Raw genomic sequence first — 113,651 nt, 5'->3', positions numbered from 1 at the left:
GGGTGACAGACCTTGAGTTCGCGAGCGTGACGATCGGCCAGCTGGCCTGGCCGGTCATAGTTGTTGTCCTCGTGTTGATTATGCGTGGGCCGCTCAAGACTCTGTTCGAGACCTCTGAGGTCAAGTCAGTCAAGGCAGGCACCAACGGCTTCGAGATCGAGTTTGAGCGCAAACTCACGGAAGTCGAGCACGAGTTCGGGGGCGTCTTACATTCGAGGCCCGGCACTAAAGCCGATGCCGTCGCCTCGGAAAATTTCCGAGAAGACATGGCGGCCGTTGTCGCCTTTTCGCCGCGAGCGGCGGTCCTTGAATCCTACGCGCGCCTGGAGCAACAACTCCAGGAGACATTTCTGCCCACTGAGCAGCAGCAGCCAGTCACGGGTAGAGAGCTGACTCACCTCGCTGTCGAGGAAGGCCTGCTGGAGTTCGAGGAGGCGATGATCTTTCGCGAACTCACCACGTTGCGCAACTCCATCGCACATAACTCCGAAGCAACGATCACCCGCAGCGCCGCGAGTCGCTATGTCGAACTCGCGGCTGAGACGGCCGACGCTATCCGCGCCAACCATTACCTCCAGACCGGCGGTGGTTCAGTTCTCCCTCCGCCTGAGTCGTAGATGCATCCGAGAAGAGAGGCGCCAGCAGACCGGAGCGCGGAGACCAGGGATCTCTTCGTCTCGAAGGCACTCAGCGCTGTGCAGGTAGGCCTTCAAGCATTGAGAAGCCGTCCCAGTTGGTATGGCGACGTCCTGCCGAGGATCACGCTGTAGTCCCTCAGTTGGCCCCTCCCCGGCTTGGCGAATCGTCGCCCACGCGCTGGCGCCGTGGATGGCAGGTGGAGGGTCACCCACCCGAACGCGGCGCGCACTTGCTTACCGGACGGTTTCCGGGGCGACAGGTGGAAGGAACGCCTTAATCACATAGTGACGTGCGCGGTACTTCCGTGTCCCGGCGAGCTTTTCAACCAGGCCCATTTTCATGAGGTCGTTGAGATCGCGAGCCGGGGTGCGCTCGCCGTTCTGCGCGTACTTGCGGGCCAGTTCCGTCGTCAAGACAACAGTCTCGGCCGTCGTGACCGCCCGCCCAACGGGGAGTTCGAGTGCAAGCAGCCGCTGTCGAGCGCGGGCCTCGGTGCTTGGCAGGCTGCGGAAGGTCTCGTAGACATGGCTCTCCCAGTGGATCTTCTCCGACAGCTTCCGCACCTCGTCGATCTGCTCGCGGAGCTCGTCGGTAAAACCTTGGACTGCGTACTTCACAAACCTGGCCACGCTGTGCTGGGCCGCGTCGAGCGCCAGATAGTAGGCGCTCCGAGTCTTGTTGTAGTGGTCCGACAGGAGGTTGGTTGCTACAAGGGGAACGATGCCCGACTCCGACAGGATTTGGACCTCGACGAGGCGAGCGGTTCGGCCGTTGCCGTTACCGAACGGGTGGATCCACGCGATGTAGAGATGGGCGAGAACCGCTGCGACGACGGCCGTGACGAATCGCTGCTCCGGCTTCGCATCCTCCTGCAGTGCTCGGATGTTGCGCAGCCACGTGGCGAACTCGTCCACGAGCCTCGGCACCTCCGTCCAGTGCGGTGCTTTGTAGCCGCCGACCGTGACGTCGTGCTGTCGGAACTCGCCTGGTTGCACTTCGGGCTTGTCGGGGATGCCGTCGAGTACAAGAAGGTTCAGTGCGCGCAGTTGACCGGCGTCGATCGCGTACCTCTCTCCGCCCCTGAGGGCCTCATCCATCGTGCGCACTGCGGCGAGCACGTTCTGCACCTCACGCTCAAGGTACTGACGAGACTCGGGAACGCCGGCGGTCCCGTCCTCGACGATCTTCTCGACCTCTTCATCGGACAGCGTGTTGCCCTCGATGGCTGTGGTCGCCTGCACGCCTCGCGCGAGGTACACCGAAGCAAGCCTGCTAGCCGCATCCGGCTTTAGCGGGGAGCCTGCCAGGTGCTGGCACTTGCTCATGGCCTCGCCAAGCAGCATCCACGTCGCTTGGTCCAGATCCTCGGTCCTAAACCTGTACGTGATGAAGGGGTGGGTCTGGCTCAGTGTCATACGCGGACCGTATACTCGGAGCCCTTTGCCTACAACGTGGATTCGCTATTAGGGTAGTTTTTCGTCCAAAGTGTTATACGTGGCCCCGTCCAACTACCTGACCTCAGATCGGCCAGGCTGACCCGGAGGCCTCTGAGATTGCACGCGCCTACCGACCTAACGCCCGCCCAACGGGCCGTGCTGTCGATAATCGCGTCGGCCCTGCCGCGCGAAGGTCGTGCCCGCGCTGATGTGCGGCGGATTGAGCGTTGCGGTGGCTAGCGGGCGGAGTGCCACCGTCAGCGGTAGCTCTGGTCGGGTGGTGTCTATTCAGCACCCGGTCCCGATGCGTACGTGTGTTCGAACGCGGGTGCATACTGGTTCCGTGAACGGTACGGACCACCTAGACGACGCAGAGCGTGAGCAAGGCAAGCGTGCGCAGGAGCACCGGATCGCATCGTGGCGGAAACATGGGTTGGAGGAGCGGGGCTGGGCCGCCGAGCGACTGATCGAGCACGAGGGTCCGGCGTCGGTGCCCTCAGTCAAGCTCCCGCAGCCGATCCCCACCCGATGCACCGCCCGCGCTTACGACGGCACGATGGTGACGGTGGTCGGCGTCGTGACTCATGTTCGCGGCCCCTGGCGGAGTTTCTCCGCGGAGTACCCGGGCTGGGGCGAGTGGTCAGCCGTCGTGCACCGGGACGCGTGCGAATACCTCGATCGCTGAGGCCCGCCTATGACGCCGGCCCCGCCCTCGCAGGGTGGGGCCGGCGGTCGTCGACACGTAGTGCAGCCGCACGGGCGCACGCACGCCGCCCGGCTGAGATGGTGTGGGCAGAGCGGCACTAGCGCAGAAGAGGCTCTCCACCTGATCAGGTGGAGAACCTCTCGGCTTGAGCGCGCATTGTTAGTTCAGATCCCCAGTTCTCACAAGACGCGACATGGTCTCGATGACGACGTCAGCACCCGCCTCACGCAGTTCGGTCGCGCGCTGCTGTGTCGTCGCATAGCCGATGGATCGGACGTCGGCCGCTCGCGCCACCTCGATATCGGACACCGAGTCTCCGATGAGAACGGCATCCTGAGCAGCGACCCCCGCCACCTCCAGAGCACGCACGACTGTGTGCGGGTGCGGCTTCATGAGGTCTGGACGCATGAACGGGCGCCCGACGACGTCGCGCACGTACCCCGTCAGGCCATGACGTTCGAGGTAGACGCGGATCGGTTCAGCGGCGTTGTTGCTGACGATGACGACCGGCGTCCCTACGGCGTGGAGAGCAGCAAGGAGAGCGTGTGCGCCAGGCGTAGGTGTGCAGGTTCGCGCGGACTCAATTTCCGCTGCGGTGCATGCGTTATCGACGTCGGCGAGATCACTCGGTGCGTATGTTCCAGTCCAGCGGATAACGGCCAGGTGGTCCGACGTCGTTGCAATGTCGTCGGGTGGAGTGACCCCGTGGGCGATGAGCGCCTGCCGACCGGCATCGGCAGCGTGCATGTTGGCCGGTGTGGGCATGAGCGGCGTGACAGGGCCGTCGAAGTCGAGGAGTACGGCGGCCGACTCCTTGAGGAGCTGCGCGGCGTCAGTCATGGAGCCACCTCGGTCGCCACGCTGTTCCAGACACTGTCGAACCACTGGCGCACCTGCACGACGAAGGTTGATTCGATGGACTCCGGGTCGCCGTCGTCTGTGTAGTGGAAGAGGACAGCGTCCTTGCCCATCGGGTCGTAGATGGTGACCTTCTCGCCGTTGACCCTGACGTCGTGCGTAACCACTGGGTAGAAGCCGAAGAAGACGAGAGTTCCGTTGATGACGTACGCCTTGAAGACCGGAGCGGACCCGAACGAGCGTGCTTCCACTGTGACCGTAGGTACGAGCTCGAGGTCAGCGAGTTCGAGTACCGAGTCCCTGACGGCGTTGATGTGCCGGTGGCCAATGTCCGCCATCCGCTGCCTGGTACCGGCGTTGTCGACGTCATCGCCGCTGACTGCGGCTGGTAGCGCGAGCGGCTTGGTCATGTCCGACATGAGTAGCCGGATATGGATCGACTTGGGCGCGAGTCGGCCGGTCCGGATCTTGTCGAGCGGCTCCGCGATTGCACCGTGGAGCGTTTCGGCGGTGTAGCCCACGACGTCGATCCGGACATCCTCTGCTTCAAAGGCCAATTCGAGATGTGGACGGAGCCCGACGGGTCGCTCGGTTCGCTCGCGTGCGTACATCCCGCTCCCCTGCCGCGACGTCACGAGCCCATCGTCTTTGAGGATGCGTAGTGCCTGCTGAACGGTCATGCGGGCGACGCCGTAGCGCTCTCCCAGTTCCTTCTGAGTAGGCAGCTTGTCGCCTGGAGCGATGGTGCGCGTGAGGATCGCGGCACGGAGTGCTGCCGCGACTTGCTGGTAAGGCGGACGCGGGTCGTCAGGGTCGAGAGCGCTCATGCCTTCAACAGTACTCGCTTGGACAGCCAAGTCAGCCAACTTTCGTCCGTCGGTTGACATGGCTAGCCAGCCTGTGCAAGTCTCCAACCACACAACCAAATGGCTAGCCAGCCTAGCCCAATCGAGAGGTGAGACATGTCGATCTACCGCACCGGGGCACTGAGCGAAGCGCGCCGTTACCTGTTTGAGGCGGCGCTGGCTCTGTCCAGGGCCGCCCGCACGCTCGTCACGGACGGCCACGGCCGCCAGCACGACGGCACCGCCGCCATCGGGCAGGAGGCCCAGGGCATGGCCGACCGCGTCGAGGAGATGAAGGAGACCGTCGCCACGGCTCACAGTGCAGCGCTCGACGCCGAGGCCCAGGACGACGAGAACACCGGGGGCAACCGATGAGCACCTACACCGCCCTTGCCGCGTTCGACGACGAGCCGACGCCGAGCGAGCTCGCCGCCATCGCCGCCGAGGAACCCGTCATCGCTGCCGAGGTCGCCGTGGTGGACGCCGAGTGCGCCCTCGCCATGTCGCCCGACGAGGTCACGATCCGCCGGCACCGCCGCGCCGTCGTCGCCCTCGGCGTCGCGCTCCGCACGGCGGTCGAGACCAGCACCAACCGCGCCACGTCCACGGCCCCGACGTTCGTCGTCGGTAGCCCGCTCTCGACGGCCCGCCGGGTCGTCATCCGTCCCGCCACCCGCACCGCCTGATTCAAGGAGTAACCGCCATGGTCACCATGCCCCTGTTCTTCATCATGTTCGCCCTCGTCGTCGCAGGCCTCGGATTCAAGAAGACGTCGAACGGCTCCCTGATCCTCGGGATGCTGTTCGGTCTGACGCTGGCCACCACGGCATTCGGCGCCCCCCTCCTGAGCGCGCTCGGGTCCTTCCTCGACGGGCTCGTGTCCGCCGCCTCCTCTGTAGCGGGTGCCTGATGACGACGCCGAACGACGAGCACACGCCGTCCGGGCACACCCCGGACGATGACGAGCTGCAAGCCATGTTCGACCGTCCCGCCGCCGACCTCACGGTCCGTTCCGCCGGGCTGCTGAACCAGAGCACGGTCACGGCCGACGAGGACAACTCGCTCACCGGCGAGGTCATCGACGCCCCCACCGCACCCGAGGCCGAGGCGACGCCGCGTGCGCCGCGCGTCGTCGAGCACCGCGGCGACCACGAGGCGCTGACGATCCTGCCCGAGTGGGCCAAGTCGCCCGAGGTGTTCCTCGGCGCGGTCCGCCGCGAGAGCGCGTTCCTGGCGTCGTGGGTCGGGCACCACGGCATCCGCCTGCCGTTCGTCTACCTGCCCCGCTTCCTGGCCCGCGCCGGGCTCGGGTTCGGGCTGTGCGTGCGGGACCTGGCCCGCTGGGTGACCGACGCCGAGAACAAGACCACCCGCGCCGCGCTCATGCTCGGCGTCAAGGGCACCGCCGAGTGGAAGACGCTCCGCAAGGAGCACGCCGACGGCGTCCGCGCCCGCCTCGGCGGCCTCGCCGCCGCCGGGTTCACCTCCGGCGTCGCCGGGGTCACCCTGTACACCTACACCGGCCCCGACGGCCTGACCGCCGCTGCCATCGCGACCGGCACCGCCGCGCTCACCGCCTTCGGCGTCGTCGGCACCCGCCACGCCGCCACCCCGATCGCCGAGACCCACAAGAGCGACGTCCCCAAGCTCACCGTGGACGTCGTCACGGACGCGCTGCTCACGCTCGGTCTGGGTTCGATGGGCGAGGCCAAGCGCGGCAACGCCGAGATCAAGGTCCTGCGGATCTTCCCGACCACGGGCGGCGTCGAGATCCACATCGACCTCCCGCCCGGTGCGACCGCTGCGGACGTGATCGAGCGCAAGGACCGTCTCGCCTCCGCGCTGCGTCGCCCCGAGGACACGGTCTGGCCCGAGGGGAACCCCAAGGCTCACCCCTCGCGGCTGAACCTGTTCATCGCGGACAAGGGCCTGTCCGAGCGGGACGTGGCCCAGTGGAAGTACCGCAACAAGGGCACGGTCAACGTGTTCGAGCCGTTCGTCATCGGCGAGGACCAGCGCGGCCGGCACGTCTCTACGAACCTCATGTACAACAACGGGATCGTGGGTGGCCTGCCTGGCATGGGCAAGACGTTCCTGCTCCGCGTGCTCCTCCTGGGTGCCGCCCTGGACCCGCGCACCGAGCTGCACATCCACGAGCTCAAGGGCACCGGCGACCTCATGCCGTTCGCCCCCATCGCCCACGTGTGCAACGCCGGTGACGACCCGGAAGACCTCCAGGCCCTGCGGGCCGACCTGCTCGCGGTCAAGGCCGAGATGCGCCGCCGGGCACGGATCATCCGCGAGCTGCCCCGCGACGTGGCTGCCGAGTCCAAGGTCACCGACGAGCTCGCCGCGGTGGGTAACCCGTACGGGTTCAAGCCGCTGCTGTTCGTCATCGACGAGTCACAGCTCGCGTTCACCGACGGCGACTACGGCGACGAGATCACCGCCGCCGTCGAGGACATCACCCGACGCGGCCGCGCCCTGGGAATCATGATGTGGCTCGCCACACAGCGCCCCAACAAGGACGCCATCCCCACCGGCATCTCAGCGCTGCTGTCGCTGCGCATGTGCCTGCGCGTCGGGGACCAGACCACCAACGACATGGTCCTGGGTACCTCGATGTACAAGGCCGGGCACCGGGCAACGATCTTCTCCCAGGAGGACAAGGGCATCGCCCTGCTCGCCGGTGAGAAGTCGGACCCGCAGCTCGTCCGGGGCGCGTTCATCGACGGCTCCATGGCCGACAAGATCGTCGAGCGCGCCCGTGCCATCCGCGAGGCCAAGGGCCTCCTGACCGGTCAGGCCGCCGGGGAGGAGCCCGCCGACCTGGACCACTCCACCGTGCTTGACCACCTGCTCGCCGTGTGGCCCGAGAACGACCCCGAGTGGGCCAACGGGAAGATCTGGAGTGACGAGCTCGCCGCCCGCCTGGCCGAGCACAAGCCCACCCTCTACGCGGGGTGGGACGCCGCCCAGGTCAACGCCGCCACCAAGCGCCACGGCGTCACCGCCAAGAACGTCAAGCACGGCACCGGAGCGAACAACGTCCGCAAGGGCCTCGTGCGCGCCGAGGTCGTCAAGGCCGCTGGCGACGTGATCGAGCTGCCCAACCCCACCGACGACTGACCCACCCGACCCCGCACGACCCGGAAGGAGCACCACCATGAGCACCACCGACGACACCAACGTCCGGCCCGCCGGTTCACGCCGCCTGGTCCTGGCCATGGCCGTGACCGTCGCGCTGCTGTGCACCGCCGTCGCGTACGAGGGCATGTTCCAGTTCGGCCTCGACATGCTCGGCTGGAACGTCCTCGTCGCCATCGCGTTCGCGGGCATCTTCGAGCTCGCACAGCTCACCGTGGCGCTGCTGGCACGCGAGGCCATCAGGGACGGCCGCCCCGCCGGCACTCTGCTCACCATCACGTGGATGCTCGCTGGAGCCTCCGGGTTCCTGGCCGCGTGGCACGAGCTCGACGCCGGACATGGCCTCGGCGCGGCTCTGTTCCGCATCGCCGCGCCGGTCTTGGCCGCCGGACTGTGGCACCTGGTCCTGCTGGGTGACCGCCACCTCGCCGCCGGGCGGACATGGGCACAGCTGCGGGCCGACGCCCGGATGCACCGCCTGTTCCTGACCGTCGAGGACGCCGCCCGCGCCCACGAGACCGGCAAGGGCATCGAGCGCGCCGAGGCCGCTCGCCGCAAGGCACGCGCCGTCGCGCTGCGGACCGTGCCGCCGGAGGACATGCGCACCAAGGCCACCGCCTGGCTCGGCTCGCTGTCCGCTGTCGCCGACGCCACGACCGACGTGGCGCGGATGCACCTGGAGACCAACGCCCGCGTCGCCGGGATCGCCACGGTCGCCGTGTCCGGGCCGGACTACGAGGCTCGCGCCGCCGAGTCTGTCCGGGCCGAGCTGGAGGACATGTCCGCCCCGGACAGCAACCGGCTGTCCGTGGCCGCCGCCCGGCAGAGCCGCCCCCGTGTCCGGGCGGCTGTCCGCCCGGCGCAGGGTCGGGACGTCCGCCCGGCGCGAGCGACCGAGGAGGAGCGCGCCGCCCGGGCGGCGATCGTGGCCGACCTGCTGTCCACCAACCCGGACGCCACCACCCGGCACGCCGTGTCCGCTCTCGCCGAGGCCGGACACAACGTGGACGGCCGGACCGCGCGCCGCCTGCTGTCCGAGGCACGCCCGGCGAACACCGACACCGCTACGGACGCCGACGCCGCATAGCCGACCGAGCACACCACCACCTGACCCACCGCCCGCCGAATCGCAGGAGGAACCGTGAACCGCAACGACAACCTCAGCCCGACCGAGTACGCCGAGCTCGTGCGCGACGCTCGCGAGCTCGTCGCCGCCGTCGAGCGCGCCGTACGCCGCACCGGAACCGTGTTCGTCGTGACCATGGGCCTCACCGTCGCCGCCACGGCCCTCGGACTCGACCTGGTCGCCTCGCTCACCGCCGTGATCGCGGTCATCGCGTTCACCGCCGCGCTGGTCTCGCTCATGGCCCGCATCGCCATCGGTCCCATGCCCGCCGAGGTAGCCACCACCACCCCCACCGAGGCCCTGCCGAGCGCGGCGAACGGTAGCGCAGGCCCCGCTACCGGTAGCGGGGCCGCTACCGCCACAAACCGCAGAATCCTGCGGAAGTAGCGGGGTAGTGCCCCCTCGCGGCGCACCCCGAAACCCCCACCTCACGCAGTTCTGAGGGCACGGCCGACCGCTACCGCTACCGCTACCGCCGCGCCCCTACCCCACCCATGCCAAAAACAGGCCGTCCAACGGCCCGAGAGGACCCCGCCATGTCGAGCACCACCAGCTACAACACCACCACCCCGAACGGCCCCGACACCACCGACCCCCGCGACATCGACTGGACCGAGCGCCAGGCCCGCGCCGTCGTCCCGTTCGACGTCGTGGACGGCCTGCCGATCAACCCGATCACGAGCGGTCTGCCCGAGGGGCGGGGCGGCCTGTGGCACTGGGGCGAGGTGGTCGCCGCCGATGCCGTCGTGCTCGCGTTCGACATCAACAACCGCCGCCGCGTGCTGCTCGTCGAGCGCGAGGACGGCCACGGCTGGGCACTGCCCGGCGGGATGCTCGACCCCGGCGAGACCCCCAAGGCCGCCGCCGTGCGCGAGCTGGCGGAGGAGACCGGGCTCAAGCGCCTGCCGGGCGAGTTCTACATGCTCCCCGCCCGGGGCGTGCCCGACCCCCGCGCCGGAGCCAACGCCTGGATGGTCACCGTCCCCGCGGTCGCGGCCATCCGGGACCTGCCGCTTCCCGAGGTGCAGGGCATGGACGACGCCCGCTACGCCGGGTGGTTCCCAGCTGACTCGTACGCCGAGCTCACCACCGCCCTGGAAGGCGAGGTGTTCGCCGCTCACGTCGCGCTGCTGCGCGAGGTCCTGGACGCCTGACACCCACACCGCTGCCCGGCCCACGGGCCGGGCAGCACCACCCCGAGCTCACACCAGGAAGGGACCCGACATGAACCGCACTTACTCCCGCCAGGTCATCGCCGCATGGCTGCACGGCTACGCCACAGGCCACGACGTCGGCCGCTACGACGGCCGCATGGACGGGTTCGCCGACGGGTACGACGCCGGGCACACCGACGGCATCCCCGAGGGCCGGCGCCTGGCCGACGACGAGGCCGTCGCGAGGTTCCGCCACTACCGCGCCATGTCCGACGCCGTCCGCCCCAACCTCGCCCGCCCCGGGGCGACGTGGGGCGAGGCCAAGCCACTGCCGACGCCTGCCGACTGCCTGGCCACTTGGCCCGCCACGCCCGCTCTGTACTCCGTCCGCGACGCTGCCTGACCCCGAGGGAGACACGACCATGAAGCACACCACCCGCCACCTGACCGCAGTGCCGGCAAGGCCCGCCCACCACGTCGAGGCGTTCGTTCTCGAGGTACACCGCACGCACACGAGCTGGTGCTACTGGCCCGCCCAGCCCGGACAGCGCGAACGGTTGGAGGACTCCGAGGCCCAGGCCGGGACCTACCCGGTGCGCGCCGAGACCAGCCCCGACGGCGAACAGCTCGCCGTCGTCGACCTCGACACGCTCGTCACACGCCGCACCACCTGGTGGTGGATCTTCCCCCGGATCGAGCGGCCCTACGCCTGCACGGTGTCCGACGTCGCTTGGAGTGCCGACGAGGTAGCCGACGGCATGGCCGCGATGACCGACGACGACGGCACGCCCCTTGCCACCTGGCGTCACCTCGACACCGAGGAAGCGACCCGATGAGGCCCGCCATTGCCCTGCCCCTGGGCCGACCGCTGCGGGCGGGTGCGCTGTTCGCCGGATACGGCGGCCTGGAACTCGCCCTGCGCCAGGTGTTCGGCGCCATGGATCTGGCGTGGGTGTCCGAGGTCGATTCCGCGGCGTGCCGCATCCTCGCCGCGCGGTTCCCTGGCGTGCCGAACCTCGGCGACGTCACGACCGTGGACTGGGCCGCCGCGGCGCCGATCGACGTCCTGACGGGTGGGTCGCCGTGTCAGGACCTGTCCCAGGCAGGGAAGCGGGCGGGCATGACCGAGGGCACCCGCTCCAACCTGTGGGTCGCGATGCGTGAGGCCATCGCAACCGTCCGTCCCCGACTCGTCGTATGGGAGAACGTCCGTGGAGCCTATTCAGCCTGCGCCCAGTCAGAGGTCGATAGCGAGCTGGGACCCTGCCCGCGATGCCTGGACCCGAACACCCCAGCAAGACATGCTCCCCATCTTCGAGCCCTCGGACGTGTACTCGGAGACCTTTCCAGTCTCGGGTATGACACTGCGTGGACAGGCCTACGCGCTGCCGACGTCGGCGCCCCGCACGGCCGCTTCCGCGTCTTCGTCCTCGCCTGGGACACCCGCACCGCCGATCCCGCCTGGGTGGGCGGGGGAGCCGCTTCTGCCGACGCCGAAGACAACCAACCCCAAGTCGACCGCGCCGGGCGACCTGCGCCGCTCCGAACCGGGACGGGGGGCGCTGCCGCTGCTGCTGGCGACGCCGACCGCGCAGCTCGCCACGAACGGTGGCAGCCAGGCGCCGGCGAAGCGCCGGCGGGGTGGGCATCAGCCGACGCTGGCCGACCAGATGGAGCATCTGTAGCGCTGCTGCCGACGCCGCGCGCAACGGACGGCACCAAGGGTGGCCCGAACCGGCGCGGTTCGTCCGGTGACCTGATGCTGCCCGGCTCAGTCACGCTGCTGCCGACGCCCAAGGCGAGCAACAACGAGAACCGGCAGAGCGCCGACCGGTACGGCCCGAACCTCGGCATGGCCCTGGGGACCACGCCGGGCTGGGACGACCGGCCCGCGTTCGGGACCTACACCCCGGCCATCAAACGGTGGGAGCCGATCCTCGGACGCCTCGCGCCGGCGCCGACCGAGCCGACCGGCCGCGGGGGTGCGCAGCGCCTGGCCCCGCGGTTCGTGGAGTGGATGCAGGGCCTTCCCGACGGGTGGGTCACCGACACCGACACGACCCGCAACGAACAGCTCCAGGCCCTGGGCAACGGCGTCGTCCCGCAGCAAGCCGCCCACGCTCTACACCGCCTACTGGCTATCCGCGCCACCGTCCTCGCTTCGTCCTCGACGGCTGCTACCGACAACGGCGCACGGCTGGCCACATCGCGCCAAGCCGCATGACTCAACCCACTCGACCACGACCACTCGCGACGCAGAGGGAGACCGCCATGACCACGAACACCGCAGCCCCCGCCGCTCACACGCTGCTCACACCGCAGGAGGTGGCCGACATGCTCCGCATCCCGGTCCGCAGCCTGTACGTGCAGCGCTCCACCGGTCGCCCCACCCCGCCCGGCGCCATCGTCGGCCGTCACCTGCGCTACCGGCTCACTGACGTCGAGGCGTGGATCGCGGAGCAGTTCGCCCGGAGCGCAGCATGAGCGCCCCGCAGCCCGACGAGACGGCACCCGACACCTCCACACCTGACCCGGCTGCCGTCGCCATGGCACCCGACGGCGCGCCTGAGAAGAAGACGGCCGCGTCGGTCCTGGTGGACCTGGCGCTAGAGCGGTACGACCTCGGATGCACCCCCGACGGCGACGCCTACGCCGTTCCCCGCACGGGCGGGAACGTCGTGCGGATGCTGCGCGGTGGCCGGTCCTCGCTACGCGGCGAACTGGCCAAGGCATACCGCGAACGCACCGGGGCAATCGCGGGACAGCAAGCCCTTGCTGACGCGCTGCTCGTGCTGCAAGGCACCGCGACCGAGTCCGAGCCGGAACAGGTCCACGTGCGCGTTGCCGAGCACGGCGGCGTGACGTGGATCGACCTGGGCGACGCCGCCGAACACGTCGTGCGCGTCGGAACCGACGGGTGGTCCGTCGTCACCGAGGCACCCGTCCTGTTCCGCCGGAGCGCTCTGACCGGCGCGCTGCCGATGCCGGAGGAGGGCGGGAGCCTGGACGACCTGTGGGCGCTGCTGAACGTCACCGTGGCTGACCGGCCGCTCGTGCTGGGCTGGCTCGTCGCCGCCCTCGGCTGGGCGCACATCCCGCACCCGATGTTGGCGCTGCTGGGTGAGCAGGGCACCGGGAAGTCGTCCGCGACGAAGAACCTGGTGCAGCTCGTTGACCCGTCCCCGGTGCCGCTACGCAAGCCACCCCGCGACGCCGACGGGTGGGTCACAGCGGCGTCGGGTTCCTGGGTGGTCGGGCTGGACAACCTCTCCACGATCCCGCCGTGGCTGTCCGACTCGCTGTGCCGGGCCGTGACCGGAGACGGCGACGTGCGCCGCGAGCTCTACTCGGACGACGGGCTGTCCGTGTTCGCGTTCCGGCGCGTGATCCTCATGAACGGAATCGACGTCGGAGCCATGGCCCCCGACCTCGCTGACCGGTCCATTGTGGTCAACCTGGACCGGATCACCGAGGACCGACGCCGCCCGGAATCGCAGCTCACCACCGCATGGGAATCAGCGCACCCGCGCGTGTTCGGCGCGCTGCTGGAACAGGTCCGGGTGTGCAAGACCCGGATGCCCTCGGTGCGTCTGGACACGATGCCGCGCATGGCTGACTTCGCCATGGTGCTCGGGGCACTGGACCAGGTGCACGGTACGGACTCCCTGTCCGCGTACAGCGATCAGGCCAACAGCCTGGCCCTGGACGCGGTGACCTCTGACCCGTTCCTCGCCGCCCTCACCGAGACCCTGACCGAGCCGTGGCAGGGCACTGCCGCCGATCTCCACTCCCTGGTCCAGCCTGACGGACTGCCGCCGCGCACGTGGCCACGCAGCGTGCGGGCCGTGGCCGGTGTCCTCAAGCGCAACGCACCCGCGCTGCGCTCGGCGGGCTGGACGGTGGACGACCTCGGAGCACGCAACCGGCAGAAGGTCACCGTCTGGGCGATCACTCCACCTGAGGTAGTCCGTATCCAACCCCCGCAACACCCGCAACCCCCGTCATCGCAGGTCACAGCGATTTCCGATGCGGGGGTAGGCGGGGGTACGCGGGTCAAGCGCGGGGGTTCAACACCCGCATACACCCGCCAACCCCCGCGTACCCCCGCACGCTCCGACGCCCTGACCAGCACAAACGGGGGTGCGGGTGTTGCGGGGCGGGAATACGGCCCACCTCAGGTCGCCGCCTGCGACGACTGCGGAGAACCCCTCACCGGCCCCGGCTACACCACCCGCTGCCGCCCCAACCACGAAGTCACCAACCTGGAGGTCACTGACCATGTCGCGTAAGCCAATGCCCGTGGGATCGCACGGGAACGTAACCCGCACCCCCTACTACAACGGTGTCCGGCTCGTCGGCGAGGGCAAGACCTGGTACACACCCGACGGCGACGCAGTGCCCCCGAAGAAGATCCGGTGGGCAGCGCGCGTCAGGTTCCGCGACAACGACGGCCGCACCCGAAAGGTCGAGGCGTGGGGCAGCTCTGGTGCCGAAGCCGAGCGCCGTCTGAGGGACGACCTGACGATTCGCAAGCGGACATCCTCAGACACCATCACGGCAGAGACGCGCCTCGAAGTCCTCGCGAACTACTGGCTGCGTACGAAGATCGACCCGAGCACCCTCGCCGTGAACACTCGCCAGCGGTACCGCTACACCACCGAGCAGTACGTCATCCCGGGTCTCGGCGGACTGCTGCTGCGCGAGTGCACGGTGTCGCGCCTAGAGGCTTGGGTGTCCGGAGAGGTGGAGAAGCACGCGGCGAACGCGCGCATCTCGCTCACCTGCTTGAAGGGGATGCTCGACGTCGCGGTGCGCGAGGACGCGCTAACGGCGAACCCGGCACGATCGGTCACCCCGGTACCGGCAACGGCGAGCGAGGATGTCCGTGCACTTGCCGTGCCGGACGTCATCAAGCTGCGGGCAGCGCTCGCCACCGACGAGAAGGCCACAGCGATTGACCTCCATGACCTCGTCGACGTCATGCTCGCCACCGGATGCCGTCCCGGCGAGGCCCTAGCGCTCCGGTGGGACGAGGTGGACCTCACCAAGCACGTCGTCTACCTCACCGGGACGGTGGTCCGCGAAAAGGGCGTAGGGCTGTTTCGGCAAGACACGACCAAGGGCAAGAAGCCGCGAGGGCACCTGGTGCCGGAGTTCGCAGTGCGGATGCTCGAAAGCCGCGCCGCCGAGGCAACACCGGGGGAACTTAACCTCGTGTTTCCCTCGGACCGCAACGGGCTGCGCGAGGTGACGACCGTGGATCGCCAGTGGCGCACGTTCCGCGAGCGGCACCCCGAGTGGACCTGGATCACTCCGAAGACATTCCGCAAGAGCGTCGCCACGGCGGTAGATCGCGGTGCCGATATCGCGGCAGCAGCCGCGCAGCTCGGACACGCGCACTCGTCAACGACGGCAAGGCACTACATCGAGAGGCCTGCCGTCGGCCCCGATCAAAGGACCATCCTGGAGCAGTTCGGCGGGTGACAGCAGACCAGAAGTAGCAGGCTCTGACTGAGGAGCCCCCGTGGGACGCCACGGGGGCTCCTGCGTTTAGGTTCACCCCCTTGACGCCAGCCGTGCGTCAGTGCCGCACGCGATACTCGTCGACATGACGGGAACCTGGCGGCCGATGGGCCAGTCGGCAGAGGAAGCGGGCGGGCTCCACGAAGGGATCCCGGAATGGATGGTGCGGTCCCTGTGGGAGTGGATCCAGAACCGAGTACAGCCGTACTCCAACGGCGGACGTAGGCGGCTACGCCCAGAAGTAGTCGACAGGTTCGAGCGCATACGCCGAGCTGGTGACCCGATCACCGAGGAATTCGAGAGGATCGGGCTCACTGCACTCCAGGTCGGTTGGACCATTAAAAGAGACATCCTGCCGTTCGTCGACTACCTGATTCACGAGTTGGGCACGGCGGGGGACTCCAAGGCGTTGGACAGTCTCGAACGGATCTTGGTTGAGTCTGGCTCAGCGTGGACGGTCGGCACTCGTGATGGGCAGCCCGGGCTTGAGCGGCGTGTGCCGCTGGGTGTGCAGGAGGTGGCCGAGCACGCGATGGTCACTGCAGGGCGCGCAGGAGAACGGCTGTCGGAAGCCTGGCACGCGACGTTCGGTGTGAGCCCGAACCCGACGCTCGCGTATGCACTCGCCGTCCGAGCTGTGGAGGACGCCACGATCCAACGCGTGGTGCCGAGTCAGAAGGACCCCACGTTGGGTCATGTGATCGGCCAGCTCAGGAACGACAGCGATTGGGGTCTACCGCTGACGCGCGAGGATCCGAGCGCGCCGACGAGCGAGACCATCGTTCGGATGGCAAAAGCGCTGTGGAAGGGGCACCACGACCGGCACGGAGGAGACCCGAACGCGCCAAAGTCGGTATCGCAGGAGGAAGCGGAGGCGGCCGTGCTGCTGGCCGTGTCACTGGTGCACTGGTTCAGCTCAGGGGCGGCGGCGCGGCGCTAGACACGGCGACCAGTCGCACTCAGTGTGCGATTGCGGTGGGTTTCCGTTCGATCGGAACCGTGTAACGAAAGCAAGCAGGCCCGGGATCGTTGAGATCCCGGGCCTCTGGAGCCGCCTGTCGGGTTCGAACCGACGACCTTCCGCTTACAAGGCGGGAGCTCTACCAGCTGAGCTAAGGCGGCGGGCGGGGACCAGCCTAACGGGTCCGGCCACCAGAATCCGAGTCGAGGACGCATACCAACCGGAAACAGACGGCGGGGCCCCGAGCCGCAGCCCGGGACCCCGCCGTCCACAACCTGTGGATTACTCGGAAGGCTCCGCGGACGGCTCTGCCGACGGTGATGCGGAGGGGGTCGCCTCACCCGTGATGGCCTCGGTCAGCCCACCGGGGACCTGCCAGTTCTCGAACCGCTCGCCGTCGATCACCACGGTCGGCGTACCGAAGCTGCCCTGGGCGTTCAGGAGGGACTCGGTGCTGCCCGCGACCTCCGACGAAGCAGTGACCCATTCGGCGTAGGTCTCGTGCGCCTCGCCGCTGGCGATCCCAGCAGCGACATCTGCCGGCACACCGGCCTGCTCCGCGACCTGGGCGATCTGCTCGTCGGACAGGCCGGGGCTGTTCTCCTCCGGCTGGCTGGCGAACATCGCGTCGTGGAACGCGGAGAACTGCTCCGGCGCCTGGTCGGCGACCCACGCGGCGGCCGACGCCGCACGCGTCGAGTACTCGGTGCCCTGCGACACACGGTCCAGGATCGAGACCGGGTGCACCACCAGCGTGAGGTCACCGGCCTCGCGCATCTCAGCGATGCTCGCGGCGTTCGCCGCCTCGAACTGGCCGCAGATCGGGCACATGTAGTCCACGTACACGTCGAGCGTCTTGGCGCCCTCGTTCTCGGTACCCGCGACGCCGTCGGCCCCGACCGGGATGCCGGTCTGCTCGACGACGCCGGCCGGGAAGTTGTCAACCTTCTCCATGGGCGTCTTCTGGCCCTCGAGGAAGATCAGCACCACGGCCACGACCAGGACGACGAGTCCGAGTCCGAGCGCGCTCAGCACGATCAGGCGGCTGCGCTTCTCGCGCGCCTGCTGCTTCTTCTGGAGTGCAAGGGCCTCGGCACGGGCGGCGTCTCGACGCTGCGCCTTGGTCTGGTTCGTCGACATCGGGGTCCTTCGAGATGCGGGCCAATGGGGCGAGGCGCCACAGGCGCCCAGCGCAAGACTACAAGTGCTCGCTGGGAGACGGCTGGACGTTTCGTTACGATCCCGACACCCGACCTGTGGATCACCACACGACGTCGGGGCGGCCTCCCAAGGGCCACCACAGCACGTCCACCGAGCCGTCGAACAACGGCTGCGCGGCGAGCACCGCGAGCGCCAGCACGACCACGACGAGGATGACCTTGGGTCCCTGGCTCGGTGCGATCCGGCGCAGCATCGGCCCGGCCCCGACGCGCGTCCTGTACGACGCAGGTCCGAACCACGCGACGACCACGGTCACCAGCATCGCGACGCCGAGCACGAGGCTGTCGACGATGGGCTCGTTCATACCGCCCACCGAGCGCGCCTCGACGGTCGGGATGGGGGCGATGATCACGTTGCCGGGCGCGAACACGATGAGCCCGAGCAGCACGATGATGACGTCCGCACAGATGGCGACCGCGGCGGCGGGCAGCACGCCGAGCACCGCGCGGATGAGGTGCCAGGGAGACAGAACGGTCGCCACCAGCGCGTCGGCCCGGCCCGGGCCGCGTCGCGCGCGGCGGTTGCGGAACTCGTCGACGGCGATCCCGGCCAGGCGGGACACGATCATCAGCGCGACGAGCAGGACGACGGCGATCCCTGGCCGGGTGGTGGCGAGCGCCACCAGCGCGAGCCCCGCGACGGCGAACAGGCCCCGGTAGCCGGCGACGTGCGTGGGATTCGTCGGCGCCGGGGTGAGCGCCGGCTCGACGGACGGCGGAACCGGGCGCGGGGCGCCGACCGCCCGTCCCGTGACCGACCGCCCTCTGGCAGCGCCCGCGACGGCGGCCGCGCCCGCCGCGGCGCCGACCCCTACGCCACCGGCCGCCTCGGACACCGGGTGCGAGAGGAGGCCCTGCGGCATGACCCGCGTCGAGCCGAGGTCGGCGGGCGCCGAGGCGGTGCGGGCGTCGGCGGACCCGAGCACCGCCGTCGGGCCGGCTGAACCGTCGGCAGCTGTCGTCGCGGCGATGAACGCCGCCGACTCGGCCTTGAGCGCCCTGGCCACCTCGTCGGGCCCCCAGCGCTCGACGGGCACCGCCCGGAGCGCCGCACCCAGTGCCCGGGCCGTGCGCGGGGGCAGTCCGTCGAGGTCTGCCTGGCCCTGCCGCGAGCGCCGCAGCACGAGCTCGGTGGGCCGCACGCCGAACGGTGCGCGGCCGGTGCCGGAGAACGCGAGCACGGCGGCCCAGGACCACCAGTCGGTGTCGGGGCCGGGCTCCGCGCCGTCGAGCAGCTCCGGGGCGAGGTAGCCGGGGGTGCCCATGACGAACCCGGTCCGGGTGGCCCGGACGTCGCCCGGTCCCTGGGCGAGCCCGAAGTCGATGAGGACCGGCCCGCTGCGCGCGATGAGGACGTTGGACGGGGTCAGGTCGCGGTGCACGACGCCGGTGCCGTGCACGGCCTCGAGCGCGTCGGCGAGCTGGTCGGCGAGCTCGAAGAGGTCGCGGGAGTCCAGCGGACCGCGCTCGTCGATCTCCTCCTCGAGCGTGGGCCCTTCGACGAGCTCGGTGACGATGAAGGCCTCGGGCCCCTCGAGCTCGGCGTCCAGCACGCGGGCCACGGCGGGATGCCGCAGGCCCTGGAGTGCCGCGGCCTCCCGGCGCAGGCGTTCCCGGGCGGCGGGGTCGTCGAGGTGGCGATGCAGCACCTTGAGCGCGACGGGGTGCCCGCCGTCGTCCTCCGCGCGGTAGACGGCGCCCATGGCGCCCGACCCGATCTCGCGCACGACCGTGTAACCACCGAGCTTCGAGCCGGCCGCAGGGCCGGCGCCGTTCGGGATCGAGATCGAGGCCTTCACCTCCTTCATGAGGCACACCGTAGTCGTCGCGGGCAGCGGACGCCCGGCATTCCCGTGCACGCGTGCGGCGAGTGAACAGGCCGCTCGTTACCCTGAGCAGACAAGAGGCGCCGCTACTCTTGGCACTGGACAGCGAGACTCTTCTACAACTAAGGAGCAGTACATTGCCGGGTAAAGACGGGTACGATCTGGTCGTCGTCGCGAACCGACTTCCAGTTGACTTCTCGGTCGGCCCAGATGGCGATCTGACCTGGCAGAGGTCTCCTGGCGGCCTCGTCACCGCGCTGGAACCCGTGATGCAGGACGCCGACGGCGCCTGGGTCGGCTGGTCGGGCGCCCCCGACCTCGCCCACGAGCCGTTCGAGGCGGACGGCATGCTGCTGGTCCCGGTGACCCTCACCGCGGTCGAGATCGAGCGCTACTACGAGGGCTTCTCCAACGGCACCCTCTGGCCGCTGTACCACGACGTCATCGAGCGCCCCGACTACCACCGCCAGTGGTGGGACGCGTACCGCCGCGTCAACCAGCGCTTCGCCGACGCCGCTGCCGAGCAGGCGGCCGAGGGCGGCGTCGTCTGGGTGCACGACTACCAGCTCCAGCTCGTCCCCCGCATGCTGCGCGACCTGCGCCCCGACCTCCGCATCGGGTTCTTCGACCACATCCCGTTCCCGCCGGTCGAGCTGTTCGCGCAGCTCCCCTGGCGCCGGCAGATCATCGACGGCCTGCTGGGGGCCGACCTCGTCGGGTTCCAGCGCACCGGCGACGCCGCGAACTTCGTGCGGTCCGCACGCCGCCTCACCGGCTACACCACGCGCGGCCCGGTCATCACGATCCCGGACGCCGACGGGCGGCCCGGCCGGCACGTGCGCGCGTCGTCGTTCCCCATCTCCATCGACTCCCACCGGTTCGACACCCTGGCCCGCACGCCCGAGGTGCAGGCGCGCGCCAAGGAGATCAAGGCCGACCTCGGCAATCCCGAGACGCTGATGCTCGGCGTCGACCGCCTCGACTACACCAAGGGCATCCGGCACCGCATCAAGGCGTACGGCGAGCTGCTCGACGACGGCCGCCTCGACGTCGAGCACGCGACCCTCGTGCAGGTGGCCAGCCCGAGCCGCGAGAACGTCGGCGCCTACCAGGAGCTCCGCGAGCACGTCGAGGTCCTGGTGGGCCGGATCAACGGCGAGTACGGCGAGCTGGGGCACTCCGCCATCCACTACCTGCACCACTCCTACCCGCCCGAGGAGATGGCGGCGCTCTACCTGGCCGCCGACGTGCTGCTCGTGACATCGCTGCGCGACGGCATGAACCTGGTCGCCAAGGAGTACATCGCCGCCCGCTCCGACGAGCGCGGCGCCCTGGTGCTGAGCGAGTTCACGGGCGCGGCCGATGAGCTCTCCCCCGGCCCGCTGCTGGTCAACCCGCACGACATCGACGGGATGAAGGACATCATCGTCGCCGCCGCGACCATGGACCCGAAGGAACAGCGGCGGCGCATGCGCCGCCTGCGCCGCAAGGTCCTGGCCGACGACGTCGCCAAGTGGTCGGAGACCTTCCTCGGGGTGCTCACCGCCGTGCCGCCGCGGCCGCTCACCGTGGACCCACGCTCCGCGGAGCCCCGCCACAACAACATCCGGGACGCCCTGACGGCGTTCACCACCGTGCCCGACGGCGCACCCGCGCGCGGCCGGCTCGCCCGCATGGGCAACGGGAACGGACGGCGCAGGAAGCCGACCACCGGCTGGCTGCTCGCGTGCGACTTCGACGGGACCCTCGCGCCGCTGGTCGACGACCCCAAGGCGTCCACCATGACGCGCGCCGCACGCGCCGCCATCGAGCAGCTGCACGCGCTCGCGCAGGACGCCCCGGTGCGCCTGGCGTTCATCTCCGGCCGGGACCTGTCCGACCTCGCGGAGCGGACCGTCGCCCCCGACGGCACGTTCCTGGTCGGCAGCCACGGCGCGGAGGCCGGCCGGGCCACCGCCACCGGCGTCGAGCAGGTGCCGTTCCACCTGACGACCGTCCAGTCCGGCCAGCTCGACGCGCTGGTCGCCGGGTTCGAGTCGGCGGTCTCGGGCCGGGAGGGGGCGTGGGTGCAGGTCAAGCCCGCCGCCGCCGTCGTACACACGCGTCTGGCGAGCGTGGACGACGCCGCCGCCATCACCGTGGCCGCCGAGGAGGTGGCGGCCAACCTGGGCCTGCCCCCGATGCACGGCAAGGACGTGGTCGAGGTGTCGGTGGTGCCGACCAGCAAGGGCGAGGCCCTGCGCCGGCTGCGGGGCACCGTGGCCGCCGAGCTGGGGGTCGAGAAGGTCCGCGTCCTGTACGCGGGCGACGACACCACCGACGAGCACGCCTTCGGCGCGCTCGAGTCCGGCGACCTGTCGATCAAGGTCGGCACGGGCGACACGCTCGCCTCGCACCGCGTCCCGGACCCGGACGCACTGGCCGCCGTCCTCGCCGGACTCTCGCGCACGCTGCGGAGCGAGGACTGACCCGATCGTGACCCGGTCGATACCGCGGCCTTGACGAACCGGGGTACGATCGCGCTGCAAGTGTCACAGCCGACACGTGAGTGGAAGCAACGACACCCGACCACAACGGATCGTCCGGCACGTACCTGCCGGTGGAGGGATGTACTAGTCATGGCTACGGTCACTTTCGATCACGCGACTCGCGTCTACCCGGGCACTGAGCGCCCGGCTGTGGACCAGCTGAACCTGGAGATCGAGGACGGCGAGTTCCTCGTCCTCGTCGGCCCGTCCGGCTGCGGTAAGTCCACCTCGCTGCGGATGCTCGCAGGCCTCGAGGACGTCAACGGCGGGCACATCTTCATCGGTGACCGCGACGTCACCGACGTGCAGCCCAAGGACCGCGACATCGCGATGGTCTTCCAGAACTACGCGCTGTACCCCCACATGTCGGTGGCGGACAACATGGGCTTCGCCCTGAAGATCGCGGGCACGCCCAAGGCGGAGATCCGCCAGCGCGTCGAGGAAGCCGCCAAGATCCTCGACCTCACCGAGTACCTGGACCGCAAGCCGAAGGCCCTCTCGGGTGGCCAGCGTCAGCGTGTCGCCATGGGCCGCGCCATCGTGCGTCAGCCCCAGGTGTTCCTCATGGACGAGCCGCTGTCGAACCTCGACGCCAAGCTCCGTGTCCAGACCCGTACGCAGATCGCGTCGCTGCAGCGTCGCCTGGGCGTCACCACGGTCTACGTGACCCACGACCAGACCGAGGCGCTCACCATGGGTGACCGCATCGCCGTCCTGAACCACGGTGTCCTCCAGCAGGTCGGTACGCCGCGCGAGATGTACGACCGCCCGAACAACGTGTTCGTCGCCGGCTTCATCGGCTCGCCCGCCATGAACATCGGCACGTTCGACGTCAAGGACGGCGTCGTCAAGGTCGGCTCCGCCGACGTCCCGCTCGAGCGTTCCATCGCGAGCGAGCTCACCGAGGCCGACGGCGGCAAGGTGACCCTGGGCTTCCGGCCCGAGGCGCTCGACGTCGTCCCGGTCGGCACCCCCGGCTCGTTCGACGTCGAGGTCAACCTCGTCGAGGAGCTCGGCTCGGACGCGTTCGTCTACGGCACCCTCAAGGGCGACACGGAGCTGAACCTCACCGCCGGTGAGACCAACCAGCTCATCGTGCGCATCGACCCGCGCAGCGTCCCGGACAAGGGCGACGTCATCGCCGTCGCGATCGAGGCCGGCCACTCGCACATCTTCTCCGCGAACACGGGTGAGCGTCTCGGCTGATCCTCAGCCACCGTCGCCGAGGTAGAACCGTGGCGAAGTAGAACCACAGCGAGGTAGAGCGCCAGCGCGATCCGGCGTTCTACTTCGCTGTAGTTCTACCTCGCTGTGGTTCTACCTCGGCGTTTCCGTCAGCAAGAATGGTGCCCATGCCCCAGCAGAACCTCCAGATCACCGCGGTCGCGCCCGACCCCGCTCTGCTGGATCTCCCGTGGGACGTGCCCCTGGTCGACTGGCCCGAGGACGTCCTCGCCGCGCTGCCCCAGGGCATCTCGCGGCACATCGTCCGCTTCGTCAACCACAACGGCCGGGTGCTCGCGATCAAGGAGATCGGCGAGACCGTCGCCTACCGCGAGTACGAGCTGCTTCGCCAGCTGCACCGCATCGAGGTGCCCTCGGTGGTCCCGGTCGGCGTCATCACCGGCCGCAGGGCGCCCGACGGCGAACGGCTCGAGGCGGTGCTCGTCACCGAGCACCTGCAGTTCTCCCTGCCGTACCGCGCGCTGTTCAGCCAGGACCTGCGCCCCGACACCGCCACGCGCCTCATCGACGCCCTGGCGGTGCTCCTGGTGCGTCTCCACCTCGTGGGCTTCTACTGGGGCGACGTCTCGCTGTCGAACACCCTGTTCCGGCGCGACGCCGAGACCTTCGCGGCCTACCTCGTCGACGCCGAGACCGGCGACATCCATCGCACGCTGACCAGCGGCCAGCGCAACTACGACGTCGACCTGGCGCGCACCAACATCATCGGCGAGCTCATGGACCTCTCGGCGGGCGAGCTGCTCGACGAGGACGTCGACGAGGTGTCCATCGGCGACGCCCTCGTGGAGCGCTACCAGGAGCTGTGGAACGCCCTCACCGGTTCCGAGGCCTTCGACTCCGGCGACCGCTGGCGCGTCGCCGCGCGCATCGAGCGGCTCAACGACCTCGGCTTCGACGTGGGCGAGCTGGAGATCACCACCGACATCGACGGCACCAAGGTCCGCATCCAGCCCAAGGTGGTCGACGCCGGGCACCACTCCCGCCGTCTGCTCCGCCTCACCGGGCTGGACGTGCAGGAGAACCAGGCCCGGCGCATGCTCAACGACCTCGACAGCTACCGCGCGGCGACGGACCGGCAGAACGACCAGGAGCAGATCGTGGCGCACGCCTGGGTCCGCCAGGTCTTCCGCCCGACCATCGACGCCATCCCGCGTGAGCTGCGCCGCAAGCTGGAGCCGGCGCAGCTCTTCCACGAGATCCTCGACCATCGCTGGTTCATCTCGCAGCAGGCGCAGCGGGACATCCCGCTGCCCGAGGCCGCGGAGTCGTACGTGGAGAACGTGCTCCGGCACCGCCCGGACGAGGACGCCCTGCTCGGCCTCCCGCCGGGCGAGGCCGAGCAGGAGTAGCGACCCGACCGGGCCGGGGTACTAGCCGGCCGGCGTCGAACGCTGCTTCGCGACCTCGTACAGGGTGATCCCCGCCGCGACCGCCGCGTTCAGCGACTCGGTGGTGGTGGCGATCGGGATGGACACGATCGCGTCGCACGCCTCGCGCACGAGGCGGGACAGGCCCTTGCCCTCCGAGCCGATGACCAGCACCAGCGGGTCGGTGGCGTAGGCGAGCTCGCCCACCTGCATGTCGCCACCGGCGTCGAGCCCGACCACGAAGCAGCCGGACTTCTTCAGCTCGCCGAGCTCGCGGGCCAGGTTCGTCGCACGCGCGACGGGGACACGGGCCGCGGCGCCCGCCGAGACCTTCCACGCGGACGCCGTCACGCCCGCGGCGCGCCGCTCGGGCACCAGCACGCCGTGCGCGCCGAACGCGCCGGCGGACCGCAGCACCGCACCGAGGTTGCGCGGGTCCGTGATGTTGTCCAGCGCCACGATCAGCGGCGGCTCGCCGGCCTCCGCCGCGGCGTCGAGCAGGTCGTCGGCGTCCTTGTAGTCGTACGGCGGCACCTTCATGGCCACGCCCTGGTGCACCGCGCCCTCGGTGATCTTGTCGAGGTCGAGCCGCGAGGCCTCGAACATCGGGAGGCTGCGCGTGTGCGCGATCTCCAGGATCTCCTGGGTGCGGTCGTCCGCGTCCAGGTGCGTGGCCAGGTAGATGCCCTCGACGGGCATCTCGGCGCGCAGCGCCTCCAGCACCGCGTTGCGGCCGGTGACGACCTCGGTCGATCCGGCGGCCTTGCGGCCCGCAGTGCGGCCACCTGGTCGCCGGCCGGCCGCCGCGGCGCGCCGCTCGGCCGCCAGCTTGCGCTCGTGCGCCGGGTGGTAGGTACGGTCCTCCGCCTTGGGCGTCGGTCCCTTGCCCTGCAGCGCCTTGCGGCTGTGACCGCCGGTGCCTACCTGGGCGCCCTTCTTGGAGCCTGCCTTGCGTACCGCACCGGCGCGCTTCGAGTTTCCTGCCATGGTGTGTCTCGTCTCTCAGCAGGTGGTCGAGCTTGTCGCGACCACCGCGGGTTCGGTAGTGGTGGTCATGACAAGCTCGACCACCAGGGAAAAGATCAGGACAGCGTCCAGCGGGCGCCGTCGGCGGAGTCCTGTACCTCGATGCCGGCGGCCGCGAGGCGGTCCCGGATCGCGTCGGAAGTGGCCCAGTCCTTGGCCGCGCGCGCCTCGGCGCGGGCCTTGAGCTCCGCCGTGACGAGCCCGTCGAGCGCCGTGGCGTACCGGTCGTCGGTGGACGTCGCCGCCCACTGCGGGTCTGCCGGGTCGAGCCCCAGTACATCGAGCATCGCACGCAATGTCACCAGCTCGGTACGCACCGCGGCATCGGCCCCCGCCGCGAGGGCCGTGTTCCCGGCCCGCAGGTGCTCGTGCACGACGGCGAGCGCCTGCGGCACGTTCAGGTCGTCGTCCATCGCGGCGGCGAACGTCTCGGGGACGTCGGCCTTGGCGACCTCCTCCGCCGGGACGTCGCCCACCCGCTCCGAGGCACGCGCGACGAAGCCCGACAGGCGCTCCCACGTGGTGCGCGCCTCGTCGAGCGTGTCGGGCGCCCACTCGAGCATCGACCGGTACTGCACGGCGGCCAGCGCGTAGCGCACGACGGGCGCGGGTGCCTCGTTCAGCAGCTCGCTGACGAGGAGGCCGTTGCCCAGGGACTTGGACATCTTGACGCCGGACTGGGTGACCCACGCGACGTGCATCCAGCGGTTCGCGAAGCCGTAGCCCGCCGCCCGGGACTGCGCCTGCTCGTTCTCGTGGTGCGGGAACCGCAGGTCGAGGCCGCCGCCGTGGATGTCGAACGTGTCGCCGAGGTAGCGGCGGGCCATCGCCGAGCACTCGAGGTGCCAGCCGGGACGCCCGCGCCCGTACGGGGTGTCCCACGACGCCGACTCGGGCTCGCCGGGCTTGGGTGCCTTCCACAGCGCGAAGTCGTGCGGGTTCTTCTTGGCGTCGCTCGCCGTGCCCGTCGTGGGCTCGCCGCCCTCCTCGGGGCTGAGGTCCTCGACCTTCTGCCGCGTGAGCTCCCCGTAGGCGGGCCAGGAGTGGACGTCGAACCAGACGTTGCCCTCGCCCGTGCTGTAGGCGTGGCCCTTCTCGACCAGGCGTTCCATGAGCCCGACCATCTCCGGCACGCTGCCGGTGGCGCGCGGCTCGTAGGTGGGCGGGAGGACGCCGAGTGCGTCGTACGCCTGCGTGAACACGCGCTCGTACAGCGCGGCGTGCGCCCACCACTCGCGGCCGGCGGCGGCCGACTTGGCCAGCACCTTGTCGTCGATGTCGGTGACGTTCCGGATCAGCGTGACCGTCAGGCCCCGCCGCGTGAGCCAGCGCCGGAGGACGTCGAACGCGACGGCCGGGCGCAGATGGCCGACATGTGGGGGTGCCTGCACCGTGGCGCCACACAGGTAGATGCCGACCTCGCCCGGGGTGATGGGGTTGAAGTCGCGCACCTCGCGCGTGGCGGTGTCAAACAGGCGAATGGTCACCTGTCAAGGGTACCGGCGCCGGGGTACCCATTTCCTGCGCGGGCGGCGATCGCCGTCCGCGCAGGGATCAGCTCGGCTCCTCGGCGAGCAGACGGGCGACGTGCCGGTGCCCGCGCACCTCGTAGCCGACGATCGTCACGACCGGCGCGAGCATCACCAGGAGCAGCGACCAGGCCATGTGGAAACCGGCCGCGGCGGTGGCCACGGACGCGGCGAGCACCACGACGGTCCCGGCGACCAGGAGCAGGTGCAGCCCGTCGAACGACCGGGTCAGCACCCAGAACAGCACGTAGTCGGCCAGCACGGCCACGAGCACCGGGACGGCGACGGCCAGCACGGTCCCGACGGCACCGATGTGGGCGTCGCCCGCCAGGTAGTACGCCGCCACGTGCAGCCCGGCGCCCACGCCCGCGAGCCCCGTGAAGACCAGGATGTTCCCGTAGCCCCAGATGTACGACCGCTCCCGGTGCCGGTGCAGCATCTCGGCGTCCGGCGTGAGGTAGTACGTCCACCAGAGCCCGAACGTGATGCCCATACCCGCGAACGCCACGAGAGCGGCGTCGAGCGTCCAGCCGGACTCCCCCGTGACGGCGGACAGGGTCGCGACCGTGCCGATCACGCCCTCGCCGAGCGTGATGATGGCCAGCAGCCCGTACCGCTCGGCCATGTGGTGGGCGTGCCACGGGGTGCTCCGCGCACCGGGGCGGTCGGCGCGGAACCGCTCCGACAGGTAGGGACCCGCCATCTCCGCGACGCCCAGCAGCGCGCCGCACGCGAAGAAGACCCCCACGCTCACGGGCGCGACGGCGAGGACTACCCACCCGATCTGCGTGATGACCAGCACCCCCACGTACCCCATACAGGTCGCCCGGTACTCGGGCGCCTGCCTGGCCGCGCGCAGCCACTGCACGAGCATGGCCAGGCGCATCACGATGTAGCCGGCGACCATCACCTCGTTGTCCACCCGGTCGCCGGCCACTATGGAATGGAACATGTCCGGCAGGCCGAGCGCCAGGACCACGACGCCGATCATCTGCACCATCGTGGTGACGCGGTAGAACCAGTCGTCGGTGTCGAAGGCGGAGGCGAACCAGGTGAAGTTGATCCACGCCCAGCAGATGGCGAACATCGAGAACGCAAACCCGATCACGCCGGCGGCGGCGTGCCCGTCCGCGACCAGGTGGGCGGCCTGCTCCGCGGCCACGCCGAACCCGACGACGAACGCCAGGTCGAACAGCAGCTCCAGCGGGGTCGCGGTGCGCCCCGGCTCGTGGGGGTCGCGGCCCGTCATGAGGCGGCGGTGGTGGTGGTGTGTCACGGGCATGGCCCTGTTCTACCCGATTTCTCCCCGGCGGGCCGCCCCACGCCCTACCCGAAGTTCTTGTGCTCGCCCCGGTAGGTCGGCACCGTCTCGACGACCTTGTCGCCCCGGACGAGGTGCACCTGGTCGAACCGCTCCATCATCTCGCCCGCCTTGGCGTGCCGGAGCCAGACGCGGTCGCCGATGCGCAGCCCCGCGCCGGACGCCCCGCGGGTCACCCGCAGCGGCGTCTGCACCTCGCCGACGCCCTCCGGACCGTTCAGGGCGTAGCCCGGCGTGAACAGGCGGGGCACCCGCGCCGCACCCGCCTTGCCGGACGCCACGTATCCGCCCGCGAACGCGGTCACCCAGCCGGGCGCGGGCTCGCGTACGACGTCGAGCCCGAAGAACGACGCCGGACGAGGCCGGAACGAGCGGTAGCCGTCGAACAGGCCGGGCGTGTACAGGCCGGAGCCCGCGGTGACCTCGGTGACGCCGGGCGCGCCGCCGCTCACCTCGATCGACCCGGTCCCGCCCGCGTTGACGAGCTCGACCTCCTGCCCGAGGGCGTCGCGCACCGCCGCGAGGATCCGCACCCGGCGGTCGTTCACCTCGCGCATCGTCAGGTGCTTGACCAGCCGGACGGCGGGGCTCGTGTCGGGCAGTCCGGCCACCTGGGCCTCGTAGAACATGAGGCCGCGCACGGCCAGCCCTCTCGCCTGGGCCACCGTCGCGAGTGCGGCGACGTCGCCGGGCTCGCGCAGCGGCGACCGCCGTGTGCCGAGGTGGGCGGTCAGCGCCCCGGCGCCGACACGCAGCGAGCAGTCGACGTCCAGGCACACCTGGATGGGGCGGGCGTTCGCCGAGCCGTTCGCGCCGGCGGCCTGGTCGGCGTCAGCGATCAGGCCGAGGTGGGCGACGTCGTCGACCATCAGGGTGATCTCCGCGCGGGCCGTGACGTCTGCTGCGAGGGTGGCCAGAGACTCCCTGTCCACCGTCGGGTAGCCGACCAGCACGTCGCGCACACCCTCACTGACCAGCCACAACGCCTCGCGCACCGAGTACGCCATGACGCCGGCGAACCCGTGCCCGGCGGCGCGCGCGACGAGCGAGCGCACGCGCACGGACTTCGACGCGACGCGGACCGGCACGCCGTCGGCACGCTTGAGGAGGTCGAGCGCGTTGGCGTCGAACGCGTCCAGGTCGACGACGGCGAGGGGGGCGGGCAGTCCGGACGTGGCGGCGGACAGCCGCGCGACGGTGTCTGCTGCGGAGCTCATGTCCGAACGCTACTCCCCGGCTCCGACCCGGAACAGAGGCCTAGTTAACGAGACGGGGCCGTGGGATAGTGCATCCGTGATCTGGACGAACTGGGCACGCAACGTCAGCGTCACGCCCGTGCGACAGGAGCAGCCGGCCTCGGAGGACGAGCTGTCCGACGCCGTGCGCCGTGCGGTCAAGGACGGCCACACCGTCCGTGTGGTCGGCGGCGGGCACTCCTTCACCCCGGCCGCGGCGACCGAGGGCGTACAGCTCAGCCTGGACCACATCAACGCCCTGCACCGCGTGGAGCGTGACCCGGACACCGGGCACGCCCTCGTGACGGTGGGTGCGGGCATGCGCCTGCACCAGCTCAACCAGGTCCTCGCCGAGCGTGGCCTCGCGATGCAGAACCTCGGCGACATCGACAGGCAGTCGATAGCCGGCGCGATCTCCACGGGTACGCACGGCACCGGCGCCAAGTTCGGCGGCCTCGCCACGCGCGTCCGCGCCCTGACGGTGGTGGGCCCCGACGGCGAGGTCACGCACGCCTCGCCGACCGAGCAGCACGACCTGTTCGAGGCCTCGCGGCTCGGCCTCGGCGCCACGGGGGTGCTGAGCACCGTGACGATCGAGGCGGTCCCCGCCTTCGACCTGCACGCCGTCGAGGAGCCCTGGCCGCTGGACCGCGTCCTGGAGGGCGTGCACGACCTGGTCGCCGACCACGACCACTTCGAGTTCTACTGGTTCCCCACCACACGCCGGGCGCTCACGCTGCGCAACACGCGCGTCGACGCCGGGACGAGTGCCGGCTCAGGCCTCGCCCACCGCGCACGCAAGGCCGCTGGGGCGGCCCGCTCCTTCCTCGACGAGGAGGTGCTGTCCAACGGGCTCTTCGAGGCGGTGAACCGCGTGGCGACGGCGGTGCCCACGGCGACGCCCACCCTGAACGCCGTCGCGGCCCGCGCGTTGAGCGCCCGCCGGTACACGGCGCCGTCGCACGAGGTGTTCTGCACCAACCGCCGGGTGCGGTTCCGCGAGATGGAGTACGCGGTGCCGCGCGACGCCGTCGTCGGGGTGCTGGGCGAGATCGACGCCTGGCAGCGGTCCACCGGCGAGAACGTCCCGTTCCCGATCGAGGTGCGTTTCGCACCCGCCGACGACGTGTGGCTCTCCACCGCGTACGGCCGCGAGACCGCATACGTGGCGGTCCACCAGTACTGGCGCCTGCCGTACGCGCGGTACTTCGAGGCCGCCGAGCAGATCCTCACCGCCGCGGGCGGGCGACCCCACTGGGGCAAGCTGCACACCCGCGACGCCGAGTACCTCGAGGGCCAGTACCAGCGGCTCCCGGACTTCCGCCGGGTCCGCGATGCCGCTGATCCCGAGGGCGTGTTCGCGAACCCGTACACCCAGCGGGTCCTCGGCTAGGAATCACAGCTCCTGCGCGAGCTCCAGCTCGTCCACGGGCTCCATGTCACCCCAGACGGCGGCCGCGAGGTCCGCGAACCCCGCACGCGCTGCCTCGTCGTCCTGGTCCACCATCCACGCGAGCTCGATGCCGTCGATGCGGAGCGCCGTCATCCGCGCCAGCGCACCCATATCGGTGCGGAACCTGACGTGCGCGACGTCTGCGAGCCGCTGCAGGTACTCGCGCGTCATCGCGATGCTCTGCTTGAGGTGGGCCTGCGCCACCTCGCGCAGCACCGGGGTACGCGCGCCCGAGACCGCGAACTCGAAGGTCAGCAGCCGCATCTCCTGGTGCTGCTTGAGGCCGCCCAGCATCGCGTCGACGGTGGCCTCGAGCAGGGCCGTCCGGTCCGGCCCCGCGTCGAGCGCCGCCAGCACCTGCTCCGACGCGCGCATCGCGATGGCACGGCCCATGGCGCGCAGCATCGCGTCCTTGTCGTCGAAGCAGTAGTGCACCGTACCGAGCGAGATCCCGGCCTCCTGCGCCACGCGGCGCACGGTCACGGACTCGACGCCCTCGCGCATCGCCACGCTCAGGCCCGCCTCGACGATCTCTGCGCGCCGCTCGTCGAGCGGCTTCCGCTTGTTCATGCCGCGCTCCCGGTCTCGGGCACGACGAGCGCCGTCGCGATCGCCGCGACGCCCTCACCGCGACCGGTCAGGCCGAGCGCATCGGTGGTGGTCGCGGTGAGGGACACGGGCGCGCCGGCGGCGGCGGACAGTGCCGCCTGTGCCTCGTCGCGCCGGGTGCCGACCCGCGGATGGTTTCCGATCACCTGAACTGCCACGTTACCGATCATGTACCCAGCAGCCCGAACGCGCCTCGCGGCTTCCGCGAGGAGGGTGGTCCCGGACGCGCCCGCCCACTCGGGACGGCCGGTCCCGAAGTGCGACCCGAGGTCTCCCAGGGCCGCCGCGGAGAACAGTGCGTCCGCTGCCGCGTGGGCCGCGACGTCGGCGTCGGAGTGACCCGCCAGGCCGCGCTCCCCCGGCCAGTGCAGACCCCCGAGCCACATCTCGCGGTCCGAGCCGTCCGGCGCGAACGCGTGCACGTCGACCCCGATGCCCGTGCGCGGCAGGGGGTACGGGGCCGGAGCCGGTCGCACGGGCTCCGGTGTGCTGGACGGGTCGGTCATGCGGTGGTCTCCTGCAGCACGAGGGACGCGAGCCACAAGTCGCGTTCGGTGGTGATCTTGAAGGCTGCCGCGTCGCCGGGGACGATGTGGACCGGTTCGCCGAGAGCCTCGACGAGGCCCGCGTCGTCCGTGGCAGCGAGGTGCTCCGCGGCGGCACGCTCCGCACCCGTGTGGTGCGCGCGCACGAGCAGGTCGCGGGCGAACCCCTGCGGTGTCTGCACGGCCCGCAGCATCGAGCGGTCGGGCGTACCTGTGACGAGCTCCGCGTCGCCGTCGGGACGCACCTGCTTCACCGTGTCGGTGACCGGCAGGCCGGGGACGACGGCGCCGTGACCGCTGCGTACAGCGCTCACGACCCGCTGGACGAGCTCTGGCGGGACCAGCGGCCGTGCGGCGTCGTGCACCAGCACCACGTCGTCCTCAGGACGCGCGAGAGCGAGACCCGCGGCGACGGACGCCTGCCGGGTGGGTCCGCCGTCGGTCACCCGGACGGGGATCCCCACGTGCGGGTCGCCTGCCATGAGATCGGCCATGACGCCGACCAGGCCGTCAGGCGCGGTCACCACTATCGAGTCCACGACGCCCGACGCAGCGAGGCGTCGCGCGGCGTGCAGCACAAGTGGAAAGCCGTCCAGCTCCACCAGAGCCTTCGGCAGGTCGCGCCCTAGACGGGATCCCGAACCAGCGGCCGTCAGGATTGCAAGGGTCGTCATCTGGTCGGGGTCCCCACAGGATCATGATTGAAGCGAAGGATCCCGTGGGGCGCGAGCACCGGGTCCTGACAGTGATGTCAGACGGATCCTGTGGGTAAGTCAGGAAGCGAGAACCTCGTCGAGGATCGCTTCCGCCTTCTCCTCTTCGGTGTGCTCGGCCAGAGCCAGCTCGGACACGAGAATCTGGCGAGCCTTGGCGAGCATTCGCTTCTCACCTGCGGAAAGACCGCGGTCGGCGTCTCGGCGGGACAGGTCGCGAACGACCTCGGCCACCTTGATGACATCGCCGGACGCGAGCTTCTCGAGGTTCGCCTTGTACCGGCGCGACCAGTTGGTGGGCTCTTCGGTGTACGGCGCACGCAGCACCTCGAACACGCGGTCGAGGCCCTCCTGGCCGACGACGTCGCGCACGCCAACCAGGTCGACGTTCTCCGCCGGGACCTCGATGGTGAGGTCGCCCTGAGCGACCTTGAGCTTGAGGTACATCTTCTCTTCGCCGCGAATCTTGCGGACCTTGATCTCTTCGATCAGCGCCGCGCCATGGTGCGGGTAGACAACCGTCTCGCCTACTGTGAACGTCATCTGCAGATGTCCCCTTTCCCTGAAACCAGGTTACCACGGCGTAATCAGGAGAACGTGCGCCCTTGGGGTTGTCCTGGAGTCATTCCGATGGACGTTTCCGCAGGTCAGAGCGCTGCGGCGGGTGAATGTTCGGACGGTTACCACCCGGTCCGGCACTATCGGATCGTTCCGGAGACGTGACCGTCGCCACGCCCTGACCGGGCATTTCGCCGCTGGTCGCGATGCGCGGGCATACCCCGAGGACCACTAGGATATGGCGGGGATCCGCCCCCGCCCGAACCAGACGAACATCAGGGAGTTCACCGTGTCCCGTCGCGCCACCGCCGCTCGAGGCGCCCGCACCATCGCCCTCGCCGCGGTCTCCGCAACGGGAGCCCTGCTCCTCGCGGCCTGCGCCCCGACCACCACGGACCTGAACTACGACCCGTCCGACGGCGTCGGTATCTCCGTGCTCGGCGAGGAGAACAGGGACCTGCGCGGCATCAACCTCATGGTCGTGTCGGCCGCTGAGGGCGAGGCAGGCAACGTCCTCGGCGCGCTCGCCAACGAGACGGCGGACGACGCGTCGTTCACGCTCGAGGCTCCTGGCGCCGCTCCCGTCACCGTGGACGTCCCGGCCGGGGGCACCGTCTACCTGGGCACGGAGACCGGCGAGGTGGTCCAGCTCGACACCGTGGGCGCGGCGCCCGGCGAGTACGTCGACGCGACGCTCACCGTCGGCGGCGACTCCAAGGAGTTCCAGCTCCCGGTGTTCGACGGCACGCTGCCGGAGTACGCCGACTACCTGCCGGTGGCCGCCCTGCCGTCGCCGTCGGGTTCGCCGGTCGTGTCGCCGTCGCCGTCCGCCTCCCCCACGGAGTAGGCGCAGCGCCAAGCAGAAATGTGGCCACCCCGGTGGTCGAGCTTGTCGAGACCGGTCTCGACAAGCTCGACCACCGGGGTGGCCACAGCCGTATCTCAGCGAGGGGCGACCGTCACCCGAAGCGGCCCGAGACGTAGTCCTCGGTGGCCTTCTCGGCGGGCGACGAGAAGATCGTCGCGGTGTCGTTCATCTCGATGAGCTTGCCCGGCTTGCCGGTGCCCGCGATGTTGAAGAACGCCGTCCGGTCGCTCACGCGCGCGGCCTGCTGCATGTTGTGCGTGACGATGACGATCGTGTAGTCCTTCTTGAGCTCCTGGATGAGGTCCTCGATCGCCAGGGTGGAGATCGGGTCCAGGGCCGAGCACGGCTCGTCCATCAGCACGACCTGCGGCTTCACCGCGATGGCCCGGGCGATGCAGAGACGCTGCTGCTGCCCGCCGGACAGGCCGGAGCCCGGCCGGTCGAGACGGTCCTTGACCTCGTTCCAGAGGTTGGCGCCGCGCAGCGACGACTCCACCAGCTCCTCGGCGTCGGACTTGGAGATCTTGCGGTTGTTCAGCTTGACGCCCGCCAGCACGTTGTCCTTGATGGACATCGTGGGGAACGGGTTGGGCCGCTGGAACACCATGCCGACGGTGCGGCGCACGGCGACCGGGTCGACGTCTTCGCCGTAGAGGTCGACGCCCTCCAGCTCCACGGAGCCCTCGACGTAGGCTCCCGGGATCACCTCGTGCATGCGGTTGAGGGTGCGCAGGAAGGTCGACTTGCCGCAGCCCGACGGACCGATGAAGGCCGTCACGGACTTGGGGTCGATCGTCATGGACACGCCCTCGACGGCACGGAAGTCGCCGTAGTAGATGTTGACGTCCTTGACGTCGATGCGCTGGGCCATCGTTGAGTTCCTTCGGGGCTGTATGGCTTCGGGTGAGCTGAGGTGCGGTTCAGCGGGTCTTCGGTGCGAACCAGCGGTTCACGAGGCGACCAGCGATGTTGAGCAGCATCACTATCGCGATCAGCGTCAGGGCAGCGCCCCACGCGTTCTGCAGGGCGATGTCGGCGAAACAGTTCGCCTGGCCCTCGCGGCATGTGGCGTCGCCTTGGGCGTACTGCCGGTAGATGAACACCGGCAGCGTCATCATGCGCCCCTCGAAGGCGTCGAAGTTGATCGAGTCGGTCACGCCCACGGCGACGAGCAGGGGCGCGGTCTCACCGATCACGCGCGCCACGGAGAGCAGCACACCGGTGGTCAGGCCGGCCACGGAGGTGCGCAGCACCACCCGGACGATGGTGAGCCACTTGGGCACGCCGAGCGCGTACGACGCCTCGCGCAGCTCGTTGGGCACGAGCTTGAGCATCTCCTCGCAGGACCGCACCACCACGGGAATCATCAGCACGGAGAGTGCCACCGCGCCCATGAACCCAAAACGTGCACCGGGTCCGAAGAAGATGGTGAACAGCGAGACGGCGAACAGGCCGGCCACGATCGACGGGATACCCGTCATGACGTCGACGAAGAAGGTCACCGACCGAGCCAGGGCTCCCCGGCCGTACTCGACCAGGTAGATGGCGACCAGGATGCCGATCGGCACCGAGATGAGCGCCGCCCAGCCGGTGATGATCAACGTGCCCGTGATGGCGTGGTAGATGCCACCGCTCGGGTCGCCGCCGAAGATGCCGCGCATCGAGTAGCTGAGGAACTCGATGGTGATCCGGCCCGCGCCGTTGAACAGCACGGTCCAGAGCAGCGAGACCAGCGGCAGCATCGCGAGCACGAAGGCGCCCCAGATGAGCACGGCCATGAAGCGGTCGGTGCGCCTGCGGCGCGGCTCGGCAGTGGTCAGGAGCGCACGCGTGCGTGCGGTGGAGTCCATGGTCGAGGTGTCGGCGCTCATCAGTTGGCCCCCGAGAATTCCTTGCGGCGGGCGACGATGGCCCGGGCGGCCATGTTCACCGCCAGCGTGATGACGAACAGGGCGAGGCCGGTGGCGATCAGCGCGTTGACCGCCAGGCCGCTCGCCTCAGGGAAGTCCAGGGCGATGTAGGCGGCGATCGTCTGCTGCTGCGCGGCCGAGAGGATGTGGAAGGAGTACAGGAAGCCGGGCGACAGGATCATCAGCACGGCCATGGTCTCGCCGAGTGCCCGGCCCAGGCCCAGCATCGCGGCGGAGATGACGCCGGACTGACCGAAGGGCAGCACGGCGGTGCGGACCATCTCCCAGCGCGTGGCTCCCAGCGCGAGCGCCGCCTCCTCGTGCAGCTTCGGCGTCTGCAGGAAGACCTCGCGCGAGACCGCGGTGATGATCGGCAGGATCATCACGGCCAGTACGACGGAGACGGTGGCCAGCACGCGACCGGTCGTCGACGCGTCGCCGGCAAACAGCGGGAACCAGCCGACGTAGTCGCCCAGCCAGGTCCAGACGGGCACGAGGGCCGGCGTGAGGACCGTGAATCCCCAGAGGCCGTAGACCACCGACGGGATCGCCGCGAGGAGGTCCACCAGGTAGGCAAGCACCTGGGCGAGGCGGCGCGGCGCGTAGTGCGAGATGAAGAGCGCGATGCCCATCGCCACCGGGGTGGCGATGAGCAGGGCGAGCAACGCCGCGAGCAGGGTGCCGAACACGAGAGGGCCGACATAGGCGAAGAAGGACGTGTCGTCGGGGTACCGCGCCACGGAGTCGGCGAGCTCGGCGGGGCTGGCCGTCATGGCGGGCCACGCGCGCACGATGAGGAACAGGGCGACCGCGGCCAGGGTCGCGAGGATCAGCGCGCCAGACCCGGTTGCGATCCAGCGGAAGGTTCGGCTGAAGCCTCGCTCGGTATCGCCGCTCGACCGGCGGCGCCGCACGGGCGCCACGGAAGCGGGCGGGCTGTCAGTGGTCGTCACAGATGTTCCTCGCCTTGTCAGGTCTGTGTGAGTCTGTTCAATGCTTGCGTCAAGCCTGGCACAGCCGACCGGTGTCCCCGGGCCGGACGAGCGTCTGCGGTGCTCGTCCGGCCCGGCCACCGGCCGGCTGTCACATGCTCAGGTACTGCTTCAGCCGGATCAGCCGGCCGTGATCGCCTCGACCGACGGCAGGAACTGCTCGGTGAGGGTCGTGGGGAGCGGTGCGGAGCCCGCCGAGTCGGCGGCCGCGGCCTGACCCTCGTCGCTCAGGATGTAGGTGTAGAAGCCCTTGACCAGGTCGGCGGTGGCCGCGTCCTCGTACGTGGCGCAGGCCAGGTGGTACGAGACCAGGACGATCGGGTACGTGCCCTCGATGTCGCGCTTGAGGTCGTAGGCGAAGACGTGGTCGCCGGTGCCCTCGATGCGCTCCGAACCCTCGACGACGGCGGCAGCAGCCTCGGGGCTGTACTCGACGAACTCGTCGCCGACACCCACGGCCACCGTGCCCAGGTCAGCGACCTGCGACGCGTCGGCGTAGGTGATGGTGCCCTCGCCGGACTGCGCGGCGCTGATCACGCCGGCGGTCTGCGCACCGGACTCCTGGCCCTCGATGGGCCAGATGCCCTCGGGCTCGTAGGTCCACACGTCGGGAACCACCGTGTGGAGGTACTCCTGGAAGTTCTCCGTGGTGCCCGAGTCGTCCGAGCGGTGCACGACGGTGATGTCCGTGCTCGGCAGGTCGGCGTCCGGGTTGTCCGCGGCGATGGCCTCGTCGTCCCAGGCCGTGATGTCGCCGTTGAAGATCTTGGCGATCGTCTCGGCGGACATGTTCAGCGTGTCGAAGCCCTCGAGGTTGAAGGCGACAGCGACCGGGGAGATGTACCCCGGGTACTCGATGACGCCGCCTGCGCCGCACTGGGCCTCGGCGTCGGCCATCTCGTCCTCGTCCAGCGCGGAGTCCGAGCCGGCGAACGCGAAGGCGCCGGAGATGAAGTTCTCACGGCCACCGCCGGAGCCGGTCGGGTCGTAGTTGACCGTGACGTCGGGGTTCGCGCCCTGGAACCCGGCACGCCAGGCCTCCATCGCGGACTCCTGCGACGACGCACCGCCACCGTTGAGCTCACCGGAGAGGCCCGTGGCACCCTCGGAGCCTTCGCCGCCGGGGGTCTCGGCACCGGGGTCAGATCCGCAGGCTGCGAGGCTCAGCGCGAGCGCGCCCACCATGACAGCGGAGCCAACGCGGGGGAATCGGCTGATCTTCACGTGTCGTTCCATCCTGTTCAAGTCGTACGCGCGGCGATCGCCGGCGCGTCAGTGGGGACGCTAGGCAGGTGGAGTGACCTGCTCACCAGATATAGGTAAACGGAGGGTGAACAAGGTCGCGTAGAGCGGGTGATCCGCAACACGCCCACCATGGCACGGCCTGGCATTCTTCACCCGTCGGTCCGCTGCTGGGTCAGATAGATGGCGTCCGCCGCCTCGGTGATCCACACCTGGAGGTCGCTGGAGATGACCGCGCTGCCCGCGGCAGCCGCGGCCCGCTCCTGCCCCTCGGAGGACGCCACGTACTCGACGAACTCCTTGACGAAGGCCCCCTTGGCCCGGTCCTCGTACCGCGAGCAGACGACGAGGTACGAGACGAGCACCATCGGGTAGGCGAAGGGCTTGTCGATCTTCCGGTCGAGCACGAAGGCGAGGTCGTGCTCGTAGCGGTTCTCGATCCGCGGCGAGACGTCGACCACGGCAGCGGCGGCGTCCGCGCTGTAGGACACGTACTCCTTGCCCACCTTGATGGCGACGCGCCCGAGGTCGGTGGTCGCCGAGGCGTCCGCGTAGGTGACGCTGCCCGGCGTGGACCGCACGGTCTCGGTGACGCCGCTCGTGCCCTCCGCCGCGAACCCTCCGGTCAGCGGCCACAGGCCGTCCGGCTCGTGCGGCCAGGCCTCCGGCGCGGTCTCGTGGAGGTAGTCGGTGAAGTTCTCCGTGGTGCCCGAGTCGTCGGACCGGTGCACCGGGGTGATGCCGAGCTCGGGCAGCTCTGCCTCGGGGTTGGCCTCCGCGATCGCGGGGTCGTCCCAGCGCGTGATCTGGCCCGTGAAGATCCGTCCGATCACGTCGGACGACAGGTTCAGCCCGTCGATACCGTCGAGGTTGAAGGCCACGGCGATGGGGCTGATGTAGACCGGCAGGTCGATGGCGTTCCCGCCGTCGCAGGCCGGGCCTGAGGCCGCCATCTCCTCGTCGCTGAGCGCGACGTCGGAGGCACCGAACGCCGTGTCACCCGTGAGGAAGGCCTCCCTGCCGTCCCCCGAGCCGGCCGGGTCGTAGCTGATCGCCGCATCGGGGTGCTGCTCCTGGAAACCGGCGATCCACGCCTTCATCGCCGACTCCTGGGACGAAGCGCCCACCCCGTGGAACTTCCCGACGACCACGGGCCCTGGCTCGGCGCTCGGCTCGCTCTCCGCCCCGAGACCCGGCAGCCCGACGGCCGCACAGCCCGCCAGCGGCACGAGAAGTGCGCCTGCGGTGGCGGCAGCGACGAGACGGGTGTAAAGGGAGGTGCTCACGGACCGCGAAACTACTCACGGACGCGGTCTCGCGAGCAAACCTCAGGTGAACGGAAGGTGACCAGACTCCTGGTCACCCGGTGACGTGCGACACCGACGGCCGCACGCCCGTGCCGCTCACGCCTCGTCGTCGGCCAGCTTGTAGCCCAGGCCACGCACCGTGAGGAGGTGCTTGGGCGTACCCGGGTCGGGCTCGATCTTCGACCGGATGCGCTTCACGTGGACGTCGAGCGTCTTGGTGTCGCCCACATAGTCGGCGCCCCAGACCCGGTCGATGAGCTGGCCACGGGTCAGCACCCGGCCCGCGTTCCGCATCAGGAGCTCGAGCAGGTCGAACTCCTTGAGCGGCAGGGCCACCAGCTCCCCGGACACGGTGACGGTGTGCCGCTCCACGTCCATCCGGACCGGACCGACCTCGAGGACGCCGTCCTCGTCGTGGTCCGCCGAGTCGTTGGGCTGCCGGCGGCGGAGCACGGCCCGCACCCGGGCCAGGAGCTCGCGGTAGGAGTAGGGCTTGGTCACGTAGTCGTCGGCGCCGAGCTCCAGGCCGACCACCTTGTCGATCTCCGAGTCCTTGGCCGTCAGCATGATCACGGGCACGTCACCGCGCGCCCGCAGCTCCCGGCACACCTCGGTACCGGACAGCCCGGGCAGCATCAGGTCGAGCAGCACCAGGTCCGCCCCCTCCGCGTCGTACGCGGCGAGCGCCGAGTTGCCGTCGGCGGCTTCGATAACCTCGAAGCCCTCACGGGTCAGCTGGTACGTCAGCGGATCCCGGTACGACTCCTCGTCCTCGACCACCAGGATGCGCGTCACGCGCCTACCTCCTCGTTCTTGGCGGCCACGTCGTCCGTGGCCTTGTGCTGACCCTGCGGGCTCTGCTCGTCCTGCTGTTCCGCATCATCGCGCGCGGCGCCGCGGTTCCCGGCGTCGGGCCGGTCCGCGGACGGGATGCGCAGGGTGAAGGTGGAGCCTCGACCGGGCTCCGACCACATCGTGACGTCGCCCCCGTGGTCGGCGGCGACGTGCTTGACGATACTCAGTCCGAGCCCGGTGCCACCGGTGTCGCGCGAGCGCGCTGGATCCACGCGGTAGAAGCGCTCGAAGACCCGGTCCTGCGCGTCCTCGGCGATGCCGACGCCCTGGTCCACCACGGCGATCTCGACCAGGCCGGCCCGCTCGTTGACCCCCACGCCCACGCGGCTGGCAGGCCCGGAGTAGGCGACGGCGTTGTCGACCAGGTTGCGGACCGCGGTGACCAGGAGGTTGTGGTCGCCGTAGACCTCGGTGTCCAGGTCGCCGCCCATGGTGATGGCGATGTTCTTGGAGTGCGCGGTGGTGCGGGCGCGGTCGACCGCCTCCTCCACCACCTCGCGGATCGGGACGGGCGTCAGCTTCGGCATCGCGCCGGCGCCCTGCAGGCGCGACAGCTCGATGATCTCCTGCACCAGGGCGGACAGCCGGACCGCCTCGCGCTGCATCCGTTCGGTGAACCGGCGGACGGCGACCGGGTCGTCCGCGGCGTCCGCCACGGTCTCGGCCAGCAGCGCCAGCGCGCCCACCGGCGTCTTGAGCTCGTGGGACACGTTGACGACGAAGTCGCGGCGGATCGCCTCGACGCGGCGCGCCTCCGTGCGGTCCTCGGCGAGCACCAGCACCCGTTCGAGGCCCAGCGGGGCCACGCGCACCTGCAGGAGCACCGTGCCCTGGCCCACCGGGCCGCGGGGCAGCTCCAGCTCCTGCTCGCGGATCACGCCGTCGCGCCGCACCAGGGCCACGAGATCGGTGATCGCCGCGTGCACGAGGGCGTCGTTGCGCACCACGCCCAGCGCGTAGGCGGGCGGCGAAGCGCGGATGACCTCGTCCTCGCCGTCGAGCACGACGGCGGCGGAGCGCAGCACGGAGAGCACACGGACGAGACCCGCGTCGAGCTCGTCGGGTTCGGCCTGAGCAAGGGCGTGCTGCTGCCGCTCGGAGACGCGGAATGCCACTGTGGCAACCACGCCGACGATCACGCCGAAGATCCCGGCGGCCAGCACCGGTACCCCGGAGATGATTCCGTCCACGCCTCCAGGGTAGGTCGACGTTTCAACCGCAGGACGACGTCGGTGGGCGCTCGGACGATCGTGTCGCCTACTGTTCATGTCAGGGAGGAAGAGCGTTAACCTCCCGGTACATCGCGGCGCCGAACCTTGGCGGGTGCGGGCGGTAGCTGTGCCGTGCGCCGTTCGGGACTTGTCCGGACGGGCGGCCCGGCCGCGCGTCGGCCCTGCCCGCCCTCCTCGGCGGCGCGACAAGCGGACGCGTAACTGCCCGTGCGCCCCGAGTGCGAGAGGAAACCGATGCGACAGATCTTCGAAGCTGAGCTCCAGCAGGTCGGAGACGACCTGACCGAGATGAGCAGGCTCGTCGAGTCCGCCATCACCCGTGCCGGTACGGCGCTGCTGGAGGCCGACCTCCAGCTGGCACAGGAGGTGATTGCCTCCGACAAGACCATCGACGCCATCGAGGACTCCCTCGACGAGCGGTGCATCCACCTGCTCGCGCAGCAGGCGCCGGTGGCCACCGACCTGCGGGTCGTGGTGAGCGCGCTGCGGATGAGCGCCTCCCTGGAGCGGATGGGCGACCTCGCCCGGCACGTGGCCCAGGTGGCGCGCGGGCGCTACCCGGCGCAGGCGATCGTGCCGGAGGCGCGGGACACCTTCGTGAAGATGCACGAGGCCGCCGTCCGCGTGGCCCAGCGCACCACCAAGCTGCTCGCGACCCGTGACCTGACGGTGGCCGAGGCGCTCGAGCGGGACGACGACATCATCGACGCGCTGCACCAGGAGACGTTCAACCTGCTCCTGGCGCCCGAGTGGCCTGGCACCGTCCAGGAGTCCGTCGACGTGACCCTGGTCGGCCGGTACTACGAGCGGTTCGGCGACCACGGCGTGTCGGTCGCCCGCCGAGTGACGTTCCTCGTCACCGGCGACTTCCCGGAGTCCTAGGGCTCGCGCCCGCTCCGCCGTCGTACACGTTGTTGCCGCTTCCAAGGTTTGGAGGCGGCAACAACTGTCTCCGCGCCGATGGCAGGATGGGAACCATGACCTACACCCTCGTGCTGCTCCGCCACGGCGAGAGCGAGTGGAACGCCAAGAACCTGTTCACCGGCTGGGTGGACGTCGCCCTCTCCGAGAAGGGCGTGGAGGAGGCCAAGCGCGGTGGCGCGCTCCTCAAGGAGGCCGGCGTGAACCCGGACATCCTGCACACCTCCCTGCTGCGCCGCGCGATCATGACGGCGAACCTGGCGCTCGACGTCGCCGACCGGCACTGGATCCCGGTCAAGCGCAGCTGGCGCCTCAACGAGCGCCACTACGGCGCGCTGCAGGGCAAGGACAAGAAGCAGACGCTCGCCGAGTTCGGCGAGGAGCAGTTCATGCTGTGGCGCCGCTCCTACGACGTGCCGCCGCCGGAGATCGAGCTGGGCTCCGAGTTCAGCCAGGACGCCGACCCGCGCTACGCCGACGCCCCCGTCATCCGCACGGAGGCCCTCAACCTCGTGCTCGAGCGCGCCCTGCCGTACTGGGAGAGCGAGATCGTGCCCGACCTGAAGGCCGGCAAGACGGTGCTGGTCGCCGCGCACGGCAACTCGCTGCGGGCGCTGGTGAAGCACCTCGACGGCGTCTCGGACGAGGCGATCGCCGGGCTGAACATCCCGACGGGCATCCCGCTGGTGTACGAGCTGGACGAGGAGACCCTCGCCCCGGTGAAGCCGGGCGGCACCTACCTGGACCCGGAGGCCGCGAAGGACGCGATCGCCGCCGTGGCGAACCAGGGCCGCTGACCCTCAGCACAGCGAGGTAGAACGCTGGCGAGGAGGTCTCGACAGGCTCGACCAGCGGTGGTCGAGCCTGTCGAGACCTCCTCGCCAGCGTTCTATCTCGGCACGGGTTGTGGTCTCGTCGAGTGGTGCTTGCGCGCCTGCTCGTAGACGTCCAGGATCTCGTCGGCGGCGCGGTCCCAGCCGAACCTGGTCGAGGAGGCGCGAGCACCTACGGCCAGACCGGCGCGGAGCGCGTCGTCGTCCAGGAGGCTCTTGAGGACCAGCGCCCAGCTCTCGGGCTCGTGGTCGGGTACGAGGACCCCCGAGACGCCGTCCTCGACCACTGTGCGCAGCCCGCCCACCGCTGCCGCGACGACCGGGGTGCCCGTCGCCTGCGCCTCCGCCGCGACGAGGCCGAACGACTCGCTGTGCGACGGCACGGCCACGAGGTCGGCGGCCCGGAAGTAGTCGGCGAGCACCTGCTGCGGCACCGGGGGCCGCACGAGCACGTGGGCGGCCACCCCCTCCTGGTAGGCGAGCGCCTCGAGCTCGCGGACGGCCGTGGGCCGGCCCGACGCACCACCCAGCACCACGAGCAGGGGCGGCTGACCGTCCCCCTCCTCCCATACCCGCTCCCCCAGCGCCCGGACCAGCACGTCGGGGCCCTTGAGCAGCTGCACGCGCCCCGCGAACAGCACGATCTTCCGGTCCACCGGCAGCGCGAGGCGCTCCCGTAGCCCGGCCCGTTGCGCGGCCCGACGGCGGTCCCGCTCCGCCGGGTCTCTCCCGTCGACGTCGGGCGGCGGCGAGAACACGTCGAGGTCCACGCCGGGCTGCACCACGCGCACCCGGCCGGGGTCGGCGCGGTAGTCGCGCACCAGGTCGGCCGCCTCCTGCTCGGTGTTCGCGACGAGGACGTCGGACTCCGCGACCACCTGCTCCTCCCCGATGATCCGGCCGTGCGGTTCGGGGGCGTCCCCCGGTGCGAGGGAGGCGTTCTTCACGCGCGCCATGGTGTGCATGGTGTGCACCAGCGGGACGTCCCAGCGCTCCGCCGCGAGCCAGCCGACCTGCCCCGAGAGCCAGTAGTGCGTGTGCAGCACGTCGTACCAGCCCTCCGGCCGGTGCGCCTCGGCGCGCAGCACGCCCGCCGCGAACGCGCACAGCTGGCCGGGCAGGTCGTTCTTGTCCAGCCCCTCGTACGGCCCGGCCGAGACGTGGATGACGCGGATCCCCGGCTCGGCGTCGGTCACCTTGGGCTGGGCGGACGTCGTCGCGCGCGTGTAGATCTCCACCTGCGCCCCGCGCCGGGCGAGCGCCCGGGACAGCTCCAGCACGTACACGTTCATGCCGCCCGCGTCGCCCGTCCCGGGCTGCTCCAGCGGCGACGTGTGCACGGAGACCATCGCGACCCGCAGCGGGCGGTTCGCGCCGGTCTCGCCGAGGCCGGGAGGCAGGCTGTCCCGCATCATGCCTCCAGGACGCACGCAGGCACGGGCAGCTCCAGTCGGTCCGTGATCTCACCCTTGCCCGACGCGCGGTCGAGCCGGACGGCGATCAGCTCGTCGGTGAGCTGTGCGGCCACCACCACGATGCCGCCGTCGGCCAGGACCGCGTGGTGGCGCGGCCAGGCGCCCGCACCGAGGTCGACGTCGGCGACGTTCTCGACGACCAGGTGCCCGACGGCGCCCGGCACGGCGTCGTCGAAGCCCTCCGTCGTCGCGGCCGCGTCGTGGATCCGGAGCACCGAGAGGACGTCCGGGCCGCGCACGCCCACGTGCACCAGGTCGCCGGCGACGGTGATGTGCGAGGGGTAGCCCGCGGCGCCGTCGGGAGTGGTGCGTGCGGTGATGGCCACCGAGCCGACGTGCTCGAGGCGACCGGGGCCGGCGGGGACCAGGACGTGCAGCCTGCAGTCCAGCTCGCCCGCGACGAGGATGGTGCCGTCGGCGAGCTCCACGAGGTGGCGCGGGCCCGTGCCCGGCGGCAGGACGGCGGCGACGGTCCCCGACGGTTCGCCGTCCGCTCCCGAGCCGTCGAGCGGGTAGGTGCGCAGCTCGTCGGTGCCGAGGTCGGACACGAGGACGCGGTCCCCCCACACGTGCACGAAGTGGGCGTGCGAGCCCTCCTGCCGGTCCGCGACCGGGCCGGTCCCCTCGTGCGGGAACGTGCGCGGCTCGCCGAGCGCGCCGTCGTCGGCGAGCGGCACGGCGGCGGCGACGCCGTCACCGTAGTTGGCCACCCAGGCGGCGGAGTCGGTGGCCACCACGTGGCACGGGCCCGAGCCGCCCGAGGTGGCAGTGGCCGCGAGGGTGAGCGTGCCTGCGTCGGACACGTGGAAGGACGTGAGCCTGCCGGGCCCCGCCTCGCCCACCGCCAGGAGCGTGCGCCCCGACGGGTGGAGCGCGAGGAACGACGGCGAGGGGACCTGCGCGACGAGCTCGCCACCGGCGAACTTTCCGTCCGGGCCGATGCCGACGCGCCAGATGCCCTCGCCGGTCCCCGGCTCGGTGTCAGCCTTCGGGTAGGTGCCGATCCACAGGGCAGCAGCGGTAGGGGTGCTCATGCGGCCAGCCTAATGACGTTTCGCCCGTGCTCCGGCCGGAGATGCACGACGCCCCGGCCGCCCCGTGATGGGGCGCCGGGGCGCAATATGCCGTCGTGCGGGCGACGCGTCAGCCGTTGGCCTTCGCGTATGCCTCCTGGACCTCTGCCGCGATACGGCCACGGTCGCTGACGGTGTAGCCATTGACCTTGGCCCATTCGCGGACCGCCGCCGTGTCGCTGCCCGAACGCGACCGGCGCGTGGTGGCGGCACTGCGCGCGACCGGCGACTTCACCTTGCGTGCGTGGCCGACCCACGAAGCGAGTGCGTCACGCAGCTGGGCCGCGTGCTCGGCATTGAGGTCGATCTCGTAGGAGACGCCGTCGAGGCCGAAGTTCACGGTCTCGTCGGCGGCACCGCCATCGATGTCATCTTCGAGAACAAGCTGAACCTTCTGAACCATGCGGGTACTTCCCTTCGAGCCACAATTTCCGGGGTTAGTTCGTGAGCATGCCGCACTCAATATTGACATGTCAATAATGGTCGTGTGACACCGATCACCAAAACTTCACCCAGCGCAGTTGAACTGCGTGGATTTTGATCCGGAAGGCGACCAGGGATAACCTCGGCCGCGCGGATCAGCGCGAAGGGGAATTCTCCGTGCTTTCTGCTGCCGCCACCATGCCCTCGCGATCCATTCGCTCGAGGGCCTCTCGCTCGTGACGGTCCGCGCGAAGGATCTTGCGCATGGCAAACCAGAACAACAGGCCGACGCCCACCGAGGGCGTGAGCCCGGCGAGCACCGCAAGCGTCGTATCCATCACAAGATCCTCACAAACTCATCGGGTGGTTCGAATTCCTCAGGCCTGCGGCTTCACCAGCGGGAAAAGGATGGTCTCGCGGATGCCCTGACCGGTCAGCGCCATGAGCAGACGGTCGATGCCCATGCCCATTCCGCCCGAAGGGGGCATCGCGAATTCCATCGCGGTCAGGAAGTCCTCGTCGAGCAGCATCGCCTCGGCGTCGCCCGCCGCGGCCATCCTGGCCTGCGCCTCGAAGCGCTGCCGCTGGATCACGGGGTCGACCAGCTCTGAATAGCCGGTAGCCAGCTCGAAGCCACGGATGTACAGGTCCCACTTCTCGACCTGTCCCTTTTCCGTGCGGTGGTCCCGGGTGAGCGGCGACGTCTCCACGGGAAAGTCGCGCACGAACGTCGGTGCGGACAGGTGGTCGCCCACCCGGTGCTCCCAGAGCGTCTCGACGAGCTTTCCGTGATTCAGGATCTTCTTGTTGCCGACCTCGACATCAAGACGGCCCGCGATCTTCTCGAGCTCCTCCACCGACGTGTCGGCAGTGATCTCCTCGCCCAGGCTTTCGGAGAGCGAGTCGTACATACGCAGGTTTGCCCATTCTCCGCCGAGCTCGTACTCGGAGTCGTCAGGAAGAGTCACGAGCGTGGTACCGAGAACGTCCTGTGCGGCCGTCTGCACCAGATCCTTGGTGAGTGCGCCGATGGTGTTGTAATCGCCGTAGGCCTCGTACGCCTCGAGCATCGCGAACTCCGGCGAGTGCGACGAGTCGGCGCCCTCGTTCCGGAAGTTCCGGTTGATCTCGAAGACCTTCTCGACGCCGCCGACGACCGCCTTCTTGAGGAAGATCTCCGGCGCGATACGCAGGAAGAGGTCCAGGTCGTACGCATTCATGTGCGTCGAGAAAGGCCGTGCGGACGCGCCGGACGCAATGGTCTGCAGCATCGGGGTCTCGACCTCGAGAAAGCTGCGGCGGTGGAAGTTCTCGCGCAGGGACCGCACCACGCCGGCGCGCAGGCGCACCATGTCGCGCGCCGCGGGACGCGCGATGAGGTCCACGTAGCGCTGCCGGACGCGCGCCTCCTCGGACAGGTCCTTGTGCAGCACCGGGAGCGGGCGCAGCGACTTGGCCGCCATCTGCCACTCGTCGGCGAAGACGCTCAGCTCGCCCCGGCGCGACGCACCGACGCGGCCACGCAGGAAGAGGTGGTCACCCAGGTCGACGTCGGTCTTGAAGGCGGCGAGCGCCTCCTCGCCGAGCACGGCGAGGCTCAGCATGCCCTGGAGGCGGTTGCCCTCGCCGTCCTGCAGCGTGACGAAGCAGAGCTTGCCGCCGATGCGGACGAAGACCACCCGGCCGGCGATGCCCACGACGTCGTCGGTCTCCTGGCCGGCCTCGAGGTGGCCGTACGTCGCGCGGACCTCGGCGACGGTGTGCGTGACCGGGACGCTGACGGGGTACGCCTCCGTGCCCTGTGCCAGGAGGCGCTCCCGCTTCTCACGCCGGATCCGCAGCTGCTCGGGCAGGTCGTCGGTCGGCGGGGTCGCGGCGTTCTCGGCAGCGGAGTTCTCGGTCACGGATTCGATTCTATCGGTGCCGCTCACCCGCTGAGTGCGGGATTTTCGCCCGGTCTGCCACACCTGAGGGGCGAATATCCCGCACTCAGCGAGAGGAAGTCAGGGGTTGAGGTCCAGGGCCAGGTCCAGGATGGGGGCGCTGTGCGTGAGGGCTCCCACCGAGAGGAAGTCCACACCCGTGGCCGCGACCTTTTGCGCCTTTTCGAGCGTCAGGTTGCCGGTCGCCTCGAGCTCGACGTGCGCGGGGACGCCGTCGCGCCCCTCCCGCTCGCGGACGGCGGCCACCGTCTCGGCGAGCAGCGCCGGCTCCATGTTGTCCAGCAGCAGGAAGTCCGCGCCCGAGGCCAGGGCCTCCAGGGCCTGGGCCGTGGTGTCGGCCTCTACCTGGATCTGCACGTCCGGGAACCTCTCGCGGACGGCGGCGACCGCGGCGGCGACCGACCCGGCGGCGACCACGTGGTTGTCCTTGACCATGGCGACGTCGTACAGGCCCATGCGCTTGTTCGTGCCGCCGCCGGCGCGCACCGCGTACTTCTCCAGGGCGCGCAGGCCCGGCGTCGTCTTGCGGGTGTCGAGGACCTGCGCGCCGGTACCCGCCAGCTCCCGGGCGAAGGCGTGGGTCGCCGTCGCGACGCCGGAGGCGCGGCTCGCCAGGTTGAGCAGGGTCCGCTCGGCGACCAGCAGCACCTGTGTGGGGCCTTCGAGCATCGCCAGGACCTGGCCGGCGGTGACGGCGTCGCCGTCCTGCGCGTGGAACGTGACGCTCGGGCCGGCCAGGCCCAGGCGGGACGCCACCTGGTCGAGGACCTCCCGCACCACCACGAGGCCCGCGACCACGCCGTCCTCCCGCGCCACCAGCTCGGCAACCCCGGTGGCCGACAGCGGGATGGTCGCCTGCGAGGTCACGTCGCGGCCCGGAGCGGGGCCGAGGTCCTCGTCGAGGGCGATGCGCACGGTCCGGGCGACCCAGGCGGCGTCGAGCCCCGGGTTGACCGTGCTGGGGGTGTCGAAGACGGGGAGAGTGCTCACGGACTCACCGTATCGGCCACGCCGGGCACCCCCGCGCCGTCGACGATGTCCTGGAGCATGCGCTCCGAGTCCGTGAGATACCGGTTGAGGTCGGCCGCCGCGCCGTCGGCGTCGCCCGACAGGAACCGGCGCAGGAGGCTCGCGTTACGGTCGACGAAACCGTCGAAGAACGCGCCGTTCTCGCCCAGCAGGCCGAACGACAGGCGGAGCTCGGCGGAGAGGTTCGCATGCACGCGGTCGAGGCGCGGGCTGCTCGCGAGCGAGACGGTTCCCGAGTGGAACCGCATGTTCGCCGCGGCGATGTCCCGCCAGTCGCCGCCGAGCCGGGCCGCGAGGGCCGCGTCGACGGCGTCGCGCATGGTGCGGGCGCCGGGATGTGCGGGATCGCCCGCCGCGAGCGCCGGGACCTCGATGAGCCGCCGCACCCGGTAGATGTCGACGACGTCGGCGAGGGTGGGGCGGGCCACGGCCACGCCCGCGTTGGGACGGCGGACCAGGAGGCCCTCGTGGACCAGGATCCGGAAGGCCTCGCGCAGGGTGTTGCGGGAGACGTCGAGCGTCTCGCTGACCGACTGCTCCGAGAGCCGCTGCCCGGGTGTCAGCCGCCCCGTGACGATCAGCTCGCGGATGGCGTCCGCACTCCGCTCTGCCCGATCGGTTGTCACTCACTCATCCTACGGATTCGCCGAAGTAGAGCGCTTGTCCGCCTTATCTGCCGGTTTGGTCCGACTGTGGGGCGGACAAGCGCTCTACTTCGGCGAATCTGGGTCAGTCGGTCGTGTCGATCACCGCGTGGATCAGGTTGCGGGACTGGGCGGCTATCGAGGTGCGCCAGGCGTCGAACGTCGGGTCGCTCACGCCGAAGTCCGTCTCGAAGTGCTGCATGCCCGGGGTGTGGATGTGCCCGGCCGGGATGTCGAGCCCGGCGCGGTCACGCAGCAGCGTGTTGCGGTAGGCGCTCTCGTTGGAGAGGTAGTTGCCGCCGCCCCCGCTGTACGAGCAGGAGCCGTCGGCCGGCGGCACCGGCGGCGTCGCGGGCGGGTAGGTGACGGACGGCGGGCTGTTGAAGGTCTGGCGTACGGGCGACGTGCAGTCGGGGAACTGGGTGTAGCTGGTGTTCCAGACGACGCCGAAGGCCACCGACGGGTCGGGCCAGGTGTCGCCCGGCGGGCGCGGGACGTCGGCTCCGGTGTCGGCGGCGATCATCTCCGCGATCGGCAGGCTCGCCGTGGTCCACTGCGGCGGGTCCGTGAGCCCGTCGCCGCCGCCCCAGCGGTCGACGACCTGGATGTTGCAGCCCGGGTTGTTGATCGCGAGCTGCGGCACGCCGCCCACGGCGGGGCACGGCAGGCTCCTGTCGTTCCCCGCGAAGGTGCCGTGGTAGCGGGCGTTCCACTGCTCCAGGTTGAACTGGGACCCGCCGGCCTGGCTCACCGTGATCGACGCGTCGACCTGGCGCGGCCCGGGCTCCATGAACGGGCCGACGGTGTCCTCGAGGTAGCCCCGCTCGAACTCCGGGAAGCTCACCGGCAGCGTGTAGGCCTCGACGTGGGCGAGCATGCCGTCGTCGGTGCGGTAGGTGGTGCCGTCCAGCGACAGGGCGGTGGCGCCCGACGGGTTGCCGTACCGGATGTTGTTGCCGACGGTACCCGGTGCCGACGAGGTGGTACCGCCGTCGAGCGTGAAGACGTCGAACCCGCTGACGATCACGCGCAGGACGTCGTCGCCGGGCGGCAGGTCGATGTCGAACATGCCGCGCGCCGCCTTGTCGAAGGTATCGATCAGCTCGGCCCGCTCGGCGTCGGTGAGGCCGCCGCGCGGCGCCCACTGGCGCAGCACCGACATGGCCTCGATGCGGGTCCAGTACAGCGGCCGGTCGTCGCTCGCGGGCAGGTCGCCGCGTACGTGGCCGTCGCTCTGGGCCCGGCGGACTGCGGCGTCCCACAGGGCCTCACCCTTGCGCTCGGCCAGGGCCGTCGCGGCGTCCAGCGTGCGGGTGCGGCACAGGGCCGCCGTGAAGGCTGCCGTGTATCCGCCGAACCCGCCGCCCTCGATGACGGTGCGGGCATAGGTCTTCTCTGCGGGAACGGTCGGGTCGGCGGCGTCGGGCAGGTACGCCGCCAGGCGGCTCTCCTCGACCGAGAGCGGCAGGCTCGGGTCGAGGCAGCCCGCCCCGGAGCCCGGCCCTGGCGCGGGTGCGGCCTGGGCGGCGACCGGAGCCGCCAGTGCGGTGGTGGCACAGAGTGCGAGGGCGACGGCGCCCGCTCGCACCCTGAGGGCGGTACGTGGTCTGGACATGTTGAATCACTTCTCCCCTCGGAGGTGGTCGTCACGACCGTAGAGGTTCGTTGAACAATCCGACAGGGTCGGCCACGTAAATATCTGGTGTCCCGGGCTGTTCCCGAGCACTGGAGCCGTGTCATGATCGACAATGTTCCGCAATGCGGCGGAAACATCCGACGAGGAACATCCTGACTGTTGAACAATCCGGCTCAACACATCGACCAGGAGGACGCCATGTCCGACACGAGCCACGAGCCCGCCACTTCGCCGGCAGAGACGCCGACGAGCCCTCCGGCCGCCAGGGTCAGGCGGTTCGCCTCAGCACGCAGCCGCTCCCTGCTGGGCGCCCTCTTCCTCATGGCGACCTCCGCCATCGGCCCCGGCTTCATCACGCAGACCGCCACGTTCACCCAGCAGCTGGGCGCCGCCTTCGCGTTCGGCATCCTCGTCTCGATCCTCCTGGACCTCGCCGTCCAGATGAACGTCTGGCGCATGATCACGCTGACCGGCAAGCGCGCGAGCGTGCTGGCCAACGACGCCCTGCCGGGCAGCGGCTACGTGCTGGCCGTGCTCATCGTGCTCGGCGGGCTCGTCTTCAACATCGGCAACACCGCGGGCGCGGGCCTGGGCCTGAACGCCCTGTTCGGCCTCGACCCCCGGGTGGGCGGCGTGATCAGCGCGGTCATCGCCATCGCGATCTTCCTCGCCAAGCGCGCCGGGGCCGTCGTGGACCGGGTGGTCATCGTGGCCGGCGTGGTGATGATCGTGCTCACCGTGATCGTCGCGATCCTGTCCGACCCGCCCGTCGGCGAGGCACTGAAGCAGACCGTGCTGCCCGACACCATCAACTTCGCCACCATCACCACCATCGTGGGCGGCACCGTCGGCGGGTACATCACCTACGCCGGCGCCCACAAGCTCCTCGACTCCGGCACCGCGGGCCCCGAGCACATCCGCGAGGTCAACAAGGCCGCCGTCAGCGGCATCATCGTCACGGGCGTCATGCGGTACGTGCTGTTCCTGGCGGTCCTCGGCGTCGTCGCCTCCGGCGTCGTGCTCGACGTGGCCGGCAACCCCGGCGCCGACGCGTTCTCCGCCGCCGCGGGCGAGACGGGCCTGCGCATCTTCGGCGCGGTGTTCTGGATAGCCGCGATCACCAGCGTCATCGGCGCCGCCTACACGTCGGTCTCGTTCCTGCCCGTGTTCTCCGCGAAGATCACCGGCCGCACCGCGGACCTGTGGACGGTGGGCTTCATCGTCGTCTCGCTGGCGGTCTTCCTGACCCTCGGCACCGCGCCCGCCACCCTGCTCGTCTTCGTCGGGGGTGTGAACGGCCTCATCCTGCCCATCGGCCTGACCCTGTTCATGTACATCGGCTGGTTCCGCGGCTCGCTGCTGGGCAGCGTCCGCTACCCGCGGTGGCTCCTGGTGGTCGGCACCCTGGCCGCCGTGGTCACCTGGTACATGGCGGTCAACGCGGTGGGCCCGATCTTCGACCTGCTGTCCGCCTGAGCCTCCGGCTCGGCACCTCGCACCACCGAAAGGACACCCGCACCATGAGCGCCGTCGACCTGAACAGCGACCTCGGGGAGGGCTTCGGCCGCTGGACCCTCGGCGACGACGAGCAGATGCTCGCCATCGTCTCCAGCGCCAACGTCGCCTGCGGCTTCCACGCCGGGGACCCGGTGTCCATCCGCCGCACCGTGCGGTCCGCCGTGGCGCAGGGGGTGTCTCTCGGCGCACACGTCGGGTTCCCCGACCTGGCCGGCTTCGGGCGCCGCAACATGGACGTGCCGGACGACGAGCTCGAGGCCGACGTCGCCTACCAGATCGGCGCGCTCCGCGGCCTGGCCGACGCCGAGGGCGGCGTCGTCACCTACGTGAAGCCGCACGGCGCGCTGTACAACATGGCGGCGGTGGACATGCGGGTCGCCCGGGCTGTCGCAGCGGCGATCGCCGACGTCGACCGGCGGCTCGTCCTGCTCGGCCTGCCGGGCAGCATGGCTCTCGCCGCGGCGGCCGACGCGGGGCTCGCGACCGCCACCGAGGCGTTCGCGGACCGCGCGTACACGCCCGAGGGCCGCCTGGTCTCCCGCCGGGAGCCCGGTGCGGTGCTGCACGACGCCGACGACGTCGCCCGCCGCATGCTGCGACTCGTCACCGAGGGCGTCGTGACGGCGGTGGACGGGTCCGACGTCGCCGTGCGCGCCGACTCGGTGTGCGTGCACGGCGACTCCCCCGGCGCCGTCGCCATGGCGCGCCGGATCCGCGAGGTGTTCGACGCCGAGGGCATAGAGCTCACGGCCTTCGCCCCGGCGGGCAGCGGCTCCGCAGCGTGATGCGGGTACTGACCGCCCGCGACGACGCTCTCCTGGTCGAGCTCGACGACCTGGACCAGGCGGTCGCACTGTACGAGTCCCTCCTGAGCGATCCCGTGCGGGGCGTCGGCGTGCCCGTGCCGGGCGCCCGGACGCTGCTGGTGCCGTTCCGGCCGTCGGCCGTGTCCGCGTCGGCCCTGGCCGCGGAGCTGCGGGCGCGACCGCTGGACCGCCGCGTCGCCTCCGCCGCGCGCGCCGTTGAGATCCCCGTGCTGTACGACGGCGCCGACCTCGCCGAGGCGGCCGACCTGCTGGGCTGGAGCCCGGAGGAGCTGGTCCGCCGGCACACCGCGGCGGCCTGGACGGTGGGCTTCGTCGGGTTCGCGCCCGGGTTCGCCTACCTGACCAGCGACGACCCCGAGCTGGTGGTCCCGCGACGGGCGAGCCCGCGCACCCGGGTCCCGGCCGGGTCGGTCGCGCTCGCCGGGCCGTACAGCGGCGTCTACCCGCGGGAGAGCCCCGGCGGCTGGCAGCTCCTGGGCCGCACCGACGCCCCCGTCTGGGACGTGACCCGCGAGCGCCCGGCCCTCCTCCTCCCGGGCGACGAGGTCCGCTTCACGGCGGTCCGCGCGCTGGCAGCGGCCCAGTCGGGCCCGGTCATCTCCGGCCCGGAAGTCGACCACAGCGGTTCCTGCCAGGATCCCGGGCTGCCTGGCAGTAGCTGCTGTGGTCAACCTCGGGCCGACGTCGTCGCGGCGGGCGGTGCGCTCGAGGTGGTCAGCCCCGGCGTGCAGGCGCTGGTCCAGGATCGCGGGCGGCCGGGGTCCGAGGGGGCGGGCGTCTCGGCGTCCGGCGCACTCGACCGGCCGAGCCTGCGGGCGGCCAACCGCGCTGTGGGCAACCCATCCGATGCAGCCGTCGTCGAGTCTGTCGGCGGTCTGCGACTGCGCGCTCACGGCCCGCAGGTACTTGCGGTGACCGGGGCGGTGGGCGACATCGTCGTGCGGCCGGGCACGGCGCGACCGGGCGGCGACGGATCGGACGGCGCCGAGCCGAGTCCCGCCGAGCCAGGTCCCGCCGAACCAGGTGCCGCCACGCCGGTGCGCCCCGACCGACGTCCGCTGCCGGGCGAGCCCTTCGCGCTGGACGACGGCGACGAGCTGCGCCTCGCACCACCCGCCCGGGGCGTGCGCGCCTACGTGGCGGTACGCGGCGGGATCGACGTACCGCCCGTGCTGGGCAGCCGCGCGACCGACGTGCTGGCCGGGCTGGGGCCCGAACCGCTTGGCTCCGGCGACTTGCTGCCGGTCGGCGGCCCGGAGCGCGGAGTCCCCGCGGTCGAACCGCACGCGGCAGGACCGCACGGGACCGGAGCGAGCGGAGCACCAGCCACCGGCGACACGGTGCACCCGGCCGGGGCGCCGTCGTCCGACAGGCAGGACAGCCTGCCCGCACCCGGCGAGGTGACGGTGCTGTCCATAGTCCTGGGGCCGCGCGACGACTGGTTCGACGCCGCGACCATCGCGCGGCTGACCGGCCAGGACTGGCTGGTCACCCCGCGATCCAACCGGATCGGGCTGCGCCTGGAGGGCGATCCCCTCGTCCGCATCCCCGAACGCGCGAGCGCCGAGCTACCGAGCGAGGGTTGCGTCACCGGCGCGATCCAAGTTCCGCCGGACGGTCAGCCGGTCCTCTTCCTCGCCGACCACCCGCTGACCGGCGGATACCCGGTGGTCGGGGCGGTCGTCGCCGGCCACGTGCCGCTCGCCGGACAGCTCCCCGCAGGCGCACGCGTCCGCTTCACCATCCAGAACCACCCAGGCCAGAACCACCCAGGAGGCACCCCATGATCCGCACCGTGCTCGTCGCGAACCGGGGCGAGATAGCGGTCCGTATCGTCCGTGCATGCGCTGACCTGGGAATCCGTTCCGTCGCCGTGTACGCGGACGGCGACGCCGACGCGCCGCACGTCCGCCTCGCCGACGAGGCCTGGGCCCTGGACGGCCGCACCGCCGCCGAGACCTACCTGTCGATAGAGAAGCTGCTCGGCGTCGCCCGCCGGTCGGGTGCGGACGCCGTCCACCCGGGCTACGGCTTCCTGTCCGAGCGGGCGTCCACCGCGCGCGCCGTCGAGGAGGCCGGGCTCGTGTGGGTGGGTCCGACGTCGGCGACGATCGAGCTGCTCGGCGACAAGATCGCCGCCCGCGACCTGGCCCGGACCGTCGGCGCGCCCCTGGTGCCCGGCTCGGACGGCCCGGTGCCCGACGCCGCCGCGGCGCTCGCCTTCGCCGAGGAGCACGGTCTGCCGCTCGCCATCAAGGCGGCGCACGGCGGGGGCGGGCGCGGCATGCGCGTGGCCTGGACCCTGGAGGAGGTGCCCGAGCTGTTCGAGGCCGCGCGCCGCGAGGCGGAGGCCGCCTTCGGGCGCGGCGAGTGCTTCGTCGAACGGTTCCTGGAGCGGCCCCGGCACGTGGAGGCGCAGGTCATCGCTGATGACCACGGGCACGTGGTCGTCGCGGGCACCCGGGACTGCTCCCTGCAGCGGCGCAACCAGAAGCTGGTCGAGGAGGCGCCCGCGCCGTTCCTCGACCTCGCTGTGCGCAAGCGGATCCACGAGTCCGCGCGCGACCTGTGCGCCGCCGCCGGATACCGCGGCGCGGGAACCGTCGAGTTCCTGCTCGGCGTTGACGGCACCCTGTCGTTCCTGGAGGTCAACACCCGCCTCCAGGTCGAGCACCCCGTCACGGAGGAGACCACTGGACTCGACCTCGTGGTCGAACAGCTCCGCGTCGCGAGCGGCCTGCCGTTGTCCGTGACCGAGGACCCGGAGCCGCGCGGCCACGCCATCGAGCTGCGGCTCAACGCCGAGGACCCGGCGCGCGGCTTCCTGCCCGGCCCCGGGCGCATCGAGCGGTTCGTGCCCCCCTCCGGCCCGGGCGTCCGGGTGGACGCCGGCGTGGAGTCCGGTTCGGTGATCCCCGGTGAGTTCGACTCGCTGTTCGCCAAGATCGTCGTGTGGGGGCCCACCCGGGACGCCGCGCTCGCCCGGGCTCGGCGGGCCGCCGCCGAGACCGTGGTCGAGGGTGTGCCGACCGTGCTGCCGTTCCACCGCGCGGTCCTGGCCGACCCGGCGTTCACCGGGTCGGACCGCGGTTCGCCGGACGGGTCCGGATTCGCCGTCCACACCCAGTGGATAGAGACCGAGCTCCTCGCCGCGCTGGACCCGCAGGCGCTCGCCGCGCCCGTCGTCGAGCCGGGGGTCGTGGAGACGTGGGTCGAGATCGACGGGAAGCGGCACAAGGTGCGCACGCCGGGCGGACTTGGGTTCGCCGGCCCAGGGGTTGGGCCCGGCGCGAGTGGCATGACGGCCGGTGGCGCACCTCCGACGTCGGGCACCGGGGCGGACGACGGCCGCGTGCCCCTGCTCCCCGCGATGCCCGGCACCCTGGTCCGCTGGCTGGTGGCCGACGGCGAGACCGTGGCCGACGGCCAGCCCGTCGCCGTCGTCGAGGCGATGAAGATGGAGTCCCAGCTCGTCGCCGAGGCCGCAGGAACCCTGGACCACGCGACAGCGGAGGGCACCCAGATCGCGGCGGGCGACCCGATCGGCTACATCACGCGCTGACCGCCCACAGCCTCGCGGCCGAGTTCGGTCAGTTGCTGGCCTCCGCTCGTGACTTCGGTCGGTCGCCTTGAGATCGGTCCATCAAATGACCGATCTCAAGGCAAGCGACCGATCTCAGTACAGGACCGCGTGCAAGCGACCGAAGTCACTGCCGCATCCGGACTCGGCCCGGTCAGCGGGCCTGGAGCACCCCGTCGTCGTCGAGCCAGATCTGGACCCGGCGCCTCCACTCCTCCTCCGGCTTCGGGAAGTCCGTGCGGTAGTGGCCGCCACGGGTCTCCTCGCGCAGCGTGGCCGCCCGGGTCAGGGCGCGGGCCACCTGGTAGACGTTGGTGGTCTCCCACTCGGCGGCCTGGGGTTCGGCCACCACCTCGGGCGCCAGGTGCGCGTCGGCGCGGACGGCGGCGAGCCGCTCGTCGACCTCGGCGAGCGAGCGCGCGGACCGGATCACGCCGGACCCCGCGGACGTCACCTTCTGGATGCGTGACCGGGCGGCGGCCGCGACCAGCCCTGACCCGCCGGAACGCTCGGCGGGCGCTCCAGGCTTGAGCTCGCCGGCGTCGAACCGGGCCGCGACGTCGCGCGCCGCGCGGAAGGCGAACACCAGGCCCTCCAGCAGCGAGTTCGACGCGAGCCGGTTCGCCCCGTGCACGCCCGTGCACGCCACCTCGCCGACGGCGTACAGGCCGTCCACCGAGGACCGCCCGTCGAGGTCGGTCACGACGCCGCCCGAGTGGTAGTGCTGGGCGGGCGCCACGGGTACCGGCTCCTCGGACCAGTCGATGCCGGCCTCCAGCAGCCGCGCGTTGATCGTCGGGAACCGTGTCCGCAGGAACTCGCGGCCCAGGTGGCGGGCGTCGAGCAGCACGTTGTCGGCCCCGGTGGCGGCCATCTGCCGCACTATCGCGTGCGCGACGACGTCCCGCGGCGCCAGCTCCGCCATCTCGTGCACCGCCGGCATGAACCGGTGCCCGTCGACGTCGAGCAGGAGGGCGCCCTCGCCGCGCACGGCCTCCGAGATGAGGGGCACCTGCCCCTTCGCGCCGGTACCCAGCCACAGGACCGTCGGGTGGAACTGGACGAACTCCAGGTCGCCGAGCACCGCACCGGCCCGGAGCGCAGCGGCGATGCCGTCGCCCGTCGCGCCCGCCGGGTTGGTCGAGGAGCGGAATACCTGCCCGATCCCGCCGGTCGCCAGCACGACGGCGGGGGCCAGCACCGCGCCGACGCCGTCCCGCGAGCCCGTGCCCCGCACGTGCAGGGTCACGCCGCAGGCTCGACCATCCAAGGTCGTCAGCACGTCCAGCACCAGGGCGTTCTCCACGACCTCGATGCCCGGGTCGTGCCGGACCGCCTCGATCTGCGCCACGAGCGCCCGGGAGATCTCGGCGCCGGTGGCGTCCCCGCCGGCGTGCGCGATCCGGTCCGCGCGGTGGCCGCCCTCGCGGGTGAGCGCGATGTCGCCGTCGGCCGCCTTGTCGAAGACCGCGCCGCGCGCCACGAGCTCGCGCACGCGCTCCGGGCCCTCGGTGACCAGCACCTGTACGGCGTCCGGGTCCGACAGGCCGCCGCCCGCGGCGAGCGTGTCCGCGAGGTGCGCCTCCGGCGAGTCCGACGGGTCGAGCGCGGCGGCGATCCCGCCCTGCGCCCACACCGTCGACCCCGACAGGAGCCTGCCCTTCGTCACGAGCAGCACCCGCGGTACGTGCGTGCGCAGCTCGAGCGCCGCCGTCAGCCCGGCGATGCCGGAGCCGACGACTATCGCGTCGGCCTCCGCGGTCCAGCCGGGTGCCGGGGCGGCGAGGGAGCGGAAGAGGCGCGGTCCAGTGCCGCTCACGCTCGGCCCGACGCCGTGCGCACCAGGCCGGCCTGCTGGAACGGCTCGATCGGCAGGCCGCTCTCCTCCAGGCCGTAGCCGTCGGGCACGTGCCCGGGCTCGTCGCTCAGCTCGACGATGCGGTTCTTCTCGTCGACGAACACGACGTTCGGCAGGAAGGTCCGCGCGTCGTGGTCCGAGAGCATGCCGTACGCGATCAGGATGACGACGTCGCCGGGGCTGACCAGGTGGGCGGCGGCGCCGTTGATGCAGATCTGGCCCGAGCCGGGCTCGCCGGGGATCACGTAGGTGGTCAGCCGGGCCCCGTTGGTCACGTCGACGACGTCGACCTGCTGGCCGGGGATCAGGTCGGCGGCGTCGAGCAGGTCGGCGTCGACGGTGATGGACCCGACGTAGTGCAGGTCCGCCTGCGTCACGGTGGCGCGGTGGATCTTCGCGATCATCATCGGCCGCTGCAACGATGCGGGGCGGCCGACGGGCGGGCGGTGCTCGGTGGAGCTCATGGCGTTACCTCTGGTCTGGCGAGACCTCGACGGCCTGGTTGTCGATCAGGCGGGTGGTACCCACCCGTGCGGCCACGAGCAGCAGCGCATGGCCGGAGAAGTCGTCGGTCACCGCGTCCACGGTCACCGGATCGACGAGCGCGAGGTAGTCGATCACGACGCCGTCGGCCTCGTCCAGCACCTGGCGGGCGGCGTTGATCACACCCGTCGCGCCACGGCCCGCGGCCGCGGCGCCCGCACGCAGCGCACGCGACAGCGCCAGGGCCTGCTCGCGCTCGTCGGCGGACAGGTAGGCGTTGCGCGAGGACATCGCGAGGCCGTCGCCCTCGCGCACCGTCGGGACGCCCACCACCTCTACCGACACCTCCAGGTCGCGCACCATCCGGCGCACCGCAAGGAGCTGCTGGGCGTCCTTCTCGCCGAACAGCGCGACGTCGGGCCGCACCAGGTGCATCAGCTTGAGCACCACCGTCAGCACCCCGTCCAGGTGCCCGGGGCGGTGCTCGCCCTCCAGCACCTCGCCGATGCGCCCGGCGGAGACCCGCACCACGGGGTCGCCGTCCGGGTAGACGACGTCGGGCGTGGGCGCGAAGACGATGTCGGCCCCGACGCCGGCCAGCTTGGCGACGTCGCCGTCCAGGTCACGCGGGTAGGTCGCCAGGTCCTCGCCCGCGCCGAACTGCAGCGGGTTGACGAAGATGGTGACGATCACCTGGCCGTTCGGGCCGGCCTCCGCGCGCGCCCGGCGCACGAGCTCCAGGTGCCCGTCGTGCAGCGCGCCCATGGTCATGACCACCGCTCGCCTGCCGGGTTCCGCGTCGAGCCCGGACGGGCCCGTGATCGCCCAGCGCATCTGCGCGTCCCGCAGCTCGGAGCGGGTGCGGACCACGTGCGGCGTGCGCCGCGCGGACTCCGTCCCGGTCTGGGTGCCGAGCGGGGTGTCGGTCGGGGTGATGGCCTCGGTGCTCACTGCGTGTTCCTTTCTGCGCGCGACTCTCCCGTCGCACTGTCCAGCGCGTCCAGCAGGTTCTGTGCGGTGGAGTCGTTGATGCGGTGGCTCGCGAGCGCGCGGCGGGTGGCCCCGCGGGCGAGCTCTGTGTAGCTGTCCGGCACGTCGGTGGCGCCGCTGGCGGCGGCAAGTGCGCTGAGCTCGGTCAGATGGCGGCGCACGGTACCGACGTCGCCCCGCGAGACCGGCCCGGTGAGGGCGGCGATAGCCCCCGGCCCCATGCCGTCCCGCGCGTCGGCCGACCGCGTGGCCGACTCGAGCGCCGCCGTGAGCAGCGGTGCCAGCACCCTGCCGGGCGCCTCGATCCCTGCGGCCTCCAGCGCCTGTGCGGCCTGCGCGACGAGCACCACCAGGTGGTTCGCGCCGTGCGAGAGGCCCGCGTGATACAGCCCGCGGAGCCGCTCGTCGACGATCACGGGCTCGCCGCCGATCTCGACCACCAGCGCCTGCCCGATCGGCAGCACCGGCGCCGGACCGGTCACGGCGAACGTGCAGCCCTCCAGGCGGGCCAGGTCGAGCGACGTGCCCGAGAACGTCATGGCGGGGTGCACGGCGAGCGGGATCGCGCCGCCCAGGCGGGCGGGCTCCAGGACGGCTGTCCCGTAGCGGCCCGACGTGTGGATCGCGAGCTGGCCGGGCTGCCAGGCACCGGTCTCGGCGAGGCCGGCGACCAGAGGGCCCAGGGCGTCGTCGGGCACCGCGAGGAGCACGAGCTCGGCGCGCTCGACGACGTCGGGCACCTCGAGGTTGGGGACGCCCGGCAGGAGCGTCTCGATGCGCTCCCGGGAGTCCTCGGAGATCCCGCTCGCGCCGACGACGGCGTGACCCGCGGCGCGCAGGGCGCTGCCGAGCACCGCACCGACGCGTCCCGCGCCGATCACGCCGACGCCGAGCCTGCCGGGCCGCCGGCCCGGATCTGCGGATTCAGTCACGGGACATCACCGGTCACTCACCCTGTCTCTCCATCCATCGTTCCGGGCCGGCCGCAGCGCGTGCCGTGCGGGCCCGCATGGCCTGCTCCGCCATGAGCTGGGCGGCGTCGGCGGCGTCGAGGTGCGGCACCTCAGGCTGCACCGGACCCTGCGTGGAGTGCACCTGGAACGACGCGACGCCCAGCCTGCGCTGCCACGGGCCCTGGCTCAGACCCAGCGACTGCGTCCGCTCGTGCGGCACCACGTCAAGGATCTTCACCATGCGGCCCCGGCGCATCAGGAGGGCGCGACCGGTCACGGCGAACCCGTTGCGGCGCCATGCCACCGGATCCAGTATGCGCGTCCGCCGGGAGGCCGTGACGTACGAGCTCTCGGTCCGGGAGTCGCCGTCCAGCCCCGCGTCGAGGATCCGGCGTGGCTCGTCGACGCCGAGGTCGGGCAGCACCAGGGAGAGCACCGTGAGCGCCTCCTCACGGGTGCCGACCGGCAGGAGCACGCTGTTCTTCTCCTCGCTCTCGCCGCCGTAGCCCGCGACGTTGACCTGCACGCGCCACCAGTCGCGCCCGCGCCACAGCACGCTCTGCACGAGTCGTACCGCCTGCACGCGGCCGGGCGGGATGGTCTGGGAGCGCGTCTCGAGCATCCCGTGCCGCAGCCGGACGCCGTCGGGCGAGATGGCCACCCGGAAGTCGAACTCGCCCGTGAGCCGGCCGAACAGGTACCCGCCGGCGCCCAGGACCGCGGGTAGCGACGCGGACATGACGGCGAACTCGCCGGTCGCGATCATGACCACCAGCACGGCCAGCGCCCACAGCACCAGCGTGATCATGGCCCCGGACCGCACGACCGAGGCGATCAGCCGGCCCAGGGGCACGCTGAGCACGGGGACCTGGGGCGCCTCGAGGCTCACCGGTGCCGCCGGTCCGTACGGCGACGCCTCCGGCCCTTCTGCGGGTGCGGCGGCATCCTGGGTCGCGTCCCGCGGCCCGGCGTCGAGCGCCTGGTCCTGGGGCGTGGTGCCGGCCGGGGCGGGCACCACGCCCGGCACCGGCTGGGTGCGCGCACCGGCGGCCGGGCCGGTCCTGGCCACCTTGAGGCCCGCAGCGCGGGCGAGGAGCTCGGCGCGGAGCTCGTCGGCGTCGGACCCCTTGAGGAAGCCGATGGCGATGCCGGAGTCGGTGCCGCCGGCGGTCTCCAGGGTCAGTTCGCACAGGCCGAAGAAGCGCGCCACGAGCGGCTGCCGGATGTCCACCGACTGGAGCCGGTCCAGGCGGGCGTGCCGCTGCTGGCGGAACAGGATGCCGCGCCGCAGGTGCACGGTCTCCTCGCCGATGGCGTAGGTGGTCATGCGCCAGGCCAGCACCGAGTAGCCCCACCCCACCAGCGCGATGGCGGCGAGCGCGACGAAGAGGGTCCACCAGTACTCGCTGGAGATGAGGGCGATGAGGCCACCGCGCGGCCCGCCGTCGAGGCTCTGCTGGCCGAGGATCACGATGGCCGCACCGACCACTGCCCAGCCCCGGACCAGTGGCGTGACCGGGTGCACACGCCGCCAGTCCAGGTTCTCGGCCTCCGGCTGGCCGGGTTCGTCCTGCCGGCCGGCGGCCACGCCGGGCTGGTCGATCTTGTCGAGGCCGCCCTCGGGCGTGCTCACAGCCCCGCCAGACGGGCCTCACCACGGGACGCAAGACGGTCGCGCAGGCGCGCCGCCTCGTCCGGCGGCAGACCAGGGATCTGGGCGTCGGTACCGACGGATGCCGTGTGGAGCTGGACCTTCGCCAGGCCCAGCTTGCGGTCAAGCGGCCCTGCCTCGACGTCCACGTACTGCATCCGGCCGTACGGCACCACGACCATCGACTTGAACATGACCCCCTTGCGGATGAGGAGATCGTTGTCGCGCTCGGCGTAGCCGATGGCCCTCACCTGGCGCGGGACCAGGAGGATCGACCACACCAGGAACAGGGCAGGGAAGCCTGCGAGGAGCCAGAACCAGGGACTGACCGTCACGGCGAGCACTACGCCGACGATCGCGGGTATGCCGAGGGTGATGGTGGCCGGCACCAACATGGCCGTCACGAGACGCGGGGACACGCGGCTCCAGGTCACGTCGTGCGGTTCGAAGGGGCTGGTCATGATGGCCATTGTTCCGCAGAGGGCAAGCCCTCGACACCGATACCTCAAGCCGGGGCCGGAGACTCGCCCTCGTCGGAGCTGGCGCGGTCCTTGTCGGACGGCGGCAGCTCGCAGAACTTCTCCACGACCAGACCCACCACGGAGAGCCCCACCGAGCACAGCACTGCGATACCGGCGGCTACGGCACGGTCGCGCCGGGGCTCGATGGCAAGGTCTCCCAGCACCACCAGGACCTGCGCGAGGTACCAGCCGCCGAGCAGCGCACCCGTCAGCGCGGCGGCCTTGGCCAGGACGAGCGTCCGGGCGGCCCGGAGCCCGTCGAGCGATGGCCGCTTGCCCTTCTGGTACGAGCGCACGGTCCAGCCCGACCAGAACACGGCCCCGGCCAGCGCGAGGATCGCCACGTCGACCAGCCACGGCACGACCGGCAGGTACACGCTGCGCGCCTCGAGGGCGCGCAGCACGAGCCAGCCGACGATCGCGACGGCGACGAGAACTGCGATCAGGGACCCGATCGGCGTTCTGCGCATGTCAGGCGTCGCGCCCCCGCTCGTCCCTTACCGGAACCCACGAGGGGACCGAGTCGATCGGACCGTCCGACGCAGCGGCACGCTGTTCGGCGACGAACCCCGGCACGCGGATCACCGTGTGGTCGTTGTCGTAGGCGTCCTGCTGACCGTTGGGCTGCCCGTTCGGCTGACCGTTGACGTGCCCGTTCGGCACCTGGTCGGGCTGCCCGGTCGGCGGCCCGCCGACCGGGGCGAAGAGCGGGTTGGCGGGCTCCTGCGGTGCGCCGTTCAAGGGCGGGAACACGCCGCTCTGCTGGCGCGACGGGTTCACCGGTGCGAACACCGGCTTGGCCTGCGACTGCGCGGGCGGCAGCAGCTCGTGCGCCGGCGCCTCGTGCGCGGTGTCCCGCACCGCGCGGGGCGCGATGGGTGCCTGCGGCGCGGGGACGAGCGCCTCCTCCGGCGGCGGGACCGCCAGACCGTTGACCGGCATCCCGGCCGGCGGCGCGCCGAACGGGCCGGCGGACGCCGCCTGCGGGATCGGCACGGAGCCGCCACCGCCGGGCACCGGCCCGCTGGAGAAGCTCTGCGGATGCGGCGCGGCCGGGTACGCCTCCTGCTGGGGGGCAGCAGGCTGCGGCTGACGATCGAGTTCGACCTGACCGCTGTGGTGCCCCTGCGGGTGCCCACCACCGGGGACCTCGACCACGGGACCTGCCGGCAGGACCGGCGGTCGGCCGCTCGGCGGGACCGAGGGCGGCAGGGCCGGTGGCATCTCGGCGGAGTGGGAGTCCTGGCCGGTGCTGCCACCGTCGTCGGACACCGCCGGATGGTTCGAGCCGGTGGGTCCGCCACCCTGCTCCGGCTCCGGGTCGGTCAGCCAGTCGAGCGCGAGCCAGCGGATGCCGGCCCGGTCGGGCGCCGTGGCCGCGAGCTGGGCCACGGGGCCACCGCCCAGGCCGGGCAGCACCGCGTCGGGCGCGATCTGCGACCACGGCTCGAGGACGAATGCCCGCTCGTGCGCGCGGGGGTGGGGCACCTCGAGGTCCTCGGCGGCATCCGTCAGGTTGCCGTACGTGATGACGTCGACGTCCAGCGTGCGCGGTCCCCAGCGCTCCTCGCGGGTACGGCCGTGCACGTTCTCGACCTCCTGGCAGAGCTGCAGGAGCCCGCGCGCCGAGAGCGTGGTGCGGGCCAGCAGCACCGCGTTGAGGTAGTCGGGCTGCTCCTCGGGTCCGCCGACGGCGGCCGTGCGGGCCAGCGGCGACACGTCAGTGATCTGCAGGCCGGACATGCGGTCCAGCTCGGCGACCGCGGACCGCATGGTCGCCTGCGGGTCACCCAGGTTGGCGCCGATCGCGATGACCACGTCCACGTACCCGGCAGGCACCTCGTCGAACCGGTCGCGCGGCTCCGCCTGGTACTGCTCGGACGCGTACTGCTCCGGCTGTCCGACGGCGGAGTCGGGGACCGCCGCCGACACGCGGGTCGTCTCCGTGCCGCCCTGGTCGTACTGCTGCTGCTGCTCGAACAGCTGGTCGTACTGGTTCTGCTGCGGTTCGAGCCGCTGCGGCTGCTCGAACTGCGACGCCGGCTGCTCGTAGCCCTGCGGCTCGTAGCCGGCCTGCTCGAAGGGCTGCGGCTGGTCGAACGACTGAGGCTGCTCGAACGACTGAGGCGGGTCAAAGGACTGCGCCTGCTCGAACGGCTGCGGCTCGGGCTGAGCGGGCTCCGACTGCGGCGTGAACTGGTCGTACTGCTGCTGCTCGAAGCCGATCGGCTGGTCGCGCCTCTGGTCGAGGCCCTGGACCGACTCGTACTGCTGGACCGGCTCGAAGGCCTGCTCCGGCAGGAACTTCTCGTCCGGCCGGAACGTCGGCTCCTGGCCGAGCTGGTCCCGCTGCTCGGCCTGAGCCGAGGCCTCGGGCTGCAGCTCCCACGCGGCCGGGATCACCTGGAGCGGCTCGGGTGCGATGAGCTCGGGCACCGGGAGCGGCTCGGGGGCGTCGCCGACCGGTGCGGGTGCTATCGAGGACGGGACCCGCGACACGAGCGGCTCCGGCTCGAACGCCTCGGCCCGCAGCGGCGCCGCCTCGGCGGGCTCGGGCTGGTAGGGCTCGTACGGCTCGCGCTCGAACGGCGCGGGCTCGTCGTGCGCCGGGCGGCTGACGGGCTCGAGGTCCTGCGGCTCGAGCTCGCCGACGAACGGCGCGCTGTCCGAGTCGCTGCGCGCCTGCTCCGCTGCCTCGTTCCACGAGTCGGTGGGCGAGCTCGCCGGGAACGTGTCCCGCGGCTCGGCCTCGTAGCCGAGGAGGTCGGCAGACACGGCGACCGATCCCGGACCGGTCATGAGGGACGTGTCGGCGGAGTCGGCAGTCGTCGCGGGCGCGGCCACGACGGGCATCCGAACGCGGTCGCGCCGGATCGCCACCTCGACGTCGGCGAACGGCACCGGGATGGGTGCCTGCGGCTTGTGCACGCGAACGTCCACCGCCTCGACCTGCGGCCGGGCCAGCACCGCGGCCGCGATGCGCTCGGCAACCGTCTCGACGAGGTCTACGGGCTCACCCGCCAGGATGTCGTGGACGTCCTGCGCCACGTCCGCATAGCTCACCGTCTGCGCGAGGTCGTCGCCGGCCGCAGCCGGGCGAGTGTCGAGGTAGAGCACGACGTCGGCCCGGAACTCCTGGCCGGTCTGTCGTTCCGACGGCAGCACACCGTGGTACCCCCGCGCGCTCACGCCTGTCAGCTGGACCTGGTCCAGCGACCGGCCGTCCGGGCCTGTGACGCCCGTTCCGAACGCTGTGGTCACCGTGGTCTCCTCCCGTCGTCTTCGTGTGCACCGGAATCCTGCCAGGCCGGTATGCCCTGTTCCCCGACAGTCCATGATTCTGTGGTCAAGGCCACGGTGGAAGTCAATGCCTCCGGTGCGGATCGGGGAGAGGTACCCGGTGACCCTACCCGGGGCCTGTCGCTCGCCGTGGTCCAAGCAGCCGCGACCTTGACGGCATCGGCACTCGCCCGGACCGTGTGCACCCGGACGCACCAGGCGCCCGCGGCGGCCGACAGGGCGGAGATCGCGGCAGTCGCGTCGTCCCGGGCGCGCGGCGCCGCCATGTGCCCGGCCGAGTCCGCGAGCAGGTGGCCGAGGAACCGCTTGCGGGACGCGCCGACCAGCACGGGACGGCCCAGCTGGTACAGGACGTCCAGGTGGGCCAGCAGCGGCCAGTTCAGCGCCCCCGCCTTGGCGAAGCCGAGCCCCGGATCGAGGATCAGCTGCTCGGACCGGACGCCGTCGTCGTGCAGGGCGGCCATGCGGGCGGCGAGCTCGTCCCGGACGTCGGCGACGACGTCGTCGTACTCCTGCCGGTCGTCCATGACGTCGGCGTGCCCTCGCCAGTGCATCGCCACGTACGCGGCGCCGGTCTCGGCGACCGCGCGGCCCATCTCCGGGTCCGCGAGGCCACCGGAGACGTCGTTCACCATGCGGGCCCCCGCCGCCACCGCCCGTTCGGCGACGGCCGCCCGCGTGGTGTCCACGCTCACGACCGCGCCGTGCGCGGCCAGCCGTTCGATCACGGGGAGCACGCGAGCCAGTTCCTGCTCCTGCGGGACCCGCACCGCGCCGGGCCGCGTGGACTCCCCGCCCACGTCCAGGATGTCCGCACCCTCGCCGAGCAGCTCCAGCCCGTGGGCGACGGCGGCCGACGGCTCGAACCACTCCCCGCCGTCCGAGAACGAGTCCGGGGTGACATTCACAACACCCATCACCAGGGTCCGGCCCACGCCGGAGAGCTCCGGCAGGCCGATCACCTGGGCATCCCGGGTCGGATGGTGCACGGTGGGAACCGTCACTTCCCGAGGATGAGGCTCATCGCCTCGGCCCGGGTCGCGCCGTCACGCATGACTCCGCGCACCGCGGAGGTGATGGTTCGCGAGCCCGGCTTGCGCACGCCACGCATGGACATGCACAGGTGCTCGCACTGGACCACCACGAGCACACCCCGCGGCTCGAGGATCTCGACCAGGGAGTCCGCGATCTGGGTGGTCATCCGCTCCTGCACCTGGGGACGGCGCGCGAAGACCTCGACGAGCCGGGCCAGCTTGCTCAGGCCCGTGATGCGGCCGTCCACGTTGGGGATGTAGCCGACGTGCGCCACGCCGTGGAACGGCACGAGGTGGTGCTCGCAGGTCGAGTACACCTCGATGTCCTTGACCAGCACCATCTCCTCGTGCCCGAGGTCGAACGTGGTCGTCAGGACGTCCTCGGGCTCCTGCCGCAGGCCGGCGAAGATCTCCTTGTACGCCCGCGCGACGCGGGCCGGCGTCTCCCGCAGGCCCTCGCGCTCGGGGTCCTCGCCGACGGCGAGGAGCAGCTCCCGCACGGCCGCCTCGGCCCGTGCGGCGTCGTACGGCGGAACGTCCGCCGCGCGCCGCACGGGCGTAACCACAGGGGTGATCGACCTGTCGGTCATAGGTGGTGCTCCGGTCTTAGTTCGGCGGATCCATGGGTGCCGGCGGCGCCGGGTCCAGCACCGCCTCGTCCTGCGGGACGACGGAGTGCCCGTTCTGGGCCGCCAGCTCCTTGGGCGTCAGCACGGGACCACGCGTGTGCACCGAACGCTGCTCGCTGGACAGCCAGACGTCGCGTGCGGGGCGCTTCTCGACGGCGCGGAAGACCTCCGCGAGCTCCTTCTGGTTCAGCGTCTCCTTCTCGAGCAGACCCAGCACCAGCTCGTCGAGCACGTCGCGGTACTGGCTCAGTACCTCCCACGCCTCGTCGTGCGCCGCGTCGACGAGCTTGCGGACCTCGTCGTCGATGGTGCTCGCTACCGACTCCGAGTAGTCCCGCTCGTGCCCGTAGTCGCGGCCCAGGAACGGCTCACCGGCGCTCGTGCCGAGCTTGATGGCGCCGACCCGCTCGCTCATGCCGTACTCGGTGACCATCTTGCGAGCGATGGCCGAGGCCTTCTCGATGTCGTTCGAGGCACCGGTCGTGGGGTCGTGGAAGACGATCTCCTCGGCCACACGGCCGCCCATCGCGTACGCGAGCTGGTCGAGCAGCTCGTTGCGAGTGGTCGAGTACTTGTCCTCGAGCGGCATGACCATGGTGTAGCCCAGCGCGCGACCGCGCGGCAGGATCGTCACCTTGGTCACGGGGTCCGTGTAGCGCATCGCCGCGGCGACCAGGGCGTGCCCGCCCTCGTGGTACGCGGTGATCTTCTGTTCCTTGACGTTCATGACGCGCGTGCGCTTCTGCGGGCCGGCCACCACGCGGTCGATGGCCTCGTCCAGGGCACGGTCGTCGATGAGCTGTGCGCCGCTGCGGGCGGTGAGCAGCGCGGCCTCGTTGAGCACGTTCGCCAGGTCCGCACCCGTGAAGCCGGGCGTGCGGCGGGCGACGGCCTCGAGGTCGACCTCGGGGACCATCGGCTTGCCCTGCGCGTGCACGTTGAGGATCGCCTCGCGGCCCTTGAGGTCCGGGGCCTCCACGGCGACCTGACGGTCGAAGCGGCCCGGGCGCAGCAGGGCGGGGTCGAGGATGTCGGGACGGTTGGTCGCGGCGATCAGGATGACGTTCGTCTTGACGTCGAAGCCGTCCATCTCGACGAGCATCTGGTTCAGCGTCTGCTCGCGCTCGTCGTGCCCGCCGCCCATGCCCGCACCGCGGTGCCGGCCTACGGCGTCGATCTCGTCGACGAAGATGATCGCCGGCGAGTTCTGCTTGGCCTGCTCGAACAGGTCGCGGACACGGCTGGCGCCCACGCCGACGAACATCTCGACGAAGTCCGAGCCGGAGATCGAGTAGAACGGCACGCCGGCCTCACCGGCGACGGCGCGCGCGATCAGCGTCTTACCCGTACCGGGCGGGCCGTACAGCAGCACGCCCTTGGGGATCTTCGCGCCCACCGCCTGGAACTTGGCCGGCTCGGCGAGGAACTCCTTGATCTCCTGGAGCTCCTCCACCGCCTCGTCGGCGCCCGCGACGTCCGCGAAGGTCACCTGCGGGGTGTCCTTGCTGGCCAGCTTGGCCTTGGACTTGCCGAAGCCCATGACCCGGTTGCCGCCGCCCTGGGCCCGCGAGAGCAGGAACCAGAACACGACACCGATCAGGAGGAACGGGATCAGCACCGACAGCATGGAGGACCAGAAGCTGGGCTGCGGCACCTCCGAGTCGAAGCCGTCGGCCGGGTCCGACTTCACTATGGCGTCCTCTACCCGGTCGCCCTGGGGCAGCGTGTAGAAGAACTCGACGGTCTTGCCGTGGTCGACCTTCTCGGCGCTGTCGCCCTCACCCTCGGTCGACGAGTACGCCTTGGAGAGCTTGAGCTCGACCCGCTGCTCGCCGTCGACCATGAGGGCGTGCTCGACCGTGCTGCCGCTCAGCAGATCGATGCCCTGTGATGTCTCGATTCGCGAGACATTGGGCTGGTTCAGAGCCGAGATGGCCAGTGTCACCACGACCAGTGCGACCAGGATCCAGATGACAGGCCCGCTCAGAAGCTTCTTGATGTTCTTCATCGGCGACGGGGACCGAGCCCCGTTTCCCTCCGCTCGCGCAGTATGTTTCCGTCGAAACTACATGGTCTCCCTGACAGGAGCCCCGAGTGTTCGCCCAGAGCATGTGATGCCTGGGCCACACCTCGCCCAGACGTGACGAACCGCCCGGGATGGGCATCCGCGGAGTCGAGCGGCGCTGAGTGGATCAGCCTCCGTAGACGTGCGGTGCCAGGGTGGCAACGAACGGCAGGTTGCGATAGTTCTCCGCGTAGTCGAGGCCGTAGCCCACGACGAACTCGTTGGGGATGTCGTAGCCCAGGTACTTCACGTCGACGTCGGCCTGTGCGGCGTCCGGCTTGCGCAGCATGGCGGCGATCTCCACAGATTCCGGGCCCCGCGAGCGCAGGTTCGACACGAGCCAGGACAGGGTCAGGCCCGAGTCGATGATGTCCTCGACGATGATCACGTTGCGACCCGTCAGGTCCGCGTCGAGGTCCTTGAGGATGCGGACGACGCCGGAGGACTTGGTGCCCGAGCCGTACGACGACACCGCCATCCAGTCCATCTGGACCTTGTGGTGCAGGCGGCGCGACAGGTCCGCCATCACCATCACCGCGCCCTTGAGCACGCCGACGAGGAGCAGGTCCTTGCCCGCGTAGTCCGCGTCGATCTGGGCTGCCAGCTCGTCGAGCTTCTTGGTGAGCTGCTCCTCGGAGAGCAGGATCTCTGCGAGGTCGGGTCCGACGTCGGACTGGTCCACGAGTTACTCCTGAGTTGTGCTGGGGGGCCGGGCGCCGGTCCCACCGTCCGAGATACCGGTCGGCGCGGCGCGCAGGAAAAGACTGCCACACGCACGACGGCCCCGTGCGCCGCCCGGGAGGTGGACGGGGCCTTGACCGCTCCATGACACGACGAGTGCGTCCAGCGCGTCGACGTGCCGCGCGGTGGTGTCCGTCGGCTTGCAGCCGATCGCGAGGGCGGCGAGCCGGAGGGCCCGGCGCCGGAGTGCCGGATGGGCCCGCTCCAGGACCCCGGCGTCGAGGACGAGCCCGGGGTCACCCTCCCCCGCCGTCGGCCCGCCGGGAGTGCCCATGCCCTGTGCCGCCTGGGCTGCCGGGTCGGTGCGGGCCTCGTCGAGGAGCCCCGCGGCGAGGGCGTCCAGCAGGTCCGCGTCATCGCGCAGCTGGTCCGCGCTGCGTCCCAGAGCCTCGACGACGCCGGGGCCGAGGGTGTCCTCGAGCACCGGCAGCACGCGTCCGCGCACCTGCGAGCGCAGCGGCGTGAACGGCCCGGGAGACCGGTCCGTTGCCCCGTGCTGAACCCGGGTTGGCGAGGTGCGGTCGCCGGGGGGCAGCAGGTTGGTCGGGTCGGTCCAGAACTCCAGGCCCGACGCCGCGCACACCGCCTCGGTCTGTGCGCGCCGGAGCCCGAGGAACGGCCGGTGAAAGATCCCCCGCTCGCGCGGCATCCCGGCGAGCGACCGGGCACCGGCGCCTCGGGCGAGCCCGAGCAGGACCTGTTCCGCCTGGTCGTCGAGGGTGTGCCCCAGCAGCACCCGGGTCGCGCCGGCCTCGGCGGCATACGCCTCCAGCGCGGCGTACCGGGCGTCCCGGGCGGCCGCCTCGGGCCCGCCCGCGCCGCTCGACCAGTCGGCGTCCCGGACCACCACGGGGTCGAGGCCTAGGGCGCGGCACTGCTCGGCCGCCCGCGCCGCCACCTGGGCGGACCCGGCCTGGAGCCCGTGGTCGACCACCACGGCCCCCGCCCGCACCGCGTACCCGCGGGACCGCACGGAGCGCCCGACCCGCCGGGCCTCGGCCGCCAGCGACGCGGCGAGCGCGAGGCTGTCGGCACCACCGGAGCAGGCGACGAGCACGAGCTCGTCCGGTCCGAGCGGCGCCAGCACCGCCCGCACCGCGTTGCGCGCCGCGGCGACGGCGGGATCGACGCGGGCCACGCTCAGCTGCTCCCGGCGTCCGGAGACGTGAGCCGCGCGGCGGCCGGCGTCCTCATCCGTGCACCCGGCGCACCCACGCGCGGGCGTCGGCGATCTCCCGCGCGGTGGGCAGGTTCTCCGGGGCGGCCCACACCGCGTTGAGCCCGGCGCGTCCCACCGACCGCTCGACGGCGCGCACGAAGACCGCGCCGTCGCGGTACTGGGCGAGCTTCGCGTCCATGCCCAGCAGCTTCTGCACCACCACGTCGAAGGTGTTGCGCCCCTCGCCGTCGCGCCGCCGCTCGAACCGCGCGCGGATGCGGCGCACGGACGGCACGACCCGCGGCCCGACGGCGTCCATCATCACGTCCGCATGCCCCTCCAGGAGGGCCATGACCGCGGTGATGTCGGCGAGCTCGTCCTTCTGCTCGTGCGTGAGCATGCCGTCGATGATGGTGCCGTTCTCGCCGCGCAGCGTGGCGAGGACGTTTCGGCCGATCGCGACGACCTTCTTGTCGAACCGGGCCTTGGCCAGCTCTGCCGAGGTCCGCGCCATGCCGGTGATCAGCTGCTGCGTGCGCCCGCTGAGGTGCCCGGCGAGCCACGGTGCCGCGCCGAACTGCAGGGCGTGGGTCTGCTCGTGCAGGCAGACCCACAGGCGGAAGTCGCGCACCGGGACGCGCAGTGCCGCCTCGGCCTGCAGCACGTTCGGGGCCACGAGAAGGAGCCGGCCCGGGGCGGAGTACGGGTCGAACTGGCCAAGCACCCGCCCGCTGAGGAGGGCGAGGACCGCACCGATCTCGGCGGCGCCGGCCAGCTGTGCGCCGGGCGACGTGGCGCCCTTGGAGATCTCGGCGACGACCGCCCCGATCCCCTCGGTCATGGCGGCCATGGACTGCGTGTTCGCGCGCGCCCAGGTCGCGCGGTCCACGACCACGACGGGGCTCAGCGTCGACCCGCCACCGTGCGGCACCATGCGCGTGGTCTCCAGCACGTGCCCGACGGCGTCTCCTGCCGCGGCGCGCAGGCCGCTCACCAGGGAGTCGAGCTCGTCCCGTGGCGCCTGCGGCCCGGGCGCGGCGAGCCGCCCGGCGATCTGTGCTGCGGCCGACCAGTCGACGACCTGCGGGGCGGTGGATGCCTGGGTCACCGGACCACGGTAACGGTCCCGGTGGACGGGGCGTCAGCCCTGGACCGAGTACGCGGCGAGGTCACCGACGAAGCTGTCGTAGATCCACGTGGCGCCGACCGTCTCGTTCGCGGGGATCGAGTCGGCGAGGACCGTGAAGACGAGCAGCCGGTCGTCGGCGGTGACCACCGTGCCGGAGAGCGCCCGCACCTTGGGCAGGCTGCCGGTCTTGGCACGTGCCACCCCACGAGCCGAGTTGGTCCCGGTGAACCGGCCGTGGCCGCTGTCGAGCGTGCCCGTCAGGCCCGCGATCGGCATGCCTACCGCCTCGCTGCGCAGCGTCGGGTGTGCGGGGTCGACCATCACCCCGAGCAGGTCCACGAGCTGCTGCGGGCTCAGGTACGAACCGTCGGCGAGCCCGGAGCAGTCGCGCAGCCGCGCGCCGGTCATGTCGACGCCGAGCTCCTTCGCACGCGCGATCACCGCCTGTGTGGCTCCGTCGTTCGAGCCGGGCAGGCCCGCGTCCACCGCGACGAGACGTCCGAGCACCTCGGTGATCGTGTTGTCCGAGTACTGCATGGCGAACCCGACGACCTCCGCCAGCGGAGCGGAGCTGACCTGGCCGAGCACGCGGGCGTCGTCCGGGGCGCTCGCGTCGATCACGGCACCTGCGGTCTTGAGGCCCTCTTTCTCCAGCGCCGCGGAGAAGGCCTCGGCGGCGTACTTACCGGGGTCGGACGCGCGGGGCCCGTTGTCGCCGTACCCGTCGGACAACAGGCCGACGTTGATGCCGACCGACGAGACGGGCGCCACGTAACCGGCAGCGATGTCCGGGCTGGCCACGGTCGGGGCGATGTCGTCACCGGTGAAGAGCGTGTCGTCGAGCGCGACCCGGACCTCGGTGGTGCCGTCGACCTTCACCTTGGCGGCGACCTGCTGCGCGAGGTCGGCGAGGCCCGCACGCCCGTTCACCACGTCGGGATCGCCCTCGCCGGCCGAGAGCATCATGTCGCCGGCGCCCACCAGGACGACCGTGTTGTCGTCGACGAGGACCGCCTTGGTGTCGAGCGTGGAGCTCGCGATGCCCGACGAGAGCGCGGCGACACCCGTGAAGAGCTTCTGGGTGGACGCGGGGGTCATGAGCTTGTCCGGGCTCGACGAGCCCAGCACGGTGCCCGACAGGCCGTCCGCCACCACTACGCCGACCCGGGACCCGAGCCGCTTGTCCTTGGCCAGGCCGGTCACGAGGCGCTGCATCTCGACGCTGTCCGGGACCGGTGCGTCCTCGGGAAGGCTCTCGAGGAGCGCGGCGGGAGCCGGCCCCTCGACGGCACCGGGCGGGGACGGGAAGGGGCTCGGCTCAGGCCAGGGCTCGGCCATGGTGAGCATGCCGGGAACGACGTCGTACGCGTCGGCGACCAGGTACCCACCGAACAGTGCGACGACCGCGGCGACGGCAGCGCCGGAGCGCAACCCCCACTCCATGGGCATCCTCTCGATCGTCATGTAAAAGCCATAGCCAACTCTAGTGGCGGCAAACCATGCGGCGGGTACGGCAACGGCGATCCATGGGAAATTTCACCCGCTCGCGTGGCCGGTTCGCGCGCGCTTGTGCGCACGCTGCGAATTATGCCGAACGCAGAGAGTGGTGCTGACCACAGGTAACGGTCGCGACACGGGACACATGGCACACTGGACAGGCGCAAGGCCGCCGCCGCGGTAAGACACTTCGGCGACCATCTTCGAGAACTGGAGCACATCGGCGTGGAGTTCGACGTCACGATCGAGATCCCCAAGGGTCAGCGGAACAAGTACGAGGTGGATCACGAGACCGGACGCATCCGCCTCGACCGCATGCTCTTCACCTCGACGCGCTACCCGGACGACTACGGCTTCATCGAGGGCACCCTCGGCGAAGACGGCGACCCCCTGGATGCATTGGTGCTCCTGGAGGAACCCACGTTCCCCGGCTGCCTGATCAAGTGCCGCGCACTCGGCATGTTCCGCATGCGCGACGAGGCGGGCGGCGACGACAAGGTGCTCTGCGTGCCGACGGGTGACCAGCGCGCGGCGTGGCGCCAGGACATCGACGACGTCTCGGACTTCCACCGCCTGGAGATCCAGCACTTCTTCGAGGTCTACAAGGACCTCGAGCCGGGCAAGTCCGTCGAGGGCGCCCACTGGGTGGGCCGCTCCGACGCCGAGGCCGAGATCGTTCGCTCGATCCAGCGCGCCAAGGACACGGGCTACTACGACAAGCACTGAGCGTCCGGCCGCGAAGTAGAGCGCCTGTCCGAGTCTCCCGGCTTCACCGAGGAGAATCGGACAGGCGCTCTACTTCGCGGCCTACGGGCGGCCCGCGTAGGGCATCGCGTTGGTGAGTCGGAGCGGGTTCTCCGACAAAGGGTGTCCGGGCAGCGTCGCCTCGATCATCATGCCGCCGCCCGTGTACATCGCCACGTGGTAGATCGACGCAGGGTCGCCCGGGTCCGAACCGTAGAAGACGAGGTCGCCCGGCCGGAGCGAGCCGTAGTCCACCTTGCCGACGGCGAGATACTGCGACCGCGACGTGCGGGTGATGTTCACGCCCTGGCTCGCCCACGACATCATCGTCAGCCCCGAGCAGTCGTACGCCGAAGGGCCTGCGGCGCCGAGCAGGTACGGCGCGCCGAGCCTGGTCCGCGCCCAGGCCACCGCGCCGATCCCCAGGCCCTCCGAACCCGTCGTCGCACCCGGCGTGGACGGGCCGGCGGGTGCGGGCCTCGGTGCAGGGGCCGGCGCGGGGGCAGGCTCGGCCTCCGGCCCGGCGCCGCCGCCGTCCGCCGACCCGCCGCCGGGCCGCTCCGTACGCACCGTGGCCACGGCGGCCGCCTCGGCCCTGGCCTCCTGCCGCCGTTCGAGCTCCGCCTTCGCCGCTGCCTCGCGGGCGGCCTCCGCCGCGGCGGCCCGCGCCGCCTCCCGCTCGTTCTCGATCTCGACGCTGGTCTGCCGCAGCTGCGCGAGGCGCTCGACCAGCGCCCTGCGTTCCACCTCGGCCGCCTGGGTGCGCGCCGCGAGGTCGGCCGCGGCGGCCTGGGCGGCGTCGAACGCCGTCTGCGCCTGCTCGGCAGCCTTGTCGCGCTGCTTCTTCGCCGCGCTCCACCGGGCGTCCGCGGACTCCGACGTCGCGCGCGCCTGCTGGTACTCGGCCATGGCCCCGCCGAGCTTGCGCTGGACCGCGCGCTCCACGGCGCTGCGACCCACCATGTCCGGGACCGAGTCGGCCTGGAAGGCGATGTCCAGCGAGCCCAGGTCGGCGTCCCGCGCCGACGCCCGGTACACCTCCGCCAGACCTGACCGCGCCGCCACCTCACCCTTGTGCGCCTTCCTGGCGGCGGTGCGGGCGGCGGCCACCTCCTGCTCGGCCTGCTCGGCGGCCTGCTGCGCCTCCGCGTAGTCGGCGGCTGCCACCTGGACGCGGACCTGGGCCGCCGCGAGCTCCGTACGGAGCGCGCCGAGCGCGGCCTCAGCCTGCCGGACGTCCAGCGTGCCTGACGCTACCGCGTCACGGGCCGCCTGGGCCTCCTCGGCCGACGGCGGATCGGCGGGCGGGTTGGCCTCTGCGGTGGGCCCCCACGGGATGACCAGACCGAGCGCGAGCACCGCGGCCCCCAGAGCACGGAGCGCCAGCACCCCGCCATGTCCGTGCCTTGCCTCGTCCAGACCTCGGATTCGCCCCATGATCACCTTCCCGATCAGCGCTGTTCCGGCGTGTCGCCTTGCGCAGACCTCGTGAATCACTCCCGTGCCACGCTCCAATGTGGCTCACGGCGCAGATTTGCGCTACCGGAGCACTTTTCGGTCCTGTCTCATTTTCGAATCTCACCATCTAAGACATGACTATCGGCGCGGTCCGACGCCGTCTACGGTCACAACATGACTCGTCGAATGTGTTGTTGCTGAACCAGCGCACGTTCGCCTGCCCTCGGCCTTTTCCGGCCGACTCCCGCGTGCGCGCCTCCCCCGCCGCGGACCACCTCTTGATGCGCAGGCCCCTCGGGGCACGCCGCGGCACCTCTCGGTCAGATCCGCCAGATGTTCGCCATCAGCACCAGGAAGCAGGAGAGCCATGACTCAGCCCCAGTGGTCGTTCGAGACGCGCCAGATCCACGCCGGCCAGGAGCCGGACCCCACCACGGGCGCCCGCGCCCTGCCGATCTACCAGACGACGTCGTTCGTGTTCCCCGACGCCGGGGTGGCCGCCGACCGGTTCGCGCTCAAGGACCTCGGCCCCATCTACACGCGCATCGGCAACCCGACGCAGCAGGTGGTGGAGGACCGGCTCGCGAGCCTCGAGGGCGGCGTCGGCGCCCTCCTCGTCGCCTCTGGCCAGGCCGCGGAGTCGCTCGCGATCCTCAACCTCGCCGAGGCGGGCGACCACATAGTCGCCTCCGCCAGCCTCTACGGCGGCACGTACAACCTGCTCCACCACACGCTGCCGAAGTTCGGGATCGAGACCACGTTCGTGGACGACCCGCACGACCTCGACGCGTGGCGCGCCGCCGTCCGCCCGAACACCAAGGCGTTCTTCGGCGAGACGATCCCGAACCCGCGTGCCGACGTCCTCGACATCGAGGGCGTCGCGGCGGCGGCGCACGAGGCGGGCGTCCCGCTGATCGTCGACAACACCGTCGCGACGCCGTACCTGATCCGCCCGTTCGAGCACGGCGCCGACATCGTCGTGCACTCGGCGACCAAGTACCTGGGCGGCCACGGCAGCGCCATCGGCGGCGTGATCGTCGACGGCGGCCGGTTCGACTTCGCCGCCGACCCGGAGCGCTTCCCCGGTTTCAACACGCCGGACCCGAGCTACAACGGCCTGGTCTTCGCGCGCGACCTCGGCGTCGGCTCCGCGCTCGGGGCGAACCTCGCATTCGTCCTCAAGGCCCGGGTCCAGCTCCTGCGCGACCTCGGTGCGGCGGTCTCGCCGTTCAACGCGTTCCTCCTCGCCCAGGGCATCGAGACGCTGTCGCTGCGGATCGAGCGGCACGTCGCCAACGCGCAGCACGTCGCGCGGTGGCTGGAGGCCCGGGACGACGTCCGCGCGGTCCACTACGCGGGCCTGCCGAGCTCGCCGTGGCACGCGAACGCCCAGAAGTACGCGCCCAAGGGTGCCGGGGCGGTGCTCGCCTTCGAGCTCGACGGCGGCGCCGAGGCCGGCCAGGCGTTCGTGTCCGCCCTGGAGCTGCACTCCAACGTGGCGAACATCGGCGACGTCCGGTCGCTCGTGATCCACCCGGCGTCCACCACGCACTCGCAGCTCACGCCCCAGGAGCAGGCGCTGTCGGGGGTCACTCCCGGCCTCGTCAGGCTGGCCGTCGGCCTGGAGAACGTGGAGGACGTCCTGGCCGACCTCGAGCTGGGCTTCACCGCGGCCAAGGGCCAGCTGGGCCAGGAGACGAAGTAGCAGCGATGTGACGACGCCGTCCGCGCCGGGGCCCACCACCCCGAGCTCAGCACCCAGAGCCGCAGGAGAGAACATGGCCATCACCACCCCGAAGGCCGCGCACGACGTCCCGGACCAACAGGTCCGCTCGACGCTCGTGCCCTTCCCGGCGCCGGACGGCGCTCTCGTCCCCGTGCCGGACGGCGCGCTCGGCAGGGACTCACGTTCCCGCAGCAAGCCCCCCGTGCCCGCGAGCGGCGCCTGGCGCGAGGACGACGACCCCGGGCACCGGCTGTTCGCCGACGTCGGCGCGTTCGACCTGGAGGCCGGCGGGCGGCTGCCCGCCGTCCGCGTGGCCTACGAGACGTGGGGCACGCTGAACGCCGACGGCTCCAACGCCGTGCTGGTGCTGCACGCCCTCACCGGTGACTCGCACGTCACGGGCGAGGCCGGGCCGGGGCACGTGACCGACGGCTGGTGGGGCGACATGGTGGGCCCCGGCAAGCCCATCGACACCGACCGGTACTTCGTGGTGGCGCCCAACGCGCTCGGCGGTTGTCAGGGCACCACCGGCCCGTCGTCCCTCGCGCACGACGGGCGCCCGTGGGGTGGTCGGTTCCCGTACATCACCACGCGCGACCAGGTCGCCGTCGAGATCGCTCTGACCCGCGAGCTCGGCATCCGGTCCTGGGACCTCGTGGTCGGCGCGTCCATGGGCGGCCTGCGAGTGCTGGAGTGGGCGCTGCTGGGGCCGGAGGCGGGCATCGAGGTGCGGAACGTCGGCGCCATCGCCACGACCGCCCAGACCGGCGGCGACCAGATCGCGTGGTCCCACCCGCAGCTCGCCGCGATCCGGATGGATCCCCGCTTCCGCGACGGCGACTACTACTCCGCCGCGGACGACGACGGCCCGCACACCGGCCTCGGCATCGCGCGCCAGATCGCGCACACGACGTACCGGACGAGCTACGAGCTGGACCGGCGGTTCGGCCGGCTGCCGCAGGGCGGGGAGGACCCGTTCGCGGGCGGCCGGTTCGCCGTGCAGTCGTACCTGGAGCACCAGGGCGACAAGCTCGCGCGCCGGTTCGACGCCAACTCCTACGTGGTGCTCACCGAGTCGATGCTGTCGCACGACCTGGGCCGCGACCGTGGCGGCGTCGAGGCGGCGCTCAGCCAGATCACCGCCCGGACCCTGGTGGTGGCCGTGGACAGCGACCGCCTGTTCCCGCCCGCGCAGTCCGCACGGCTCGCCCGGTGGATCCCGAACGCGGAGCCGCTGCGGATCGTCACGAGCGACGTGGGCCACGACGGGTTCCTGGTCGAGGCCGACCAGATCGGCCCGATGGTCAGTGAGTTCCTCGGGTAACCATCGAGCGGGCAGCCGGTCCCAGGCTTAGCGTGGCCGTATGGCAAAGCTCAACCCGTACCTCAGCTTCCGGTCCGAGGCGAAGGCTGCCCTGGACTTCTACCAGTCAGTGCTCGGCGGCGAGCTCGACGTCAGCACCTTCGGTGGGACCCCGATGGAGGGGATGCCCACTCCCGACGAGGACAAGGACCTCGTCATGCACGGGCAGCTCGACACGCCGGGCGGCCTCACGATCATGGCGTCGGACACGCCGTCGTTCATGGAGTACGTGGCGCCCTCCGCGGGTGTCACCGTCGCCCTGACCGGCGGGCCCGAGGACCACGACTACATCAAGAGCGCCTACGAGAAGCTGTCCGACGGCGCCACCCCGGGCGAGCCGTTCGCGCTCGCACCGTGGGGCGACTACTACGGCCAGCTCACCGACAAGTTCGGCATCTCCTGGATGTTCGACGTCGCCGCCAGCTGATCCGCCGGGCGACCCTTCTTTACTGAACCCATCTCCAGTAGCCTTCGTCGAGCTGATCACCGCGGATCAGCTCGACGAAGAGGAGCGTTCAGTGAGAACTCGCCGTGCTCTCTCCATCCTGGCTTCGCTCGGCCTCATGGCGTCCGGCGCGGCCGTCGCCGCGCCCGCGCAGGCCGACTCCGCTCCGCAAGAGGTCCTGTTCGTCGCCAACAACTGGGACGGCACCGCGTCCGTGCTGTCCTCGGGCCCCGACCTCGCGCCGGTCGGCGAGATCAACGTCATCCCCGACCGTGACCAGCGGATGCGCGAGATCTACCGCGACCCGATCCGGCTCGCGGCCTTCCTCGTCATCCGCCAGACCGTCGGCGAGGGCAACGACCAGTTCGCCGACGACATGTACACCACGCCCGACGGCTCGTCGCTGGTGGTGTCCCGGCCGAGCTTCGCCGACGTCGTCTCCATCAGCCTCGCCACCGGCGAGATCGAGTGGCGGTTCCAGGTCGCGGGCGTGCGGGCCGACCACATGGCCGTCTCCCCCGACGGCACGCAGGTCGCCGTCTCGGCGTCGACCGGCAACCGCGTGCACGTGCTGGACATCGAGACCGGCGTGGAGGCCGGTTCGTTCCCCACCGGCGACAAGCCGCACGAGAACGTCTACACGTCCGACGGCCTGCTCTGGAACATGTCGATCGGTGAGGTCAACAACGGCCTCGACGACCCGGTGCTCGACTTCCTCAAGGGTGACCGGGTGATCACGGTCGCCGACGCCGAGACGTTCGAGGTGGTGCGCGAGATCGACATGCGCGACAGGCTCGACGACGCGGGCCTGAGCCACCTCTCCGACGCCGTACGCCCCGCCACGTTCAGCCCGGACGAGTCGAAGCTGTACTTCCAGGTGTCGTTCTTCGGCGGGTTCCTGGAGTACGACGTGGCGACCGACCGGATCACGCGGACCAAGACGCTGCCCGGCGTGTTCGACGGGCCACGCACCGACATGGTCAACGACTCGAGGCACCACGGCCTGACCATGCAGCCGTCGGGCGAGCACCTGTGCGTGGCCGGGACCATGGACGACTACGCGGTGGTCGTGGACCGGGCGACGCTCGAGACGGGGCCGCTGGTCGACGTCGACAAGCCGTACTGGTCGACGGTGACCGGTGATGGCCAGGCGTGCGTCGTGTCCGAGTCCGGGTCCGACCAGGTGACGTCGATCGACTTCGAGACCGGGCAGAAGATCGCGTCGGTGCCGGTGGGCGACCACCCGCAGCGCGTGCGGCTGGGCACCGTCCCGGCCGGCTGGTCGGGCGTCGGCTAGGGTCGCCGCATGCTTGCCGCCTACGTGACCAGCTTCTCGCCCGACAGCCCGCTCGACGGCCTAGAGGTGGGTGACCGCCCCGAACCAGAGGCCGCTGAGCACTGGACCACCGTGGAGGTCCGGGCCGCGAGCCTGAACCATCACGACCTGTGGTCGCTGCGCGGTGTGGGCCTGCGGGAACAGCAGCTGCCGATGATCCTCGGCACCGACGCCGCCGGCGTGACGCCGGACGGCACCGAGGTGCTCGTGCACGGCGTCATCGGCACCGACGGGCACGGCGTCGGGCCGAAGGAGTCGCGTTCGCTTCTCTCCGAGCGCTACCCCGGAACCCTCGCCGAGCGGGTCTCGGTGCCGACGGCGAACCTCGTGCCCAAGCCCGCCGAGCTGTCGTTCGAGGAGGCGGCGTGCCTGCCGACGGCGTGGCTCACCGCGTACAACATGCTCTTCACGGCGGGCGGGCTCAAGCCGGGTGCCAGCGTGCTCGTGCAGGGTGCCGGCGGCGGCCTCGCGACCGCGGCGATCACCCTCGGAGCGGCGGCCGGCCTGGAGGTCTGGGTGACCTCGCGCTCCGCGGAGAAGCGCGAGCGGGCCGTCGCGCTGGGCGCAGCGGGTGCGGTGGAGACGGGCGCGCGCCTGCCCGCGCGCGTCGACGCCGTGCTGGAGTCGGTGGGTCAGGCGACGTGGGCCCACTCGATCCGCTCGGTGCGTCCCGGCGGCTCGGTGCTGGTCTGCGGGGCGACGTCCGGCGATGCTCCCCCGGCCGAGCTGACCCGCGTCTTCTTCCAGGAGATCCGGGTGCAGGGCGTCACCATGGGCTCGCGCGACGACCTGGGGGCGCTCGCCCGGTTCTGCGCCCGCACCGGAGCGCGCCCGGTGATCGACGCCGAGGTGTCGCTCGCCCGGGCCGCCGACGGCCTGGCCCGCCTCGCCGCGGGTGATCAGTTCGGCAAGGTCGTCGTCCGCCCGTAACCTGCCCACCTGTCAGACCTAGCCGGACGTGTCAGACGTACAGGTCATCCCTGTGACCCGTGCGTCTGACACGTCCGGCTGCGTCTGACAGGTCGCCACTTACAGAGTTGTCAGCGAGTTGTCGCGAAACCCTTGACCTCGGGACGCCGCGCCCGCGACAGTGTGAGAGAGCGCTCTCTCGCGCTCGACCCGTGCACGTCCGACGTTCGAAGGAGCACGTCAAAATGCGCAGACAACTCCGCCTGCTCGTGGCCGCGACATCCGCCGCGGCCCTGCTGGCCCTGGGTGCGCTCACCCAGGTACCGCTCGCGGCAGCCGCCGACGAGCCGCTCTCCCAGGGCCGGCCCGTCACCACGTCCAGCACCGAGTTCGCCTGGAGCACCGGGGCCAACGCCGTCGACGGCGATCCGGGCACCCGCTGGTCCAGCACCGCCGCCGACAACCAGTGGATCCGCGTCGACCTGGGGTCCGTCCAGGCGATCGACCGGGTGGTCCTCGACTGGGAGGCGGCGTACGCGTCCGGCTTCCGCATCGAGGTCTCGAACGACGCCAGCACCTGGTCCACCATCTACTCGACCACCACCGGCACGGGCGGGGACCAGAACCTCGACGTCGACGGCAGCGGCCGCTACCTGCGCCTGTGGGTCACGCAGCGCGCCACGCAGTGGGGCGTGTCCCTGTGGGAGCTGCAGGTGCTCGGCGCCGGCGGCGTCGGGCAGCCCGGCGACACGACCCTGCTCTCGTACGACAAGGCCGGCAGCGCCTCCAGCTCGCAGAACGACGGCACGTGCTGGCTCTGCGGCCCCGACAAGGCGTTCGACCTCGACCCGGCCAGCCGCTGGGCAGTCAACCCCGACACGGGCTGGGTCGACGACGGCTGGATCGCCGTGGACCTCGGCGCCGCCGCGCACATCAGCAGCGTGGTGCTGCAGTGGGACCCCGCGTTCGCCACCGTCTTCGACATCGAGGTGTCCGACAACGGGAGCACCTGGCGCACCGTGCACACCACCACCGGCGGCACGGGCTTCAAGCAGGCGATCCCGCTGAACGCCGACGGCCGGCACGTGCGCGTGCACATGCGTGACCGCAGCGGCCCGTACGGCTACTCGCTGTGGGAGTTCCAGGTCTACGGCACCGGCGGCGCGCCCACCGCTCCCCCGGCCGAGCCTGCCGACCCGAACTTCGACGACCTCGACCTGGTGTGGAGCGACGAGTTCGACGGCGCCGCCGGCACCCCCGCCAACGCCTCCCGCTGGACGATCGACCCGGGGCTGCCCGCGAACAACGAGCTGGAGGTGTACACCCCGAGCGGCAACGGGTTCCACGACGGCCAGGGCAACTTCGTGCTCGAGGCGCGCCGCGAGGACCGCGACGGGCGTCAGTACACGTCGCACCGGATGAACACGTCGGGCACGTTCAACACCCAGTACGGCCGGTTTGAGGCCCGCGTCAAGGTGCCGGAGGGCCGGGGCCTGTGGCCCGCGTTCTGGATGATGGGCTCCGACTTCCTGGACGGCCGCCCGTGGCCGTACAACGGCGAGATCGACATCATGGAGTTCATCGGCCAGGACCCGACCCGCGCCCACTCGACGCTGCACGCCCCCGCGTACAACGGTGGCGGCGGCTACGGCGGCGGGTACAGCCTGCCGGACGGCTCGAAGATCTCGGCGGGCTTCCACACCTGGGCCGCCGAGTGGGACAGCGAGGGCATCCAGTTCTCCCTGGACGGCCGCGACGTCTTCTACGCCGACCGGGACACCGTGGAGTCCACGCGGGGGCCGTGGGTCTACGACCACGACTTCTACATGATCCTCAACCTCGCCGTCGGCGGTGACTGGCCCGGCCCGCCGGACGCGGGCACGCCGTTCCCGTCGAGGATGCTGGTCGACTACGTCCGCGTCTACCAGTAACCCCCACCCCCGTTGAGTGCTGGGTATTTGCGGCTCTCGAGGCCGCAGGCCCACAAATACCCAGCACTCAACGAAGGGGTATAACTGGGCGGGTGCAGATTCCGCGGTCCGGGCGGCCCACTCTCGAGGCCGTGGCCTCCGTCGCCGGGGTCTCCCGCGCGACCGTTTCGCGGGTGATCAACGAGGTGCCCACCGTCGACCCGGAGATCGTCGAGACCGTGCGCCGGGCGATCGAGGAGACCGGCTACGTGCCCAACCTCGCCGCCCGGTCGCTCGTGACGCGGCGCACCGGGTCGGTGGCCCTCGTGGTCTCGGAGCCGCCGGAGCAGCGCTCCCCGCTCCCGTTCCTGGAACGCCTCTTCACCGACCCGTACGTGGGGCGGGTGACCGCCGGCGCGCAGACGGTGCTGCGCCCGCGCGACATCCACCTCGCGATCATCCCCGCCGACCCGCCCGCGCACGACCAGGTCGTGCGGTACGTGCGGCAGGGGCACGTGGACGGCGTGCTGCTCATCACGTCCAGCTCCGCCGACCCGCTGCCCGCCCGGCTGGCCGCGCTCGCCGTGCCGCTGGTGCTGTCGACCCGCACCACCCTGCCGGGCGTCGCCTGGGTCGACCTGGACCAGGCCGCAGGAGGCCGCCTCGCCGCGCGGCATCTCGTCGGGACCGGGCGCACCCGGCTCGCCGTGGTCGCGGGGCCGTCCGACGCGCCGTTCGGGCACGCGCGGCTCCAGGGGTTCCTGGACGGGGTGCGGGAGGCCGGGCTGCCGGAGCCGGAAGTGGTCACCGCCGACTTCACCCGCCCGGGCGGCGAGGCCGCCGTCCGCGCGCTGCTGGCCGTCAGGCCGGACGTCGACGGCGTCTTCGCGGCGAACGACCTCATGGCGGACGGCGTGTCGACCGCGCTCCGCACCACCGGCCGGGACGTACCGCGCGACGTCGCGGTCGTCGGGTTCGACGACTCGAGCGTCGCCGCGCAGGCACATCCGCCGCTGACGACGGTGCGTCAGCCCGTCGAGGACATGGCGGAGGCCATGGCGCGGCTGCTGCTGGCCGCCCTCCGGCAGGCCCAGGAGCCGGACGACGGCGCGGCGGCGGGCGGCTCCGAGACGTTCGTGCCCGAGCTCGTCGTGCGCGCGTCGGCCTGAGGTCTCGGCAAGCTCGACCGGCGGGGACGGCTCAGGCTCTACAGATATCGCCTGAGCCTGCAGTTCCGCTCCAGGCGCGTTCCTCGTTCCTCGGCCCGCACCCTGCGCTGCACCTCCGGCTCAGGCGAACCGGCGGGAGAACTCCTCGACCAGCGTGGGGCCGGTGTCGCCGAGGCGCCACACGCTCCACCCGTCGGCCGTGTACGAGCCCGACGCCGCCGTGGCGGCCGAGTCCGGATGGCGGTACCGAGCGCCGTTGGCGAGCTCGATGGCGCCGTCCGGCAGGAGCAGCGCCTCGAAGTGCTGGTTGCGGCGCGGGCGCGACCACACGATGCGCGTGGGGGTGCCGATGCTGCGGGCGAGCGCCTCCAGGTCGGGGTCGTCCTCCTCCTCGAACAGCATCGGGGTGCTGGCCCGGATGCTCTCGCCCGGCGGCACCGGCCGGGCCGGCGCCTCGGGGGCGCTCGACGGGTAGGGGTCCGCCGCGAACGCCGTCTGCCCGTAGCCGTCGTCGGGGCCGGCCATGTAGCCGCCGGACTCCCACGGGTTCTGCTCGGTGACGACCGGGGCCGTGCTGTCGACGTAGGGCGCCTCGTACCCGGGCTGCTCGCCGTAGCCGTAGCCGCTCTGGTCGCCGTAGCCGGCGGCCGGCTCGGGGGTGTAGTCGTAGGCCGGCGCGAAGCTCGACTCCGCGCTGTACCCGGGCTCCTGGGGGTAGCGAGGCTGGGTGATGTCGAAGTCGGCAGGCTCGTTCGAGCCCGTGGCGGGGTAGGCGGGGGCGCTGTCGTACGCACCCGGCTGCCACAGGTTCTCGTCGGCCGACGGCGGCTGCGGCACGGGCGGCGGCGGGTAGGTCGGTCCGGCGGCCGGCGTGGGGTCCGACGGCGGATAGACCGTCGTCGACTCGTCGGGCTGGGCGGACGCCGAGAACCGGTCGGTGCGCGAGCGGCGGCGCACGGACGGCGTCGGCTCAGCGACCGGCTCGGGCTGCGGCGGGGCGGCGACCTCGCCGAGCGAGGAACGGCTGGCCGCCAGCCGCGGCGGGGCGCTCGGCGTCGGACGGGACTCGGTGCCGGGCCGTACGGAGGAGACCGGCGCGCTCGGCGCGCTGCCACTGCCGGTGCCAGTGGTGGACGGCGGCGTGGTCTCGGGCGAGGTGGCGGCGGCCTGCGCGCGGCGGCCGGCGCGGGTGCCCGCCACTCGCTCGGACTTGCCGCCGGCCGCGGCGCGTTCGGTCGTGCTGCCCCGCGTGGCACCCCCGCGGAGGCTCGACCGGAGCCCGGTCGCCGCATTGGTCGGGACGGAGGCCGGGTTGTCGGCGAGCGGCGTCGGGTTGTCCGCGCGGACGGGCGTCTGCCGCGCGGCGCGCTCGGCACGGGACTGCGGCGCCTGCTGCCCGCGGGCCTGCGGTGCCTGGGCGACGACCGGCATCTTGCCCGTGAGCGCGTAGCCGACCTTGACGCCCTCCTCGAACGCGTCCTTGGGCGCGGCCGAGCCACCGGCGACGCCGCCGGTGACACCCGTGTCCATGGAGCTGCTGACCGAGCTGTCCATGGAGCTCGTGATGGCCCCGCCGATCGGCGCGGACTTGGCCGCCGGCAGGCCCGGCGGAAGGTGCACCACGAGCGGCGAGACGTCGAGGAACTTGCGGCCGTCGTTCGAGTTCACGACGCCCATCTTCAGGACCTCGACGGGCATCGTGGGCTGGCGCAGGAAGTCGACGGCGTTCAGGATCTCGTCGGGCGCGTTCTGGCAGATGATGATGAGCCGCGCGCCGTTGCCGCTGTTCTTGCCCGCCTGCGTGCGGGTGATGGGCACGCTGTCGTAGAACGCTGCGACGTCGTGCTGGAAGGAGCTCGCGCCGCCGCTGTAGCGCGCTGCGAGGTCGGACCGCGTCAGCCGGCCGGCGGCTCCGGCGTGGTCGAGGGCCTTGGCGAGGTTCTCGCGGTCAAGGTCCGCGACCAGCTCCACGACGACCGGCGACCCCGACGCGTCGAGCGCGAGCAGGTGCGGCTCGTCCGGGCCGGAGCCCTGCGCGATCGGGAACACCTCTTCACCGAGGAGCCCGTCGATGTGCGAGTCGACCACCTGGTTGGCGGTGGTCTTGAGTCCTGGTTCCGCACCGTTCACGCCGTTCGCGGACGTCACGAGGAGGGGCCGCTGGGTATCGACCTCGAACAGTGGCATCTCGTGATCTCCCGGGGTCCTGCGGCATTGGTCCGCCTTAGCCTAAAGGCCGGGGGCAAGAGACCGGAAACACGCCGGTGAAGGTGTCGTGACAGTTATCACGAGCGCGGTGCGGTCTCCGGGGTCGGCTGCGCCGTCCTGAAGCGGGTTCAGGACGGCGCAGCCGGGTCAGCGTCAGAGTTGGACGACGATGCTGCCGCCCAGGTAGGACGCCCGTGCCGGACGGCCGTCGACCAGCACCTGGGCGAACCTGCCCGCCACCCGGAACGCGCGCAGGACGGTGTGGCGGCCGCCCTGCCGGCTTCCGTCGCCGGTCAGCTCGAGAGTCGTACCGGGGGCGATCTCGACGGTGCCCCGCACCTCGACGGTCGTCGCGAGGCTCGAGCGCAGGGTCGTCCCCTGCTCGAGGGCCACCGCGCCGCGGCCCAGGCTGTCGGCCGAACCCGCCACCAAGGTGCCGCCCCGGACCACCGTGCCGCCGCGGTAGGTGTTGCAGCCGGCGAGCGTGAGGACGCCCGTGCCGGTCTTGACCAGGCCACCCCGGCCGTCGATGTCGTTGCGCCAGGTGTCCTGCGCGGCCAGGCCGCCCCGGGCCGTGTCGAGCTCGGCGGTGACCGTCCGGTCGAACCGGGCGTACCCGTCGGCGGCGGCGAACAGGTTGAGGCGCCCCCACTGCTCGGGCCCGTCCAGGATCGGGTAGCCGGACGGTAGCGCGGTGGTGCGCAGCACGTCGCGCACCTGGGCCGGGGTCAGGTACGGGAAGCGCGTCTCGAGCAGGACCTCCGCCCCCTTCGGCACCTCGAGGTCGGTGGAGTACCCGCCCTGGCGGCGCAGGACGTAGGTCAGCGACGAACGGATCTGCTTCTGGTTCGCCGCCCGGTCGCCGTACTCGTCCGGGCCGGTGTGGGCGGCGGTGTACAGGTCGCTGGTACCGGTGACGGCCGTGAAGTACTCGACGGCCCGCGAGCGGGCTGCGGCCTTCAGCTCGGCGTTGACCGGGTCGGCGAGGATCGCGGCGGCCAGCGCGGTGGCCATGACCCGGCCGCCGATGACGTCCACCGGCGAGTGCATGCCGGCGGTGATCCGGCTGTCGCCGAGCACCGCCGCCATGACCATCAGCTCGGAGAACCGCTCAGGGACCGCGTACGCGAAGCCGAGCGCGGCCAGCCAGGCGGCGTTGGTGTGGCCGCTGGGGAAGCCGCCGTCCGTCGTCGGATCGGTGCTGCGCTGCCGGAGGAGCTGCGGCGCGACCACCACGCGGGACTCGTAGACCGGGTAGCCGAGGTCGTCGACCCGGCCCGTGTCCACGACGGTGCTCCGGTCCGTCATCCGCCACGGCCGCGGGTACTGGTAGGCCGCCTTGCCGTGGTTGCCGGACGAGTAGTTGCCACGCACCGTGTTCACGAGCCGGACGATCTCGCCGAGCTCGGAGGTGGTCGAGCCCGCACCGATCGCGGACCCCGCCGGCGCGCCCGCGGGCACCGCGTCGTCGATCTTGGTGGGCGGGGTCCCGTCCGGGGCGGTGGTGATGGAGGTGACGGCGAGCGAGCCCGTCCGGTACGCCTCGGCGAACGGGCCGAGACCGGCGATGACCGAGTAGCTCTGGTGCCTGCGGTCGTAGACGAAGGACTGCTTGGCTTCCTCGTCGGTACGGCGCCGCGTCACGTCGACGACGTACCGGATGTTGTCCTGCAGCACCCTCGGGGACAGGGCGAACCCGGTGTTCCACGCCCCGCCGGTCTGCCACAGCTCCGACATCCCGGACAGTGCCTGGACGACGGCGTTGGTGTCGGCGGTGACGTTGGGCGGGACGTTCGAGGTGTACCAGTCGACGAACGGCGTCCAGGCAGCGCTGCCTGTCGCCGTCGCCGGGGCGGTAGCCGCCTGTGCCGAGGGCAGGCCGACGGCGGCCGGCCCGACGACGAGCGCGCCGGCGCCGAAGGCCGCGCCGCGCAGGAAGCCCCGTCTGTTGACGTTAACTTCTGTCAGAGTCATAGGCACAAGGGTCCCGGAAAGTCGGGGCTTGTCAATAACTCCTGACAAATGTTCACGCAGGGTTGGTGAACAGGTCGGCGAACCGGACCCCAGGGATCAGGAGTGCCCGGTCTCTGACTGGTCGGCCGCGAGCCGCTCCTCGACGCGGGCGATCTTGCTGTCGATCTGCCCGTCGGCCGCACCGGGGCGGATGTCGGCCTTGATCACGAGCGACACCCGGTGCCCGCCGCGGCCCACCGCGTCGGTGGCGCGCTGGATCACCGGCATCACCTCGTCCCAGGAGCCTTCTATCTCGGTGAACATCGAGGTGGTCCGGTTCGGGAGGCCGGACTCCCGCACTATGCGCACGGCTTCGGCGACCTGGTCGGCGACGGACTCGCCTGCGGTCATGGGGGCGACGGAGAACGCGAAGACAGCCATGTACCCAGTCTGCCCCCACACGTAGGCTCGACGCGTGAACGTCACCCTTCTCGCGGGCGGGGTCGGCGGTGCGCGGCTCGCGCACGGCCTCGATCTCGCGCTCGGCGCGGCCCCCGTCAGCACATCAGCCCAGACCGGCACCTCGCCGCAAGCCCTCACCGTCGTCGTGAACGTCGGCGACGACACCGAGCTCCACGGCCTCGCCATCTCCCCCGACATCGACACGGTCGTCTACACCCTCGCCGCGCTGAACGACGAGGACCGCGGCTGGGGGCTGCGCGGCGAGTCGTACGCGACCCTGTCGGCGCTCAAGGACCTCGGTGAGGACACCTGGTTCACGCTCGGCGACCGCGACCTGGCCACCCACATCGTCCGAACGCAGCGCCTGCGCCGCGGCGAACCGCTGTCGGCGGTGACCGCGCACCTCGCCGCGTCGATGGGCGTCGGGCCGCGCATCGTGCCCGTCACCGACGACCACCTCGCCACCCTCGTCGACACCCCGTCGGGCCGGCTCGGGTTCCAGGAGTACTTCGTGGGCAGGCAGCACGCCGACGCGGTCCTCGGCCTGCACTTCGAGGGGGCCGACGCCGCCCACCCGGCCCCCGGCGTGCTCGACGCGCTGGCGGCGGACCTGGTAGTGCTCGCGCCGTCGAACCCGTTCCTGTCGATCGAGCCGCTGCTCGCGGTGCAGGGGGTCCGTGAGGCGCTGGCCACCGCGCCCGGCCGCCGGGTGGCGGTGAGCCCGATCGTGGGCGGCCAGGCGATCAAGGGCCCGGCCGCCCAGATCCTGGAGACGCTCGGCCACGAGGTCTCCGCACTCGGCGTGGCCCGGATCTACGCGGACCTGGTCGACGTCATGGTCATCGACGAGCGGGACGCGGCCCTCGCCGGCCCCGTCGCCGACCTCGGCCTGACCGTGCACGTCACCGACACCGTCATGGGTGGCCCACCCGGCCGCGAGCGCCTGGCCCGCGAGCTGCTGGCCCTGGTGTGACGGGCGTCCGGCGGTCCGGCCGGGACATGACGGCGGTGGTGCCGCTCCGCGACGGCGTCTCCGGCAAGTCGCGGCTGGCCGCGGTGCTCGACGTCGACTCACGGCGGCGGCTCGTCCGGGTGCTCGCCCGGCACGTGGTGACGACGCTGCTCGCGTCCGACGGGATCGGGCGGGTGGTCGTGGTGACCGCCGACCCGGTCTTCACGCGCGAGACGCTGGCGGGGCTCGAGGTCGAGGTGCTGGAGCAGCCCGCAGACCGGCCGGGTCTGAACGGGGCGCTCGAGCACACGCGCGAGGTGCTCGCGGCGCGTGGTTCCGGGCCGCTCCTCGTGGCGCACGCCGACCTGCCTGCCCTCACCCCGGAGGATGTCGCGGCTCTCCTCGCCGAGGGTGCACCGGTGGTGATCGCTACGGACCGCTACCGGGCCGGCACCAACCTCCTGCTCCTCGACTCCCAGCCCTCCGGGGTCTTCGAGGCGTCCGAGGCCTCCGGGGCGGGCGGCTTCCGGTTCCGGTTCGGGATCGGTTCGCTCGCCGCGCACGTCGTGGAGGCAGAGGCGCACGGGTTGGAGGTGACGGTGGTGCACCGGCCCGGCACCGCCGTCGACCTGGACACTGCCGACGACTGGTCGCAGCTCCCGGATGAAGTTCGCACCGCCGTCGGTCAACAGGTGCCCGGTCTGCTGTAGTTTCCGCAGAGCCGGGACCAGTCAGCGTGCGGCGGCCTCGACCGCCGCACGCAGGCTCCGGACCGCCTCCTCCAGGCGCGCGTCGGCCAGGTTGCCGTAGCCGATCACGAGCACCGTCGACCTGGCCGGCGGCGCGGCCTGGTACCGCCGGAGGTCGACCAGCGCGACGTCCCGGGCGGCGCCCTCGCGGGCGACGGCGGCGGCGTCGATACCTCGCGGATCCACCCCCGGCAGGTCGAGGCCCGCCAGGTCCACGGTCACGTGCATGCCGGCGGCGATCCCGCCGACCCGCGCGCCGGGTAGCTGGTCGTCGAGGGCGGTCAGCAGCGCGGACCGGCGTCGGGCGTAGCGGGCGCGGGCCGCACGCAGGTGCCGCGCGTAGGCGCCGTCCGCGACGAACCGTGCGAGCGTCAGCTGGTCCAGCGTTGCCGGACCGGGCGTGGGGCCGCGACGCACGGACACGCCCAGCACCGCGGCGCGCCACCGTTCCGGAACCACCATCCAGCCGATCCCGAACGCCGGTGACAGCGTCTTGCTCGTCGCGCCGAGCAGTACCACCCGCTCCTGGTCGAGCCCTTGCAGGGCCGGCACCGGCCTGCGGTCGTAGCGGAACTCTGCGTCGTAGTCGTCCTCGATCACGAGCCCGTCCACCTCCCGCACCCAGGCGAGGACCTCGGCGCGGCGGTCGTCCGAGAGCGCCGCGCCCAGCGGGAACTGGTGCGCGGGGGTGAGCAGCACCGCCCGGGCACCCGTGCGGGCGGCCTCCGTGCGCAGCCGGTCGGTGGAGATGCCGGCGTCGTCGACCGGGACGGGGACCGGCACGAGACCGGCGGCCGCCGCGACGTCGCGCAGCGGGGCCCAGCTCGGGTCCTCGACGAGCAGGTGGGTGTGGCCGGCGTCGGCCAGCGCGGCGGCGATCCGCGACATCCCGTCGGTGGCACTCCGTGTGAGGAGGACCGCGCGGTCCGGCCCCGCGGCCATCCGCGCGCGCCGCAGGTGTGTCGCCACCGCTTCGCGCGCTGCCGGGTGCCCGCCGGCCGGCTGCCCGCCCAGGTCCTCGTTGGTCGCCGCCGCCAGCGCGTCGCGTGCGGCACGCAGCCAGGCTTCGCGGGGGACGTGCCGCAGGTCGGGCACCCCGGGTGCGAGGTCGTGCGTCGCCCGGCGCGGGGCGCGTTCCAGCCCGATGCCCCCGACCGTCGGTTGAGCTGCCCCCGCTGGTCGAGCTTGTCGAAACCGGGTCTCGGCAAGCGGATCCTGAGTCTGTCGAAGGGCGACCAGCGACGCATTCCCCGCCGACGCCGCGACCCGCGTGGCCGAGCCCGTCCGCGCGTCGAGGACCCCCTTGTTCACCAGGTGCCCGTACGTCTCGGTGACCACCCAGCGCGAGATGCCGAGCGTGTCGGCGAGCGCCCGGCTGGGCGGCAGCGCCGTGCCGGGCGTGAGGCGGCCGGACGCGATGCTCTCGAGGATCGCCTGCTCCAGCCGGTGCCGCAGCGCGCCCGGACCGGGCGCGAGCGCGATCAGCACATCGTCCGCGGAATTGGTCTGGTCTGCCGCCATGGCATTGGACCGTAGCACCAGGCCGATTGCTGCTTAGCGTGGTGAGCACCGGGCGGGAGCGCCCGGGGACGAAGCAGCCAGAGGGAGCACACCATGCAGTACCGCACGCTGGACAACGGGCAAACCGCGTTCGAGGTGTCGACGCTGTGCCTTGGCACGATGTTCATGGGAACGCGGACCGACGAGGAGACGTCGTTCGCGATCCTGGACCGGTTCGTCGAGGCCGGGGGCACGTTCCTCGACACGGCGAACAACTACAACGCATGGGTCGGCGGGCACGGCCGCGACTCCGAGGACGTGCTCGGCCGCTGGCTCGCCTCGCGGGGGAACCGCGACGGCCTGCGGATCGCGACCAAGCTGGGCGCGGCGAAGAAGGACCCGAACCTGCCGCTGTCGAACACACCGCCCACCAACTACCAGGGGCTCAGCGCCTCGACCGTCGACCGGGAGGCGCGCGAGAGCCTGCGCCACCTCGGCATCGAGCACCTCGACGTGCTGTACGGGCACGTCGACGACCGCGACACGCCGCTCGAGGAGACGGTCGCCGCGTTCGGCAAGCTGGTCTCTGATGGAATCGTCGGCATCCCGGGCATCTCGAACGTAGCGCTGTGGCGCGTCGTCGAGGCGCGGGAGACCGCCGCACGGCTCGGCGTCGCGCCCTACGGCGCCGTCCAGCAGTCCTACAGCTACGTGTACCCGCGGCCGCAGCCGATCCGGACCAACTGGGCGACGGCCGAGCTGCTCGACTACGCGCGGTCAACCGGCACCGCCGACCGCCCCGGACTCACCGTCATGGCGTACTCGCCGCTGCACCAGGGCGTGTTCACGCGGGACGACAAGTCGCTCTACGACGGGTCGGACCATGCGGGGTCGCGGGCACGGATCGCGGTGCTGCGCGCCGTCGCCGCCGAGATCGGCGCGACGCCGAACCAGGTGGCGCTCGCCTGGCTGCTGGGCGGCGAGGTGCCGGTGATCCCGGTGTTCGGCGCGAGCAGCGTGGCGCAGCTCGACGAGGCCCTCGGCGCGGCAGACCTGGTCCTCGACGAGGAGACGCGCGCCCGCCTCGACAACGCCTGACCCGCCGGCGTGTCAGACACACAGGTCACTCGGGTGACCTGTGTGTCTGACACGCCGGCCGTCTGGCTCACCAACCGCCTCGGTGGATCACCTCGGCCTCGGGCTTCCGGCGGCGGCGGGTGGGCGAGCCCTTCGCCCCGCCGTCCGCCGGATGCCCGATCGCGACGACGCCGGTGATCTCGAACTCGTCGGGGATGCCGAGCTCGCCCCGGACCGCGGTCACGTGCTCCGGCGGGACACCGAAGAAGCACGCACCCAGCCCTTCGTCCACGGCGGTCTGCAACATCAGCAGTGACGCCATGCCGACGTCGATATGCCAGAACGGAACCGGCCAGCGGGCCTCGTCGAGGTCCTCCCAGCCCTTGTCCTTCTCCGCGTACCGCCGCAGGTAGGCAGCCTTGGACGCGAGCGCGAGGACGATCACCGGGGCGGTCCGCATCCCCGTGAGCCAGGCCGACATGTCACGCTCCGACCGCTCCGAGGTCTCCGGCGTCGACGCCGCCCAGAACCGGTCACGGTCCTCCGGCGTCTCCAGCACCACGAACGCCCACCCCTGGCTGAACCCCGCGCTGGGGGCGCGGACGGCGTTGCGGGTGATCCGGTCGACGGCCTCCGCCGACACGGGTTCGGCGGTGAACTTGCGGTGCATCCGGCGCTTGCGGACGACGTCCTGGAATTCCATGCGCGCATTCTCCTCCGGTCGAACGTAGGAGTGGTTGCTCCATCAGCGTTCATGAAGCGACCAGCCCTACGTTCGGCGACCAGCGAATCCTGTTGCTGCGCGGCGGCACGCCCACCAGCCTGAGTCCATGACTCTCCAGGCGATCGAGCAGGCGACGCTGCCGCACAGCAACTTCGAGGGATACCTCCACGGTTCGGAGGTGTCCGTCATCTTCGAGCGGGTCACGCAGGACGGATTCGGGCCACGACTGCACCGGCATCCCTACTCCGAGACGTTCGTGATCCGGTCCGGCCGGGTGCTGTTCACCGTGGCCGGTGAGGAGATCCAGGCCGTCGGCGGCCAGATCCTCGTGGTCGAGGCGATGGTGCCGCACAAGTTCAAGACCCTGGGTGCGGACCTCTACGAGGCGGTACACATCCACGCGAACGAACGCTTCGAGACCGAGTGGCTCGAGTGATGGCCTGGCCGGGCTCCAGGTCCGATCAGCACGCTGCCGCGGTCGACGTCGGCCTCAACTGACGTAGGGCTCTGTTGAGCTCAGGCCGTGGTCGATCCGGTGACGGAGGGCTGGGTGGATCGGGTAGTCGTCAAGGTCAGCGGGGTCGATCCACCGCACTTCTGCGGCTTCGGAGGGTTCGGGTGTGATCTGTCCGCCGATCAGGCGGGCGCGTAGGCAGATGTTGATGGGTTGACGCACCTCGTCGACCTTGTCGCCGTGCAGATAGACGATGACGTGGTCGGGGGTGGAGAACACTCCGACCAGGCCGGTGACCTCGACCTCGAGGCCGGTCTCCTCAAGGCATTCGCGCACGCCCGCTTGCCCGACGGTCTCGCCCTTCTTGACGCCGCCGGTGGGGATGGTCCACAGGTCGTTGTCGACCCGCTTGAGCAGCAGCAGGTGTCCGTCGTCGTTGCGCACGAAGACCGAGGCGGAGGTCTTGCGGCTGGTGGGCTTGGGCGCGGCGGGGTCGTGCCAGTAGTCGATCCTGCGGGTGCCTTTGCTCATGTGGACTCCGCCAGGGATTCGGCGGGTCGCGCTGATGCCCAGACCCGTTCGTAGGACTCGACGTAGGTGTTGAAGTACGCACCGTCGATCCTGCGTAGATGCAGGGTCGGCGTGTAGGCGGCCAGCACGCCGTAGACGTGGGTGTTGACCATCATCTCGTCGTCGAACCGGTAGATGGAGTTGTACAGCGGGGTGTCATGGAACCGGATCTCGACCTGGTCGGGCATCTGCTGTTCGTAGTAGGCCTTCACGGCGGCGACCCGGCCGGCGACGCCGCCACCGATGCGGTACTCGGTGTCCCGGGCGGCGAGCTGTGCGCCGTTCGGGTCGCCGAGGAGGATCCGTACTCGTGCTCCCTGTTCTGCCTTGGCGGCCAAGGTAGGTATCCAGTCGGGGTGCTCCTCGGTCAGGAACAGCCCGGCGAACGCGAGCAGGTCGATGTCCCGTTCGGAGCTGCGGAGCAGCTCGGTCCACAGGTGCCGTGGCACGTCGCTACGGCGGGGGTAGGTCGCGACCACTTCCGCACCTGCGAGGGACGCGCCGTTGACGGCCTCGGGCCACAGGTAGCTTTCGTCCTCCTTGAGGACGGCCGCGACCCGGTAGCGAGTGCGCGGGTAGGGCACCGAGCCGCTGAGCCACCGCTCGACCGACTTCATCGACACGTCAGCGGCTGTAGCGAGGGACTGCATGTCGAGTCCCCCGCGGTGCATCGCGCGGCGGAGTCGTTCATTGACCATTCCGACAGCGTAGACACCCCTCGACGTCCCTGGACAGTTCCCTGTCGTGAAGATGTCGGTAGATGTCCCGCAGTGTCGATGTGCTGTCCACGCCCAACCAGAAGCATTGGCGGGGCAGGACGGCGACCGTCGCCAGACCGGCATGTGGAGAGAGCGCTGACGCGTGCGATGCGTCCATCTCGTTCGCCGGGTCCGCAAAGGGGGATGTGATGGGGACTGGGTTCCAGGGCAGCGAGATGCTGCGCGCTTCTGATCGGCCGAAGTCCGGCATGGATGTTGCTTCAGACGCGGCCCGATTGATCCCGCCCAACTTGCCGCAACCCCTGATCCGACGCCTGATTGCCCTCGACATCGACGGCACGCTCCTGGGCCAGGACCGGAAGATCCCCGCCGGGACCGTCGATGCCTTGGACCTGGTCCGGGCAGCGGGGCATGAGGTGGTTCTCGCGACGGGCAGGTCCTTGGTCGGTCTGATGCCGGTGGCGATCCGGCTAGGTCTGGTCGAGGCGTACGCCGTGTCTTCCAACGGATCCTTGACCGTCCGCCTGGATCCCGCGGTCCCGACGGGCTACGTGATCGCGGGTGCCCGCCGGTTCGACCCTGGCTCCGTGATCCACCGCGTCCTGGCCCTGGCACCGCGCGCCTACGTTGGCGTCGAAGACGTCGGCTGGGGCTGGGCTGTCAACCGGGTGTTCCCTGAGGGGCTGCTCAACGGCGAACAGAAGCAGACACCGGTCACCGACCTGTGCGCCGCGCCCGCGACTCGGATCGCCGTCCACGCTCCCGACATCGGCCGTCTGCTGGACGCGCTGCGCGCTACCGGAGCGACCGTCACCCCCGCTGGTCCCGACTGGGCGGATTCGACAGCGCCTGGGACGAGCAAGGCCACCGCCCTGGAACAACTCCGTATCCGCCTCGGTATCCCGCCCGAGGCCACGGTCGCGGTGGGCGACGGCGCCAACGACGTGGAGATGTTTCGGTGGGCCGCCCGCGCGGTGGCGATGGGGCATGCCGCGCCGAGCGTGCGGGATGCCGCTGACGAGGTCACCGGCACGATCGCTCAGCAAGGCGCCGTCGCCGTCCTGCACTCCCTGCTCCCCAGGAGCATCGACAGGACGTCGATGTCCTGGCTGGCAGCCCAGCTCGCCACCGCTGTCCACACCGCACCCGGCTCCGTCGTCATGCTGCGGGTATGGCACGGCCCCCGGGCCGAGCTGAGCCGCTGCGAGGTCTGGAACCTCCGGGACGGCACCTGGGTTCGGCACGCGCCGGTACCCGCGGGGACCGGCGCCACCATGCGCGGCGTAGAGAACGCCGCGCGAGAGGCCGGCCTGGTCTACCCGCGTGGCGACGAGGGCCGCCGTCGGGCTCACTGGAGAACCAGCTTCACCGACGGCGGACCTGCCGGGTTCGAGCTGTCCCTCACCCGCTGAGCACCCGTCAGCAGGTGGCCTGCATCATCCCCACCAGGAGCTCGCTCGGGTCGTACAGCGGCTCGTCCGTCAGCGCGGGGTAGACGAGGTCCCGTCCGGTGATGCCCACGGACACCTGCCGCGCGCCGTCGGGCGACGTCAGGTTGATCGAGATGGTGCCGAACGACGCACCGTCGTGGCCGTAGAGCCAGCCGCCGGGGACGCACGGGTCCGGGACGCGGTAGACGCCCAGGCCGTACTCGGGGGCGTCCGCCTGGCCCACGGTGCGGGGCTCCAGCATGTCGGCGGTGGTCTCCGCGTCGACCAGCCGGCCCGTGACCAGGGCCTCGGTGAAGTCGGCGAGATCCTCGGTGGTGCTGGTGACGGCGCCCGCCGCGGCGAACAGGCTCGGGTCCCAGTGGTCGAGGTCGTACCAGCCGGCCTCCGCCGGGCCTGTGTACGCCGACTCGTGGAGGAACGGCCCGCGCACGCCCGGGTCGTCCGGGTAGGCGCTCTGCCACATCCGGGCCGGGGCGAACACCCGGCGCTCCAGCAGGTGCTCGACACTGCGCCCGGTGACCTCCTCCAGCATCATGCCCAGCACCACGTAGCCTGCGTTCGAGTAGGAGTACTTGGCCCCTGGCTCGCCGACCCACGGCGCGGACTGCAGCGCCTCGATGTGGTCGGCATCCGTGACCTCCTGGCCCATCACCGAGAAGACCGAGGTGAACGACGACGGGTCGGCCGCGCGCGACATGAGGATCCAGTCGGTGGCGGTAGGAGCGCCCGAGCGGTGGCTCAGCAGCTGCTCGATGGTCACGCCGGCGGGCATGACGCCGGGCAGCACCTCCTCGACGGGGGTGTCGAGGGTCCAGGTGCCCTTCTCGACCTCCTGCATGACGAGCGTCGCGATCATCGGCTTGGTGTTGCTCGCCACCCGGAACCGGTCGTACGACCTGGCCTTCGCCCGGCCCTCGCGCTCCCGGGTTCCCGCGGCCCCGCTCCAGGTCCGCGCACCCTTCTCGACGCGCGCCGTCACGGCGATCGCCCCGTCCGCAACGAGGTCGTCGAGGGCTGCGTCGAGCGCGGCGCCGGCCGGTGCCTGCGCGCCTCGCGCAAGGGTCCGGTTCGTGGCGACCTCGCGCTGGGCCTGGCGGGCGGCGTCGGCCACCATCGCGGACACGGTGTCGGGGACGTCGGCGGCGGGAGTCGTCCGGTCGGTGCTCGCCGCGTGCGCGGAGCCTGCGACGACCAGCGGTGCCGCGAGCGCCAGCGCCGCGCTCAGGGCGAGTGCCGCCCGGCGGGTTGTGCGTTCCATGGGAGTCTCCTTCATCTGGGCTGTGCTCCCATCCTGTCGACGGACCCCTTCGCGCGGATCACCCGCCGGGTGGATATGCCTCCCACCTGGGGCGGAGTGCCCCTAAAGCGGACACCGACCGGTCGACCGTGCCAGACTCCGGGCGTGACCGAACCAGCCGCCGATGTCTCGTCCCGACGCGTCTTCGAGGCCGACCTGCACCTGACGACGGCGGACTACCGCGAGGGCCTGCTGCGGATGCCCCTCCTGTGGGCGTTCCACGGGCTCGCCGCGATCGTCCTGCTGGCCGCCCTCACGCTGACCTACCTCAGCAGCGAGTCCGGGGCCGACGGCTACCTGCTCGCGACCGGATGGCTGCCCCTCATCGGGCTCAGCATCGTGCTCGGATGGATCCCGGACCTGTTCGCCTGGCACATGGCACGCACCTCCCCGTTCCGGAACGGTGCCACGGTCCGGATCGACGACGAGCGGATCACCTGCACCGGCCAGGAGACGTCGGTGTCCTACGGCTGGCCCCTGGTCCGGCGGGCCGTCGAGACCCGGTCGAGGTTCCATCTCGTGGCCGGCCGGAGCCTGTCGACGGCGGTCTGCGTCCTGCCGAAGCACCTGTTCCCGCTGGAGGACCACGAGGCGATCCGCGAGCTCATCCGGGACGAGGTCGGCAGCCTCCGTCCGCGCTGACCCGCTACAGCCGGTCCGCGATGACCTCCAGCAGGGACTTGCCCTCCACACCCATCAGGTCCAGCGCCTGGGTGCGGCAGGAGAAGCCGTCGGCCAGGTAGGTGGTCCCGGGGGCGGCGTCGCGCAGCGCGGGCAGCAGGGCGTTCTCCGCGACCGCCACCGACGTCTCGTAGTGCCCCTTCTGCATGCCGAAATTGCCGGCGAGGCCGCAGCAGCCCGCGAGGACCTCGACCTTCGCCCCGCCCTTCTCGAGCAGGTTGCGGTCCGCCTCGAACCCCATCACCGAGTGCTGGTGGCAGTGCGGCTGCACGACGGCGGACACGTCCGCCAGCGACGGCATCTCCCACTGGTCGGGCACGTCGTCGGAGGTCAGCAGCTCCGCCGCCGTCCGCGTCATGCGGGCGACCGCCTGGGCGCGCGGGTCGTCCGGGAACAGGTCGAGCAGGTCGGAGCGCAGCACCGCCGTGCAGGACGGCTCCAGCCCCATGATCGGGATGCCGTTCACCGCGTACGGCCCGAGCACCTCGAGCAGCTTGAGCAGCCGGCGGCGGGCGCCGTCGAGCTGGCCGGTCGAGATCCAGGTGAGGCCGCAGCAGGCCTGCTCGTCCGGGACGATCACGGAGTACCCGGCCTTGGTCAGCACCTTCACCGCCGCCTGCGGGACCGAGGGCGAGAGGGCGTCGCTGAACGAGTCGGTCCAGAGCACGACCTTGGGCTTGGTGGCGAGCCGCGCCGCCGTGGCGCCCTCGCGGCCCGGCACGCCGAGCCCGTCGTCGGTCACCACAGGCAGCCCCGGGACGCCGTGCGTCGCGCCGCCGCGTGCCCACCACTGCCGGAACGGGACCTCGGCGAACTTCGGCATCGACCGCCGGGTGTCCATGCCGCCCGCCCATAGCACCGCCTTGCCGATCCACTTCACGCCCAGCAGGCCGTTGACCAGCTCGGGGACGGCGCCCGCGAGCCGGGCCCAGCGCGGCAGCCAGCCGAGGGCGTAGTGGTCGACCGGCCGCAGCTTGCCGCGATAGGTCCGGTACAGCACCTCCGACTTGTACTGCGCCATGTCGACGCCGGCCGGGCAGTCGCTCGAGCACGCCTTGCAGGACAGGCACAGGTCCAGCGACTCCCGCACCTCGGGTGCCGCGAGGCCCCCGACGAGGGTCCCGTTCACCGCCTCCTGCAGCACGCGGGCGCGACCGCGGGTCACGTCCTTCTCGTCCTTCGTGGCCTGGTAGCTCGGGCACATGAAGCCGCCCGACGCCGAGGTGTCCGCGCGGCACTTGCCCACGCCCACGCAGCGGTGCACCGCCGTCGACAGGTCGTTGTGGTCGTGCGCGAACGAGAACCCCTCGTACCCGGCCTTGCGCCGGACGCCGTGCCCCGAGCCCTTGCCCGCGAGCGGCAGCTTGGTCCGCACGGGCGCGGCCTGGGGGCGGCGCAGGTCGTCGTCCACGGCCCGCGGCCGCACGACGACGCCCGGGTTGAGCAGGTCCTTCGGGTCGAACAGGGCCTTGAACCGCTCCATCAGCGCTATCGCCTCGGGCGAGTAGATGAGCGGCAGCAGCTCGGACCGGGCGCGGCCGTCCCCGTGCTCGCCGGACAGCGACCCGCCGTAGCTGGCGACGAGCTCCGCCGCCTCGATCATGAAGGTGCGCAGCACCGAACCCGACGTCTCCAGCGGGATGTCGATCCGCAGGTGCACGCACCCGTCGCCGAAGTGCCCGTACGGCAGGCCGTCGACGCCGTAGCGGTCCATGAGCGTCTGCAGGTCGCGCAGGTACGGACCCAGCTTCTCGGGCGGCACCGCCGAGTCCTCCCAGCCGGGCCACGCCTGCTCCCCCGCGGGCGTGCGGCCGGCGAGCCCGGCGCCGTCGGCCCGGATCTGCCACATCTTGGTCGCGTCCGAACCTGCGGGCAGCACCACGGAGTCCAGCGCCGTCGCGGACGCGACGATCGCGTCCGCGCGCCCCAGGGCCTCGGCCTGCGACGAGCCGCCGACCTCGATCATGAGCCACCCCGCGCCGTCGGGCAGCGCCGGGACGGACTCCGCGCCCTTGGCGCGCCGGACGACGTCGACCAGGCGCGCGTCCAGCCCCTCGATCGCGAGCGGCTTGTGGCTGAGGAGCCGCGGGACGTCGTCCGCGGCGGTGGGCATGTCGGGATAACCGAGGACGACGAGGGTGGGCGCGCCCGGCGTCTCCACCAGGTTGAGCTCGGCCTCCAGGACGGTGACGAGCGTGCCCTCCGTGCCCACCAGGGCGCGGGCGAGGTTCGAGCCGTTCTCGGGCAGGAGGTGCTCCAGCGAGTAGCCCGAGACCTGCCGGCCGAACCGGCCGAACTCCGTGCGGATCAGCGCGAGGTTGTCCCGGACGAGCTCCTTGAGACCGGGGACGTCGGCGAACTCCGGGTCGCCGGAGCCCGCGGTGAACCGGCGCCCGGCGCCGTCGATCACGTCGAGCTCGACCACGTTGTCGGCGGTGCGCCCGTAGGCGACGGCGTGCGGGCCGCACGCGTTGTTGCCGATCATGCCGCCGAGCGTCGCGCGGTTCTGGGTGCTCGGGTCGGGCCCGAAGCGCAGGCCGTGGGGCCTGGCCTCCGCCTGGAGGGTCGACATGATCGTGCCCGGCTGGACCCGCGCAGTGCGGCGCTCCGGGTCGATGCTCAGCACCCGGTTGAGGTTGCGCCCCAGGTCGAGCACGACGCCGGGCCCCACCGAGTTACCGGCGACGGACGTACCCGCGCCGCGCGCCGTGATCGGGACCTTGAGCTCGCGCAGCACCTCGAGCGCCGCGACGACGTCGTCGACCGTCTCCGGGAAGACCACACCCTCGGGGACCACCCGGTAGTTGGACGCGTCGGTGGAGTACTCGGCGCGCCGCCGCGTGCTGATGTCCACGGCGCCGTCCATAGCCGTGCGCAGCGCGCCGGCGACCGCCTCACGCGCGGCCTCTGCGGCATGGTCCGCCTCGCGACGAGCTGCCTTGCGCCGCTCCTCGCTCTCGGCGCGACGGCGTTCCGCCTCCTCGGCGGCGCGGGCCTCGGCCTTCTCGCGGGCCGCGCGGGCGGCCTCGGCGGCGTCAGCGGTGTGGCCCGTCGAGCGGTGCGCAGCGCGTTCGTCGTCGTTCATACCGTTCCGGGACGGGGCGTCGTGGGTCTGCGAGGGCACCCAGCGATTCTTGCACCACAAAGAGCCGAGCCGCACACCTGTCCGACCTGCCGTTGAGTGCTGGGTATTTGCGGGTTTCTGGCTGCGAAACCAACAAATACCCAGCACTCAACGGAGAAGGGGGTCAGCCCTCGAAAGTGACGTCTATCGTGATCTGGTCCACGCCCGTGAGGGCCTTCGAGATCGGGCAGCCGGCCTTGGCGGCCTCCGCGGCGGCCTTGAAGCCCGCCTCGTCGATGCCCGTCGCGAACCCGCGCACCGTCAGGGCGCTCTTGGTGATGCGGACGCCGCCGGCCGGGTCCGGCCCGAGGGTCACGTCGGCCGTGACCTCGATCTGCTCCGGCGTGGCGCCGGCCCCGCCCAGCTCGTTCGTGAACGCCATGGTGAAGCACGACGAGTGCGACGCCGCGAGAAGCTCCTCGGGGCTGGTGACGCCGGCGGCCTGGTCGGCGATGCGCGCCGGCCAGGAGACGTCGTACGTCCCTACGCCCGACGACGACAGCTCGACCTGTCCCGACCCCTCCGTGAAGGTGCCGTTCCAAGCGGTGCGGGCGGTACGTGTTGCCATGGTTGCACTCCTTGTGAGGTTTCGGATCCCTGCGTGCCCGACCCTATGACGCCCGGAGTGCGGTCGCGTCACGGTGCTAGGTCGAGCAGCTCCTCGTCCACCGCCATGACGGTCCAGCTGTTGCCGTCGTCGTCGGTGAGGTCGTAGGCGGGCACGAGCAGCACGGTGCCGTCGGGCAGCGTGTAGCGCACGTCGATGAGGGCCGCGGAGCGGATGGTCACGTCCTCGACGGGCCAGGCGAGCGGCCCGCCGGGCACAGGCTCGGTCACCGGGCCGGCCTCCGCCTGCGGCTCCTGCTGGGTATTCCCCAGCACCGTGCCGGCGAACCTCGGGTCACCCAGCCGCTCGACGGCCTTCACCTCGCTGATCACGGGGTAGGAGCCCAGGCTCTCGCTGGAGCCCCCGGCCACACGCACCTCAGCCGTCGTCGGTGTGTCCGACAGCCCGGCGCCGGCATGGAACACGAGCCCGGTCGCCGCCGGCAGGTCGCCCCGGGCATCGAGCGCCTTCGAGCTCTCAGGCAGCGCCTCGGTCTCCGCCTCGCCCGTGCCGTCGTCCGTGCCCTCGCCCGTCTCGGCCATGACCGACGGCCCGTCGAGGGCCTCGCCCGTGCCGCTCTCCGCCGTCATGTCCGACGCCTGGGTGGGAGCGGTCCCTGACTCCCCCGCCACATAGCCACCCCCGCCCGCCACGACGATGCCGGCCACCGCGGCCGCGACCAGCCACGGCGTCCGACGCCGGTAGCGCCGCAGCGCGAGCTCGTCCGTCTGCTCGTGCCCTGCGGGCTCCGTCTTCGTCGCCCCGGGCTGCTCGGCGATCAGCGCCTCCATCTTGGCCCGGAGCACGCCCTGGACCGGATCGGGCGCATGCCTCGCGGGGTCCGCCGCCACCAGGCGGTCGAACGCCGGGTCCGCCTGCCGTTCGTGCTCGTTCATCGCCGTCCCTCCGTGCAGTGCTCGGCTGCGCACCGCGCACACCCTCTACATGTGCTCATGCGTCCACCGCTTGCTCGTGGGCGTCCCACGCGTCGCGGAGCCGTGCCCGCGCGCGGGACAACGCCGCATCGGCGCCGCCGCGGGAGACCCCGAGCACCCCGGCGAGATCGTCCCCGGACAGCCCGTCCCAGGCGACGAGCAGGAGGATGCGCCGGTCGCGCGGGGAGAGCTGGGACAGGACCTGCCGGACGGCGTCGTCGGTGGCGGCGAAGGTCGCGGGGTCCACGTCGTCCGGCTCGTCGGGGACGATCGCGACGGGCAGCGCCCGCATCTTGCGCCGGTGGTTGGCCAGCACGTAGCCGGCCGTCCGGTACATCCACGGCAGCTCGGCGCCGTCCGGCACGTCGTCACGACGGCGCCACGCCGTGGCGAGCACCTCGGCGGCGAGGTCCTCGGCGTCGGAGGCGCGGCCGCCGTCGGGCAGCCGGCGGACGAAGTAGGAGTAGAGGGCGCGCGAGTGCGCGTCGAAGAGGGCGCTGAACCAGGCCTCGTCGTGCGGAAGCCGTTCATGCGGCAGATCGTCCTGCGGGGCGCCGGGGCTGTCGTCCACCCCCACACTCTGTCGTGGCCACCAGGGTCCTTGCACCCGCGCCGTACAACAAAACGGTCTCGACAGGCTCGACCGGCGCACATGTCAGACGCGTGCGCACGTGTCAGACCCCCAGGTCACCCGAGTGACCTGGGGGTCTGACAACTGCGGGAGCGTCTGACAGCTCAGCTCAGCAGGCGCCCAGGTCCTGCCACACACCCCACTCGGACGGCGCGGGCGCTTCGCCCTGCGTCCACCACTTGGCGCGCCACTCGTGGCCGTTGTGCGAGACGGTGTTCCCGCCCACGTAGACGGCCGACGCGCTCCAGGCCGCCGCGGTGCACTCCTCGACCGGCGGGTCGGTCGGGTCCGGCGGGTCGGTCGGGTCCGGCGGGTCGGTCGGGTCCGGCGGGTCCGTTGGATCCGTCGGACCGCCGCCCTCCACCGGTCCCGGCGTCCCGGTGCCGAGCACGCCCTGCAGCGCGCCGGTCAGGGTGCCGGACCGGTCACCCGACAGGTCCCACCACATGGCCCCGCCCAGGCCCTCTGCCCGGATGTAGTTGGCCTTGGCCCGGACGGACTGCTCGTTGTCGTACGACCACCAGGTGCTGCCGTCGTGCCGCCAGGCGGCCCCGAGGGCGGCGTCGTAGTACCCCGTCCCGACGTTCTTGATCACGTCGTAGTCGTTGATACCCGCCTCCCACTGCCCGGAGGCCGGGCCGGTCGCGGTACCCCACGCGTCGGACGACGGCGCACCGGTCCAGCCGCGCCCGTACATCGCGAGGCCCAGGCCGAGCTGTGCGGGGTCGATCCCCGCGTCCGTGTACGACCGCACCGCGAGGTCGACGCTGAACTGCCGTGCGGCTTCCCGCGGGTCCTCCGGGTCGTGGTGCAGGTTGCCCTGGTGTCCGGTCAGGTCCGTGTCCCACGCGCCGTGCAGGTCGTAGCCCTGGACGTTGCCGAAGTCGAGATAGTTGAAGATCTGGGGGTCGTTCCAGCCGCCCGCCGTGATGTCCGCGGGGTTGGCGGGCAGGAACGCGGAGAGCTCGTAGTCCTTGCCCGTCTGGGCGCTGAGCGCGTCGAGCTGCTCGCGGAACTCGGCGAGCAGAAGCTTGAAGTTGCGCTTGTCGTTCACCGGATCGACGTGGTTGCCCTCGGCGCCGTTCGGCGAGCCCGGCCACTCCCAGTCGATGTCGAACCCGTCGAAGACTCCTGCGGCGGCACCGGCGCCGCCGCGGCCGTCGATGACCGGCAGGTTGCCCTTGATGAACATGTTGATGCAGCTCGACACGAGCTTCTCGCGCGAGGCGTCGGTCTTGGCGGCCAGCGAGAAGTTCTTGGACCAGGTCCACCCGCCGATCGACATCATGACCTTGAGGTCGGGGTGCTTGGCCTTGAGCTGCTTGAGCTGGTTGAACGATCCTGCGAGGGGTTGGTCCCAGGAGTCGGCGGTGCCGGAGACCGAGTTGGCCGCCGTGTAGCCCATGCCGTAGTCGGCCCAGGCGTCACCCGCGCCGTCGGAACCGTTGGGTCCGGGGCTCTGCGCCTTGTTCGCCTCGAAGCACTCGAGGTTCTGGTGGTGGATGTTCGCGAAGGCGTAGTTGATGTGGGTCAGCTCGTCGGCCACGCCCGACGTGTCGATCTGCTTGACCTGGTAGCCGCGCCCGTACACACCCCACTGGGCGAAGTAGCCGACGCTGCGGAAGCCGTTGATGGCGGAGGTCCCGGCGGCGGAGGCGGCCTCGCTCTCCGCGGCGTTCGCGTCCCGGAGGCCGATGCCGGCCACGGCGGCGGAGGCCGCCACGGCGAGCGCGGCCACCCCCGCGAGGATTCGTCGGCCCGTCCTGCTGATACCTGACGGCGGTTCGTACGTCGAGTCCATCGTCTTCCCTCTCTGGTCCGGTCGTCTTCGATCCGGTGACGGCGGGTCACGCTAAGTCGCGCTCCGCTAAAAGTAAGGAAACCTGCGTTAATGGGAAATAAGGGAATTCCACACGATGGGACTACGTAGTGGAACCGCGCGAACTGCACGAGGTTGTTACGGGGTGAAACCTTCGCCTCCGAAACAACCTCGTGCGGTATCAGGTACCTCGCCGTCGGAGCGGGGCAGGATGGCAGGTCAGGCGGCGGTTCGCAGCAAAAGTCGTGACCTCAGGTTGATGCGGGTGAAACGTTCGGAGGCCATACTTGCGAGCACCGTGAACGAATCCGGGAGGGTCGACGATGACCGCGCTGCCGCAGCAAGTCGTATTTCCGCTCCCCCTTGGCGACCGCACAGTGGCACCCCACGTCGCGTGCGAGCTCAGCCGGGTGGTGGGTGACGAACCTGGATGTGTGGACCAGACAGCCCGGATGCTCGACGACGAGCATCTCCTCGGGACGGCACTGATGCCGGACCCGCTACCCGCCGCGCGGGCGGTCCGAGAGGCAGTCGGTCCGCTCGGCCTCGACGACGACGCGCGCCGGGTCCTGCTCGTCGCCGCCGTCGCAGTGGTAGACCGCACCGAGGTCCTGCTCGCCGCGTCGGGCACCGACATAGACACGCTCATGGCCGGGCCGGCCGGCCGGCACCTGCATCTGGTGGGCGGGCGGTTCCGGTTCCACCACCCGCGCATCCGCTCGATAGTCCACGAGGACGCCGACCTCGCCACCCGCACCGCCGCCCACGGCGCACTGGCGGAGGTGCACCGCAGGGCCGACGAACCGCTCGTCGCCATGTGGCACACGGCGCTCAGCACGCTGGCGGGTGATCCCCTGCTCGCGGACGGGCTGGTCGAGCTCGCCGAGCAGCATCTCGCGCGCGGCGACGTCCACCGCGCGCACGAGGTGGCCCGCGAGGCCGCCAGCCACGGCACCGACCAGGTGCGGGCGCGCGCCTTCGCGGTGGCCGGCCGGGCGGCGCTCTGGGCGGGGCACGTGCACGACGCCGTCGCGCACCTCCGCCGCGCCGCCCATGCCGCCGGCACCGGCTCCCCCGCCGAAGGAGCGCCCGACGCCGCGCGCCCGCTCGGCATCGCGCTGGCCCTCCTGGACGGCCGGCCCGACGCGGTGGTCCCTGGCGACGCCTGCGGCGCCGACCGCGCGGCGATCGCCGCCGCGCGCAAGACGATGCGCATGCTCGACGGCGCCCCCGGCGAGGCCGCGACCGTCCTCGGCGAGGTCGCGGAGCTGGCTCCCGCACGCCCGCCCAGCTGGTGGTTCGACGGCCCCTCCGACGCCATGACGCCGCTCGCGGAGGCGCACCTGCGCGTCGCGCAGTCGTACCTAGCGCTGCGCCTCGGCGACGTCACCGGTGCGGCATCGGTGCTCGACGACGCCGTCGAGCGCCTGCCCGTCGCCCTCGCCTTCGGCGGGCTCGGCATAGCGCTCGCGCGGCGCCTCGACCTGGTCCGGGAGGGACACCTGAGCCGGCCGACAGCCGCGCTGGAGGCCTCGGTACCCGGGCAGGTGGCGCCCGTCGTGCGGGCCGCGACGCTGGGCGACCGCGCCCAGACGGCGGTGTTCAACGGCCGCTGGGTCGAGGCGGCAACCCTGCTCGGGCTCGCGGCCGAACGCGGCGGGGACGAGCTGCGCAGGCTCTGGCTGCCCACCCCCGACCCGGTGGAGCTGCTCGTGCTCGCGGGCCAGGACCGGGCCGCCCGGCACTCGCACGAACGCCTGCGGCTCCACGTCCTCCCGACGGCGGGTCCGGACTCGGCGGGCGGTTTCTCCGCCGGGCCGACGCGACGGCGCCGGCTCGACCTGGCGCGGGCCGAGCTCGCCCTCGCGGACGCCTCCGGCGTCAACCAGGCACGCGAACGGGCCGTCGAGGCGTCGCTGCGGGTGGGCTCGACGTTCGAGCGCGGCCTCACCGAGCTGGTCGCTGCCCGCGCCTACGCGCGCCTCGGTCTGCCCGGGGATGCCGCGGCGCACCTGCTCGGGGCCCACGAGCTGTTCGAGGAGTCCGGGGCGAAGGCCTGGGAGCACATCGCCGAACAGGCCCTCAAGACGCCGGGTTTCGTGCCCGCCGGTGCGGGCGAGACGGCGAGCCGGGCGCCGGACGAGCACGGGGACGAGCCCGCCGGCGGCGTCGGCCAGGTCGGACTCGGGCAGGCTGCCCCCGGGCAGGAGGACCTGTGCGGGCAGTGGGACGGCCTGCTCACCGAACGTGAGCTCGACGTGGCGCGGCTGGTGGTGCAGGGCCGGACGAACCGGCAGGTCGCCGCGAACCTCTACGTGTCGGTCCGCACCGTCGAGGTGCACCTGGGGCGGGTCTTCCGCAAGCTCGGGGTGCGCTCCCGCACGGAGCTGGCGGTGCTGGCGTTGCGGGGCTGAGCCGGTACGCGCCCGGTCAGGCCTCGAGAAGGATCGTGACCGGGCCGTCGCCCACCAGCTCCACCTGCATGTCGGCGCCGAAGCGTCCGGTCTCGACGGTCAGGCCGCGCTCGCGCAGCGCCGCGACGACGGCGTCCACGAGGGGCTCCGCGACCGGCCCGGGCGCTGCCTGGACCCAGGTCGGGCGGCGCCCCTTGCGGGCGTCGCCGTAGAGCGTGAACTGGCTGACGACGAGCACGGGCGCGCTGACGTCGGCCACCGACTTCTCGTCGTGCAGGATCCGGAGCTCGGCGATCTTACGGGCGATCGTCTCGACCTGGGCGGGACCGTCGTCGTGCGTGACACCGACCAGCGCCAGGACGCCGGGCTTGTCGATGGCGCCGACCACCTCACCGTCGACGGTCACCGAGGCACGCGTGACGCGCTGCAGGACCGCCCTCATCGGCGACCCTCGTACGCGTCGGCGAAGACTGCCCGGACCTCGCCGACCGACCGGCCGCCGCCGAGCACCGGCACGCGTCCAAGCCCGTCGAGGCCGCCCGGGTACACACCGGGCAGACCTGCCACACCCGCGGCGCGCAGGGCGGCAGCGAGGATCGCCGGACGGGCCCGCGCGGAGCCGTCGAGCACCTTGAACGCGATGGCTGAGCCGTCGGGCAGCCCGGCGGCGTAGACGCCCTCGGCGCCGTCCTTCGCGACGAGGCCCGGCACCGCCTCCATCGCGAGCGTGGCGTCGCGGCCGGTGCCGCCCACCATGTCGGGGTGCGCGGAGAGCGCACGGCCGACGCGCGCCTCGTGGGAGATGACGTCGACGGTGGGCGCGGCGCCCAGGGTCGAGAACGCGCGGGCCAGGCCGAGCAGCGTCGTCGAGAACAGGGGTGCGCCGCAGCCGTCGACGGTGGTGTGCATGACCACCTCGGCGTCGCCGGTCAGCTCGAGGACGGTCGCGCGGATGGCCCGCTGCAGCGGATGCTCGGGCGACAGGTAGGTCTCGATGTCCCAGCCCTGCGTGAGGCAGGTGACGAGCATCGCGGCGTGCTTGCCCGAACAGTTCTGCGCGAGCGACGCCGGACCCGGCCCGCCGCCCAGCGGCGCCAGGTGCCACTCGAGCGCGGCCGGCGGGTAGAGCGGCAGGTCGGGCGTGTTCTGCAGCGCGCCGGTGCCGAGGCCCCTCGAGGCGAGGATCTGCAGCACGCCCTCGAGATGGAACTGCTCGCCGTTGTGGCTGGCCGCGGCCAGCGCCAGCAGGCGGTCCGGCAGCTCCAGGCCGGCGCGCAGCATCGCCACGAGCTGCAGCGGCTTGAGCGACGACCGCGCCCAGATCTGGGTGGTCGGGTTGCCCACCTGGATCACCGGCCGGCCGGCAGGGTCGAGCACCACGAGGTGCCCCAGGTGCACGGACTCGACGAGGTCGCCGCGGATCACCTCGGCCAGCGGCGCGGCGTCGTCGAGCACGCTGCCCGACGTCGTCCGGCCGGTCCGGGTCATCGGTGATCCCGCTCGCCCGGTCTCCATCGGCGCGGTCACCAGCCGCCCTGCGGACCGCGGGGCCGGTTGCCCGAGCTGTACGGCAGCAGCCGGGGACGCAGGCTCACCCAGTAGATGATCGCCGGCGCCACCGCGATGATGTTGAGGAAGGAGCCGAACATGAACCCGCCCTGGAGCCAGCCCTGCGGCAGCCCGAGGAAGCCGAGTGCGGCGGCGACCCCGAGGATCGCCAGCCAGCCGACCTTGGGCAATCGCCCTTCGGCCCGGTAGCCCTTGTCCGGTCGGCGTGCGGCGTCGATCAGTGCGACGACCTGCACGACAAAGACCACGAGCGCGAGTGCGGCCATGACGAACCACTGCAAGAATCCCACGCCGCGAGCCTACGGCACTGGCTACAGCTCCGGCAGCGCGTCCCTGGCCTCGCCCGGGGAGGCGCCCGCGGCCTCCAGCGTGTCGACGACGGGCGAGCGCAGCAGCATCACCAGCGACTGCACCTGCCAGTCGCCCTCGCCGACGGTCCGCGGGTCCACCCGCGCGGCGACGGCGGTCAGGGCGTCGCGTCCGCGCCTGCCGTCACCACCGGAGCCGACGTCGGACGCGAGCTGCCGCACACCGGTCGCGAAGCCCTCGACGAGCTCCGCCACCGGCTCGACGTCGTGGTCTGCCTGGATGACGGGGAGCACGCGGCGGGCCATGACCCGTACCGAACGCATGGTCCGGTCCACGAGCACCGCCTGCTCCTCGAGCCGCGCGAGCTCCGCGCGATGCATCCGCCCCACGGAGATCCGCGCGAGCTCACGCGCCCCGCGCGCGGCCTCCTGCCACTCGGCGAGCACGGGCTCGGAGGCCCGGCCGCGCACGAGGGCTGCCTGGACGTCGTCGACGTCC

At 71.6% G+C, this 113,651-nt stretch carries 104 protein-coding genes, 1 tRNA gene and 1 pseudogene (1 of these 106 running past the window's edge); 44 read left to right on the top strand and 62 right to left on the bottom strand.

The window, feature by feature from the left end:
• The first annotated feature begins 2 nt into the window (after positions 1-2).
• Positions 3-617 carry a hypothetical protein gene (locus ACFO6V_RS23880; RefSeq protein ID WP_377140378.1) on the top strand — a complete coding sequence of 205 codons (615 nt, stop codon included), beginning with the start codon at positions 3-5 and terminating at the stop codon, positions 615-617.
• A 255-nt stretch (positions 618-872) separates the two neighbouring features.
• On the opposite strand, the gene ACFO6V_RS23875 is transcribed toward ACFO6V_RS23880, so the two are convergent.
• The gene (locus tag ACFO6V_RS23875; RefSeq protein ID WP_377140376.1) at positions 873-2,054 is read right to left on the bottom strand and encodes a Fic family protein; all 1,182 of its coding nucleotides are present in this window, start codon (positions 2,052-2,054) and stop codon (positions 873-875) included.
• 364 nt (positions 2,055-2,418) lie between these two features.
• Between ACFO6V_RS23875 and ACFO6V_RS23870 the strand changes: the two genes are divergently transcribed.
• Positions 2,419-2,760 carry a hypothetical protein gene (locus ACFO6V_RS23870; RefSeq protein WP_377140373.1) on the top strand — a complete coding sequence of 114 codons (342 nt, stop codon included), beginning with the start codon at positions 2,419-2,421 and terminating at the stop codon, positions 2,758-2,760.
• A gap of 180 nt (positions 2,761-2,940) precedes the next feature.
• Here the strand turns inward: ACFO6V_RS23870 and ACFO6V_RS23865 are convergent, their stop codons facing one another.
• Together ACFO6V_RS23865 and ACFO6V_RS23860 are read right to left on the bottom strand one after the other, a co-directional pair.
• Complete coding sequence (locus ACFO6V_RS23865; protein ID WP_377140370.1) at positions 2,941-3,621, bottom strand: HAD family hydrolase; 681 nt, start codon at positions 3,619-3,621, stop codon at positions 2,941-2,943.
• Complete coding sequence (locus ACFO6V_RS23860) at positions 3,618-4,466, bottom strand: GntR family transcriptional regulator (RefSeq protein ID WP_377140367.1); 849 nt, start codon at positions 4,464-4,466, stop codon at positions 3,618-3,620. The genes ACFO6V_RS23865 and ACFO6V_RS23860 overlap by 4 nt, the downstream gene beginning before the upstream one ends.
• 135 nt (positions 4,467-4,601) lie before the next feature.
• Here ACFO6V_RS23860 and ACFO6V_RS23855 point away from each other — a divergent pair, with 135 nt between their 5' ends.
• From ACFO6V_RS23855 to ACFO6V_RS23780, 16 genes and pseudogenes are all read left to right on the top strand, one after another.
• Entirely contained in the window at positions 4,602-4,859 is a 258-nt protein-coding gene (locus ACFO6V_RS23855) for a hypothetical protein (RefSeq protein ID WP_377140365.1), read from the top strand.
• Positions 4,856-5,170, top strand: a complete 315-nt coding sequence (locus ACFO6V_RS23850) for a DUF6284 family protein (RefSeq protein WP_377140362.1) — start codon at positions 4,856-4,858, stop codon at positions 5,168-5,170. Before ACFO6V_RS23855 ends, ACFO6V_RS23850 begins: the two co-directional genes overlap by 4 nt.
• A 17-nt stretch (positions 5,171-5,187) precedes the next feature.
• Positions 5,188-5,394, top strand: coding sequence for a hypothetical protein (locus tag ACFO6V_RS23845; RefSeq protein WP_377140360.1), 207 nt, complete (start codon positions 5,188-5,190; stop codon positions 5,392-5,394).
• Positions 5,394-7,613: an FtsK/SpoIIIE domain-containing protein gene (locus tag ACFO6V_RS23840; protein WP_377140357.1), complete on the top strand. Its 2,220-nt coding sequence runs from the start codon at positions 5,394-5,396 to the stop codon at positions 7,611-7,613. Before ACFO6V_RS23845 ends, ACFO6V_RS23840 begins: the two co-directional genes overlap by 1 nt.
• A 37-nt stretch (positions 7,614-7,650) precedes the next feature.
• On the top strand, positions 7,651-8,718 hold the full coding sequence (locus ACFO6V_RS23835) for a hypothetical protein (protein ID WP_377140355.1): 1,068 nt from the start codon (positions 7,651-7,653) through the stop codon (positions 8,716-8,718).
• A gap of 54 nt (positions 8,719-8,772) precedes the next feature.
• Positions 8,773-9,144 (top strand): hypothetical protein, encoded by a 372-nt coding sequence (locus tag ACFO6V_RS23830; RefSeq protein ID WP_377140353.1) that lies wholly within the window; start codon positions 8,773-8,775, stop codon positions 9,142-9,144.
• Positions 9,145-9,293: 149 nt separating this feature from the next.
• The gene (locus tag ACFO6V_RS23825) at positions 9,294-9,911 is read left to right on the top strand and encodes an NUDIX domain-containing protein (RefSeq protein ID WP_377140351.1); all 618 of its coding nucleotides are present in this window, start codon (positions 9,294-9,296) and stop codon (positions 9,909-9,911) included.
• Between the two features lie 70 nt (positions 9,912-9,981).
• Entirely contained in the window at positions 9,982-10,314 is a 333-nt protein-coding gene (locus ACFO6V_RS23820; protein ID WP_377140348.1) for a FliH/SctL family protein, read from the top strand.
• A gap of 19 nt (positions 10,315-10,333) precedes the next feature.
• Entirely contained in the window at positions 10,334-10,747 is a 414-nt protein-coding gene (locus ACFO6V_RS23815; RefSeq protein WP_377140346.1) for a hypothetical protein, read from the top strand.
• A pseudogene (locus ACFO6V_RS23810) lies at positions 10,744-11,124 on the top strand (DNA cytosine methyltransferase); the annotation flags it as partial. The gene ACFO6V_RS23815 and the pseudogene ACFO6V_RS23810, both read left to right, overlap by 4 nt.
• 145 nt (positions 11,125-11,269) lie before the next feature.
• On the top strand, positions 11,270-11,596 hold the full coding sequence (locus ACFO6V_RS23805) for a hypothetical protein (protein WP_377141187.1): 327 nt from the start codon (positions 11,270-11,272) through the stop codon (positions 11,594-11,596).
• Between the two features lie 74 nt (positions 11,597-11,670).
• Positions 11,671-12,135, top strand: coding sequence for a hypothetical protein (locus tag ACFO6V_RS23800; protein WP_377141184.1), 465 nt, complete (start codon positions 11,671-11,673; stop codon positions 12,133-12,135).
• 47 nt (positions 12,136-12,182) lie between these two features.
• Positions 12,183-12,395, top strand: a complete 213-nt coding sequence (locus ACFO6V_RS23795; protein WP_377140343.1) for a helix-turn-helix domain-containing protein — start codon at positions 12,183-12,185, stop codon at positions 12,393-12,395.
• Entirely contained in the window at positions 12,392-14,200 is a 1,809-nt protein-coding gene (locus ACFO6V_RS23790; RefSeq protein ID WP_377140340.1) for a hypothetical protein, read from the top strand. Before ACFO6V_RS23795 ends, ACFO6V_RS23790 begins: the two co-directional genes overlap by 4 nt.
• Positions 14,190-15,395, top strand: a complete 1,206-nt coding sequence (locus ACFO6V_RS23785; protein WP_377140338.1) for a tyrosine-type recombinase/integrase — start codon at positions 14,190-14,192, stop codon at positions 15,393-15,395. Before ACFO6V_RS23790 ends, ACFO6V_RS23785 begins: the two co-directional genes overlap by 11 nt.
• A gap of 124 nt (positions 15,396-15,519) precedes the next feature.
• Positions 15,520-16,374, top strand: coding sequence for a hypothetical protein (locus tag ACFO6V_RS23780; RefSeq protein ID WP_377140335.1), 855 nt, complete (start codon positions 15,520-15,522; stop codon positions 16,372-16,374).
• Positions 16,375-16,480: 106 nt separating this feature from the next.
• Here ACFO6V_RS23780 and ACFO6V_RS23775 read toward each other — a convergent pair.
• The 3 genes from ACFO6V_RS23775 to ACFO6V_RS23765 form a co-directional block, all read right to left on the bottom strand.
• Positions 16,481-16,556, bottom strand: a tRNA-Thr gene (locus ACFO6V_RS23775).
• 121 nt (positions 16,557-16,677) lie between these two features.
• On the bottom strand, positions 16,678-17,535 hold the full coding sequence (locus ACFO6V_RS23770) for a DsbA family protein (RefSeq protein WP_377140333.1): 858 nt from the start codon (positions 17,533-17,535) through the stop codon (positions 16,678-16,680).
• Positions 17,536-17,656: 121 nt separating this feature from the next.
• A complete protein-coding gene (locus ACFO6V_RS23765; RefSeq protein ID WP_377140330.1) occupies positions 17,657-19,423 on the bottom strand; it encodes a protein kinase domain-containing protein in 1,767 nt (588 codons plus the stop codon).
• A 110-nt stretch (positions 19,424-19,533) separates the two neighbouring features.
• Between ACFO6V_RS23765 and otsB the strand changes: the two genes are divergently transcribed.
• The 3 genes from otsB (at position 19,534) to ACFO6V_RS23750 (ending at position 24,563) form a co-directional block, all read left to right on the top strand.
• A complete protein-coding gene (gene otsB, locus ACFO6V_RS23760) occupies positions 19,534-21,909 on the top strand; it encodes a trehalose-phosphatase (RefSeq protein ID WP_417715010.1) in 2,376 nt (791 codons plus the stop codon).
• Positions 21,910-22,059: 150 nt separating this feature from the next.
• Entirely contained in the window at positions 22,060-23,175 is a 1,116-nt protein-coding gene (locus ACFO6V_RS23755; RefSeq protein WP_357504736.1) for an ABC transporter ATP-binding protein, read from the top strand.
• A gap of 137 nt (positions 23,176-23,312) precedes the next feature.
• A complete protein-coding gene (locus ACFO6V_RS23750) occupies positions 23,313-24,563 on the top strand; it encodes a DUF4032 domain-containing protein (RefSeq protein WP_377140325.1) in 1,251 nt (416 codons plus the stop codon).
• A 21-nt stretch (positions 24,564-24,584) separates the two neighbouring features.
• On the opposite strand, the gene rlmB is transcribed toward ACFO6V_RS23750, so the two are convergent.
• The 4 genes from rlmB to ACFO6V_RS23730 all read right to left on the bottom strand — a co-directional run bounded on the left by rlmB (position 24,585) and on the right by ACFO6V_RS23730 (position 29,674).
• A complete protein-coding gene (gene rlmB / locus ACFO6V_RS23745) occupies positions 24,585-25,568 on the bottom strand; it encodes a 23S rRNA (guanosine(2251)-2'-O)-methyltransferase RlmB (RefSeq protein WP_377140323.1) in 984 nt (327 codons plus the stop codon).
• Between the two features lie 95 nt (positions 25,569-25,663).
• Entirely contained in the window at positions 25,664-27,094 is a 1,431-nt protein-coding gene (gene cysS, locus ACFO6V_RS23740) for a cysteine--tRNA ligase (protein WP_377140321.1), read from the bottom strand.
• Positions 27,095-27,161: 67 nt separating this feature from the next.
• A complete protein-coding gene (locus tag ACFO6V_RS23735; protein ID WP_377140318.1) occupies positions 27,162-28,418 on the bottom strand; it encodes a low temperature requirement protein A in 1,257 nt (418 codons plus the stop codon).
• Positions 28,419-28,462: 44 nt separating this feature from the next.
• Positions 28,463-29,674: a type III PLP-dependent enzyme domain-containing protein gene (locus tag ACFO6V_RS23730; protein ID WP_377140315.1), complete on the bottom strand. Its 1,212-nt coding sequence runs from the start codon at positions 29,672-29,674 to the stop codon at positions 28,463-28,465.
• Between the two features lie 76 nt (positions 29,675-29,750).
• Here ACFO6V_RS23730 and ACFO6V_RS23725 point away from each other — a divergent pair, with 76 nt between their 5' ends.
• A complete protein-coding gene (locus ACFO6V_RS23725) occupies positions 29,751-31,085 on the top strand; it encodes a D-arabinono-1,4-lactone oxidase (RefSeq protein WP_377140307.1) in 1,335 nt (444 codons plus the stop codon).
• A gap of 3 nt (positions 31,086-31,088) precedes the next feature.
• Here ACFO6V_RS23725 and ACFO6V_RS23720 read toward each other — a convergent pair whose 3' ends face one another.
• The 4 genes from ACFO6V_RS23720 to ACFO6V_RS23705 form a co-directional block, all read right to left on the bottom strand.
• On the bottom strand, positions 31,089-31,715 hold the full coding sequence (locus ACFO6V_RS23720; protein ID WP_377140304.1) for a TetR/AcrR family transcriptional regulator: 627 nt from the start codon (positions 31,713-31,715) through the stop codon (positions 31,089-31,091).
• Positions 31,712-32,260, bottom strand: coding sequence for a 2-C-methyl-D-erythritol 2,4-cyclodiphosphate synthase (gene ispF, locus ACFO6V_RS23715; protein WP_377140301.1), 549 nt, complete (start codon positions 32,258-32,260; stop codon positions 31,712-31,714). Before ispF ends, ACFO6V_RS23720 begins: the two co-directional genes overlap by 4 nt.
• Positions 32,257-32,973, bottom strand: coding sequence for a 2-C-methyl-D-erythritol 4-phosphate cytidylyltransferase (ispD, locus tag ACFO6V_RS23710; protein WP_377140298.1), 717 nt, complete (start codon positions 32,971-32,973; stop codon positions 32,257-32,259). The genes ispF and ispD overlap by 4 nt, the downstream gene beginning before the upstream one ends.
• Before the next feature lie 99 nt (positions 32,974-33,072).
• Entirely contained in the window at positions 33,073-33,555 is a 483-nt protein-coding gene (locus ACFO6V_RS23705; RefSeq protein ID WP_116677014.1) for a CarD family transcriptional regulator, read from the bottom strand.
• Positions 33,556-33,808: 253 nt separating this feature from the next.
• On the opposite strand from ACFO6V_RS23705, the gene ACFO6V_RS23700 reads away from it, so the two are divergent.
• On the top strand, positions 33,809-34,417 hold the full coding sequence (locus tag ACFO6V_RS23700; RefSeq protein WP_377140295.1) for a hypothetical protein: 609 nt from the start codon (positions 33,809-33,811) through the stop codon (positions 34,415-34,417).
• Positions 34,418-34,529: 112 nt separating this feature from the next.
• On the opposite strand, the gene pstB is transcribed toward ACFO6V_RS23700, so the two are convergent.
• The 7 genes from pstB to ACFO6V_RS23665 form a co-directional block, all read right to left on the bottom strand.
• Positions 34,530-35,309, bottom strand: coding sequence for a phosphate ABC transporter ATP-binding protein PstB (gene pstB, locus ACFO6V_RS23695; RefSeq protein WP_377140292.1), 780 nt, complete (start codon positions 35,307-35,309; stop codon positions 34,530-34,532).
• A gap of 49 nt (positions 35,310-35,358) precedes the next feature.
• Entirely contained in the window at positions 35,359-36,309 is a 951-nt protein-coding gene (gene pstA / locus ACFO6V_RS23690) for a phosphate ABC transporter permease PstA (RefSeq protein WP_377140290.1), read from the bottom strand.
• A complete protein-coding gene (gene pstC / locus ACFO6V_RS23685; protein WP_377140287.1) occupies positions 36,309-37,301 on the bottom strand; it encodes a phosphate ABC transporter permease subunit PstC in 993 nt (330 codons plus the stop codon). Before pstC ends, pstA begins: the two co-directional genes overlap by 1 nt.
• Before the next feature lie 159 nt (positions 37,302-37,460).
• Positions 37,461-38,564 carry a phosphate ABC transporter substrate-binding protein PstS gene (locus ACFO6V_RS23680; protein WP_377140284.1) on the bottom strand — a complete coding sequence of 368 codons (1,104 nt, stop codon included), beginning with the start codon at positions 38,562-38,564 and terminating at the stop codon, positions 37,461-37,463.
• 170 nt (positions 38,565-38,734) lie between these two features.
• Positions 38,735-39,868, bottom strand: coding sequence for a phosphate ABC transporter substrate-binding protein PstS (gene pstS, locus ACFO6V_RS23675; RefSeq protein ID WP_377140281.1), 1,134 nt, complete (start codon positions 39,866-39,868; stop codon positions 38,735-38,737).
• A 117-nt stretch (positions 39,869-39,985) separates the two neighbouring features.
• Positions 39,986-40,684, bottom strand: a complete 699-nt coding sequence (locus ACFO6V_RS23670; RefSeq protein WP_165827323.1) for a response regulator transcription factor — start codon at positions 40,682-40,684, stop codon at positions 39,986-39,988.
• On the bottom strand, positions 40,681-41,934 hold the full coding sequence (locus tag ACFO6V_RS23665) for a sensor histidine kinase (RefSeq protein ID WP_377140278.1): 1,254 nt from the start codon (positions 41,932-41,934) through the stop codon (positions 40,681-40,683). The genes ACFO6V_RS23670 and ACFO6V_RS23665 overlap by 4 nt, the downstream gene beginning before the upstream one ends.
• A gap of 276 nt (positions 41,935-42,210) precedes the next feature.
• On the opposite strand from ACFO6V_RS23665, the gene phoU reads away from it, so the two are divergent.
• Positions 42,211-42,858, top strand: a complete 648-nt coding sequence (phoU, locus tag ACFO6V_RS23660; RefSeq protein WP_377140275.1) for a phosphate signaling complex protein PhoU — start codon at positions 42,211-42,213, stop codon at positions 42,856-42,858.
• A gap of 95 nt (positions 42,859-42,953) precedes the next feature.
• Complete coding sequence (locus ACFO6V_RS23655) at positions 42,954-43,694, top strand: phosphoglyceromutase (RefSeq protein ID WP_377140273.1); 741 nt, start codon at positions 42,954-42,956, stop codon at positions 43,692-43,694.
• A 92-nt stretch (positions 43,695-43,786) separates the two neighbouring features.
• On the opposite strand, the gene mshA is transcribed toward ACFO6V_RS23655, so the two are convergent.
• The 8 genes from mshA to ACFO6V_RS23615 form a co-directional block, all read right to left on the bottom strand.
• Positions 43,787-45,142, bottom strand: a complete 1,356-nt coding sequence (mshA, locus tag ACFO6V_RS23650) for a D-inositol-3-phosphate glycosyltransferase (RefSeq protein ID WP_377140270.1) — start codon at positions 45,140-45,142, stop codon at positions 43,787-43,789.
• Complete coding sequence (locus tag ACFO6V_RS23645; protein ID WP_377140267.1) at positions 45,142-46,239, bottom strand: lactonase family protein; 1,098 nt, start codon at positions 46,237-46,239, stop codon at positions 45,142-45,144. Before ACFO6V_RS23645 ends, mshA begins: the two co-directional genes overlap by 1 nt.
• Before the next feature lie 109 nt (positions 46,240-46,348).
• A complete protein-coding gene (locus tag ACFO6V_RS23640; RefSeq protein ID WP_377140265.1) occupies positions 46,349-46,681 on the bottom strand; it encodes a histone-like nucleoid-structuring protein Lsr2 in 333 nt (110 codons plus the stop codon).
• A gap of 175 nt (positions 46,682-46,856) precedes the next feature.
• Positions 46,857-47,039 (bottom strand): hypothetical protein, encoded by a 183-nt coding sequence (locus ACFO6V_RS23635; protein ID WP_377140262.1) that lies wholly within the window; start codon positions 47,037-47,039, stop codon positions 46,857-46,859.
• 39 nt (positions 47,040-47,078) lie between these two features.
• Positions 47,079-48,605, bottom strand: a complete 1,527-nt coding sequence (lysS, locus tag ACFO6V_RS23630) for a lysine--tRNA ligase (protein ID WP_377140260.1) — start codon at positions 48,603-48,605, stop codon at positions 47,079-47,081.
• A 99-nt stretch (positions 48,606-48,704) separates the two neighbouring features.
• A complete protein-coding gene (gene nadC, locus ACFO6V_RS23625; protein ID WP_377140257.1) occupies positions 48,705-49,634 on the bottom strand; it encodes a carboxylating nicotinate-nucleotide diphosphorylase in 930 nt (309 codons plus the stop codon).
• Positions 49,631-50,299 (bottom strand): GntR family transcriptional regulator, encoded by a 669-nt coding sequence (locus ACFO6V_RS23620; RefSeq protein WP_377140254.1) that lies wholly within the window; start codon positions 50,297-50,299, stop codon positions 49,631-49,633. The genes nadC and ACFO6V_RS23620 overlap by 4 nt, the downstream gene beginning before the upstream one ends.
• A 103-nt stretch (positions 50,300-50,402) precedes the next feature.
• Positions 50,403-51,932 carry a hypothetical protein gene (locus ACFO6V_RS23615; RefSeq protein ID WP_377140251.1) on the bottom strand — a complete coding sequence of 510 codons (1,530 nt, stop codon included), beginning with the start codon at positions 51,930-51,932 and terminating at the stop codon, positions 50,403-50,405.
• A gap of 219 nt (positions 51,933-52,151) precedes the next feature.
• On the opposite strand from ACFO6V_RS23615, the gene ACFO6V_RS23610 reads away from it, so the two are divergent.
• Genes ACFO6V_RS23610 through ACFO6V_RS23595 form a run of 4 tightly spaced genes read left to right on the top strand, consistent with a single transcriptional unit; the run spans position 52,152 to position 57,860 of the window.
• A complete protein-coding gene (locus ACFO6V_RS23610; protein WP_377140249.1) occupies positions 52,152-53,429 on the top strand; it encodes an NRAMP family divalent metal transporter in 1,278 nt (425 codons plus the stop codon).
• Positions 53,430-53,473: 44 nt separating this feature from the next.
• Positions 53,474-54,256, top strand: coding sequence for a LamB/YcsF family protein (locus tag ACFO6V_RS23605; protein ID WP_377140247.1), 783 nt, complete (start codon positions 53,474-53,476; stop codon positions 54,254-54,256).
• Positions 54,256-56,085 (top strand): 5-oxoprolinase subunit B/C family protein, encoded by a 1,830-nt coding sequence (locus ACFO6V_RS23600; protein ID WP_377141150.1) that lies wholly within the window; start codon positions 54,256-54,258, stop codon positions 56,083-56,085. Before ACFO6V_RS23605 ends, ACFO6V_RS23600 begins: the two co-directional genes overlap by 1 nt.
• Positions 56,082-57,860 carry an acetyl/propionyl/methylcrotonyl-CoA carboxylase subunit alpha gene (locus ACFO6V_RS23595; RefSeq protein ID WP_377140244.1) on the top strand — a complete coding sequence of 593 codons (1,779 nt, stop codon included), beginning with the start codon at positions 56,082-56,084 and terminating at the stop codon, positions 57,858-57,860. The genes ACFO6V_RS23600 and ACFO6V_RS23595 overlap by 4 nt, the downstream gene beginning before the upstream one ends.
• Positions 57,861-58,032: 172 nt before the next feature.
• On the opposite strand, the gene ACFO6V_RS23590 is transcribed toward ACFO6V_RS23595, so the two are convergent.
• The 15 genes from ACFO6V_RS23590 to dacB form a co-directional block, all read right to left on the bottom strand.
• A complete protein-coding gene (locus ACFO6V_RS23590) occupies positions 58,033-59,697 on the bottom strand; it encodes an L-aspartate oxidase (RefSeq protein ID WP_377140241.1) in 1,665 nt (554 codons plus the stop codon).
• Positions 59,694-60,200, bottom strand: a complete 507-nt coding sequence (gene panD, locus ACFO6V_RS23585) for an aspartate 1-decarboxylase (RefSeq protein ID WP_377140238.1) — start codon at positions 60,198-60,200, stop codon at positions 59,694-59,696. The genes ACFO6V_RS23590 and panD overlap by 4 nt, the downstream gene beginning before the upstream one ends.
• 4 nt (positions 60,201-60,204) lie before the next feature.
• Entirely contained in the window at positions 60,205-61,170 is a 966-nt protein-coding gene (panC, locus tag ACFO6V_RS23580) for a pantoate--beta-alanine ligase (RefSeq protein WP_377140235.1), read from the bottom strand.
• Complete coding sequence (locus tag ACFO6V_RS23575) at positions 61,167-62,141, bottom strand: Rossmann-like and DUF2520 domain-containing protein (RefSeq protein WP_377140233.1); 975 nt, start codon at positions 62,139-62,141, stop codon at positions 61,167-61,169. The genes panC and ACFO6V_RS23575 overlap by 4 nt, the downstream gene beginning before the upstream one ends.
• 13 nt (positions 62,142-62,154) lie before the next feature.
• A complete protein-coding gene (locus ACFO6V_RS23570) occupies positions 62,155-63,795 on the bottom strand; it encodes a PH domain-containing protein (protein ID WP_377140231.1) in 1,641 nt (546 codons plus the stop codon).
• Complete coding sequence (locus tag ACFO6V_RS23565) at positions 63,792-64,283, bottom strand: PH domain-containing protein (protein ID WP_377140228.1); 492 nt, start codon at positions 64,281-64,283, stop codon at positions 63,792-63,794. Before ACFO6V_RS23565 ends, ACFO6V_RS23570 begins: the two co-directional genes overlap by 4 nt.
• Positions 64,284-64,318: 35 nt before the next feature.
• On the bottom strand, positions 64,319-64,804 hold the full coding sequence (locus ACFO6V_RS23560; protein WP_377140226.1) for a DUF3180 domain-containing protein: 486 nt from the start codon (positions 64,802-64,804) through the stop codon (positions 64,319-64,321).
• 1 nt (position 64,805) lies between these two features.
• Complete coding sequence (gene folK, locus ACFO6V_RS23555) at positions 64,806-67,595, bottom strand: 2-amino-4-hydroxy-6-hydroxymethyldihydropteridine diphosphokinase (RefSeq protein WP_377140223.1); 2,790 nt, start codon at positions 67,593-67,595, stop codon at positions 64,806-64,808.
• Positions 67,592-68,551, bottom strand: coding sequence for a dihydropteroate synthase (gene folP, locus ACFO6V_RS23550; protein WP_377141147.1), 960 nt, complete (start codon positions 68,549-68,551; stop codon positions 67,592-67,594). The genes folK and folP overlap by 4 nt, the downstream gene beginning before the upstream one ends.
• An 83-nt stretch (positions 68,552-68,634) precedes the next feature.
• A complete protein-coding gene (gene folE / locus ACFO6V_RS23545) occupies positions 68,635-69,258 on the bottom strand; it encodes a GTP cyclohydrolase I FolE (protein ID WP_377140221.1) in 624 nt (207 codons plus the stop codon).
• A 16-nt stretch (positions 69,259-69,274) separates the two neighbouring features.
• Positions 69,275-71,305, bottom strand: a complete 2,031-nt coding sequence (gene ftsH / locus ACFO6V_RS23540) for an ATP-dependent zinc metalloprotease FtsH (RefSeq protein WP_377140218.1) — start codon at positions 71,303-71,305, stop codon at positions 69,275-69,277.
• Positions 71,306-71,489: 184 nt separating this feature from the next.
• Positions 71,490-72,044 carry a hypoxanthine phosphoribosyltransferase gene (gene hpt / locus ACFO6V_RS23535; protein WP_116677043.1) on the bottom strand — a complete coding sequence of 185 codons (555 nt, stop codon included), beginning with the start codon at positions 72,042-72,044 and terminating at the stop codon, positions 71,490-71,492.
• Positions 72,045-72,047: 3 nt separating this feature from the next.
• On the bottom strand, positions 72,048-73,241 hold the full coding sequence (tilS, locus tag ACFO6V_RS23530; RefSeq protein ID WP_377140215.1) for a tRNA lysidine(34) synthetase TilS: 1,194 nt from the start codon (positions 73,239-73,241) through the stop codon (positions 72,048-72,050).
• Positions 73,242-73,293: 52 nt separating this feature from the next.
• A complete protein-coding gene (locus tag ACFO6V_RS23525) occupies positions 73,294-74,370 on the bottom strand; it encodes a zinc-dependent metalloprotease (protein WP_377140212.1) in 1,077 nt (358 codons plus the stop codon).
• Positions 74,371-74,403: 33 nt separating this feature from the next.
• Complete coding sequence (gene dacB, locus ACFO6V_RS23520) at positions 74,404-75,855, bottom strand: D-alanyl-D-alanine carboxypeptidase/D-alanyl-D-alanine endopeptidase (RefSeq protein ID WP_377140209.1); 1,452 nt, start codon at positions 75,853-75,855, stop codon at positions 74,404-74,406.
• Between the two features lie 258 nt (positions 75,856-76,113).
• Here dacB and ACFO6V_RS23515 point away from each other — a divergent pair, with 258 nt between their 5' ends.
• Positions 76,114-76,614 (top strand): inorganic diphosphatase, encoded by a 501-nt coding sequence (locus ACFO6V_RS23515; protein WP_108493354.1) that lies wholly within the window; start codon positions 76,114-76,116, stop codon positions 76,612-76,614.
• Between the two features lie 81 nt (positions 76,615-76,695).
• Here ACFO6V_RS23515 and ACFO6V_RS23510 read toward each other — a convergent pair whose 3' ends face one another.
• Positions 76,696-78,069 carry a C40 family peptidase gene (locus tag ACFO6V_RS23510; RefSeq protein WP_377140206.1) on the bottom strand — a complete coding sequence of 458 codons (1,374 nt, stop codon included), beginning with the start codon at positions 78,067-78,069 and terminating at the stop codon, positions 76,696-76,698.
• Positions 78,070-78,457: 388 nt separating this feature from the next.
• Between ACFO6V_RS23510 and ACFO6V_RS23505 the strand changes: the two genes are divergently transcribed.
• From ACFO6V_RS23505 to ACFO6V_RS23475, 7 genes are all read left to right on the top strand, one after another.
• Entirely contained in the window at positions 78,458-79,795 is a 1,338-nt protein-coding gene (locus ACFO6V_RS23505; RefSeq protein WP_377140203.1) for a bifunctional o-acetylhomoserine/o-acetylserine sulfhydrylase, read from the top strand.
• 73 nt (positions 79,796-79,868) lie between these two features.
• Positions 79,869-81,140 carry a homoserine O-acetyltransferase MetX gene (gene metX, locus ACFO6V_RS23500; RefSeq protein ID WP_377140200.1) on the top strand — a complete coding sequence of 424 codons (1,272 nt, stop codon included), beginning with the start codon at positions 79,869-79,871 and terminating at the stop codon, positions 81,138-81,140.
• A 40-nt stretch (positions 81,141-81,180) separates the two neighbouring features.
• Positions 81,181-81,606 carry a VOC family protein gene (locus ACFO6V_RS23495; protein ID WP_377140197.1) on the top strand — a complete coding sequence of 142 codons (426 nt, stop codon included), beginning with the start codon at positions 81,181-81,183 and terminating at the stop codon, positions 81,604-81,606.
• 91 nt (positions 81,607-81,697) lie between these two features.
• Positions 81,698-82,921, top strand: coding sequence for a YncE family protein (locus ACFO6V_RS23490; protein ID WP_377140194.1), 1,224 nt, complete (start codon positions 81,698-81,700; stop codon positions 82,919-82,921).
• Between the two features lie 9 nt (positions 82,922-82,930).
• A complete protein-coding gene (locus ACFO6V_RS23485) occupies positions 82,931-83,890 on the top strand; it encodes a zinc-binding dehydrogenase (RefSeq protein WP_377140191.1) in 960 nt (319 codons plus the stop codon).
• Between the two features lie 224 nt (positions 83,891-84,114).
• Positions 84,115-85,800 carry a discoidin domain-containing protein gene (locus ACFO6V_RS23480; RefSeq protein ID WP_377140188.1) on the top strand — a complete coding sequence of 562 codons (1,686 nt, stop codon included), beginning with the start codon at positions 84,115-84,117 and terminating at the stop codon, positions 85,798-85,800.
• A gap of 131 nt (positions 85,801-85,931) precedes the next feature.
• Positions 85,932-86,948, top strand: coding sequence for a LacI family DNA-binding transcriptional regulator (locus tag ACFO6V_RS23475; RefSeq protein WP_377140186.1), 1,017 nt, complete (start codon positions 85,932-85,934; stop codon positions 86,946-86,948).
• A 120-nt stretch (positions 86,949-87,068) separates the two neighbouring features.
• Here ACFO6V_RS23475 and ACFO6V_RS23470 read toward each other — a convergent pair whose 3' ends face one another.
• The 3 genes from ACFO6V_RS23470 to ACFO6V_RS23460 all read right to left on the bottom strand — a co-directional run bounded on the left by ACFO6V_RS23470 (position 87,069) and on the right by ACFO6V_RS23460 (position 91,550).
• Entirely contained in the window at positions 87,069-89,135 is a 2,067-nt protein-coding gene (locus ACFO6V_RS23470) for a restriction system modified-DNA reader domain-containing protein (protein ID WP_377140184.1), read from the bottom strand.
• A 174-nt stretch (positions 89,136-89,309) separates the two neighbouring features.
• The gene (locus ACFO6V_RS23465) at positions 89,310-91,130 is read right to left on the bottom strand and encodes a phosphatase PAP2 family protein (protein WP_377140181.1); all 1,821 of its coding nucleotides are present in this window, start codon (positions 91,128-91,130) and stop codon (positions 89,310-89,312) included.
• 96 nt (positions 91,131-91,226) lie between these two features.
• A complete protein-coding gene (locus tag ACFO6V_RS23460; protein WP_377140179.1) occupies positions 91,227-91,550 on the bottom strand; it encodes a thiamine-binding protein in 324 nt (107 codons plus the stop codon).
• A gap of 34 nt (positions 91,551-91,584) precedes the next feature.
• Between ACFO6V_RS23460 and cofD the strand changes: the two genes are divergently transcribed.
• Positions 91,585-92,544, top strand: coding sequence for a 2-phospho-L-lactate transferase (cofD, locus tag ACFO6V_RS23455; RefSeq protein WP_377140176.1), 960 nt, complete (start codon positions 91,585-91,587; stop codon positions 92,542-92,544).
• On the top strand, positions 92,541-93,233 hold the full coding sequence (cofC, locus tag ACFO6V_RS23450; RefSeq protein ID WP_377140173.1) for a 2-phospho-L-lactate guanylyltransferase: 693 nt from the start codon (positions 92,541-92,543) through the stop codon (positions 93,231-93,233). Before cofD ends, cofC begins: the two co-directional genes overlap by 4 nt.
• A 21-nt stretch (positions 93,234-93,254) precedes the next feature.
• Here cofC and pdxR read toward each other — a convergent pair whose 3' ends face one another.
• Positions 93,255-94,793 (bottom strand): MocR-like pyridoxine biosynthesis transcription factor PdxR, encoded by a 1,539-nt coding sequence (gene pdxR / locus ACFO6V_RS23445; RefSeq protein ID WP_377140171.1) that lies wholly within the window; start codon positions 94,791-94,793, stop codon positions 93,255-93,257.
• A gap of 93 nt (positions 94,794-94,886) precedes the next feature.
• On the opposite strand from pdxR, the gene ACFO6V_RS23440 reads away from it, so the two are divergent.
• On the top strand, positions 94,887-95,870 hold the full coding sequence (locus tag ACFO6V_RS23440) for an aldo/keto reductase (RefSeq protein ID WP_377140168.1): 984 nt from the start codon (positions 94,887-94,889) through the stop codon (positions 95,868-95,870).
• Between the two features lie 67 nt (positions 95,871-95,937).
• On the opposite strand, the gene ACFO6V_RS23435 is transcribed toward ACFO6V_RS23440, so the two are convergent.
• The gene (locus ACFO6V_RS23435) at positions 95,938-96,552 is read right to left on the bottom strand and encodes a nitroreductase family protein (RefSeq protein ID WP_377140165.1); all 615 of its coding nucleotides are present in this window, start codon (positions 96,550-96,552) and stop codon (positions 95,938-95,940) included.
• 127 nt (positions 96,553-96,679) lie between these two features.
• Between ACFO6V_RS23435 and ACFO6V_RS23430 the strand changes: the two genes are divergently transcribed.
• On the top strand, positions 96,680-97,009 hold the full coding sequence (locus ACFO6V_RS23430) for a cupin domain-containing protein (RefSeq protein WP_377140162.1): 330 nt from the start codon (positions 96,680-96,682) through the stop codon (positions 97,007-97,009).
• A 54-nt stretch (positions 97,010-97,063) separates the two neighbouring features.
• On the opposite strand, the gene ACFO6V_RS23425 is transcribed toward ACFO6V_RS23430, so the two are convergent.
• Positions 97,064-97,558: an NUDIX domain-containing protein gene (locus ACFO6V_RS23425; protein ID WP_377140159.1), complete on the bottom strand. Its 495-nt coding sequence runs from the start codon at positions 97,556-97,558 to the stop codon at positions 97,064-97,066.
• On the bottom strand, positions 97,555-98,295 hold the full coding sequence (locus tag ACFO6V_RS23420) for an XRE family transcriptional regulator (RefSeq protein ID WP_377140157.1): 741 nt from the start codon (positions 98,293-98,295) through the stop codon (positions 97,555-97,557). The genes ACFO6V_RS23425 and ACFO6V_RS23420 overlap by 4 nt, the downstream gene beginning before the upstream one ends.
• Positions 98,296-98,606: 311 nt before the next feature.
• Here ACFO6V_RS23420 and ACFO6V_RS23415 point away from each other — a divergent pair, with 311 nt between their 5' ends.
• Positions 98,607-99,728, top strand: coding sequence for an HAD family hydrolase (locus ACFO6V_RS23415; RefSeq protein WP_377140154.1), 1,122 nt, complete (start codon positions 98,607-98,609; stop codon positions 99,726-99,728).
• 7 nt (positions 99,729-99,735) lie between these two features.
• Here ACFO6V_RS23415 and ACFO6V_RS23410 read toward each other — a convergent pair whose 3' ends face one another.
• A complete protein-coding gene (locus tag ACFO6V_RS23410) occupies positions 99,736-101,025 on the bottom strand; it encodes a serine hydrolase domain-containing protein (protein ID WP_377140151.1) in 1,290 nt (429 codons plus the stop codon).
• 144 nt (positions 101,026-101,169) lie between these two features.
• Between ACFO6V_RS23410 and ACFO6V_RS23405 the strand changes: the two genes are divergently transcribed.
• Complete coding sequence (locus tag ACFO6V_RS23405; protein ID WP_377140148.1) at positions 101,170-101,706, top strand: YcxB family protein; 537 nt, start codon at positions 101,170-101,172, stop codon at positions 101,704-101,706.
• Positions 101,707-101,710: 4 nt separating this feature from the next.
• Here ACFO6V_RS23405 and ACFO6V_RS23400 read toward each other — a convergent pair whose 3' ends face one another.
• The 5 genes from ACFO6V_RS23400 to ACFO6V_RS23380 all read right to left on the bottom strand — a co-directional run bounded on the left by ACFO6V_RS23400 (position 101,711) and on the right by ACFO6V_RS23380 (position 108,843).
• Positions 101,711-104,611, bottom strand: coding sequence for an FAD-binding and (Fe-S)-binding domain-containing protein (locus ACFO6V_RS23400; protein ID WP_377141144.1), 2,901 nt, complete (start codon positions 104,609-104,611; stop codon positions 101,711-101,713).
• Positions 104,612-104,993: 382 nt separating this feature from the next.
• Positions 104,994-105,437 carry an OsmC family peroxiredoxin gene (locus ACFO6V_RS23395; protein ID WP_377140145.1) on the bottom strand — a complete coding sequence of 148 codons (444 nt, stop codon included), beginning with the start codon at positions 105,435-105,437 and terminating at the stop codon, positions 104,994-104,996.
• Positions 105,438-105,505: 68 nt separating this feature from the next.
• Positions 105,506-106,372 carry a hypothetical protein gene (locus tag ACFO6V_RS23390; RefSeq protein ID WP_377140142.1) on the bottom strand — a complete coding sequence of 289 codons (867 nt, stop codon included), beginning with the start codon at positions 106,370-106,372 and terminating at the stop codon, positions 105,506-105,508.
• 55 nt (positions 106,373-106,427) lie between these two features.
• Complete coding sequence (locus ACFO6V_RS23385) at positions 106,428-106,982, bottom strand: RNA polymerase sigma factor (RefSeq protein WP_377140139.1); 555 nt, start codon at positions 106,980-106,982, stop codon at positions 106,428-106,430.
• Positions 106,983-107,151: 169 nt separating this feature from the next.
• The gene (locus ACFO6V_RS23380) at positions 107,152-108,843 is read right to left on the bottom strand and encodes a glycosyl hydrolase family 18 protein (protein ID WP_377140136.1); all 1,692 of its coding nucleotides are present in this window, start codon (positions 108,841-108,843) and stop codon (positions 107,152-107,154) included.
• A 452-nt stretch (positions 108,844-109,295) separates the two neighbouring features.
• Here ACFO6V_RS23380 and ACFO6V_RS23375 point away from each other — a divergent pair, with 452 nt between their 5' ends.
• Positions 109,296-111,275, top strand: coding sequence for a helix-turn-helix transcriptional regulator (locus ACFO6V_RS23375; protein ID WP_377140133.1), 1,980 nt, complete (start codon positions 109,296-109,298; stop codon positions 111,273-111,275).
• A gap of 16 nt (positions 111,276-111,291) precedes the next feature.
• On the opposite strand, the gene dtd is transcribed toward ACFO6V_RS23375, so the two are convergent.
• The 4 genes in view from dtd to ACFO6V_RS23355 are tightly spaced (at most 35 nt apart) and all read right to left on the bottom strand, a layout consistent with a single transcriptional unit that may run on beyond the window.
• Positions 111,292-111,717, bottom strand: a complete 426-nt coding sequence (gene dtd, locus ACFO6V_RS23370) for a D-aminoacyl-tRNA deacylase (RefSeq protein WP_377140130.1) — start codon at positions 111,715-111,717, stop codon at positions 111,292-111,294.
• Positions 111,714-112,763, bottom strand: coding sequence for an asparaginase (locus tag ACFO6V_RS23365; RefSeq protein ID WP_377140129.1), 1,050 nt, complete (start codon positions 112,761-112,763; stop codon positions 111,714-111,716). Before ACFO6V_RS23365 ends, dtd begins: the two co-directional genes overlap by 4 nt.
• A gap of 35 nt (positions 112,764-112,798) precedes the next feature.
• Positions 112,799-113,134, bottom strand: coding sequence for a DUF2516 family protein (locus tag ACFO6V_RS23360; protein WP_377140127.1), 336 nt, complete (start codon positions 113,132-113,134; stop codon positions 112,799-112,801).
• Positions 113,135-113,155: 21 nt separating this feature from the next.
• Positions 113,156-113,651: the final stretch of an FUSC family protein gene (locus ACFO6V_RS23355; protein ID WP_377140125.1), read on the bottom strand. 620 nt of this gene lie beyond the right edge of the window; 496 of the gene's 1,116 nt are visible here — the last part of the coding sequence; its start codon lies off the right edge, out of view; it ends in the stop codon at positions 113,156-113,158.

The organism is Promicromonospora alba, assembly GCF_042654905.1.
In the GTDB taxonomy this organism is placed as follows: domain Bacteria; phylum Actinomycetota; class Actinomycetes; order Actinomycetales; family Cellulomonadaceae; genus Promicromonospora; species Promicromonospora alba.
This window is presented reverse-complemented; position numbering and strand designations above follow the sequence as displayed.

Excerpts from the sequence above, each read along its gene's own strand:
- ACFO6V_RS23820 (WP_377140348.1), top strand. The coding sequence starts at position 9,982 with ATGAACCGCACTTACTCCCGCCAGGTCATCGCCGCATGGCTGCACGGC.
- ACFO6V_RS23755 (WP_357504736.1), top strand. The coding sequence starts at position 22,060 with ATGGCTACGGTCACTTTCGATCACGCGACTCGCGTCTACCCGGGCACT.
- dacB (WP_377140209.1), bottom strand. The coding sequence starts at position 75,855 with ATGACGATCGAGAGGATGCCCATGGAGTGGGGGTTGCGCTCCGGCGCT.
- ACFO6V_RS23705 (WP_116677014.1), bottom strand. The coding sequence starts at position 33,555 with ATGACGTTCACAGTAGGCGAGACGGTTGTCTACCCGCACCATGGCGCG.
- ACFO6V_RS23390 (WP_377140142.1), bottom strand. The coding sequence starts at position 106,372 with ATGAACGAGCACGAACGGCAGGCGGACCCGGCGTTCGACCGCCTGGTG.
- ACFO6V_RS23850 (WP_377140362.1), top strand. The coding sequence starts at position 4,856 with ATGAGCACCTACACCGCCCTTGCCGCGTTCGACGACGAGCCGACGCCG.
- ACFO6V_RS23835 (WP_377140355.1), top strand. The coding sequence starts at position 7,651 with ATGAGCACCACCGACGACACCAACGTCCGGCCCGCCGGTTCACGCCGC.
- ACFO6V_RS23635 (WP_377140262.1), bottom strand. The coding sequence starts at position 47,039 with ATGGATACGACGCTTGCGGTGCTCGCCGGGCTCACGCCCTCGGTGGGC.
- ACFO6V_RS23480 (WP_377140188.1), top strand. The coding sequence starts at position 84,115 with ATGCGCAGACAACTCCGCCTGCTCGTGGCCGCGACATCCGCCGCGGCC.
- ACFO6V_RS23440 (WP_377140168.1), top strand. The coding sequence starts at position 94,887 with ATGCAGTACCGCACGCTGGACAACGGGCAAACCGCGTTCGAGGTGTCG.
- ACFO6V_RS23410 (WP_377140151.1), bottom strand. The coding sequence starts at position 101,025 with ATGGAACGCACAACCCGCCGGGCGGCACTCGCCCTGAGCGCGGCGCTG.
- phoU (WP_377140275.1), top strand. The coding sequence starts at position 42,211 with ATGCGACAGATCTTCGAAGCTGAGCTCCAGCAGGTCGGAGACGACCTG.
- ACFO6V_RS23485 (WP_377140191.1), top strand. The coding sequence starts at position 82,931 with ATGCTTGCCGCCTACGTGACCAGCTTCTCGCCCGACAGCCCGCTCGAC.
- ACFO6V_RS23780 (WP_377140335.1), top strand. The coding sequence starts at position 15,520 with ATGACGGGAACCTGGCGGCCGATGGGCCAGTCGGCAGAGGAAGCGGGC.
- ACFO6V_RS23735 (WP_377140318.1), bottom strand. The coding sequence starts at position 28,418 with ATGCCCGTGACACACCACCACCACCGCCGCCTCATGACGGGCCGCGAC.
- ACFO6V_RS23720 (WP_377140304.1), bottom strand. The coding sequence starts at position 31,715 with ATGAACAAGCGGAAGCCGCTCGACGAGCGGCGCGCAGAGATCGTCGAG.
- ACFO6V_RS23795 (WP_377140343.1), top strand. The coding sequence starts at position 12,183 with ATGACCACGAACACCGCAGCCCCCGCCGCTCACACGCTGCTCACACCG.
- ACFO6V_RS23605 (WP_377140247.1), top strand. The coding sequence starts at position 53,474 with ATGAGCGCCGTCGACCTGAACAGCGACCTCGGGGAGGGCTTCGGCCGC.
- ACFO6V_RS23700 (WP_377140295.1), top strand. The coding sequence starts at position 33,809 with ATGGCGGGGATCCGCCCCCGCCCGAACCAGACGAACATCAGGGAGTTC.
- ACFO6V_RS23470 (WP_377140184.1), bottom strand. The coding sequence starts at position 89,135 with ATGCCACTGTTCGAGGTCGATACCCAGCGGCCCCTCCTCGTGACGTCC.
- ACFO6V_RS23765 (WP_377140330.1), bottom strand. The coding sequence starts at position 19,423 with ATGAAGGAGGTGAAGGCCTCGATCTCGATCCCGAACGGCGCCGGCCCT.
- ACFO6V_RS23400 (WP_377141144.1), bottom strand. The coding sequence starts at position 104,611 with ATGGACGGCGCCGTGGACATCAGCACGCGGCGGCGCGCCGAGTACTCC.
- ACFO6V_RS23825 (WP_377140351.1), top strand. The coding sequence starts at position 9,294 with ATGTCGAGCACCACCAGCTACAACACCACCACCCCGAACGGCCCCGAC.
- mshA (WP_377140270.1), bottom strand. The coding sequence starts at position 45,142 with ATGCGGGACAGCCTGCCTCCCGGCCTCGGCGAGACCGGCGCGAACCGC.
- ispD (WP_377140298.1), bottom strand. The coding sequence starts at position 32,973 with ATGACGACCCTTGCAATCCTGACGGCCGCTGGTTCGGGATCCCGTCTA.
- ftsH (WP_377140218.1), bottom strand. The coding sequence starts at position 71,305 with ATGAAGAACATCAAGAAGCTTCTGAGCGGGCCTGTCATCTGGATCCTG.
- ACFO6V_RS23860 (WP_377140367.1), bottom strand. The coding sequence starts at position 4,466 with ATGAGCGCTCTCGACCCTGACGACCCGCGTCCGCCTTACCAGCAAGTC.
- panD (WP_377140238.1), bottom strand. The coding sequence starts at position 60,200 with ATGAGCTCCACCGAGCACCGCCCGCCCGTCGGCCGCCCCGCATCGTTG.
- ACFO6V_RS23595 (WP_377140244.1), top strand. The coding sequence starts at position 56,082 with ATGATCCGCACCGTGCTCGTCGCGAACCGGGGCGAGATAGCGGTCCGT.
- ACFO6V_RS23430 (WP_377140162.1), top strand. The coding sequence starts at position 96,680 with ATGACTCTCCAGGCGATCGAGCAGGCGACGCTGCCGCACAGCAACTTC.
- ACFO6V_RS23435 (WP_377140165.1), bottom strand. The coding sequence starts at position 96,552 with ATGGAATTCCAGGACGTCGTCCGCAAGCGCCGGATGCACCGCAAGTTC.
- ACFO6V_RS23495 (WP_377140197.1), top strand. The coding sequence starts at position 81,181 with ATGGCAAAGCTCAACCCGTACCTCAGCTTCCGGTCCGAGGCGAAGGCT.
- ACFO6V_RS23565 (WP_377140228.1), bottom strand. The coding sequence starts at position 64,283 with ATGGCCATCATGACCAGCCCCTTCGAACCGCACGACGTGACCTGGAGC.
- ACFO6V_RS23420 (WP_377140157.1), bottom strand. The coding sequence starts at position 98,295 with ATGGTCAATGAACGACTCCGCCGCGCGATGCACCGCGGGGGACTCGAC.
- ACFO6V_RS23730 (WP_377140315.1), bottom strand. The coding sequence starts at position 29,674 with ATGAGCTCCGCAGCAGACACCGTCGCGCGGCTGTCCGCCGCCACGTCC.
- ACFO6V_RS23395 (WP_377140145.1), bottom strand. The coding sequence starts at position 105,437 with ATGGCAACACGTACCGCCCGCACCGCTTGGAACGGCACCTTCACGGAG.
- ACFO6V_RS23425 (WP_377140159.1), bottom strand. The coding sequence starts at position 97,558 with ATGAGCAAAGGCACCCGCAGGATCGACTACTGGCACGACCCCGCCGCG.
- ACFO6V_RS23845 (WP_377140360.1), top strand. The coding sequence starts at position 5,188 with ATGGTCACCATGCCCCTGTTCTTCATCATGTTCGCCCTCGTCGTCGCA.
- ispF (WP_377140301.1), bottom strand. The coding sequence starts at position 32,260 with ATGACCGACCCGTCCAGCACACCGGAGCCCGTGCGACCGGCTCCGGCC.
- ACFO6V_RS23640 (WP_377140265.1), bottom strand. The coding sequence starts at position 46,681 with ATGGTTCAGAAGGTTCAGCTTGTTCTCGAAGATGACATCGATGGCGGT.
- ACFO6V_RS23600 (WP_377141150.1), top strand. The coding sequence starts at position 54,256 with ATGCGGGTACTGACCGCCCGCGACGACGCTCTCCTGGTCGAGCTCGAC.
- ACFO6V_RS23855 (WP_377140365.1), top strand. The coding sequence starts at position 4,602 with ATGTCGATCTACCGCACCGGGGCACTGAGCGAAGCGCGCCGTTACCTG.
- ACFO6V_RS23510 (WP_377140206.1), bottom strand. The coding sequence starts at position 78,069 with ATGGGGCGAATCCGAGGTCTGGACGAGGCAAGGCACGGACATGGCGGG.
- ACFO6V_RS23560 (WP_377140226.1), bottom strand. The coding sequence starts at position 64,804 with ATGCGCAGAACGCCGATCGGGTCCCTGATCGCAGTTCTCGTCGCCGTC.
- ACFO6V_RS23645 (WP_377140267.1), bottom strand. The coding sequence starts at position 46,239 with ATGAGCACCCCTACCGCTGCTGCCCTGTGGATCGGCACCTACCCGAAG.
- folE (WP_377140221.1), bottom strand. The coding sequence starts at position 69,258 with ATGACCGACAGGTCGATCACCCCTGTGGTTACGCCCGTGCGGCGCGCG.
- pstA (WP_377140290.1), bottom strand. The coding sequence starts at position 36,309 with ATGAGCGCCGACACCTCGACCATGGACTCCACCGCACGCACGCGTGCG.
- dtd (WP_377140130.1), bottom strand. The coding sequence starts at position 111,717 with ATGAGGGCGGTCCTGCAGCGCGTCACGCGTGCCTCGGTGACCGTCGAC.
- metX (WP_377140200.1), top strand. The coding sequence starts at position 79,869 with ATGGCCATCACCACCCCGAAGGCCGCGCACGACGTCCCGGACCAACAG.
- ACFO6V_RS23790 (WP_377140340.1), top strand. The coding sequence starts at position 12,392 with ATGAGCGCCCCGCAGCCCGACGAGACGGCACCCGACACCTCCACACCT.
- rlmB (WP_377140323.1), bottom strand. The coding sequence starts at position 25,568 with ATGGCAGGAAACTCGAAGCGCGCCGGTGCGGTACGCAAGGCAGGCTCC.
- pstB (WP_377140292.1), bottom strand. The coding sequence starts at position 35,309 with ATGGCCCAGCGCATCGACGTCAAGGACGTCAACATCTACTACGGCGAC.
- ACFO6V_RS23865 (WP_377140370.1), bottom strand. The coding sequence starts at position 3,621 with ATGACTGACGCCGCGCAGCTCCTCAAGGAGTCGGCCGCCGTACTCCTC.
- ACFO6V_RS23750 (WP_377140325.1), top strand. The coding sequence starts at position 23,313 with ATGGTGCCCATGCCCCAGCAGAACCTCCAGATCACCGCGGTCGCGCCC.
- ACFO6V_RS23460 (WP_377140179.1), bottom strand. The coding sequence starts at position 91,550 with ATGGCTGTCTTCGCGTTCTCCGTCGCCCCCATGACCGCAGGCGAGTCC.
- ACFO6V_RS23505 (WP_377140203.1), top strand. The coding sequence starts at position 78,458 with ATGACTCAGCCCCAGTGGTCGTTCGAGACGCGCCAGATCCACGCCGGC.
- ACFO6V_RS23805 (WP_377141187.1), top strand. The coding sequence starts at position 11,270 with ATGACACTGCGTGGACAGGCCTACGCGCTGCCGACGTCGGCGCCCCGC.
- ACFO6V_RS23840 (WP_377140357.1), top strand. The coding sequence starts at position 5,394 with ATGACGACGCCGAACGACGAGCACACGCCGTCCGGGCACACCCCGGAC.
- ACFO6V_RS23465 (WP_377140181.1), bottom strand. The coding sequence starts at position 91,130 with ATGACTCTGACAGAAGTTAACGTCAACAGACGGGGCTTCCTGCGCGGC.
- ACFO6V_RS23365 (WP_377140129.1), bottom strand. The coding sequence starts at position 112,763 with ATGACCCGGACCGGCCGGACGACGTCGGGCAGCGTGCTCGACGACGCC.
- ACFO6V_RS23380 (WP_377140136.1), bottom strand. The coding sequence starts at position 108,843 with ATGGACTCGACGTACGAACCGCCGTCAGGTATCAGCAGGACGGGCCGA.
- ACFO6V_RS23610 (WP_377140249.1), top strand. The coding sequence starts at position 52,152 with ATGTCCGACACGAGCCACGAGCCCGCCACTTCGCCGGCAGAGACGCCG.
- ACFO6V_RS23815 (WP_377140346.1), top strand. The coding sequence starts at position 10,334 with ATGAAGCACACCACCCGCCACCTGACCGCAGTGCCGGCAAGGCCCGCC.
- ACFO6V_RS23655 (WP_377140273.1), top strand. The coding sequence starts at position 42,954 with ATGACCTACACCCTCGTGCTGCTCCGCCACGGCGAGAGCGAGTGGAAC.
- pdxR (WP_377140171.1), bottom strand. The coding sequence starts at position 94,793 with ATGGCGGCAGACCAGACCAATTCCGCGGACGATGTGCTGATCGCGCTC.
- ACFO6V_RS23615 (WP_377140251.1), bottom strand. The coding sequence starts at position 51,932 with ATGTCCAGACCACGTACCGCCCTCAGGGTGCGAGCGGGCGCCGTCGCC.
- ACFO6V_RS23800 (WP_377141184.1), top strand. The coding sequence starts at position 11,671 with ATGCTGCCCGGCTCAGTCACGCTGCTGCCGACGCCCAAGGCGAGCAAC.
- ACFO6V_RS23770 (WP_377140333.1), bottom strand. The coding sequence starts at position 17,535 with ATGTCGACGAACCAGACCAAGGCGCAGCGTCGAGACGCCGCCCGTGCC.
- ACFO6V_RS23785 (WP_377140338.1), top strand. The coding sequence starts at position 14,190 with ATGTCGCGTAAGCCAATGCCCGTGGGATCGCACGGGAACGTAACCCGC.
- folP (WP_377141147.1), bottom strand. The coding sequence starts at position 68,551 with ATGGGTGTTGTGAATGTCACCCCGGACTCGTTCTCGGACGGCGGGGAG.
- ACFO6V_RS23875 (WP_377140376.1), bottom strand. The coding sequence starts at position 2,054 with ATGACACTGAGCCAGACCCACCCCTTCATCACGTACAGGTTTAGGACC.